Genomic DNA, 111,585 nt, shown 5'->3' with positions numbered 1-111,585 from the left:
CCTCGACATCCCTCTTGGAGAGCCCGGCATCTCTCAGAGCCTTAAGGGAGGCTTCGAGCATGAGGTCCCTGAGGGGCCTCTCCCAGTGCTCGTCTATCTTCGTAGCCCCTATACCTACCAGGTAGACCCCCGTCAAGGATGCTCACCTCTTTATGAAGTCCTTGTACTTAAGGTAAACGGCGTAATCGACTAGTTTGGCCCTCTTCACGTACTGCATCGTCAGAGGCGCCAGCCCGCGGCGGTCCTCGATACCCTCCTCGACCACTATACTCAGCGCGTCCGAGCCAGCGCCGCTACCGAAGGATACCACAAGTATTCTCTCGCCAGGCTTAGCGTGGTCCAAAACGTTGGTCAACCCTATCAGCGAGGCGGCTGCGTAGGTGTTGCCGATCTCGCCCGAGAGCAAGCCCAGCTTTAGCTGCTCAGGCTTGAAGCCCAGCATCGCCCCCACCCTCTGCGGGAACTTTACGTTCGGCTGGTGGAAAACAGCGTAGGCGAAGTCCGAGGGCTTAAGCCCCGTCTCCTCGAAGAGCCCCTTCGCCGCGCTGACTATATGGTGGAAGTACGCGGGCTCGCCGGTGAAGCGGAACGTGTGCATCGGGAACCTCTCCCCCTCCCTCCGCCAGAAGTCGGGCGTATCGGTAACGTAGGAGTAGACGTGCTCGATCGTTGCCACCGCGTCGCTGCGCACAGGAGACACGACGAACGCCGCCGCCCCGGCACCCGCGGTGTACTCGAGCTCATCGCCGGGTCTTCCCTGCGCCGTGTCCGTGCCCACCGCCAACCCGTACGTGATTATACCCGACTTGACTAACCCTGCCACGCTTATAAGCGCGGTAGTCCCCGCCTTGCACGCGAACTCCATGTCTATCCCGTAGAGCTTCCTCGACAGCCCAAGAGCCTCCGCCACAACAGTCGCGGACGGCTTGACGGCGTAGGGCGGGCTCTCCGACCCGATGTACAAAGCCTGAACCTCCCGGGGGTCTAGTCTAGCTCGTTTCAAGGCGTTCTTAGACGCCTCGTAGGCCATCGTTAGCGAGTCCTCGTCGGGCCCGGGCACGCTCTTCTGCTTCACGGGAGCCTTCTCTCCGCCCTTAGTGTGCACCCTCGATATCTCCCCGCTCTCGATCCTGTAGACAGGGATGTACGCACCGTAGCCTAGTATGGACGCTATTCCGGGCATCTCGCCTCGTGCCCTCTTCTTAGCGCTTCTGGTATAAAACGTTTTTTGATCAAATCGTCTACGACAATAAACGAAAATCAGTGCAACAATTCCTTTAAGGCTCGGAGATCGTTAACTATCTGGAGGCTACTACTCGTACCTATCCTTTCGACGCCGAGTAGGTAGAAGAAGAGCGCCTGAAGCCCGGTCCTTATGCCCCCAGCGGCCTTTAGCTTTGTACGCGTACCCTCGACAGCCCTCCTCATGACCAGGATGTCCTCCGGTGTTGCTCCCCGTGGGCCGAAGCCTGTGGAGGTCTTCAGGAAGTGGACGCCTATCCTCGCAAGCTCCCTGCCCAGCCTGTACACCTCCTCCGCTGTTAAGTAGCCCGTCTCGAGAATCACCTTCAAGACTCCCCCGGACTCGTTAGCGACGTCGAGTATCTCCTGCACCTCGGACACCGCCTCCTCCAAGAGGCCACTCTTCACCAAGGAGATATTTACGACGACGTCTACCTCGTCGGCCCCCTTCTCGAAAGCCGCCTTCACTTCAGCCACTTTGACGGCCCTGGGCGAGTTCCCGTGGGGGAAGCCGGCGACAGTCACTACCTTTGCAGCGCCGTCGACTATCTTCACAGCCTTCTCTACGAAGAAACCGGGTACACAGCACGCGTAGAAGCCGTAGTCAACGGCCTCCCTACAAGTCTTCTCAAGCTCCTTTTCTGAAGCCTCGGGCCTAAGGTTCGTGTGGTCGATTATCCTAGAAACCTCTTCTACAAGGCTCTCGGGGTCCGGGAAAGGTCTCGCTATCACATTTTTATAGTACACGGTATTTTTCCGCCTAGGAGGGTGTATATAGTTAACGATGTGTACACGAGTGGTAGGAATGTGGCGGAGGCTTGCCGAGAGGCTGGGCGTATACAGGCTATACGAGTACCTGTTGGACCGCGAGGTTAGAGGAGGAGAGATACCAAGGCACGTAGCGTTTATCCTCGACGGCAACAGGAGGTGGGCGCGCCGACGCGGCTTTCCGCCCTGGATGGGGCACAGGTTCGGGGCAGAGAAGGTCGACGAAGTTCTCGACTGGTGCTACGACCTCGGGGTTGTCACGGTGACTCTCTACGTGTTGTCCACGGAGAACCTTGAAAGGCGGAGCAAGGAGGAGCTCGAAAACATCTTCGGGATACTGAGGGAGAAGATTGACGAGCTGGCGAGCTCGGAGGAGCTTCACCGGCGGCAAGTCAGGGTTAAGTTCATAGGGGACATTAAACGGCTACCCGTCGACATACAGGAGAAGATGAGGGAACTCGAAGAGAGGACCCGTTCCTACAACAAGAGATACCTCAACATAGCAGTGGCGTACGGCGGTAGGCACGAGATACTCGAGGCTGTGAGGCAGATAGCGGTAGAAGTCCGCTCAGGTAGGCTCAGCCCGGAGGAAATAGACGAAAAGCTCTTCGCGAAGTACCTCTACACGGGCGACGAACCACACCCAGAGCCCGACCTCGTGATCAGGACTAGCGGGGAAGTAAGAATAAGCAACTTCCTACTGTGGCAGATAGCCTACTCGGAGCTGGTATTCCTCGATGTCTACTGGCCCGACTTCAGGAGAATAGACTTCCTCAGAGCTATCCGCACTTACCAGTCCAGGCAGAGAAGAAAAGGAGCATAGCACGCGCATGGAGGCATCTTCACGCCTATACAGCCTTGGTTCACGCTTCACTCGAACTCCTTAGAGAAAACGTTACCGTACGATAGCTTTTTTATATAGCTTGAGCAAAGAATCGGTAGGTGTAGGACGTGTCCTACAGTCTTTACCAGTTTAACGGTTTCGGCGAGCTTTTGAAGTATCTGGACTCGCAGATAGAGTCCCTGCAGAAAACTCTCGAGCAGTTGGAGCAGAGGTATGAGGCCGTAAAGGTGCGAGCCGAGAAGATGCGCGAGATCGAGCGAGTCCTGGAGGAGCTGATGGGGGAGAAGCTAAGCCCTCTAAATGAGGTTGACTACATGGGGTTGAAGCTCGTGATAAACGCGAGGGCTATCGACGAGTTGGCGGTCTTGGAGGAGACTATAGAGTCGCAGAGGGATATCTTGGACTCGCTCGTGAACGTGCGGGACGCTATACAGAAGCTCAGCGAGCACCTTCAAGGCTACGACGGCATACCCATACTTGTGCAACTGGTGAACGGCGTTCCCGTAAGAATACTCTTGAAGGAGACTGAGTAGAATGAGGACACACAGACTGATAGTGTTTCTCCTGCTTAGCGGCGCGTTGCTTGCGGCAGTGAAGCTCTACGCGGAGCCTACGTTCGCGTTTTCGCAGAGGGTGTTCTTTCCGGCTGTAAGCGCGTACGAGGTTTTGCCGGGGAAAGGCTACGTGGCTTGCCTCGTAAACGGGGACTGCAGCCTGGTTAGTACGAATGGTACGGAAATTCTTAGAAGGCACGTCTCAGTATACGAGATGATTTTTCTACGCTTATTGCCCGAGAGAAACGTACTGGTAGGAGTTGACGAGAAAGGGATAGTATACTTCTTGAACGCCTCAACACTCGACCCTATAGACTCCTTTACCACGTCGAGAAGCGACGAGAACTATGTCGAAGGTGCCGCCTTAAGCCGGGACGGTCGCTTTTTAGCGCTTAAGGTCAAGTACACCTTGGTCTACAATAATAACAAGTACTCCGAGGCTAGGCTTGCAGTAGTAGACCTCCAGCTGAGGAAAAGGGTGTTCGAGCGCGACCTATCTACGGCGAACGACAAGCTGGTCGAAATATTCTCCCTGGGGTTCGCCGGCAACTACCTGGTAACCGAGACTATTGACACTAAGTGCGAGTTGTGCCAGTACACTGACAATAAAATAGAGGTTTACCGCGTAGACGAGAATGGAGCCACCAAGCTGGCCTCCTTCCAGTCCGGAATGACTGTAAAAGCTATATTCGGGGGCTTCCTCGTAGCTCAGAGGGTGCAGGCGAACCAGACGGGGGACCACCTCACGTACGTCTTTAGGCTTCCCAACTTAGAGATAGTGGCGAAGAAACAATTGCCGCGCGTAAGGACGTTCATCCCGTTCGGAAACGACTCTTTCCTAGCGCTCTTCTCCAACGGCGCATTGAAGCTGTGCAACCCTAACCTGGACTGCCGGGACCTACTAACGGTGCCCGAAAGAGCCCTCGTCGCGAGCGACGGCGAAGACTTACTCGTATTCACGGCAGGAAACATCGATGTATACAGCTACACTGGAGCGCTAGCGAAAACAGGAAGTCAGCAAGTATCGTGGAGCATCGCACCAAGCCCTCCGAGCTCGGCAGTAGCTCGTAAAGGGTCATACGCGTGCCTATACGGCGACAACATGGTAGTCGCCGCCTTCAAGATCACAAGCGTGAAGCTTACCATCAGGGTGCTGGACGAGGCGGGCAACATCCTGCCGGGCGCCCAGTTGATCATTAGGGGAAAGGGCGGGCCCCTTTTGAGGAACGCCGAGCAAGGCGTAGTGCAACTCGAGCTACCCCCGGGTGTTTACGAGGTAAGCGTAGCCAGGCAAGGGTTCAGCCCAGTAGACTACCCGTTAAACCTCACGTCGGACACGTTTCTCGAGCTGAGGCTGTCCCGGGAGGCTCCAAAAAGGGTTAGCGTTGTCGTCGCGGTTTTCGGCGAAACTGGAGAGCCTCTGCCGGAGGCAAACGTAAAGCTTGTAGGACCAGAGGTTGTAAGCACCAGGACGGATTCTAGGGGTTACGCGGGCTTCAACGTCCCCATTGGAAACTACACGGTAATAGTTGAGGCGGGGAGGTACGAGCGCTACGAGGGAAGGATCTCCGTAGGTGCAAACTTCACGGACCCGATTAGAGTTACTCTTAAGCTAAAGAGAGCCGAGGTGTCGCTTCGCGCCGTGGGGGACGGTGTTCAAGGCGTGAAGGTGTACGCGGTCTCGATGTCTACAGGGGAGAAGTTCGAACTACCGCTGAACGGGACGCGAGCGTTGCCGCTTGACGCCTACAGCTTGCTAGTTAACTCTAGCGGGGACACTGTGTGCAACGTCACAGGTAGTGTCTTCGCGCTCTCGGAGGGCAGCAACTTGACCCTCATTCTGCGTTGCGGAAAAATCTCCTTGGCAAGGCTCAACCCCGAGCCCGTGGTTAACATCCTATCGAACAAGACTATCTCCGGGAGGAGGCTTAACATGACGCTAGACCTACGGTTTGATGTAACCCTTTACAACTCATCTACCCTGAGCCTGCGTGACGTGCAGAGAGGAAGAATCCTCGTGATAGAGTTTTTCTACACTCAGTGCACAGGGTGTAAGTACTTGTTACCTGTGCTTAAACGCATCGCAGAAAGCGGTAACGCCACCGTTGTGTCACTCTCCGTTTCCCCACTTGACACGAACGAAGTGCTACGGAGGTACATCGAAGAGAACAACGTGACGTGGCTCGTGGGCAGGGCCGGCGATGACCTCGTGCAGGCGTTCAACGTGTCGGCTTTCCCCACGGTAGTGGTAATCGACGGAGACAGAGTGGTATTCGTCGGCATGGGGGCTAAGGAAGAGCTAGAGTCCGCGCAGAAAGCCCTGACGCTCGCCTGGAACCTCACAGCCCTGCTTAACCCGCTCCGAGCAGGAACTCTACTGAGCCCCGAGACCCTCATGGCCGTAGGAGGATTTATAACCCTTGCCGCGTTGATGCTTGGAGGTGGGAGGGATGAGGAGGAACTCTCTAAAGAAAGCAGCCTCAATAGTGATACTAGCGCTCTTCTTAATCTCAGCGATAGCGTATATAGCCCTTACATTCAGGCCCTAGAGATCCCTAGGAAAGAGGACAGCGGGGAGGTAGACCCAGGAGTAGAGCTAGAGTAGTTGCGACGACGGGAACTGTGAGGTTATCCTCCGGGGAAAGGTACTCGGCTATGCACGTTAGAAGCGAGGACACCGCCGCTCTTAGAGGATCCACTCCCAGCGCTACGAGCACTGAGGCGTAGACCAGGAAGGCAACGGCCGAGCCTCTCGCTGTTTTCTGACCTGTGCCCAGCAGTAAGTCCGTTAGCGCCGCGGACGTGTCGACAAACGCCAGCGCGAGTACACCGTAGAGAGTGAGGCAGGGCGACAAGAGAAGGCTTACTGAGGCACCTATCATCCCATAGAGGAGCCCTACATAGCCCTCCCTCTTCTCGTAGTCTCGCTCGAGGATCGATATCTGGCTGGAAACGAACTCGTAGAACCTCGCGATCGTTTGCTCCATTAGGACTAGCGGCTGGCGTAGCTCCTCGCTCAGAGAACCCGCGAAGGAATCTACGTTCCTCCTGAGCTTCTCGAGCTCTGCCAATAGCTTACCATGCTTGACAACCACGCTGTTCAGGAGGGAGGCCGAGAGAAGCCCCAGAGCGTAGTAAACCTGGACGGTGAGCGGCGGCGGAAGTGCGGCGAAGTAGGGCAACGCTAGCACCGAGCAAAGAGCCAGGTGCACGAGTTTCCGGTAGATCTCGCGCCTAACTCTGTTGATCGTACCCACGCCTAACACCTACGACGAAAACGCGGAGGGCGCTAGCCCTGCAATGCCTCAAGGCTGTAGGCTAGAACCCTGAAACCTGCCTCCGAGAGCCTTCTAACGAGGAAGTTCAGCATGCTTGCCTGTTCCTCCTTGAAAAGTACGTATTGCTCTAGGAGCCTTCTACCGGTCTCCGCCTCCTCGCTTATTTTCCACATGACGTGTGCCTGCTTGTCAGCCGAGAAGACTCGCATCAGTAGGCACAGCTTCGAGCCGCTCACGGACTCGTCGCATGCGAACAGGTACTCGCTGAACGGCGTTAGGCGTTTCGCGGAGCTCGAGTTGTAGAATTCGAGGACCTTGTCCTTCGGTAGCTCCAGTACCTTGGAGGACCCGTCGGAGAGGAAGCTCTTCGCCTCTCTCAGGACCACGGCGTCCACGAATTCCTCTAGGGTCTGGTAGTCCTTTAAGGTGTAGAACGGGATCCTCACCTCCTTGGAGTAGACGAGCTTCTGCGTCAGCGGGTCTTTTATGACGAGCCTCGCCCTGTACGGAACCCCCGTGATCTTGGTGAACTTCAGCTCTGATTTATGGGCACACCTCCTGCATAGCGCCCACTTCTCCGGTATGTGCACTACTCGCCCGCACCCGGCGCACCTCTTCCAAGTACCGTTGATGAACCTCCACTCGACGCGGACGTCCCCCGAGCCTCCCACGTCTATCACCGCGTAGTTCCCTATGGACTCCCCGTTCTTGAGCAACCTATCAAGCCTAGCCACGTTGACGTATACGACTCCGTTGTGTTCCACGTCGAGCCCGCCGTAGCTGTGGCTATGCCCGAATATGTGGACCCGCGGCCTGTACACGTCGATGAGGTAGTTTATGTCCACGACCCCGGCGTGGAGCGAGCGGTGATTGCTGTCTATCACCTTGCCTCTGTCGAGTATGCTGTAAGGCGGGTAGTGCGTGACGAGCACCGTTACATTGTTAGCTCTCGGGATATCGTAGGGCTCTGCCCTCCGCCCGTGCCCCACCAGCACTATGTTTCCAAAGAACAGGGGACCCGTTTCGTCCAGGTCGAGAACCGCGGGATCCCCGCAACTGCCCTCTATGTCCCAGTTCCCCTTCACGTAGTAAACGTTTTTCTTCAGCGACGACGCAATCTTCTTGAGTATGCGGCACATGCTGCCAGGTCTCTGCGGGTTCCCCATGTCCCCAGCCGCCACTACGAAGTCGTACGGCAGGCTGTCCCTCTGCACCCACTCAATGAACTTGTCCACCAGGTCCTCTTTTCCGTGCACGTCCGACACTGCTAGGAACCTGACCCTTGACACCCATCAACCACCTTGCACGCCATCCCTGTGTTGACACCTAGATACTAGGTACCGAGCTTATAAGCGCATCGCGCGTGGCGAAGCGCAACGTGCTAACCAGTGTACTCGCAAAGGCGCACAACGCAAATTTTTTAAATACGCCTTGTCTTTCTTACTCGCCTCCTAGCCCCGGTCGTCTAGCCCGGTCAACCTGCACGAGGCTGAGAGGATATCGGCCTCTCGAGCCGAAGAGCGGCGCAGACAGGCGCAACGCGCGGACATCCCGGGTTCAAATCCCGGCCGGGGCACCAGCTCCCACTTTTCACGCATTGCACTGTGCAAAAGGTTTATCTCCGCGCGCTCCGTAGTGTCTCCGCTGTGATGACGCTCGGAAGGCTGGAGCCGTGACGTACTCGTGCAGGTCTGAGCACAAAGCTCTTTTTAACCGCTACGCACGAAACCATGCAAAGCTCGACCGGCATGCTAGGCGAATACTATGTGCGTCAACTCCGAGGGTTAGGCACGACTACGTATACTGGAAGAAGCCTCGTTAAACAGCAACGACGAGATAAGTAAGGGGGCGAGCAGTCGTAAGGCTTGGAAGAGAAGTAGAGCTGGGAGACCGGGTGTAATATAGCTGATTGTTAAAACTGTTTTTTAAGGGTCTTCTGCGCCATAATTACCGGTAAAGATGAAGATACGCGTCGGTATTAACGGGTTTGGACGCATAGGGAGAAACTTTCTGAGAGCGGCCCTAAAGAACGAGAAGTTCTTCGACAAGTTCGAGATCGTGGCAATCAACGACCTCGGATCCCCGAAAATGCTGGCATACCTGCTGAAGTACGACTCGGTATTCGGACGCCTACCCAACAAGGTCGAGGTTAAGGACAACAAGCTCGTTGTAGACGGCATGGAGATGCTTGTGCTAAACGAGGCTAGCCCCGAGAAGCTACCCTGGAAAGATCTCGGAGTAGACGTCGCGCTCGAAGCCACGGGTAGGTTCACAGACAGGGAGAAGGCCGCCTTGCACCTGAAGGCAGGCGCGAAGAAGGTTGTCGTCACAGCGCCTTCCAAGGGTGCCGACGTGACCATAGTGATGGGCGTTAACCACCACATGTACGACCCGAAGAAGCACGAAGTCATCTCCAATGCTTCGTGTACTACGAACTGCCTCGCCCCAGTAGTGTACGTGCTTCTCAAAAACTTCGGCCTAGAGTGGGGATTCATGACCACTGTACACGCCTACACAAACGACCAGAGAGTACTGGACCTCATACACCCGGAGGACTTTAGGAGGACGCGCGCCGCCGCGTTGAACATAATCCCGACGACGACTGGGGCTGCAAGGGCGCTACACCTGGTAATCCCCGAGGTAAAGGGCAAGCTGGACGGTATGGCGATGCGCGTCCCGGTTGCTGACGGCTCAGTCGTGGACCTCGTGGCTCAAATAGGGAGGGAGATAACCAAGGAAGAGCTCGACGCGGCCTTCAAGGAGGCTGCCGAGACATACCTGAAGGGTATCCTGGAGTACGTCGACGAGCCGATAGTGTCCTCGGACATAGTCGGCAACCCACACTCCTCCATCTACGATGCCCAGGCAAGCATGGTGCTCGGGGGCAAGAGCAACAAGGTAAAGGTGGTCGCTTGGTACGACAACGAGTGGGGCTTCAGCAACAGGCTCGTCGACTTGCTACTGTACATGTCCGAGAAAGGAATCTAAGCAGAAAGGTTTTTATTTTCTCCCGAGCTTTCTCGCTGAGAAAGTGTGCAGACCCTAGAAGTATACCCCGAGCTTCTTGCTGAATACTACCCTACCATTTTCTTCTATCTCTGTTATCCGCGTAAAAGGTATGAACTTCTCAAAGCCCTCCACAGAGATCACTACCCCGTCCCTCGTAACCCTGAGCACCTGAGTCCCCAGGAAGCTGCCCTCGTCGCTCACCGCGCTTCTCGAGATGAATTTCACTACAACGGAGCTTTTATCCAGCGTTTTATCCCAGAGAAGCCTGTTTAAGTAGTTCCTCATAGGGTTCTGCAAAGTAGTTCGCCTCTTGGATAACTTCGCCGGGGTTTAAACGTTGCGCGATGTTCTCAGCCTCCTGCGGTAACCCGTCTCTATTAGGTAGACGTGGTGCTTCTTTAGCCTCACCTTTCCGCCGGTTACCCTTATGTATCTGTCATCCACCTCGACCTTGACCCCCTTTACCCCGGTGAACTTCTCGATGATCTCTCTCACCTCGTCCGGATCGACCTCTGTCTTCAACGAGGGACAGCCCACGGGGCACGCGGTGCAGTATTTGCCGTCTATGTAGTCGAGGCCGGGGCAGGGAACCCTTTTACCGTCGTGAAGGTATGCGTTGAAGTTGTTGGCGCAGCACGCTGAGAGGAAGGGGACTAGTCCCTTGCTTCGCGCGATTTCCAAGACCTCCCTCTTCAGGTCCCCGAGTGGTAGGGGGACCTGCTTCCCGGCGGTTAACTGCACACCCTTCAGCATTCCGCGTATACGCCCCGTGTCGACGCCTGCTTTCTCCAGGCGTGCTAGTATCGAGGGGGTAACCCTTAACCCCCCGATAACAACGCCTACTGCCCCGTGCCTCTTCGCCTCTTCGAGTATCTCTTCTGCTTCCTCCGAGGTAACCCCCGGTATTAGAGGTCGTAGGAAGAGCATTGGGCGGAGACCCTTCTTCCTCATCCTGCGCATCGACTCTAGCCTCTCGTATGGCGGCGGTGCCCCCGGCTCGAGCTCTTTGTACTTGTCCAACGTCACCACGGTTACTAGGGGGTTTACGGGCACCTTTCTCTGGGCAAGCCAGCCCGCGGTTTCCTCGTCGAGAACGGCCTTAGTCGAGAACTGCACCGGGTTTCCCAGGTACTTCTCGAAGGAGGCTATGTACTCCATTGTCTTCGAAGCCGCTTCGGGGGAGGCGAAGGGTTCGCCTACGCTGCCGACCGCTATTTGGGAGCCAAACCGCGTGGGCAGGAAGTACGGGTTCTTCAGGAGGGCGTAGGAGACCTCTTCGCCTGTCAGGCCGTAGACGTGGACCTCTCTGAAGCTTATCCCCATGTCCGGGAGGTAGCAGTAGCTACACGAGTAGGTACACCCCACCGCGCTGTGAACAGTGAAACCGCAAGGCCTCGGAGGTCTGCGGGCGTGGTGGTCTGAGAGAGCCTTCGCCTTACTCTCGTCGCTGAGAGCCTCCTCTAGCTTCGTAGCCAGTAGGATCTTCTGGTAAAGAAGGTTTTTCAGCGAGAGCTTCAGGCTCAAGGACTGTACCTCGGGCGCGCGCTCACGTACCTTGGGAGCGCCGCCGAAACTCTTGGGTACCCTTTAAGCTCCGAGACTAGGCGGCCTACGAGCTCCTCTAGCGACATCTCGTACTGTCCCTGCCCCCTCACCCTCACGGTGAGTTTTCCCGACTCGGCCTCCCTTTTACCCACGACCACCACGTACGGTATCCACTTTACTTCCGCGTCCCTGATCCTCTTCGCGAGGCTTTCCTCCCTGTCGTCCACGTCTACCCGGATCCCCTGCTCCTCCAGCTTGTCCGCGATACTGTCGGCGAGCTTCAGGTATTCGGAGGAGTGAGGTATTACCCGCACCTGAACGGGCGACAGCCAGAGCGGTAGCGAGGGGACCTCGCCGGCGCGGGCCTTCTTGGCCGCCGTGTCTAGGACTGCGAACACGTACCTTTCGAGAGAGCCTATTATCGCCGTGTGGATTATCACCGGGTACCTCCTGGTGTTATTCTCGTCTACGTAGGTTATCCCGAACCTCTCCGCGTTCCCCACGTCTATCTGGAAGGTTCCTATCTCCCTTGGGCGTCCGAGCTCGTCTATTATGTTGTACTCCACGTTTATCACCCAGTAGTACTTACCCTCCGGTACGAAGTGTAGCAGTACAGGCTTGCCCTCCATCTCTACGAGCCTCTTCAGGTAGTCTCTGTGCTGCTCCAGGAAGGACCTCGTCAGGTTGTAGATGCTTACGTAGTCCCTTCCCAGCTTCCTTATCTCCTCGTATATCTTTGAGTGGATCCTGAAGGATACCTCCATCGCCTCGGCGAGGTCCTTGCAGAAAACGTGGAGGTCCGGCATGTAGAACTTCCTCAGCCTGAAGCAGAGCAGGAGCTCGCCTGGTTGCTCAAGCCTGTAGCTGTCCGCGACTTCGAACGCGCCGAAGGGTAGGTCCCTGTAGCTGATCTCCCAGTCCTTCACCATAGCGAACTGCTGGTGGCAGGCCGCGTACCTGAGTATCAGCTTCTTCTCGTCTACCTCCATCTGGTACAGCCTGTCTCCGAAGAGCTGAGCGTGCTGCGCGACAGGCTTGAAGGAAAGGTTGAACGTGTTCGTTCCGCGCACCTTGTAGACCGGTATGCCGAGGCTTCTCGCACACTGCCAGGCGTACTCCGCCACCGCGTCGAGCATTATGGTCGCCTCGGGACCATACCTCATGTGGCCCAGGTCGCTCATTGGCTCCCACTCAAAGCCGAACTTCCTGCAGTACTCCAGGTACTTCGGCTCCCCGCCTTCCCGCTTCTTCTTGAAGACCTCGGCCTCCAGGAGGGCTACGAAGTCCTCCGGGAGCTCCTCCGCTCTCAGCTCCTCGATCCCCACTATCCTCCCGTCGGGGAACATAACGGCGAAGTCGGCGTAGCCCGGCCTAACCCTCCTACCCGGCTTTATGGTCCTGGAGAGCTCGGAGAGAGGGTGCCCGTAGCACTCCACCGAGAACCTCTTGTACCAGCCGAAGGGGGCGCGGGAGACCGGGACACCCGCGCTGGAAATCCTCTCCGCCAGCTGGGACAGGACCCTCTTAGCCTCCTCCGGGTCGGCAAGGTCGTCCGAGAGATGCGCGTAGGGGTACACGACGACCCTGGAGGCCCCGACGCGCCTGAAGACGTCTAGCACGTCGGCGGCCGCTTCCTCGACGACGTCCTGAGACGAGCCGTCGCCCTTCTCGACCGTGACGAAGACCACGAGGGCGTTCTCGAAGCTCCCGGACCGGTTTCCGTCAATGCTCTCGGCGGCATCGAGGGCCTTTTCGCGCGCTTCGTACTCGAAGTGCTTCGCGTGTATCAACAGGGTTTTCAAGCTTTACACCCCCTCTTCGAAAAACGGCGCCCAGTAATCAACCCATCGCTACTCAATGTCGTCAACCCTAGCGCCCAGCTTCTTCAGCTTATCCCTTATCTTGCCGTAAACCTCTTTCTCGAGGGCCTTCGCCTCCTCTTCTATCGAGAACTCCTCTTCCTCCTCCCTCCTCCCCTGAACCTTCTCGAGCTTCAACCTGCACGTACCGTCCGGCAACAACGCGTGCTTGGAGCACCCGGCGAACTGGCACTTCCATCCTATGCACGGCTCCCCCGTCCACGTGCAGAAGGGCTCTACGCCTCTCTTGGTCCTCCTGTATATGAGGGCGTTTTTATAACAGGTGAACGCCCTGAAGGGACATAGAGGAGAACAAGCCACATCTCTCTGCATCTAACCCCCCAGCAAGCTCTCCTTCCCCGTAGGCACGTTTCCTCTTGAAACTCCGGTATTTAAGTTTGATGGCGCGCACCTCGCCCTACCAGGCGTCACGGCCCAGAGAGCCTAGGCGAGGTCCCGGAAGAGCCCCGCTAGCCTAGGTAGTGCTTCCCCAGACTCTACCCTCGACGAAAGGAAGTCGTAGAGCTCTCTCAGAGTGGGAGAGGAGTGCGCGCCCATGCGCGTGACTTTGAGAGCCCCTGCCGCGTTGCCCAGGAGCAAGCAGTCTTCAACGCTGAGGCCCAGCTTCCACGCTACTAGGAAGGAGGCGTCGAAGGTGTCGCCGGCACCCGTAGTGTCCACGGGTGAAACCCTGAAGGCTTTCACCTTGACTCCGAGCCGGGGAGCCTCGGACCCCTCTTCTCCCCTCTTCACCACCACGAGAGTCTCCCCGAGCTCGGCGAGGCCGCCCCTAAGGGCTTCGTACTCGCGCTCGTTCAGGAAGAGTACGTCGGCGCTTCTAGCGGCTTTGAGCACTTCTTGCGGCGACCGGGACACGACCGCCATCCCGGGATCCCAGCTGGTGGAGAGCCCGAGCCTCTTAGCCTCCTGGAGTAGCCACGCGGTGTAGCCGGGGTGCGTGCTACTCAGGTGAAGGTGGTCTACCCCTCCGAGAACGCTTTCGGCGTTGAAGCAACCCGGCTTCAGCTCGGTGTTCGCACCCCTGAGGGCTACCATAGCCCTCCTCCCCTGCCTGTCGAGCAGTACAATTACGCGCCCAGTAGGCAGGCTAGACATCTGCACGTAACCGGTGTCGACACCGTTGCCTCCGAGCTCCTTAAGAACCCTTGCACCCTCGTCATCCCCGCCGACAAAGCCCAGAAAACGCGCGTAGACACCGAGCCTTGCAAGCGCTACCGCGACGTTAGTAGCCGCGCCCCCAACGTAGGACCTCGTCTCAACAGCTTCAACAGCCTCGTCCGGCCCCGGTATGCGTTCCACTACAAGGTACACGTCGAGGTTGGCATTCCCCGAAACGGCGAACCTGGGTTTACCCATAGTCACGCGCTAGATAAATATATGCGAAACGTAAATGTCTTGTGTGAGCAATCGTGGCGGATTCGGCGAAGGAGCTTGCAGAAGTTAAATCGTACCTCGAGAAGAGGCTCGAGGAGCTGAGAAGAGAGGAGAGGCTTATAGAATCCATGCTGAAGCTCGTAGACGAGGCGCTGAGCTCCGCTAGCTTCGTGAAGGCCTCGGAGCTCGTAGCTGCCCGGCAACCCGAGGCGGCTGAAGCCAGGCAGGCCGTGGCGAGGCACACCGTCGAGGAAAAGCCCACAGAGGAGTCCCTGGTTACGGCTACGGCTAGCGGAGAGCACCTCGCGAGGGTTCTCGTCTACCCTAGTAGGGTCGAGATAGTCTTCCTGAAGCCTTTGAGCTCCGGTACGTCGCCGTTTCAGAGCTTCTTCGTAAAAAAGCTCCTCGAAGGGTTCAAGAGGCAGGACGAGGACCTCGTTGCGCGCGGCGAGAAAAGCCCCGACGAGGTGTTCGACTACCGCATAGAGGAGGAGGGGGGCGTGCTGAAAAGGGTGGTCATAGAGAACTACGGCGACAAGGAGAGGGTGAGGGAGATAAAGAGCGCGCTGAGGTGGACTCTGAACAAGATGATTCAGCGCAGTTAGGACTGCTGCAGGGCGGTCTTCTTCTGAGACTTGTACATCTCGATGAGCTCGCTCTCAGTGGTTGCCTGCTCCGGCTTCTTGTCGAACCTATACCTCCCAGTGAACCTCGGGAAGCGTATAGCCAGCCCCGCGCCCTCCTCCAGCTTGTTGAGAGCACACGTGTGGAGCGGGCTGAGCGTGATCTCGGCGCCTATGATTTCGAGCACGACCGCCGGCACGAACCAGACGTCCGCCTCTATCTTGGAGAAAACCCTGGGGTGCCTGTGCGGTATCTTGTAGGGGTCGAGGAGCTCCGGGAGCTTCGCGAGATCCTCGTCCGTGAAGCCGGTGCCTACCTTGCAGACGGTCTTGAAGGTATCCGTCTCCGGGTCATAGGCGGCCATGAGGAGCGCGCCGTATGTGCCCGCACGCTTGCCCCTGCCGTGGAAGCCGCCCACCACGACGAGGTCGACGGTGTCGGTCATCTCCATCCTGTAGTCCCTCTTGAACTTTATCCACAGCCAGCCCCTGGCGCCCATCTGGTATATGCTGCCGGGGCCTATCGACTTGCACATAACCCCCTCGCAGCCCTCGCTTATCGCCTGCTCGAAGAAGTGTAGCAGGTCCTTCGCGTCGCCGACGACCTTCGCCGTGCTCAGCAGGATGTCCTCGTCGCCCTCCGGGACTATCTTCTCGAGGATGAGCCTCCTCTGGTCCAGCGGCTTCTCGATCAGCTCCTCGCCGTCCATGTATATCACGTCGAAGAGGTAGACCCTCACCGGGTACTCCTTCATCGCTTTCTCCACGTCGTACTTACGCCTCCTGTGCATGAGCTCCTGGAATGGGAGCATCTCTCCGGTGTCCGGGTTGTAGGCGACTATCTCCCCCTCCACTATCGCCTCGCGCACCTTCAGCCTCTTCACGTACTCCACGACGTCCGGGTAGTGGTGGGTGATGTTCTCCAGCCTCCTGCTGAACAGCAGGACCTTGTCCCCGCTCTTGTGAGCCTGAACCCTCTCCCCGTCGTACTTGTACTCCGCGAGGCACTTCCCGCCCAGCTTCTCGAGTATCTCCGCGGGGTCGCTCAGCCTCTCGGCCAGCATTGGGAGAACCGGGATCCCCACCTCTATCTTCAGCGACGCCACGGCGTCGAGGCCCTTCGTGGCCAGCAACTTCGCGATGTAGCCGAGGTCCGGGTGCTTCGTGTAAGCCCTCTCGATTACGTCCCTCGCAGCCTTAGAGCCCGCGAAAGCCGCTGCGAGCGCGTCGAGTATCGTCATGTCGGCTATGCCGAGGCGGAGCCTCCCAAGCACAGTCCTCAGGATGTAGCGGGCTTCCTTCGGCTTAGCGTCCTGAAGCAAGGCTACGAGCGTGTTGACCTTGGTCTCCTGGGCGCCCTCACCGGACGCCTGGGCTATCTTCATGAGCGCGCTGTACACCTGAGAGACCGTCAGCTCCTTCTTCTGGACAGGGGTCCCGAAGAACTCCAGAAGCCCGCCGCCCGGGGCGGTGAGAAGCTTCTCGGCCACCGCTCCTATGTCGCCCGTCTTCTTGTATAGATCCTCCACGTCCTTCAGGTGCCTGCCCGAAGCCTTAGCGAGAGCCCTCAGGGCGAGCTTCTCAGCGACCCCCAGCTCGACGCCCTCGTAGTCGGGCCTCAGCTGGCCCTGAGTCAGATATACAACCTTGTCTATTACCTCGGGCGGGGTCTTCTTGAAGAGCGCCACCAGGTAGTCTGTCATCGCCAGGCGGCTAGACGTGGACTCTATCCTCTCGTAGAAATCCGCTAAGACCGAGTAGGGAAGGTCTCCCGCCGCGCCCATACACTCCACCAACCCTTATAGGCGCAACACACGCTTATAAGAGTATACGCGCGGTACGAGCTTCCCGGGGAAGCTACCTCGGGCGCCTCCTCCCGCACGGCGGGTTGTAGGGATCCTGCACCGTCATGTGCAGCAATTTGCACCTGGAGCGCTCCTTGTCGAAGAAGAGGCACGTGAAGCAGGTCCCCCTGAGGTCCTCCGTGGCTACCGGCTTTGGAGGCGCAGGCACCTGTTGGGCCGGCTCGCGTCTGGGCGGCTGGGCTACCGGCGGCCTCGCTGGCACGGCTTCCGGCTTCGGCGCCGGCGGGGGAGGGGGTAGCCTGGGCGCCTGCTGCACCGGTCTTGGTGCCTCCCTGGGGGGCTGCTCCCTAGGCTTCTCCTCGGGTACCGGCGGAGGCTTATGCTCCTCCAGCTCGGGCTCCTCGAGCTCTACCGGTATCTCTATCGGCTCCGGTACGCGCGTGGGTTTGGGGGGCTCCCGGCGCTCCGGTGGAGGGGCCGCTACTGCGGGAGCCTTGACCTCCGGGGCAATGATGGGCGCGGGTCGCTCTTCGCGTGGAGCTGGCCTCGGCGGCAGTCCGAGTATCCTCCTTATCTCCTCCCTGGAGGGGTACCTGCCTTCCAGGACTTTCTCGCCGTCTACGACCACGGCGGGTAGGCTCTGTATCCCGTACTCCTTTACTTCCCGCGTGTACACTCCTCCGTATAGCTCTTCTAGCTGCTCGAGGTAGCTCTTGAAGTTGGATGGGTCTTTCAGCTTGAAGAGCTTTACCTTGAGCTTGGGCCTCTCGGGCTTCGGTAGCTCGCTGAGCTCGCTGTTGAAAGCATTTATCAAGCTCTTCGAGGCCTCGTCCCTGCAGATGAAGAGCAAGACCTCCCTAGGCAAAAGCCCCCACCACTTCCTCGCTACTACAAAGAGCAAAGAACATAATTAACTTATCGATTCGGTATACCCGGGCTCCTAGACTACCTCGAGGAAGCGCTCCACGACGTCCCCCTTAGGCGTTGTCTCCACGAATATCTGGGCCTGGAAGCGGTAGACCTTCAAGCCGCCATGCCTCCACGCGTCGTCCCTCAGCCCCGCCTTCAGGCAGGCGTAGCTCAGGAACTCCTCCGGGTCCCACCCCTCGTCCACCGCGACCTGCGGTAGCAGGAGGCCGCGGGCAGCCCCGTACTCCACTATCAAGCCGTCCCTGCCGACCTTTATCTTGTCGGGCAGCTCCTCGGGAGACCTGTAGTCGACGGGCTCCGGCTTGGTTAAAACGCTTACCTCGAATACCACGGTGTCGAGCTCCCTGGGGGTCATGGGCGGGAAGCGCGGGTCCTCGGTCGCGGCCGCTATAGCCGCGTGGATCGTCGCCTCCGCTAGGGGTAGCACTGGCTCCGGGTAGCCTATGCACCCCCTCAGCTCCCTCCTCGCCCTGCGCGCGAGGGGGTCTACGAGTATCTTCTCTATCGTCACGAACACGCCGCTCTTCTCGCGCAGGGACGGCGGGGTGTCCCTGGGAGGCTCTATCACCCTGGCGTTCTCCAGGTACTCCTCGACAGCCCTCCTAGCGAGCCGAACGAGGAGAGCTCCCTCCTCAGCAGACAACCTTCCCATGGATCAGCCACCACACCTTCTCGAGCTTTCTCTTCATTTCGTAGAAATGCGTGCCCCGCCAATAAACTTGTCCACACCCCGTGCAGCGGTAGAACTCGTCGTAGGCGGACAGCACGCCCTCGGGCACCAGTCCCTCGACCTCCCGCACGTCCACCCGCTTAAGGCTTGAACCGCAGAGGGGGCAAAGGGTCCTCGACATGTCTAGGACTGGCTCGACCCCAAGCCGCGGAAGGACGAACGCGAGCTGGGCCTCCGCCGGGGCCTCCGGGACAAGTACAGCCTTGAACCCCTTCGAGGCTAGCCGCGCGTAGAGCGCCCTATCCCTCGTGAGGAAAACGGGGTCCTCGAGCCTCGAGAGAAGCTCCTCCACGTCGGAGTCCGGGGCGCCGCGCACGTAGAGAGCCCTGACCCCGAGGATCCTGAGCCACTTCGCGAGCTTCCCGAGCATGCCGTCGGCGACTACCTCCCTGTACTCCAGCGTACACCCCCCGGGTGTAGCGGCGTCGGTGCGGAAAAACTTTGCCGTAGCGGCGACGGGGCGAAGCCCGGGAAAAGCCACGGGCGTAGAAAACGCGGCGCCCGGCAAAAACCCGGCCCGAAAAGCCTACTTCCGGCCGGTTACAACCCTGGCAGCGAGGTACTTTCTCAGAGAGGACTCGTCCACCAGGACCTCGCATCCAAGCTCTACTACAGCCATCGAGTACCGCGAGACGCCGTCCAGGAAGCCCGACCTCAGGTCCGCCGGGTCGCCGACCACTACGGGGTCGACCCTTGACACGGGCGTCGGGTCGAGGAGGAGATCCCTCCTCGAGAGCCCCGCCTCAAGGGCGTACCCCGCGAAGTCGACGACGGTGAGCACCTTCGATATTCGGCCCCTAGACCTCACTCCCACCGCTATGGCCCCGCTCTCCTCGAGGAGCGAGACGGCCTTCTTGACGGAGGTGTTCGGCGCCACCGAGGGCGCCCCCGCCGCGGCTACCTCGGCCACCGCGAGGGAGGGCTCCACGAGCCCCCTGCGGGCCAGGTACACGAACACGCTCCTAGGAGTTGCGGCGAGCATCTCGCCCCTCACAACCAGGTACCTCCCACGCGCCGCCTCCCTGAGGGCCCTCTCGACCCCGGGCCTCGCCGCCGTTAGGACTACGGGCGTCCCACCGGTGCTCCGCCCGAGCAGGGATGCTAGCGGGAGCAACCTCCCGTCTAGCGAGACGACGAGACTCACGCCGCCCGCAGCCCGCCTCACGAGCTCCTCGAGAGAGGCGAAGCTCGCCACCGCCTCTAGGTACTCCCCGGCCACGGACGCCACCTCTCCAGGTGGAACCCCCCGTCCGGGAGGAGCCTGGCGACCTCGTCTTCGCCGACCTTCGCGCCGCACTCCCTCCTGACGAACTCCGCTATCTTCCTGGCCGCCAGGTCCTTCCTGTACACGCCCGGGGTTACCTTCAGGAAGCACCCCCCGCGGGGGTTCGCCAGCGCCGGGAGGACGCAGAGCTCGCCGCCCGGGCACAGCCCCACGAGGAGCTCCAGCTTCACCCCCCTCACGTAGTTCTTCTTCCCGTAGACCATGAAGCTACCCTTCGCCAGGTACTCGCCGCTCGGCGGCTTCTTCGACACCTGCTCCGCGGGGACCCAGAAGACGTCGACCGCGTAGAGCCCGCCCTTCCACGCACTGGAGAAGCACGCGGCGAACTGGGCCGCCTCGGCTATGTCTGCCTCCCCGGGCTGCTTTCCGCCGGTCTTGAGCACGACGGCCGCCGCCCCGTGGATGTCGGCGTGGAGGAATATGTCCCCGGGCTCCATGTACCTGCGCACGAGCAACTCGTTCTGCCCAGCAGACCTCCCCGCGACTACGAGGAAGCCGTTGGAGGTGAAGAAGAAGCGGAACTGCGCGTACCACGCCGCCGGCTTGGCGGGCCTCGCCGGCGCCGGCTCGGCGCTCCGCTCAACCGCCGCGGAGGCCTCTGCGAGCTTCCTCTTCGCCGACTTCGCCTTCTCGAAGTAGCTCGCGGCGTTCGAGAGGGCGCTCCTGGACGCGTCGACCTCTACCTCCACGCCCTCCAGCTCCAAGACGAGCCTGGACCGCGCCGGGTCCACGGACTTGACGATCGGGTAGGCCTCCTTGAGGCGCGCCTCCACCAGGCTCCACTGGAGCCTCGACGCGACGAGCCCCCTGTACGCCGCCAGAACCTCGTCCACGGTTGCCGAGTGCCTCGACAGGAGCTCCGCCTTCCTGGAAAGCTCCTCGACAGCCCTCCTGATGGCCTCCTGCGCCCCGGCTCCCTCCTCGGGCTGGAGGTCCCGCTTGATTAGGCCGAGCACGTACGCCGGGAACTCCCTGGCGAAGGACACCTCCTCGGCGCCCGCGCCCAGGTGCTCCGGATTGAACGCGTAGACCTCCCCGGAGACCCTGAAGCCCCTGTCCGGGTCCGCGAGGGCCTCCTCGAATATCTCCACGCTCTTCGAGAGGACCCGCCTGAACGCGTCCTCGCCGAGGGCCCGGGCCTTCGCGGACGGGTCGAGCCCTAGGCGGTACATAGCCTCGTACACGAGCTCCGCCGGGAGCGATGCGACGAGAGAGACTGCAGTAACGGCCGCGCGCCCCGAATACTCCCCCAGCTTGGCGTAGAGGTAGCCCGGGTCGTCCGAGAAGGCGTCGCCTACCCTCGGCGGGGGGACGTACTGGTGCCCCGGCTTCAGCGCCCTGTCCCTCATCTCCCTCTGCCTCAGAGCACGGAGGATCCTTCCCCCGCCGTCCAGCAACAAGAGGTTGCCCTCGCGCACCCACTCCAAGACCAGCCTCCGCGGGCCGAGCTCGAAGGCTACGACCCTGTCGCCCGACACCTGCTCAACTGCCTCCACGCGCCTACCCTCGACCTCCCCCGCCCACCTCGGCTTCTCCCAGCTACCCGGGAGGGTGCACTCCTCCACGCACGGGGCGACCCCCCTAGCCGCGGAGAAGACCAGGGCGCCGCGCCTAAACCTTAAAAGGAAGACGTCGCCGCTCTGCGCGACCCGCGAAACCCTCTCGCCCTCGAAGCCCGCCAGGAGCCTCCACATCTTAGCCAGGTCTAGGACGCTGACCTTCCTCGAACTACCCGCGCCACGAGACATTGCTGGAAAACTCCGCGCGCGAGAGATATAAGGGTAGCGCACCTGGGCGCCGCGCGGCGTTCCTCAGGCTATCGGGGTCTCGTACGGGTATACGAGCCTGGCCTTCCCCCCTGCCTCCAGCGCTACGCGGTGCGTGAAGTAGCTCGCGAAGACCCTCTCTCCGAAGCTCTTCTCGCCTGACCGGTAGTTCACCACGACGAAGCCGAGCCCCCTGGAGGCCCTCCGGAGCCCTCCCAGCAGCGCAGAGGAAACGTAGCCCCACCTCTCGCGGTAGCCGGCCTGGAAGCCGAAGAAGAGCCTGGGCACGCTGTCCAGGACTACGAGGTCGTCGTCCACGAAGGAGAGGAGGGCGGCCTCCGCGGGGTCGCCTGGCCTAGTGAACGTGACGCGCTCCGAGGAGCAGAGCCCGCTACCCGACCTGCAGAGCCTGTACTGGGTCCCGGCGAGGTCCACGTAGAGAACGCTTCCTCCCCTCTCCACGACGTACTCAACGAGCTTGGCGACGAAGAGCCTCCTACCTGACCCCGGGGGCCCCGACACCTCGAGCGAGAAGCCCCTCGGCAACAGGCGGAGAAGGCTAGACATCCACGACCCCCTCCTCCGAAACCGCGAAGAGGGCGACGCCGCCCCTCCAAGGGCTACTCAGCACGCGCGCCTCACGGGCCGACCCCCTCTTCGAGAGGAAGACGCTGAGGTGGGCGTAGCCGTCGAGCGCCGCGCCCCCCGCTGGCCTAACGCCGTCCCCGAACACCACCTGCCTCGCAACTACGACCGCCGACCCAGCCTCCGCCACGGCTTCGAGCGAGGAGACAATAGCCGCGTACGCGCGGGCCCTCTCCCCCGCGCCGAGCCCCGAAGCCCTCACCAAGCGCGTAGCCTCGTCCAGCACCACGAGCCCCACGTCGCCCTTCACAACCTCGGCGAGAGCCTTCGATAGAAGCTCCTCGAGGCCCCCTAGGCTGTACGCTCTCGCGTATATTATGTTTTCTAGTGTTTTTTCTGGGTCTAGGCCTCTGGCCCTGGCTATCTGTACTATTCTCTCGGGCCTGAACGTCCCCTCTGTGTCCACGTACAATGCCCTGGCGTTGAGCCCTCCCTTATCCTTCGGCAGCTGAACCATCACGCTTAGCTGGTGGCATATCTGAGTCTTACCAGCACCAAACTCCCCGATAAACTCAGTAATACTACCAACCTCAATACCACCCTCAAGCAAATCATCAAGACTACGAACACCAGTACTGATTCTAGCCGACTCCTCGTAGACCCGCCGCGCAGGCCTGGAGACGCGCGGAACCCCCACTCCGAGCAGGTAGGCAAGCACCTCCTCCACGGGCTAGAAGCCGGGGGAGAGCCTTATAGCTTTTCCCTTCGCGGAAGCTCAGGAAAAGTAAAACAGAAACAAAACAAAAAAGAAAAAAAAAAATAATTTTTAGTTTGTCTCGGAAAGGTTTACTTTGCCTGCGTTTCTGCCGGAGCGATTACCTTGGCGAGGCGGCGGCGCCTGTAGACAGCGTACTCGTGGGCGATTATGAAGAGCACTAGGACGAGGAGCACTACGAGCAGTATGAGTCCGAGGAACTCGCTGCTGCTCATCTCCCAGCCGGCGATGGTGAGGAAGATGTCGAGCTTCAGCTCGGTGACGGTCTCCTTGCCGTCACTCACGGTGGCGGTGGCGCTCGCAGTCCTCCCGCCCTTGCTCGCCGTTACCGCGTAGGTGCCGCTGGGTAGCTCGAGGCTTACTATGCCGCTAGCGTCGGTCGTGAAGGTGCCGACATTCTCGATGGCGACGGTGGCACCTTCGATGCCCTGGCCCCTGGCTCCGAGCACCTTGACCGTCAGCTTGCCGATCTTCGGCACGGTAATGCCCACGGCTGGGGCGCGCGCAACGCTACCGGAGTAGCCTATCGCTATGCCCTTCCAGTCCTTCACTGTGTACTGGAGGTTGCCCGGAGGCACCTCCTTGACGGTTATGCTACCAGAGCTGTCGAGGCTGTCGGTGATGCTTGTACCGTCGGGCTTGGTTATGGTGACAGTTGCTCCGGCGAGCGGCGTGCCGAACGGCGAGGTGAACGTCAGCTTGACGTCGAAGATGTCGAGCCTAACCTCGAATATCTGCGTGCTGGTCTCGAACCTGCCTTTCTCGATCTTGATGGTCTGCACGGCGAGTGTCCCTACGCCGGCGAGGTTAACGGTTACCTTGTAGGCTCCGAGAGGCGCCTGGCTGATCGTGGAGGCAGGCGTGTCTGGGCTCCTCGCGGCGCTGGCGTCGAGCGGCCAGCTCTTAGCGGTGTCCTTGTTGAGTATTATGGGTACTCTACCGTCGTTCTCGGGCTTGTGAGTGGTCACTACGAGGTCTGGCCACTGTATCTCGACCGTTATCTTGCTGAGTATGTCGGGCGACAGGGCCTGGCCCTGCGCGTTCCTGAGCATTATTATGCCGACGTAGACGAAGGTTTCGAGCGTCGTGCCGCTACCGGGCGCGTAGGTTCTCGGAGTATCGTAGTCGGTGACGGTGTCGAATATCGCTATCTCCCTCGGAATCTTGCCGGCAACCCTCAGCAGGTAGCTGTCGCGCCAGTAGACGATGAGCTGGTACTTCTGCGTGCCTGGCGGCACGTAGAGTATCACGCTACCGTTCTCCGCGGTGAAGCCGGCAGTGCTCGGAATAGCCTTGGCCCTGGGCTCCCTGAGTATGGCGGCTACCATCATGTTCTTCAGAGGCTTACCGCTCCAGTCGAAGACCGTCACCTTTATGGCGTCCCACTTCAGCGCCACGCACGTACCGCCGGGCATGTTGTTGGTAACGTTGAAGCTAACAGTCGTCGACAACGTGTCTGGGTCGAACGCCTGGCCCGTGGTTATACCGTAGTTCTTGAGGCCGAGCGCGTCGTCGAGGTTGAGCTTCGTGGACAGAGTGTACTTGAGGCCTGTAACGCCGAGGAAGGCTACCTTGCCTGTGAACACCGGCAGGCTACCAACGGGCGTCGCTACGGCGGCGCCCTTGTCGGGGCTAATAGTCACCGTTCCGTCGCTACCGGTAGCCGCGGAGGCGAAAGCCGCGGAGGCACCCGAGGCACCGAGGACGGTCACCGTTACGGGCTGGTTGGCGAGCGGCACGAGGTTGTCCCTGAAGTCTGGGCCTGTCACGCTGACACAGAAGCCCTCCATGGCGGCGGTGTAGACGACCTTAGCCGCGCCGCTCCACAGCGTCATGTTCCAGTTGGCGCCGATCCACGCCTGCGGTCCGCGGAACTTGTTCCAGGTCCCGCCGTAGAACTTGTACCAGTCGGGGCTCTGGCTCACGTCGTTGAATATAGCGTTCGTGGTAACGTTGTAGGGTCCTACTATGTAGCCGTAGAGGGTGCCTAAGTTGACATTGCCTACAGTGAGCGAGCCCGCGGTCGGCGTGTCTGGAACGTTGGGCGTCCCATACTTCTTGCCGGCCAGCACCGTGACGTTGGTTATGCTGGCTCCGAACTTCACATTAGCGAGCTTGAGCTTGGGCTGCCAGATCGCGACGGGTAGCGATGCCTTGCCGTCGCTACCGGTGACGGCGCTCCACGCTACAGCGCCCAGAGTTATCGTGGGCTTCGTTATAGCGGTATAGTTCCCTACGAGCTTCTTCCAGTTGACGGTGTCGTTCCTAGCGAGGGTTACGTTGAGGCCAGGTATGAGGCCCGCGCCTATCTTGCTGAGCGCGTAGACGTCGAGGTTGACTACCCAGGTTACCAGCTGGAGCTTGACGCTGTACCTACCGCTCCACGCGGGTGCTCCGTAGAGCCTGGCTATCGGGTGCTCGACGGCGCCGCCATTCGCGAGTACCCAGGTGTAGTCGAGCTTGTCCGTCTCAACGGTCCTCGTCGCGCCCGTCGTCTCGTTGAAGAGTACCACCGTCGTTACGACCTTGCTGTAGTCGAGCGGCTCGCTGGGCGCCGGTAGCGTGAAGTTGTAGTTGTAGACCATTACTCCGCCGTACCAGACTATGAAGTTGTAGTACGCGCCGGCTATGAAGAGGTGCGGGTAGTTGCTGTTCATCCACTGGCTACCGGTTATCTTGAACCTTGCCTCGGAGATGCCGTTGCCCCACGGCGTGCCGAGGTAGTTGGTCGAGTTGAATATCTGGTAGTTGACGTTTATGAGCGGCCAGCAGAGACAGCCGGGCCCTGCCTGGCATACCTGGGTGACGTTGTACTCGTTCTTCGTGTAGGTGTCGTTTATGGCGACTATAACGGGGGCTGTGCCGTTACTGGTCGGGAGCTCTTTCAGCACGTTGCCGTTGTGGTCTACGGCCTCAAGAGTGAAGCTGAACACCCAGGTCGGCACGTCGATAGGTCCTACGTTGCACGCGGGCGTTGTAGTGTTGAGGAGGCTCGTCAGGTCCCACTTACCGATGACGAGGCCGTCGTCCTTGGGGTGGCGTATGTACGGGGTATCGGGCCTAGTGGTTATAGTCACGGTTATCTTGCTGTTCGCGGCGACCTTGAAGGGCACCTTGGTGAACGTGACCGTGCCGTCGCAGCCTGTTACATGGCTCTCATAATAGGTCCTAGCGCCTGCCTTGAAGTACTCTAGGAGCACGGATACGTTGACTAGCGGCTCTTTGACGTCCCACGGCGTGATCCTCAGCGTTAAGTCGCCTATCGGGAACGTGTAGGTAGCCTTACTGATGTTACCGATGTTCCCGCTTACTACGAGCGGGTTAGGACCGGAGACGGGGTCCAGGAGGACTCCCTTGAAGAACAGCTTGACGGCGAAGCTTCCTCCAGGTACGAAAGCAGCGAACGTTGTACCGTTGCTACCGAGCCCTGCGGGGAACTGGACTGTCTGCCCGTCCGGCGTTGTGTACGTGAGTATAAGCGTCGCGTTGGGGTCGTCTGCACTCGTTATCGGCCTGTTGCAGAGGTCAACGGCCTTCATGTTGACCACGTACACCTTAGCGAACAGCACGAAGCTCTGCACCGTGCATCCGGTTTCAATGGCCTTCGTCAGGTTGAGCTCTATTGTGTTAGCGTCCGGCGTTACGTCGACGTAGTACTCGGTGCCGGGTAGCGCCCAGAGCACGCGGACAGTGTACGTGAAGACTTTACCGGTGCTCCACAGCCCGTAGGGTACGGGCAGGTAGCCTGGGTTCGTCGCTCCCGAGCGTACGATTATCGGCTTCCCGGATCCGTCGCCGACAGTTCCTCCTCCAACTATCTGGAACGGCATTAGGGCCACGTTTCCGTTAGCGTCGGTGTAGGTGTTGGGGTCGCCGACAAGTGGGCTTATCTGCACGATAGCGCCCTGGAGCGGCTGAACGGCTATGAGGCCGCTCGTCTTGATCGTTATCTTTGTTGGTACGATGCTTACCTTTATCGTAGCAGTGTATACTCCGTTGCTTCCGGTTAGAGTGAACGGGGTGAAGGATACGGGTTTAGTGTAGGTAATGCTACCCGTCGTTGTCGTGTTAAATGCTTCGGAGAATACCTGGATTCCGCCTATTTCGGCGGCGATGCCCATCTTCTCCTTGTAGATCAGCGTGAGGTCCGGCAACCAGAAGTAGACGCTACCGCCAAACGAATAGCCTTCCTCTGGCGCTACTCCGCTCGGGTTGGCTTTGCCTGCCCTGAGCTTGCCTAGGCTCGGCGAGGTCAGCTCTATGCTTATCGGTGGGTTCTGCCAGTTGTTCAGCGAATTACCGCATATATCCTTGACAGCGACCTGGAGAAGGAACGTGTGCGCGTTATCAACAAGCGTGCCTATATGGCCGGCATCCGTGAACGTCTGGGTGGACGTGGTGCCTGTTGCCAGGTCCTTTACAGTCGCGGTTAAGGTGTCAGTAGCAGAGTCGTAGCTGAGGGTGACGTTCTCCTTCCCAACGAGCACCTTTAACTTCTGTCCTTGTCCCTGGTCGAGTAGCCAGTACACCTCCTTGTACAGCGCGACGTTCCACTGCTTCTCAATGTGGTAGCACTGAGGAGAAAGCGTCGGCTTGATGTTAACCTCGTAGATAGGAACTAGAACCCAGCCCTGAGACTTTCCTTGACTGTCGCCGACAGAGGTGAATATGGGCGCGCCCGTCTTACCGTAGAGGTATACCTCGAAGTATGCTACGTCCGCCCTCGTAGCATCCTCAGGATCCTGGAAGTAGAGAGGCACCGTTTGCCCGTTAATCATGGTTACAGCTTGGAATGTGAAGTTCCAAATGTAGTTCAGTGTAATTGTGCTATTCAAAAGCCCCAGGACTGTGTTTCCACTTTGACCACTTCCTGTGGTGTAAAGCAGGAATGTTCTACCGTAGGCCTGCCAGAAGACGGACATGTTGTATGTACCACTAGTCGGCTGGTTTATCACTCCGCCGGGCTGCGCGATTGTGAGTGTTATCTTCCCGGTGGAGTCCGTCGTGCCTATAGCATAGGCAAGTATACAGTTCCCGGTCTCGTTGAAGTAGACAATTATTACCTGCTGGTTCGCGAAGGGCTGTCCGTTGGGAAGCTGGAGTATGTTGTATGCGCTCTTAACCGGGTAGGCATATGTGTTTGCGGCTAGTGCTAGTATTGCGAGTACTGCCAGTATTCCTAATAGGGTTTTCCTACTCATATGCATCTTTCCCCCTTTTCGGGGTCGGGGCTTTGGCGGGGCCCGGGGTATTTATCGGCGACTTTTTCTGTGATTTAGAACTCGTCTGTAAACGTATACCTTTTAGCCCATAGTCTATACCCCTCCGGGAACACCGGGTTTCCGCGCGTGCGACAGAAATATGTGTTGGTTTTCCTTTATTCTCGCCGTGAGCTTGGGCTACGACGAGCTTGCGCCTGTGTACGAGGAGCTTTACGGGGCTGAGCAGTACAAGAAGAACTTGGCGGCGTCGTCGGCGCTTAAGGGGTTGCCTGTCGTGCTGGACGCTGGGTGTGGTACGGGTATTCTCTCGGAGTTCCTGGGGGGCTCCTACTACGTGTGCCTCGACTCTAGCCGGGGTATGCTGGAAGTTTTTAGGGCGCGGCGTAGGTGTTTCTGCGACGCGGTGCAGGCGGACATGCAGTTGCCCCCGTTTAGGGAGTTGGCATTCGACGGCGTTGCGTGTGTGACAGCTGTGCACGAGGCTCCGGGGGCTCTGGGCGTCCTCGCGGGCCTCGTGAAGGCGGAGGGTGTGCTCGTTGTGAGCGTGAAGGAAAGGTTGCTGCCCGGGGGGCTGGAGGTGCCGGGGTGGCTCGTGCTCGAGGGCGTCGTGGAGTCGTCGGGTGACGCGGTGTACTTCTACCGTAGGAGGGGGCCTACATGAGGGTTCTGGCGTTCGCTGATACACACGCGCCTAAGCACGTCTCGTTGCTCGCGGAGTCTCTCGGCAGGCTTAGGCTTGAAGGCGTGGAGCTCGTGCTCGTCGCCGGGGACGTGGTGGCGAGGGGGGAGTGGGCGGCTTGCAGGCAGGTTGAAGCCGTTCTGAGGCGGTTCCTCCCGGGGGTGCCGGCCTACGGTACCTTCGGGAACGAGGACTTCGAGGAGGTTAGGGGTAGGATCAGGGAGGAGTGCACGGAGGTCGTGTGGCTCGAGGACGAGGCTGTCGACGTGGAGGTCGGGGGTACCCGCGTCAGGATCGTCGGCACCCCGGGCGTCCTGGACAGGCCTACCAGGTGGCAGGAGAGGAACGTCCCGGGTATACGGGGCGTGTACGAGGCTAGGCTCGAGAGGGTCCGGGAGCTCCTCTCGCACCCCTCCGGCTCGCTGAAGATCCTCGTCACGCACTACCCGCCGAGGTGCGGCACGCTGAGGGGGGAGGACCCGAGGTTCTGGGAGGAGATGTCCTCCGCTAGGCTCGCCGGCGTAGTCGCTGGCTCCGGGGTTGACCTCGTAGTCCACGGGCACCTCCACAGGAGCGTCGTCCACAGGGACTACATAGGCTCCACCCCTGTCTACAACGTCTCCCTACCCGCGGTGAAGTCCGCGGTAATAATCGAGGTCAGGAGGGCGGGGCTGGGAGCATTCCTCGGGCCCTAGGACGGTAAAGATTTAGATTCGCGCGGCGAGCTTCTTTTGTGAGCGTAAGGTTCGCGGTGGAAGCTCTCAAAGTGTTGAGGCTCGACGATTACCGGTTGCTCGTAGCCGTGGAGAGGGGTATGATTAACCACGAGTACGTCGACGTTGAGCTCGTAGCCTCTATCTCGGGGCTCGACGCCGACTACGCGGCGGAGAGGCTTAAAAGGCTCAACGGCCTAGGGCTCGTCCAGCGGTACAGGGGGCCGTTCACGGGTTACATACTGACGACGAGGGGGTACGACGCGCTCGCCCTGTACGTGCTCGTGAAGAGGGGCACTCTCAGCGAGCTTTCGACCTCGCCCCAGGGGGAGGGCAAGGAGAGCGAGGTGTACCTCGGGAAGACTCCGGGCGGCAGGGTTGTCGCCGTGAAGTTCCACAGGGCGGGCCGCACGAGCTTCAGGAAGACAAAAAGGGTGAGGGGGTACGCCGCCGACAAGAGGCACGTCTCGTGGCTCTACCAGGCGCGCCTAGCCGCAAAGAGCGAGTTCGAGGCGTTGAGGATTCTCTGGAAGGGCGGCGTATCCGTCCCCGAACCCGTGGACTGGAACAGGCATGTCGTTGTAGCTGGCTACGTCGAGGGTGTCGAGCTCTACACCCTGCCCGAGCTGGGAGACCCTGAGGGCTTCCTCGCCGCCGCGGTCGGGGAGGTGGGGAAGGCTTACGAGGCGGGGGTTGTCCACGGGGACCTCAGCGAGTACAACGTCCTCGTAGCGGAGGGCGAGAAGCCCGTGCTCATAGACTGGCCGCAGTGGGTCCCGAGTAGCCACCCCTCGGCGGGGTTCTACCTGAGGAGGGACCTCGAAAGGCTCGCCTCGTTCTTCTCCAGGAAGTATGGAGTCCCCGCCGAGCGCGCAAAGAGGCTAGTAGAAAGCGTGCTAGCCAAGCACGGGGCGCCCGCTCCCTAGCGGTAAAAGGCACGAGCGCGCGTCAGGTATATATCGGGGAGCGGGGGGCTAACTCTTGTCGGGGCTGTGGCGTTCAGGCGGGTGCTAGGGCTGGATATACTGCCGGGTAGCTCTCCCCTCGGGAGGCAACACCTCTTCGCCGCCGTGCTCCTGGTGGACGGCAGGGTGGAGCAGAGGGTTCGGGAAGCCTCCCTAGAGGACGTCGTGAGGCTCGCCACCTCGGGCGGGGTCGAGGCGCTGGCGCTGGACAACGTGTTCGAGCTGGCGCCCACCGTGGAGGGGCTCGCGGAGTTCTTGAGGCTGTTCCCGGGGAGGCCGCCGCGCCTGATCCAGGTGACAGTCGTCAACGGCGAGGAGGTTAGCGTCGAGACCCTCTGCGCCGTTACGGGGCTGTGTAGGGGTAGGCTCGACCCCCTCGGGACGGCGGAGGCGTGCGCCCTACTCGCGTACGCCGGCGTCGGTAGCGAGGTCCTCGTCTTTCACGACGAGACGGTGGTGCACGTTGGCCGCGGCAGGGTGCCCGGGCAGGGAGGGATGAGCAGGGAGAGGTTCAAGAGGGGCATCGAGGTCCTCGTGAAGCGGAAGGTTAGGGAGATAGCGGAGGCGCTACAGAGAAAGGGGCTCGACTTCGACGTTTTCCCCAGGAAGAGCGGGGAGGGGCTCGTCGGCGCGACGTTCATCGTGTACGCGCCGCGCGAGGAACTCAACGGCGTCGTTAAGAGCGAGGAGGGGCACGACCTCTTCGTCAGGGTGGAGCCTGCGAGGAGGGATAGGGTGGAGTTCAGGCCCCTGGGCTCCAGGCTCCACAGGGCGCTCTCCCAGGAGCGCCTCCTCATAGTGGGCGTCGACCCGGGGATGGCCACGGGCTTCGCCGTGCTGGACTTCTCCGGGAGGGTGCTCGCGGTCGACAGCAGGAGGCTCCTCGGCAGGGGGCAGCTCGTCAGGGAGCTCTACGGCTTCGGGAGGCCGGCTATAGTCGCGACGGACGTTAACCCTCCACCCGCCTACGTGAAGAAGCTGGCGTCGACGCTCGGCGCCGTGCTGTACGTCCCCAGCCGCTCGCTGAGCGTGGAGGAGAAGCGGAGGCTCGCGCTGGAGGCCGCGGGGCAGCAGGGGGTGAGGCTTAGGACTTCCCACGAGAGGGACTCCCTAGCCGCCGCCTACAAGGCTTTCCTGTCCTACAGGGAGCTCTTCGAGGAGGTGGAGAGGGAGGCTGCTAGGTACGGGGTGCCGTTCTCCCTGGACGAGGCGAAGCTCCTCGCGGTAAAGGGTAAGCCCGTGGCCCTCGCCGTCGAGGAGGCTCTGAGGAGGCAGGTGGGGGTGAAGATCCCGAGGATCGAGCTCCAGAAGGAGGCGGAGGAGCCCCGGAGGGTCGAGGAGGAGCTGGAGGAGGTACGGCGCGCCCTCTCGGAGCTCCTCCGGGAGAACGTCGAGCTTAGGCGGAGGCTTGAGGAGGCGGAGGAGAGGGCTAGGAGGAGCGAGGAGGCGCTTAGGGGGCTGCTGAGGGCTAGGGAGGTCGCGAGGGGCCTCGAGTCGGAGTACGCGAAGCTCCGGGCGAGGATAGAGCTACTCCAGTCGGAGCTAGACTCCTTCAGGAGGGAGCTAGCAGAAAAGGAGAGGGCGCTGGAGTCCCTGGGCGACGCGTTGCTCTCCTACCTCTCCGGGGAGGCGGTAGTCGCGGTGAGGCTTTCCTACGTCCTCGAACGTGGCGCCGCGAGGGTTCCGGCGGTCTACGTTGACAAGCAGTTGCCGTCCGACTCCCTGAGGAGGGTTCTCGAGGAGCTGAAGCCGCCGGGCTCTCATCTCATCGCCTTCTTCGAGGGGGCGGCGCGCGGGGCCGCCGAGAGGCTCCCGCTCGGCGTGGTTCCGGTCGCCCTCGGAGAGGTTAAGCCTTTAGCCGAGGTTGGACCCTTCGTCTTCGTGCCTGCCGAGACAGCGCTCGGCGCCGCCACTGCTTCGCGCGACGCCGATAAGGAGAGGCTTAGGCGCCTCCTGGAGGACTACAGGTTGCAGAGAAAGAGGGAGTTGGAGGGGCTTTCCGCCGGGCGCCTCTAGAACAGGGACACGTTTCCCTTCAGTATGCTTTCCCAGAGCACGTTTATCCTGTCTAGGTGCTTTGCTAGAACTTCCTCTGCCTGGTGCTTTACGCGGGCGAGGACGTCGTCGGGGGCGTTTATGGCTATGTAGGCTAGTAGAGGCTGGTTTATCGGCTTCCCTATCTGGCTTATCAGCTTGATGTAGACCTCGTTGACGTGGTCTAACCCGCATATCTCGCTTGCCGCCTGGAAAGCTACGACGTTGTACAGCTTCCCTATGTGGCTGACGGGGTTCTTGCCTGCGGTCGCCTCCAGGGACATAGGTCTGAAGGGCGTTATGAGCCCGTTCGCCCTGTTACCCCTCCCCGTGGCCCCGTCGTCTCCGTGCTCGGCCGAGGTCCCCGTGACCGTGAGGTAGAGCCCTCCCTTGTCCCCCCTGGAGGGGTCGTCGCCCGTGTTTACGTAGACTTCCACGTCTAGATCCGTGATGCTAGCGGCGTGCTCCTTTACGAGCTTTTTCACCTCCTCCTTCAGGGAGAGGTACTCCTCGGTGCTGTGGACGAACCTCGATATCACGGCCATGGCGACCGTGAGCGTTAGCTTGTTGCCCTTCCTGACCCCCATGACCTTTACGTCCTCCCCGACGGCCGGTAGCTCCTTCTTAACCTTCTCGGAGTTCAGCAACCTCTCGGTCTCCAGGACGGCTCTCTCGGTCGGCGAGAGGGGTGCGTAGCCTATACCCATCGAGGTGTCGTTCGCCCCGGGATAGCTCCCCCTGCGGTTGTATATGTCCACGAGGTCTGCGGAGCCCTTGCCTACCCTGTAGTCTACGATGACGTGGGTATCGGGGTCCAGGAACCTGATGTTGCTCTTTATCCAGTCGCGGGTCGCCTTGAGTATGATCGGGCCGACGGGCACGCTCTCCCTGCCTCCTTCCGAGACTACCTCCGTGGTCGCTCTCCCGGATACGAGTATGTATATGGGCTGGACTACCTCCCCGCCCCCGAACCTGGGGCTAGACTGTCCCCCGACGACTAGAACCTTGTCGAGGTTGTGGTGTAGTATTGCCCCGTAGTGCTCTAGGTAGTACCTTGATAGCTCCCTGCTCGCTGCCTCCGAAATGGAGTCTGCAATGTAGTCTGGGTGGCCCGTCCCCTTCCGCTCCACTATCTCTACGGGGAGCCTGCTCGGCGGGATGTAGCTCGATTTCTCAACAACTATGTTCTTCGCGCTCATCAAGAACAGGGGGGCTTGCCGTCAACTTATAATGTTTACTGTGAATTACTGTCGTTCATATCTTCCTCTCGTGCCTGCCCCCGCTGCTCCTGTTGGGGCTCGAAGAATGTGACTTTCTCAGGCTCCAGCGACACGAAGAGAAGGTTGCTACCACGTATGAACACGGTGCCTAGCTGCGCGACAACCTTGTTTGTCTCTGTGAGCTCCTTTGCGTCGTCTAGCACTAGGTTCATGGCGGCGTCCGTCATGCGCAACTTCCCCATGTACTCGCTACCATCCTTTAGCTTCACGAAGACTCCTTTCCCGCTCTGATTCCTGAGGTGCTCGATGGGCTGCATGAACCTCGTTCTTCCTTGACCTCTTACCTGTATGGACATCAAGCACTTCGCCCAGCTAGAGCTTATAAAGTTACCGGAGCTTTACGAACGAAACGTTTATCCCTAGGCAGAGATGGTCGTCTAGGTTTGAGGCTATGAGCGCTACTTCGGAGAGCCGGGTGGCGGGACCGGAGCCTCGGTGCTCTGTATGCGGTAGCAGGGATGTTTTCGCGAAGATAGAGGGAAAGTACTACTGCTTTAAGTGCGGCTCCAGGCTCGTCATCGAGCACTCGGAGAAGATAGTCGAGGAGTACGTAAAGAAGTATATAGGCGACTTGCGCTAGGTCTCGTTGCAGAAGCATTAGTCAGCTTCGTGTTGTCGGAGAAGCCTGGTGGAAAGGTGTAAGAGCTAGAAGCTAGGCGTAATATACTAGCTTCTATAACGTGCCCGGTTGCGTGGGCTAGTCTCCTCCTTTGTGCCTCGTAGCCTCGTGCCTCTTCTTCAGTAGCCTTTCGCGCTGCTTCTTCTTCCACTTGTAGTGGTGCGTGTAGCGGTACTTTACCGAGAGAAGGCCGCGCGCCCTCCTCCCGGCCATCGTTTTACCCTTGAATACCCTGTGGATGTCCGGCTTCACGATGATCTTTTTCGGCAACGTTGGCTCAGGAAGCTCGCCCCCGCTCTCGAGGTGCTCCTTGAGTGCTTTGAGCCAGCTTCGCAGAGCCTCGACGTTCTCTGGGTGCACGGTCTTTCTCCGCTCGTCGACGTAGATGCCGAGTAGCCTTGCTTCCTTTACTGTGAGCCCCAGGGCTTTAACCTCTCCTTCGCTGAAACCCCTGCCTACCTTTAGAGGCCTAGGGGGGACTCCGCCGTACCTGCGTAGCTTCACAGCGTTCACGATGGGCTCGGGTGGTTGCACGGATTGTTGTCCGGACATGGCGACCCCCGACTTTTCCCCCTAGACGATTGATAAATTTTTTCTTTTAAACGGTCTTCAGCGCCTTCTGAGCTTTCTGAACGAGAAAACCCGTCACAACGAGCCCGCCTACGTAGCCGAGCGCTACTGCAAGCGGGGCTACGCTGAGAGCCGACGATATGGAGTAGTCCTCGACAGCCCTGCGCACGTAGTATATGAGGAGGAGGGATGCTATCGAGACCGCAAGGAATGCCAGCGCCACAATCGTGTCGGGACCTATGTGGCCAGAGAAGAATATGTAGAGGGGCGGTATGAACACTGCGATAGAGTTGACGAGTATCGCTTTTACGAGGTAGCTAGAGGCCTCCCTAACGGCGTCTTCCCTTCTGATGAACATGCCTATCCCGCGACAGCCTAAAACACTACGAAGTATTTTTGCTTAGCGCGCGACGAGATTGCCGAGAATCGCGACAGTCTAAGCTTTAGCCTGCGAGGAGACGTGCAACCACGCCTAGAGCTACTCCGACCATGAACAGCGAGGCAACCTCCCTGTACGTTTTCCCGTGTTTCGAGAGGGCTACGTGGAGCACGGCTAAAAGTGCGGCGGCGAGGGCTAGCGGAGCGGCGTCCTCCCTAGGTACGAGTAACGAGAAGGCCAGGCCCGCCGGGTGTAGGAACATCAGGAGCGCGGGTTCGACGAGGCCGGGGACTGCACGCTTGGAGGCTACCTGTTGCACGGTGGACGCTAGGAGGGCTACTACTGGCAAAGCGTAGCTCAGTACGGTGTAGCTCGGTTGCGCGGAGACGCGGAGGACCTGGGGGGAGTAGCCGGTGCTGAGGTAAAGCAGCGTTACCAGTGTTGCGGGGACCGCTACGGATATCGCCTGGACGGGTAGGCTGGAGCATTCCTCATCCTCTGCTAGCCCCTCCGATGAAAGCTCGCTGTAGAACGCCGGTATCGCCATCCACGAGGAGGCGACTACGAGGGGGAGGAGCGGCTCGAGGCTCACCGGCGAGAGGGGGGCCCTCAAGTATAGGTTGGAGAGAGCGAGTACCATGGCGGGCGTGGCGAGCACGCCTCTCGCCTCCATCGATGTTAACAGGTAGCCTGCCGCGAGGACGAGGACCGCGAAGACAGCCTGGTAAAAGACGAAGCCTGCCCCGAACAGCGTGAAGAACGAGAGCATCCCGGCGAGTACGTAGAGCCCGGCGCTTATGATCACGGCGGCCCCCCTGCTCGTCTTAACGCCCCAGATGCGCTTCCAGGCCTCCGTGTACAGTGCGAGAGCCGCCACTGTTAGGACGGGGTCTACGCTCACCCCGAGGAAGGCTAGAAGGGAGCCTGTAAACGCTGAGAGCTGGATCGGCAGGGGTTGCATGAGGAGGACCGGCATGACGGATAGGGCTGGGAGTGATAGGGGCTGGAAGTACCCCAGCAGTAGGCCTGCAACGATAGCCGAGTAGGCATACGCGTTCTGCGGGGCTTCGACAAGCTCCTCTACGAGGGGTCTTCCGCCCTCCTTTCTGAATGCGCGGATCTCGGGGGTTACCAGGGCTTTGAAGAGCGCCAGGCTCGCCGCCGAGACAGCGGTCGTGATGGCGAGCGCCACTAGGAAGAAGCCGTCCCCCATGTTCCTGAGCATCTCGTCTATAAACGGGGAGGGGTAGCGCCCCTCCTTGGTGTAGCTCTGCAACAAAGCCGCCGAGACGAGGAGCACGGGGGCAGAAATAGAGGCGGAGGTCGCCGCGACTATCGCTAGACGCTTGCCCCTAAACCTCCTCAGGCTCGCTGAGACGGAGAGCAAGAGGAGAAGGGGTAAAGCCAGAAGCACGGGAGAAGCATACTCCAGCCTTCCGTCGAGGTACAGCCTCGCCGCCCACCCGCCGGCCAGCAACGAGACTCCCAGGGCGTAGAGGTATTCAGCCTTCCTTAAACAGGACATTCTCACCTACCTTCAGGAAGCCGTTCACGTGCGACGCGACACGGGCGTTTATACTGGCGAGGACCGGGCACCCGGCGCCCCCCTTCTTGCAGAACTCGAGGTACTTTTCCGATGTTAAACGCCACTCGCGTACGCCTATAAAGGCGCAACGCTGCCCGCGCGCCGTGTGGACGTAGTACTTGCAGTAAGCCTCAGACATGCGTCCTCGCCAAAACGAAAAACCCCTCAGAGTTAAGGGTATCGGTTTTTTGTACGCGTGACCTTTAAGCGGAAAACGATCAGGAAGAGTCGCCCGGCTCCCTCCTCGTGTGCGCTACAAATATTAGATTGCATGCTGTCTTAGTCAGGAGTCGCATGGCGAGGGAGGTTTGCCCAGGGCTCTACAAGGATCAGCGCGGTAAGTTCTACTGTAGGTATGCTGGCGGAGCGGAAGTCGATCCCGCGTTCATGCCATGCCTACTCGAGTACTGGGAGTGCCCTTACTACCAGCAGGCAAAGAAAGCTGAGGAGGCTAAGCCGAAAGCCGAAGAGGTGGTTGTCCCCGTAGAGGCTAAGCCTCCGGAAACTCCTCGGGAGACTGCGGCCGTCGCTCCGGCTCCCCCCGTCGCTGCGGAGGAGCATGCAAGCTTGGTCTCCGAGGCGGAGGCTCTGATTGAGAGGGCTGGAGAGCTGGCGAGAATTTGGGAAGAGTACGACAGGGCTGCGAGGGAGGTTGTCGAGAGGTGGGAGGACGTTAGGGAGAGGATATCCAGAGAGCTCGCCGGGGTGGATGCCACGATAACGGCGTACGTCGACGAGCTGGAGAGGCTTGAAAAAATGCGCGAGTCAGGGGTTATCGGCGAGGAGGAGTATGGGGAGTTGAAGGCAAGCCTCGAGAGGAGACTCGCCGAGAAGAACAAGGAGAGGGAGGAGCTTAGCAGGGTGTTGGCGGACCTGGACAGGGTTGTTCTCCCGCACTTCAAGAGGGTAAAGGTCGCCGAGGTGAAGCCGGAGATAGCGAAGCTCAAGGTGGCGCTCGCAAAGCTCGAGGAGAGGTTTAAGTCGGGCGGTATTTCCGAGGAGGTCTACGAGAAGCTTAGGAGCGAGCTTGAGGAAAGGATTAAGCGCCTCGAAAAGATAAAGGAGGAGGTGGAGTAGGTTGAGTGGCCTGGCGCCTGTAATAGAGAGGCTTAAAGGGCTCTACGACAAGGCCGACGACCTCTGGGGCGAGTACGTGGAGTCGGTGAAGGCCGCCGTCCGCGAATGGGAGTTGTCGAAGCTGGACCTCCTGAGCGAGCTGAGCGAGCTTAAGGCAAAGCTTGAGTCCGACCTCAAGGCCTTGGAAGAGTTGAAGCTCAAAGTCGAGCTGGGGCTTGTGGACAAGGAGAAGGCCGAGAAGAAGATAGGAGAGCTGGAGTCGGAGGTTGAAAAGCTTAGGGGGGAGGTGGAGAGCCTCTGGGTTGCGCTCGAAGAGTTCACGCTTAGGAGCCTCACCCACAGCAAGAGGGCAGGGCTACCCCTAGGGTTGACGGAGGAGGACGTTGCCTCCAAGCAGGAGACCTTGAAGAAAGCGTTCGAGAGAGGCGTGATAGGAGAGACTGCCTACAACGCTATCAGGAGCACGCTAGAACAACTACTCGAGTTGCTACATAGCTGACGAAGTTACTTCGAGCGCGATTTACCCTTCTTTCTGCTCTTCTTGCGTGTCTTCCTCTCAGACTTCTTCGTAGCCCTTGAGACCTTCCTCCTTATGAGCAGGCGGACCTTCCCGTCGCTGGTTTTCTGAACCTTCAACCTTAGAAGAGAGGCTTTCCCCTCCTTCTCCGCCGCCTTCGCTAGCCTTGAGACAAGATCCTTGAAGTGCGTTTTACACAAAAGTAGTTGCTGGCCTCTGACCTCTAAGAGTATGTCTGCCCCCGCCGAGCAACCCTCAACCATGCATAGAGACCCGTCGCTACTCATATCGATCCTAACCCAAGCCTCCTTTCGCACGCGTAAAAATGCTTTTCGCATAGCGCACGACGCACGCGTGGTTTGCGGAGAATAGACTACTGCGTGGCATGTACGCGTACCAGCTTGGTGATTATTGCTTCGAGATCCTTCAAGCTGTGAACTTCAACTACGTCGAAGTACGGGATCGAGAGGCGCGCGTAGCGCTCATCGGCGAGTACGATGAAGGGTGACGCTGATGGCGTCCTCGTAGCCCGCCCCACGTTCTGCACCGTCGTTATAGCCACAACGTCGTCCGGCTTTAGCCCCACAGCCGCCAGTCTTGCTGACACGTACGGGGGTAGGTAGGGGGCTCCCGCCATGACGACGCAGTCGGCGGGTAGGTCTACGCCTTCAGCGTACCTCCCGTGGGATAACAACAACAGTACGCCTCTGTTCCATTCCTCAGGGTTCGTAGTGTCGGCTGAAAGGGTCTTGGCGACCCTTGACGTCGCGAAAACGAGTATCCTGTCGAAAAAGCGCCTCAGGAAGAACAGGAGGTTGTTGTACTCCCTGGCTAGGGGTGGTCCGTACTCTCTGTACGCCGTTGTGAGCCACGTGGTAATGGCGGCCGTGTATTTCTTCTGCCACGGCACTGAGACCACTGGTACGTTGAATACGTGCGCCACGGGGGTGAGCGTTGCCGATACGTAGAGCGAGGGCCCTCTAGGCCTGTAGACTTTCAGCGTGTAGACCTCCTCTCCCTCCCTCCACAGGAAGGGTGCCTCACGTATGAAGCTTAACACTTTGGGTGCGCTTCTCGGTCTTGCGCCCTTCTCAAGCGCCTCGACGAGCGCGGCTGTAAGCTCCTCTAGGTATACCCGGACGTTGGTCACGACGTCAAACTTCTCGACTTTGTCGAGGAGCTCCTCGCTACCGGCAACTTGTGCCAGCTCGGCTAGCCCCTCTCTCAGTTTTGAGAGTGGCATGGACTGCACCGAGACGGCGTTGTGGGCCTCGTCGACCACGGTCTGTACTCCGCCGAAGTTGAGCCCCGTGTTGTACGTGGCTATGTAGACGTCCGCTCCCACGTTCTCCTGTAGGTAGTAGCGGCAGACCTCGGGTGGCAGGTCTTCGTACGACGGCACGTAGCCTAGTCGCACCGGAGACTCCACGAGCAACTTGAAGTAGGGGCACTTGTGCTTCAGGTACCTGCAGTAGTGGTGCACGTTAGCCCTCAACTCGCCCGCGAGGGGGCACGTCCTCTCGCGGCCGCCAGCTACGAAGGGCTTGAGGTTCGCGACGGCAACGTCTTCCGAGATCCTCCGCGCCTGCGGGTAGGTTCTGACCCTCCACACCGCTGGGAGGGCGCCCGCGGAGGCTAGCGCCGCGAGGACTGCGATAGTCTTCCCCCAACCGGGGGGCGCTTCGAGCCCGACGTTTCCGGGTAGCTGGGAGGCGAGCTCCCTAGCCGTCTCGAGCTGTAAAGGGCGGGGCGTCAGACCTGCTTTCTTGAAGAAGTCTTCAACGTTCAAGGGAAAGCGCCGCGAGCTCCTTTAGGAAGCTCGCTTGGGCTTCGTCCGGCCTGAACCTCTCTCTTAAAGTCTTCTCTACGTTGACTAGGTCGCCCACGTAGAGCTTGTCGGGCAGAGCCTTTTTGAAGAGATCCTCCTCGGCGTGCTCCCCTTCGAGGTAGACCGGCACTAGGCGTTGCCCGTCGGAAAGGTAGACCGCGCTTACCCCCCTCGAGACTCCGCTCGACGTTATAACCTTAGACGTTACTACGAGGACGTCAAGGTAGTTGAGCACGTTCGTCGCTCCCCCCAGGTGAACCCTAAGGGCATCCGAGAGAGACTTGAGGGCTCTCTGTGCCGAGGGCGCATGGAAGGTCGTCACGGTGGGGATGCCCGCGCGAGTCGGCTCTAGTAGGCTCCAAAAGTCTTCGGCCAGTATCTCCCCGACAACGAGGAGGTCTGGTCTGAGGTAGCGCATAGCGTACCTAACGCCCTCGGCTAGGTTTTCCGAGACTACCTGCGTGAACCAGCCCCCTCTGAAACTGAGCTCCCTGTACTTCTCGACTATCGCGATGTGCAGCCAGGGGAAAAAGTCCGCGACCGCCTTTACAAGCGCGGAGAGCACGGTGGTTTTTCCGCTTCCCGGAGGCCCCGTTATCACGACCGTGGATGGGCGAACCAGCAGTAGCACGAGCCTAGTTGCGAGAAGGGGCGGGACGACCTCCTCGAGGGGAGGGACGCTGGTTACTCGCGTCGCGACGAGGTGGAGCTGACCCCCTGACTGGACTTGTATCGCTACGCGCCACTCTCCGATGTCAGCTACGCCTCTCGGATTCCTCAGGGAGACGTTCACCCCGCTCGCCGCTATGATTCTGGTTACAAGCTCTTCTAAGGAGTCCGGGACCGAGTCTGCCGGGAAGCTCACCCTCCCGACGCCGCGTAGCGTGACGACCCCTCTACCCTCGAAGATCCAGGCTTCTTCCACTTTACTGCTTGTAAAGATTGGCGCGAAAGCTCCCCAGACCTCGTGCCGCCTGAAGGGCAGAACCAGTAAAGTGTCGTTCTTGATGAAGAGAGCGCCGAACTCGTTCTTGTCTACCAGCCTGGCGTCCGGCGGCAGAGCTTCACTTACGCTTACAAGCTCCTCTTCGCGCTTCGCGTTCCCCCTGAAGAGCCTTGGAAGCCTCACTGTGCTCTCACCTCTGAGAAAGCTTTGAGAAGCCTGAGAAGCCTCTCCCTCTCTGCGAGAAGCCTGCCTCTTTCCTGCTCCAGCGCGCTGATCCTTTCGTTTATCCGCGCAACCTCGTCCGCTATGCTCCGGAGCTTCTCCTTAACCTTCTCGGCTATTCCCGGGTCCAGGCCTACGGCGTCCAATACGGCCTTTAAACCCTCCACGCCGCGCCTAACGAGCTCCTCTTCTGCGTCGGCGGGCTTCGGGGGGCGCGCCTCCTCTACCTCTACGCGCGGGACTGGTAGCGATGGCTTGCCTTGCCTCTCGTCTTCGCCTCTCTGCTGGGCGAAAGGTCTTCTGGGCTGGCTCATCTCGTCACCTTCAAGAGAGGCTTGTCGAGCCTTTGTACGAGTAGCTTTACTTCTTCTCTTGTTTTCTTTGAGAGGTGTTTGTGGGCGTCTGCTATCGTCTCAGTGTAGGCGAAGGTTAGCGCGGGGTCGAAGCTTACCGTGAAAACTGCTCCGAAGTATTCGCGTAGCCTGTCAAGCCAGGGGGACATCACGGGGTGGTACTTGTTGAGTACCGGTAGCGCCAGCTTCCTCCTAGCAAACTCCCTGCCCACGTACCAGCCGCCTACAGCGGAGAAGGAGAGCTTGTCGGGGTTCATTACCAGCGCGAGTACCTCGGCGAGGGCGGCTACGGGGTCGTAGAGAGTCCCCGGGTAAGCCGGCATATCGAGAACAACGAAGTCCACGTACCCGTCGACAGCCTCCAAGAGGTACTCAAGGCTATCGGCGTCCACGGGTCCCTGCTGCTTCGAGGAGGGCGCTACGAAGAGCTTCTCCCAGGGGCTCGCCACAATGACATCCCGCCAGGAAGCCTTGCCCTGGAAGAAGTCTGAGAGGTAGGGGGGTCCCGGGTCCTCCGCGAGGCACAGCTGCGTACTACTACCCAGCTCCCCGAGGTCGACTAGGAGGACCTTCCTACCCATAGACGCGAGCTCGAAGGAAGCCAAGCTCGAAAGCACACTCTTACCCGTACCCCCCTTCGAACCACTCACAAAAGCCACCCTAACAGCCATAGCCCCCCACATCCTTTCCACAAGCTTTTATCGTGGAAAAGGCGCGGGTCGCTATTCCAGCGCATTAAAAGTTACTCGAAGAGAGTAACGGGGGTTACGCTTGAAGACACTGAGGCTTCTAGCTGTGAAGATCGTTTGGGAGTGGGTAATGCGCAACGTGAAGAGACTCAGGGAAGACGGAGAGGCTGGTTGGCGCGAGGCGGGAAAAGTCCTGGAGAGGGTTCTGAGAGGTGACTCGCGGACTGTAGCCCTTCTACTGGTCTTGCAATCCTCGACGACCGCATTTACGAGCGCCGAAGAGGTTGTTTCGAATATCTTTAGGCCGTTCAGAGATGCCGTCGCCGTTTTCCTTGCAATAGCATTTGGCATCGGCATTATAGGCTTCGCCTTAATAATCGTGGATGCGCTCCTCTCATGGTTTACCGGAGGGAGTTTTGGGAGGAGCCTAGCTGTGGGGAAGTTCCTCAAAGCCGCCGAGACTCTGGCCATTATCCCGATAATCTTCCTCTCGGTTCAGATAATGAAGGGTATCGGCATACAGGAGGTCTCCCAGGTCGCGGACATACTGAACTCTCTCCTCCAGAGGGGGTGGCAGATAGTACTCTCGGCGCTTTCCGGCTCCTAAGGGATGACTTCCAATGGAAGCCCTGACTGCTGCCGTGGGCGCGGGTCTCTACGCTGCGGTGGGGCTTCTCTACTGGTTCTTGGGACGGCGTTCGGAGTCCCTAAGGTTCTTCGAAGACGCTGCTCTCAGCGCGGCCTTCGTGGTCGTCGTCCACGTGATACTCGGCGTTTCCTCGCAGATCGCAACACTAGCCGGTGTCCAGCTCAACCTCTGGAGCAGCGCAGACGTCAGCGCGTGCGCCCGTAGAGCCTCCGAGACCTTCTGGGAAGCCAGCAGGAAGGCCGTCGATACAGTTTTGTTCGTCGAGGCCGAGAGAGCACTGCTGGCAAGTACACCTGTGACAAGCCCCCTAGCCAGCGTCCTCGGTGGCGCTACCGGGTGGTCGACCGCGGAGCTCGGAATAGTAGCTATAGTGTATATGCATCTCTCTTTCGCTGCCGAGGCTTTCTCTATAGTATCTCCCTACCTCTTTGCGTTCGGCGCGGCGCTAATGCCTATACCCAGGCTTCGAAGACTCGGAGCCTCGCTTCTCTCCATCTACCTCTCCACGGCGATAGCCATGGCATACTCCCTCCAGGTAACATCAGACGCACTCAGAGGGGTAAGGGTTCCCAGCGCGTCGAGCCCTCTTGACTGGGTCAACGTAGCCGGTGTAGCCGGGGAGAACGCTGTGCTCCTGGGAAAGGCGCTGACCCTCACGTCCCTAGCCTTCGCTCTCGCAACTGTAGGCGGCGTGGGGCTCGCCTCGGCCTTCGACTCAGTATTCGTCGGGTTCGTCAGGGTATGATTGGAGACACCGAGTGGGCCGGGATCGCCATTGCAATCATAGCCTTCGAGACGCTCTACTACTACGCTACGCAGAGGCGCAGCAAGGCCGTCTCAGCCATCTCCAGAGAGGTAGCAGAGCTAGCCCTCTTCCAGGCGCTCTCCCTAGCGCTTCTGGGGCTCTACTCCTATTACTCCAGGGTGGCACTCGATGAGTCCTTTAGGCACGTTGAAAGCCTATCCAGGAGCCTGTGGGCGTATTACAGGTCCGTCCTCTCCACTCTAGGGGCAGTGGCGGTAGTAGACGTGGCGGTAAGCCTAGCTATAGCGCTGGGGCTTCCCGAGGCTTCCGAGGCCCTCCAGTACTTCGACCCTGTTAGACACTTAGTGATAGGACCCCTGGAGAACATAGCCACAATCCTGGGGACCGCGTGGCTCCTCCTAAGAGTAGCCCATTCACTTCTAGTTGCTTCGTTGCAATTAAGGGACTACACGAAGGCCCTGATACTCTCTATCTCCGTGCCCCGCCTCAGGAAAGTCACCCTGCCTATCGCCGCGCTGCTAGTAACGGTTACCGTTATCCTCCCCTTCTCCCTCTCCGGGGTGAAGCACTGTGGGACGCCGCTCCCCCCGCTCAACTATACACGCGAGATAGGGTACTTCGAGTTCGACGTTCGCGACCTCTCCCTTAAGAGCATACCCGACGTAGTCCTCGTTGCTGCGACCGACACGTCTGGCTCGAGAATCGTGCTCAGAGCGCGTAGCGGCGAGCGAGTCCCGGTGCCCGCCGGTAACTACACCTTTCTCTGGGTTGCCAACTACTGGGCGAACTTCTCGCTCCACGGTTGTTGCTTCGATCCAACGCCGGGCTCCTTCTGTAACTGCTACGTAAGCCCTGCGCGTACACGTGTAGAACCCAACTGCACAATTACTCTCCTCGTGTGGCTCCCCGTCAACGTTATCCACCGTAGTGGGGGGACTTCGGGGCATGTTGTCGGCTATCACGGCGCCTCCGCGCTGAGCCCCTCGTCCGAGGGTAACGGGTGGGTTGAGTTCGAGCTTCAACCAGAGCTCCGGGAGTTCGAGTTTTACGCCAGGGGAGGAGGGTTCGACGTCCTCTACGTGAACGGAAGCGCGGCGGCGGGGAATAGATCCTGCTGGTACCTCTCGTACACGGTCGCGGGGGGCGGTCCTCCCGGCTCGGAGATAGATGCAGGCGCCTTTGAAGCGTGGGTCGAAGCGTACAATGCCTGGGTGAAGCGGTTATCGCTTAGTATCCCCAGCGACAAGCTCGACAAGCTACTGCTGAAAACGCAGAAGCCGAGCTTCACGACCTACAGCGTACGCATTAGAACCTGGACGGGGAATTGCACTGGCTCCTCCGATCAGGGCGCCCCGAGGGTTAGGTTCTACGGGCTAGGCTCCTGGAACGCGAGCTCGGCGCCCACCTTTGTCTCCAGCTGGCTACAGGTAGAGGCTCTCCGGACGCGCGTAGAGGAGGCGCTCGGAGGGATCCTAGACCTTGCAGGGACACTGTACAACGCGTACCTCCTCGTAGTAGCGGTGGGCGCCGGGCTACTCCTGCTCTCCGCGGGGCTCGCCTCGACGAGCTTAACGAGAACCCTGGGCTCGCTCGCCGCTCCCTTAAGGAGCGCTTCACGCCCCGCGTTCGCGTACTTCCTCTCCCAAATCTCGAAGAAGGAGGGGGCGCACAGGCCCTCGGAGATCATGCTCCTGGAGATATCAATGATGAGGCCTAGAAGTCCGTCTAGAATCCTTGGAAGAGTAGTCGAGAAGTCTCTGAGGGAGGTCCCGAAGTACCTGTCGAAAAGGCCTATCCCCTCCCTGCTCCACATGGGGAAAGCCATCGCCGACAACCTAGCCATAGTCGAGCTGGACAGGTGGCGTGCCGACAGGGCCGAGAGACTGGATAGGCTAGGCAAAAAGCTGGGGAAACTCGAGTACGTACTCAGCCAGAAGCCGGGCTCCCTCGCGATCAAAGCTATACGCAAAGCCCTGGCGAGCCCTGAGGCTTTCTGGCTAGGCGTTAGGATTAGGGACGGGCTCAGCCTGGTACCCTGGGTGCTCAGAGGGTACGACTACAGGCTGAGAAGGTTACCGCCGTGGAAGATGTACCACAACGAGGAGGTCATAGCGAGGTACTTCCCGGAGTACGACAAAATACTCCTCCCGGCAATGAAAGAAGTAGCCACTCACTACCTAGAGAGAACAAAGGCTAGGCTGTTATCGAAGCCCGGCGGAGAAAGAGCGGTAAAGCTTATCGACGAGATACTGGCGAAGATCGCTAGGGCGCGAGGCGCGCGAGAGGTTGGCAGCGCTGTTCTAGACGTGGTCAAGGATAAAGCCGCACTCGAAGCGCTTAGGGAGGAGCTGGTGCTACCGGACACTCCGTTGCTCCTCTCCAATATCAACACACTTTTAAGGATAAAGGCCCTCGACAGGCTCGAGGAGTATGCGGGCAAGGAGGCCAGGTACATTAAGAAGCTACTCTACTCGGATAGTCCGCTGAGCCTACTCGAGAAGGGTCCTCCGAGCAACCTCTGGGAGAAGATAAAGAAGGAATGGGAGGGGCGAGAGGGGGCTAGCCGTGCGTAGGAGGCTCGCCGGGCTTCTCATAGCCGCCGGGTTTTTCTTCATGCAAGGCGGCGAAGCCAAGACGTACGGAGCGCTGCTGATAGCGAGCGGGCTTCTCCTGGTATACCCCGAAGTGTTCGCCGTCGCGAAGGTGTTCGTTCACGGCGGTTTCCCCTTGCCGCCGCTTTTGACCGAGGAGAACTACTGCAGGGCAAAGGTAGGGAGGTTCGTCTGCCTCTACGCGGGGTTCGAGGTTGTAGACTGCAGGCACGGTGTCTACGATATGGTTGAGCGCGGCTTCTGGTTCTCGGCGTCCCGACTACTTACGCTGGCGCTCGCCGGCAACGCAGACTACTACCTCGTCGTGCGCTCGGGTAGCTACTACCTCTTAGTGAGGGGGTGTGACGAGAGGCTTGAAGGGGCAGTAGAAGTCGTTGCCAGCTCGCTTGAAAGGGTGAGGAGGGCTCTCGCAGTTTCGGGTTGCTCGTTTAGGGCTCTGAGCGGACGCGAGGTATACTCCTTGCTGAGGCCGGACTTCCTGAGAGAGGTGCGCGGCGGGCTCTTCAGAAGGGTGCTCGCGTTCACCGGAGGTGTCGTGGCGCTGTGGAAGTTACCCTTCCTAGCCCCCGCCTCCCTAGCTCTACTGCTGGCCTCTCTGCCCGACGGTATGAGGGGCTACTCCGTGCCAAAAGGCCGAGAGGTGTTTTCCCTGGACTCCGTGACGAGCTTCTATACGTATACCTCGATGAGCGACGTTTTCTCCCGGGCGCAACTCGTGTACAGCCTAGCGGACAGCGTGCTCCTTGTCCTCCGCGTGAAACGAGCCGACGCGGAGCTAGAGCGTAGCATAGATACTCAAGCCTACAGGACGTACGAGTTCGGTACAGCTTTCGACAAGCTGTCCTGGATTCACGAGAGCTCGAAGTTCTTCGCGGCCGCCCGTAGACGGTGGGAGAGAGAGGAAGCTCTTTACCTCGTGGAGGGCTTGCTCGTAGCGCCTGCCGACACCGCGAGGACGCTCGCCGCAGCTGGGTTCTCTTTCAGGAAGAGCCTGTTCTCGCTGGGTGCGTTGCTATGACCTCGGGCTTGGCGTACAGGTTACTGCGAGCCGCCGCCGGTAGGCGAATCTACGCGCTAACGGGAGACCTCGCAATCCTAAGCCCCTTCGCAGTCCTGCCACCCTCGGAGGAAAGCGGGGGGCTCTTCCTGGGCAGGGACGATAGAGGAAGAAACGTGTACTTGAACCCCGAAAAGCTACCGAATATGCACGGGGTCATCCTGGGGACCACTGGGAGCGGGAAGTCGAGCCTAGCGAGGCACATTATGCTCGAAGCGAGGAGGCTGGGCGTCACGTCGTGGGTCATCGACCCTCACTCCGAGGCTACTTACAGGAAGCTCTTCGAGAGGTCTTTCGGGCTCGGCGACTTCAGGGTGAACGTTCTCGAAGCGCCGGGGTGGGGGGCCAGCGAGCTGGCCTCGGAGCTGAGCAGGTACATCGAGGCTATCTACGGCTTTCCCGGCTATAGGAGCATCCTCAGGGAGATCCTAAAGAGGTGCTTCGAGGAGGGAAGCCTAGAGTTCTTCGAGAAAGTGTCCAAGGAGGATCCGAACCTCCTCAGGATATACGACGACCTGTCGAGAATCCACTCCAATGAGGGGGCATCGATCGCGGAGCTCACTAGGGACGTTTACTTCTACTACCCGGCGCTGGTCTCGAGGGAGTTCCTGGCCCTCAGCTCGCAGATACTCTTACTGCTCCTCGAAGGCTACATGAGGACTAAAGGTGCTAGACACAGACTGGAGCACCTGGTAGTACTCGAAGAGGCCCACTTAGTCAAAGACTACATCCTCTCCCTATTCAAGCAAGTTAGGAAGTACGGGTGGGGGTTACTAGCAGTAACGCAGCTCCCCCGGGAGATGGACCCAAGAGTGTACCAGCTCGCGGGCTTCCTCGTAGTCCTCTCCGGCCCCGAGAGCTTCGTCCTAGACGTTGCGCGCGTGGTGCAGTTGACGAGGCTCGACTACGACCACCTACTCTACAGCGCCCGGGGCAACGCGCTCCTCGTGAGGCAGGGAGACCCCAGGCCCCGCAGGATCCACCTCGAGCTACACTCTTCGGCGTTATCGTAGGTCGCCCCTCCTCTTCTGCTTCGAAATGTAGTAGATGAGCGGGATTGCAAGCAGGGCGGTCGCCTTACCAGCCTCTGTGAGCGCATATCTCGAAGAACCCTCGACCCCCTCTTCGCGCACCTTGACTACCAGCCCCTCCGATTGTAGCTGTTTCAACCTAGTCGAAAGCGTACGCCTGTTGAGGCCTGTGGATTCCAGTATCCTGGTGAAAGAGAGGGGACCGAGGAGGAGCAGCGTGTAGAGAACTTCCAGCACGCCCTTCTTCGCGAGTAGCGAGAAGCTAGGAGCCAGTTCTTCGAGAATCCTCTTAGCGTCTGCAACGGATAAGTTCTCGCGCTCCACGAATTCCCTCAGAGTAGCCTCCACACCCTCAATTACTCTCGAAACCTTCTTCTCGACCTCCTCCCAGAGTCCACTCTCCCCCATAAGCATCAAAGGAAAATTTATATCCCCCGGTTTAAAAAGTATACCGATCCGAGTATGCAGTACGACGCGGCTGTCGTCGGCGCCGGACCGGCCGGGCTGATGTTTGCGAGAGTACTTGCCTCGAAAGGCTTCCGCGTAGCCGTTCTAGAGAAGAACGAAACGCTAGCCGTGAAGCCCTGCGGAGAAGGGATAAGCGCGAGAGTGCTTCAAACCGCCGAGATAAACAGATCCGATACGCAGAGGTTCGTCTCCCACGCTATCAAAGGCGCTGTCGTTGTAGCGCCGAACGGGAGGAAGGTCGTCATAAAGGAGGAGGGAGAGCTAGGCTACGTGATCGATAAGAGAAACTTCCTAAGGGTGATGGGCGAGTATGCCGCTAGCTACGGCGCAGACATATACATGAAAGAGCCCGTCAAAGAGGTGGTGTTCAAAAACGGGCACTGGACCGTGAGAGCCCGCACAGTAGAGTTGGAGGCAAGGCTACTTGTGGGTGCTGACGGATACCTCTCCTACACGGCGAAAGCCCTCGGGCTCGAGAAGCCCGGAGAGAGGAGAGTGATACCGACGGTTCAGTACGTTATGCCCAACGTGGAGCTCGAAGACCCGGACATGACGTACTTCTTCCTAGGAAACGAGGTCGCGCCGAAAGGCTACGTCTGGATTTTCCCGAAAGACGGTAGGCTCGCGAACGTCGGGATAGGCGTTCAGGGGGCTTCGCCGAAGGCTTACCTAGACAAGTTCATAAAGAACAATCCAAGCATCTTCGGGAAGGCGAGGATACTCGAGTTCAGAGGCGCGGCAGTGACCATAGGCGGCATGCTCAGCGAAATAGTATCCGAGCACGCGATGCTCGTAGGCGAGGCAGCCGGGCAGGTCATCCCGCTTACCGGGGGAGGCATACACACCTCGATAGCCGGAGGGAAGATAGCAGCCGAGGTAGCATCAAAGGCTCTCGCAGAGGGAGACCTCTCGAAGAAGAGGCTCGAAGAGTACAAGAAGCTTTACAACGAGTACTGGGGCAAGAGAATACGCGACAGCCTCAAAGGGCTTCACGCAATCGAGAAAATGTCCGACGAAGAGCTAAACCAGCTGGCAGAAATCCTCTCCCCGCAAGACGTAGTGAACCTTGCAAACGGAGAGAACGTAGCATCAGTTGCGTTGAAACTTCTAAAACACCCCATCTTCAGCATTAAACTAGCTAAAGCGCTTCTATCGTAAAGCACGCGAAGTATTGAAATTTAACCCGGCATTTTTTCCTAAAACTTCATAAAAATGCTTATATGCTAGACATGCAAGCCTTTTCACGCCCCGCCCATAGTCGGTGGGCAACGCCCGGTCTCGTCAGATCCCGGAAGCTAAGCCACCGACGCGGTCGCGAGTACTGGGGTCTGCGGCCCCGGGAAAGCGCCGTGGTGGGGCATCTTCTGTTGCGCATGATTCCATGTAAGAGCGGCGTGGTCTAGAAGTAGCTGTACCCTCCGTGTGCGATGCTCACACACCTTTTCTGTTGCGAAACACATTTTTCTTTGTAACGTGCCCATCCGACCTCGATGGGTGTGAACGTTGCCGTAGTGGGCGTTGGGAGATGGGGTAGAAACCACGTCAGGGTGCTTTCATCGCTTAGAGGGTCGCTTGTTGGGAGAATCGTGGTAGTAGATGCGGACGAGGCTCGCGCGAGTAGCGTTGCAAAGCAGTTCGCCGTGGACGCGTACTACTCCTCGGTCGAGGAGCTAGTGAAAGACGAGAAAGACCTCGACGCCGCAGTCGTCGCTGTGCCTACGGTGTACCACTTCGAAGTGGCCTCGAAGCTACTCAACTACGCCGATGTGCTCGTCGAAAAACCGCTAGCGGCCACCCTCGACGAAGGGTACAGGCTCGTGGAGCTATCGAGGAAGCTTGGAAGGAGGCTCGCCGTAGGACACATAGAGAGGTTTAACCCTGTGGTTGGCGCGGCGTACGCGGCTGTCCGCGGAAAAGAAATCCTAAGCATGGAGTCGAAGAGGCTGGGCCCGGGGCCCGCGAGGGAATATACGCTTAACCTCGGGGTAGCCCATGACCTGCTCGTACACGACGTGGACGTTGTGAACATGTTTCTCGGCGAGCCCCCGGGAAGAGTTTTCGCCTACAAGATCGACGGAGGAGACTTCCCCTTCGAGGTAGAAGTCACGGCACTCTACGAATACTCTCAAAGGAGGATTGCAACGCTGAGCGCGAGCTGGAGGACTGTTCCCAGCTACAAGCACAGGAGCCTCACTATAAGGCTACCCGACTCTGTGATAAGGGTAGACTACATTCTACGCAGGATAGTGGTGGACAGAGGGGTCCAGGAGCTCCCCCGAGACTCTCTCAGAGTGCCTGTCTTCGCGGAAGAAAGCTACGTGGAAGTCTCGTACCTCCAGGAAGAGCCCCTGAAGGCAGAGCTTATAGACTTCCTAGAGGCCGTAAAGCTGGGAGGAAAGCCGCGCGTAGACGGGCTAGCAGGCTACGTGGCACTTAAATGCGTGGTCAAAGCCCTCGAGTCGGCATCTAAGGGTGTACCTGTACCGATCGGGTGGGACGAGATCGAGAAGCTTAGTAGCTAGCCTCCGCAGCCTTACCCCTCGGCGCGCTACAGGCACACCTTGAAGAAGAGAGCTAGCAGGGACCTAAGGTACCTGCTTTCCCGTAATAGCGGTGAACGCGTAGCCGCCAGGAACGGCATAAAGCTACAGATGTCTCGTCCGTCCAAGAGTAGCGAGAAAACCTTCTCAAATAAGTCTACGCGCGGAGCTGCACAGCATTGAATCCCCGCTACTCGCCTCGAATCGCTGGAGGCGGATACCCTGCACCATCCACCCTCCACCTGCGTCTTGACAGAAGTATCCCCTGGGGACTCGTACACGTAAAGTAGAACGTTGTTCCCCGGATCCTCTAACAGCACCAGGGGCTCCGGCCGTCCCACCAGGTCTTCGTACCCGGCTATTCTGAAAGCTAGGTAGGCTGCATACTGCTCGATGTTCTCGTCGAAGAAGGGGTAAACGCTGAACCTCTCCTCTTCACCGGTCGGTGTCCTGAAGACGAGAGAACCGGGCAGGCACGCGCTTCGATCAACCGATCCAGGTTCCTCGGTTAAAAGCCCGTAGTTGCCCAGCAACTTGTTCAGTAAGCTTAAAGCGTCTTCCTCGAAGACCTCTGCGACTCTTCCGCGTAGCCTTAACGGTGCCCCAAGCCTCCTCGCGTATATAGCGAGCTGGGCCGCCTGTGCGCAAGGAGGAGCAACGGTGCCCGGTGTTAAGCGGTGATTTTCGGCGTAGATGCTCGAAAGCTTCACTCCGTTAACCGACGGCTCTTCCACGATTACCTCGTAGCATGGTTCCAGCGGAGAACTTTTCCAGGCGAGATCCGGGTAGAAGAGCCGAAGCAACGACTCTATACTCGCTTCACGTCCCTCTACGCCGAGCGCAAGCATTCTCAGAGACCTTGGGGTGGAGACACCCGAGAGGCTGGAGCCCTCCAGGTAAACTCTTAATCGCGGCGAGACCTTCCTAAGCCAGTAAAGCATGGAGAGAGCGAAGTACCCAGAGCCCGACACTCGTACGCAGGTCATCCTAACTATCGTGAAAGGGAACAGTAAAAAGGTATTTCATTCTGCCTTTTACAGGGTTAGGTGATGACCGTTCAGGTAGGCATAGTGGGGAAGCCTAACACCGGGAAGTCTACGTTCTTCGCCGCATCGACACTAATAGACGTTAAACGCGCACCCTACCCCTTCACGACCATCGAGCCCAACGTAGGCGTGGGTTACGTGAGGGTCCAGTGTGTATGCAAGGAGCTCGGCGTGAAGGATAACCCCAGGAACTCTATCTGCATTGATGGGTGGCGCTTCATACCGGTCGAGCTAATAGACGTCGCAGGGCTTGTGCCCGGCGCCTGGGAGGGGAGGGGGCTCGGCAACATGTTCCTCGACCACCTGAGGCGCGCCCCCGTTCTAATACACGTGGTTGACGCAAGCGGGGGGACGGACGAGGAGGGACGCCCCGTCCCGCCCGGTACACACGACCCTCTCCAGGACGTCTTTTTCCTGGAAAAGGAGTTCGCGATGTGGATGCTACAGGTAGTCTCTAGGGACTGGGAGAAGATCTCCAAGCTGATAGACCTTCAAAAGAAGTACGACGAGCTCTACGCTAAGTTCACGGGGCTCGGCGTCGACGTGGGCGTGGTGGACAAAGCATTGGAGGAGCTGTCGCTCAAGACTAAGAAAGCGACGAGCTGGACGAGGGAAGACCTCATGCACCTCGTGGAGTACGTTATGCGAAAAGCCAAGCCGATGGTCATAGCCGCCAACAAGGCTGATCTCGACGTATCAGAGGACAACATAAAGCGCATGGCTAAGGAGCTGGGAGACAGGTACACCGTTGTACCAACATCGGCAGAGGCGGAGCTCGCGCTGAGGAAGGCCGAAAAGGCGGGGCTTATTAGGTACATCCCAGGTGACCCCGATTTCGAGATCGTAGGAAAGCCTACCAGGGAACAAGAGAAAGCGTTAGAGTACATTAGGGAGAAAGTGTTGAAAAGGTGGGGGTCTACGGGGGTTCAGAAAGCCATAGATACGGCGGTTTTCGAAAAGCTGGGTATGATCGTGGTTTTTCCCGTTGAAAACGAGAAGAAGTTCTCGGACTCCCACGGAAACGTCCTACCCGATGCCCTACTCGTGAGCAAAGAAGCCACTGCGCGCGACCTCGCATACCAAATCCACACAGACATAGGGCGACGCTTCTCCTTCGCCATAGACGCGAGAACTGGGCAACGCGTATCGGCCAGCGAGAAGCTCCGGCACCGGATGGTAATCAAGATAGTAGTCGCCCATTGACAACGCAAGCGAGGAGCGCTGTATGAAGAGCGCTGTCTACATGGAGGGTGTTTCCTACAAGTACCCGGACTCCGACACTCCTGCCCTCAGGGACATAAACTTCGAGGCAGACTTCGGAGAACTAGTGCTCCTCGTAGGTCCCAGCGGGTGCGGTAAAAGCACATTTGCTAGAATCTTCAACGGGCTTATACCGAACTTTTACGGCGGAGAACTAACCGGGCGCATCAGCATCGCCGGACTTGACCCACGCAAAACACCTACACCGAAGTTCGCCGGGCTCGTCGGCTTTATGTTCCAGAACCCTGAGAACCAGCTGTTCTTCAACAGCGTTGAGCGGGAGCTTGCCTTCGGACTCGAGAACCTCGGAATACCCCCAGAGGAGATCCGCAGGAGAGTCGATGAGACGCTTAAGGAGTACGGCCTGGAGGAACTTAGGCACAGATCCCCCTTTGAGCTCAGCGGTGGACAGCAACAAAAGGTCGCCTTGGCCTCCGTCATGGTGATGAAGCCGAGAATACTTATCCTCGACGAGCCCACCGCGAACCTGGATCCTCTCTCAGCTATGAGAACCCTCGGGATTGTTGCGAAAAAAACGAGGGAATACAATATGCTCACAATACTCATAGAGCACCGCCTGGAGATAGCTCTCCAGTTCGCAACACGTGTTGTCGTCATGCTCGACGGGAGAATAGTCGCAGACGGAGACCCCCTCGATACCGTAAGCAAGGCTCGCCACATCGTTGGTACACCGTTCGTTGTGCGCCTACTAGAGGAGCTGAAGGACGCAGGTTTCACGCCCAACGTAAACAGGTTAGTCCCCGAGACCGTAGCAACAGAGGTAGCTAGGTGGCTGCTGGAGGGGGGTGCAGAGAGGTGAAAGGCGTGGAGGAAGCAATTATAGAGGTCAAGGACGTCTACTACGCCTACCCCGGGGGTTACGAAGCACTGAGAGGAGTGACCCTCGAAGTTAGAAGGGGGGAGTTCATCGCGATAATGGGGGAAAACGGCGCGGGCAAAACTACCCTAATCAAGCACTTTAACGGCATCCTTAAGCCCAGCAAAGGCACGGTCAAGGTCAAAGGGATTGACACCAGGACGAAGAGTGTAGCAGAGCTCTCGAGAATAGTGGGCATAGTATTCCAAAACCCTGACCACCAGCTCTTCGAGGAAACAGTGTACGATGAAGTCGCCTTCGCTTTAAGGAACTTCGGCTACAGCGAGGACGTCATCGAGAGAAGAGTGGCGTGGGCGCTCAACATACTCGACCTGCAACGCTACAAGGACAGGTCTCCCTATTCCCTAAGCGTGGGTGAGAAAAGACGGCTCGCGCTAGCCTCCGTGCTGGCGTACGACCCCGAGGTGCTCGTTCTAGACGAGCCGACGGCCGGCCAGGACTACCTACAGAAGGAGAAGATCTCGCAAACCATGAACCTGCTGAGACTCATGGGTAAGACTGTTGTAATCGTGACCCACGACGTGGAATTCGTGACGTCGTACGTAGACAGAATAGTCGTGATGTCCGGTGGAAAAGTGATCGCCGAGGGGCAACCCAGAAAGATACTAGCGAACTACGCTGTCCTCAGAAAGGCAAACCTAGTTCCCCCCCAAATAGTTAGGGTGGCGCGTGCACTCTACGGAAAGTCTCTCCTGGAAAGGTACGACTACCTGTCCCCGGAGGAACTCTTCAACGACTTACGCAGAATCATGGGCAATACGCGGTGAGACACCTTGGAGGTCTTCGAAGCATTTAAGCCCGTGAAGAAAGATACACCGGTAGACAGGCTCGACCCCAGAACGCGCTTCGCTATTAGCGTTACGCTGGCCGCTCTCTCCGTGTACTCCTCCAGTGCCCTGATACAGGTTATCGTCCTCGCATCCGTATTCGCGGTCGCCACCCTAGCCCGTAGGTGCAGGTTGCTGGTTAAAGGGGCCGTAGGCTCCCTGCCCATCCTGCTGATGATATTCCTGCTAAACTTCGTCTTCGCACCCACACCGCAAGGTGCTTTAACTTCGTTCGCCATGGCGCTACGCTTCCTAGCGCTCATGTCGGCATTCTCCGTCTTCTTCATGACCACGCCTCCCGAGGAGCTAGCTCTCTCGCTGGAAGAAATAGGCGTGCCGAGGGACTACTCCCTGCTCATTACAATGTCGTTCAGGTTTGTGCCAACGCTAGCTACAGACGTGCAACTGGTAATGGACGCCTTGAGGAGTAGGGGGCTAGAGCTAGAGAGGGGGAAACTGCGCGTGAGGATAAAGAACTACGTCTACCTACTTGTACCTCTAATAGTGTTTGAAGTTAGGAGGAGCATGATGATAGCAGAGGCGCTAGAAGCGCGCGGGTACGGTTCCGGGGTGAAGCCTACGCGTTTAGTTAGGCTCAGGTTCTCCTACCTGGATCTCCTGGCGTTAACCGTACTAATGTTCTTCGTGGCGATGCTTAGGATCGCCGGTCTGGTCTAGTGCCAGAGCGCCGAACACAAAGCCAAGGAAAAAGACCCTTCATTGTCTCCTCGACAGTATTTCTAGCCACGGGTTTCCTTGCACGTAACTGGGCATGCTGACCTCGGTGGTTATAGGCTTAGCCTGCCACGAGTAGGGTTCGTGGGCTATCGCCTTAGCGGTGCCCGAACTGTCCAGCCTGTCTATTTTCTCCGCCAGCCTCTCAATGTTGTAGTTGAGCTTTTCGAGCACATCAGACAGCCTGTACAGCACTTGATCGTAGTGGGGTTCCAGCACGGCGGGTTTAACAGGTTCCACCGGTGCCCGTTGATCCTGCCTTGGAACAACTAGGTCTTCGAGCATGCTCTTCAAAGCTCTCTGTACACTTTCTTCGACTATCTTTGCCAACTCGCTGACAAGCTCTTGCTTGATGCTCTCTAAGAGTTCGCTGGGCACGCCTTGCTGTACAGGTTTAGCAGCCGTGCCGGCAATTGTCTTCCTGAGGTAAAAGTTGGAGGGGTCTATTCCCTGCTCGAGCGCCAGTTTCCTGTACTTGTAGAGAGCCTTGTAGACTGTTCTCTCGGAGACATTCAGAAGACTAGCAATTTCCTTCGCGGAGCCTCCCCTCTGCATGTATACCTCTACTATCCTTCTTTCGGTATCCGTAAGGTTCGACAGTACGTTCCTCAGCTCATCAGACATAGCGTACTACCTTCGTATTACCCGGGTTAAATTACCTTTCATGTTCGGCGAAAGTAAAAGCGCACTAGGATAACTTTTCCAAGGCTAGATAACTTTACTCGCGCGCGCCCGCCGAAATGTAGAACGTCTCTTGGAACGCCTAAGGAAGGCGCGAGAAAGAGCGTTTAGAAAGCTGAGGACAGGGCAGGAATAAGGGTAAACCACCAGGGAAAGGCGCCCGGCCCCCATTTTATACACGGCATCGACGCGCGCGGACGCATTCATGCATGAGGGATGGCGCGCGATGCTTGTTGTTTTGGAGAGGGGTCCCAGTTTCCTAGTAGTTCGATCGCCCTCTTAAGTTTCTCGACTCGGTGCGTGTTGTCGAAAGGTTCGAGGACCTCGCCGCATACCTCGCACGTGTAGTTGTTGTTCTCCGCCTCATCCACAGTGTACCGTGTGCCGCACTTAGGGCATACGTATGTCTCGGAGTTCTCCTCCAGCGAAAGCACTTTTTCTAGAATACTTAGCGTAAGCCTCTTCCTATCACTGAGTATTTGCTGGATCGGCTCATCGGTTATACGCCAGTAGTACTTGTACCAACCTATGTTCTCGTCGCGCGCTCTCCGGTACTTAACGAGCCTCGCTTCGAAGAGATCATTGAGCAACTTCCTAAGCTCGGGCGGATCCATTTTCAGGTCCTTCGCCAGGTCTTCGTCGGAGACCTCAACGTTACTGGCGAGAACCATCATCACCTTCTTGGCATTATCCCCGAACATCTTTCCGGCAATCTCTGCCAAGGCTTCGTGTGCATTCATTCCCTTCTCACCACGATCTTCCCTCTCTTAGACGGGATAATGGATAATTTAGCCCCGGGAAACTCTCTGCGGAGCTCCTCTCCTTTGAAGAGCCTGTCGAGAAATACCGCTAGTGCGGCGACTTCGCTGTGCGGTTGGTTGCCTATAGCCACATTAAAGTCGGCTTCTTCAAAGAGCCATCGAGGAACTTTTTCACCGCCCACGACTACCAGTATATCTTTGCCCTGCCCGGATATAAGATTTATTAATTCCTCGGAGATATTCTCTCCGTACATGGTCAGGTGTACGACTATCCCGCCGTTCTTCTTCCAGTTAGCCACGGTTTCCCGTGGATCCCTCGTTGTCAGCACTTTGAAGTCGCCACCCCAATTCTCCACAACGTTCCTCAGCGTCCTTATCACGCTTTCCTCGACGCTCTCCTCGAGAAATATCCCGTCGGCACCGAAAGCTCGCGCCACGAGCCCTACGTGCGTGGTTACACGGTGATCTCTGACGGGCCTGTGCCCTATTCTTAGAACGAATACTCGTCTACCCGTCGACAAGCCCCATCCCCGCGCGTGCCTGAAGTCTGGCTACAATGTCTCTTCTACCCTCGACGACTACGAGCAACTTTCCATCGGAACCCTGAACGACCTCCCTCACCCTGCACCTGTCGAGAAGCTCCCTCAGATCCTCGGCTAGGGCCTCCCGCGTTAGCGCTAGGGTTGCAGAGACCTTTTCGGGAAGCATCTCTACAACGGCTTGCGTCAATTCATGTATGCCTATACGCCTCGCAGCAGATATTAGCGTGTAGCGTAGCCCGCTATCCTCGAGGAGCCGCTCCCTTTCTTCAAGCTCGGCGGAGGAGACTTTGTCGATCTTGTTCCCAACGAGAAGTATGCGCGTCGGGGGAACGCCGAGGTTCAAGAGGACTTCCATGCTAGCCGTTAATTTCCGCCTGATCTCTGCTGGAGTATCGGACACGTCCAGTACTAGCAGGATAACATCGGCTGCGAGAGTTTCTCTCAGGGTGGTATAGAAGGCGTCGACCAGGGCATCCGGTAGATCGTCAATAAAGCCTATAGTGTCGGTCACAAGTACTGGGAAGCCGTGGAAGTACGTTCTACGAGAAAGCGTGGAAAGAGTGGCGAAGGGTTTACCATCAATATAGCCGTTCTCGCCCGTCAGAACGTTGAAAAGAGTCGTTTTCCCAGCGCCCGTATACCCGGTCAGGGCCACCGTATAGAGACCCGCCTCCACCCTCCTGGCTATCCTTTCCTCCTTCATTTTTCTAATCTTCCTCAATTCTTCCTCTATCTTCGATATGCGCATAGAGACGTATGCGTAGTAGGCGTCTACGGCGTACTTTCCTCCACCGAGAAAGCCGTGAAGCTCGCCTCTCTTCGCCAGGTTAATGTACTCCTTGGCGAAGCTCAGCTCCCTCTTTAGCTTCGCAAGCTCGATTTGAAGCTTTGATTCACGGCTTCCGGCTCGCTTCGCGAATATCTCCAGGATCAGCTCGTACCTATCAATCACCTCCACGCCTGTCTCCTTCGACAAGTTGTACGCCTGGTTCGGCTTAAGATCGTTCAAAAAGACTACCTTGAGGGGCTTCTTCTCCTCTACGAGCCTCTTCAGCTCTAGAACCTTCCCCCTACCTATGTTGTACTTCGGGTCCTCGTACCTGGACTTCTGGAGAAGTTCACCGGCAACAGCGTAGCCGGCGGCTTCCACCAACTTTCGGAGCTCGTCGAGTAGCGCCAGATCTCCCTTCCCGGAGAGCCTAGCAACTACTATTACTGCTTGTCTCCCGTCGACGCTCATATATCCCCTCTATCCCTAAACTCGGCTATGTCCCCTAATGTAACGCCCTCGTAGCCGTAGTCCTCCGAGTAGTCACCGTAGTCCGTGAGCTCTTCTATCAACTTCACCTTTAACACCTTTTCAAGCTTTCTCGCCAGGTCTATCGTTGGCTCCAGTTGCCCAGCCTCTATCCTCCTAATGGTCGACTCCTTCTCTCCCACCATGGCCGCTAAGACATCCCTAGTCCATCCCATGCGCTCACGAGCACTCCTTATGATCTCCCCGTAGTTCTCGACTATTATCTCCTCCACTTCTCCACCGCGCCTCCGCCTCGTTACCGCGGTTCTCGGCTTAGAAGGTGCTCCCTGGGAGAAGGTTAACACACCTATTACAGTCTTACCTTTTGCACACTGCGAACACACTATGAGTTCAGCCCCCTCGACTCGTACCCTGTAAGCCGGTCCCCGTATCTCTCTTCCGCAGATCTCGCAGCGCACCATCTAAGGGTAAGACTAGGCACACGAGTCTTATGTATCTTTCGCGGCTCGCGTGCGACGAGCGCGTCGCGTAGCCTCTGGGAATGTGCCTAGCCCATGCTCCCAAACATGTAGAAGAGCGGGTGTCAAGCCCCCTGCAGTGAATATTTATCAATGTTGTGCAAGTTCCCCGTTTGAGGCTTTATGGAGAGAGAGAAGCCTTCACCCTGGGAGCGCAAGGCGCTTCAAAGGCTACTACTTTACCAGTTTGGAGTGGACTTCGACTTGGAGAGACTCGGGGACAAGCTATCCGTTGAGAGGTCGCGTAGGACGGGACGTATAAGGAAAATCTTCGTAGGGGACACTCTTTTCGCGTCCGTAAGGCTGTCGGACGGCTTCATCGTACCCACGCCGGAGGGGTGGAGGCTACTGCTCTCTGTTAGGCGCTGTTACTTCGTAGAGGTCCCCGAAGACGTCGCTCGGTACGTTTCTCAGGGAAGGACGGTCTTCTCTAAACACGTGATTGAAGCCGATCGAGAGATTCTCCCCGGAGACGAGGTGGCCGTGATTTCTGGAGAAGAGGCTCGCGTAAGTGGCTCGGGCAAAGCCATGTTGCCTGGAGACTCTATGGGGGTTATACGTAGAGGGAAAGCTATCAAGACACGTACGGGTGCAGGAGAATCTGAGTAAAAAAGAAAGAAAGATAGTTTAAAGGGTAAGCGGCTAGCGCCTGAAGTTCGATGGATTCTTGTACAGGACGACGTACCTAAACTGCCTCCTATTCTCAATCCTGGCGTTAAAGCGCGTTTTAAGCATCAATTCTATCTCTCTGTAGTAGTACTGGTTGGTAAGCCACGCGGGAGGCCTAACACGGGGGACAAGCCCCCGTATAACGTTTATATCGGATGTTTTCTTTACGTAGGACACGTACGCGTACCTTAAAAGGGTTCTAAGCTTTATGGATATCTGGGAAGACTTCGTGTTTCTCAAGAGTTCTTCGACTACCGACGCAAGGTGTTCGAGAAGTTTTTGTTTCTCCTCGATCGTACGGGAAGACTGCATAGCAATGTCCACCATTGGTTTATATGCTTAACCATATAACGTGGAAAGGTTTTTATGTCTTTCGCTGATAAACAATTTTTTATCGACAAACGACGATACGCCAGTATCCTACTGTCGCAGACTCTTCCCAGCTTACAATGAACTTTTACGAAAACGTGCAAACTTACTTCGCCGCGTGCTCCTCCTTTAAAGCTTCCGCGAGTTCCTCTAAGCGTACCCCGATTATCGCCGAAAGCTCTTCGAGCTTGTGCTTCGGCCTCCCCGGCTTCGAAAAGTGATCGCTGAAAATTACCGTCCAGCCCTCAACGCCCTCTGAGCGCTTATAGACGCGTGCCCTGTAGTAAAGGAAACCTGAGTCCCTCACTTCGTATATTTTCGCTACCATCTCGCAACTAGAGGAGACATCATACTCGAAGACCTCTACGTTACCCTCCCCGTGAAAGAAATCGTTGTAAACAATACCGATTAGGAAACCTATCTCTTCGTCAAAGCCCACCAGGTCCTCCTCTAAAAACTGCCTCCTCCTGACCGGTGAAAGAACCGTAGCCTTGCCCGAGCAAACAGTGAGTAGGTACGGCTTTACCGCTAGGTCTAAGGGTTTAGGGTCTACCGCCTTTAGCTCAAACGCGAATGCCTTCATCTGCAAGCGCCTCTGCGCGTTATTCGATGACAGGGATGCCGAATCTCTTCGAGGCTAGTACGTGTTGCTCGTAGGGTATAGAGTCTATGTCTATTATCTTCGAGTAGTGCCTTCTGTAGGGCTCCCCGGAGATCAGCTTCTTGATGTTTCTCTTGTAGTGGTCCTCTACCAACCTCTTCCCTGTTAGTTTCTCCCAGTCCTTTATCGAGTACGAGAACACTCTCTGAGCACGATCCCTGTAGAGGTCTGGGAGGACGTTGAAAGAGCAGAAGGGGACCTGTCTGCCGTCAGGCATTACGTAGTGTATATCGCACCTCATAACCCTCGCGACGTCGTGGTTGTACAGATCCTGGAAGTGCATCATTCCGAGGAACAGTGTGTTGTAGTGGAATTCTCCTAGGCTCTCGTAGTCGTGTTTTACGAAAACCCTGTAGAGTATCTTGAGCAGGCGGTTGCCTTCCCGGAGCCTGCGGGGAGCCTTAGACGCATCGACGAACTTCCTGAGGTTCCACATAAGCTCCAGCATGACTAGGTACTTGTTCTTCCCTTTCTCGAGCTCATCTGCCTTCGCGTCCAGGAACCGGAAGAACTCGTCTACGTGGACGAAGCGGGTTATGGGTATTATTTCTCCGTCCTCCTGCCAAACGTAGGTAGCGGCTCCGCATGCAAAGTGCGTCGTGAAGGCTAGCTGGGGCTTACCCGTCAATGCCTCGACGAACCTCGATATCGGGACCACGCTCGGTACGGGGTACCAGTCCTCAGCTTTTATTTGCCCTCCCGTCTGCTCCTCTATAGCCTTTATAACATCGGGTATCGTAACCCTCTCCTTGTCCCTCTCCTTTCTCGGCATCCTGCCGACGATAGATACGGGCTGGAAGTTCACCCCCCTTACTATGTCGTTGTTCTGGAGCCCGAACTGGATTATCTTGCCTACCTCCGAGAGGTTGTAGTGCTTTATAACGGTCGGAACGAGAACCACTCCTAGACCCGCTTTCCTCAAGTTGTCCAAGGCGTATGGAACCTCCCAGTGGTTCTTCGGGTTGGAGAACGGCGACACCCCATCGAAGCTCATATAGACCGTGTTAACACCGGCCTGCCTCACCTTGACTGCAAGCTCCGGGTCGAACGCCAGCCTGATACCGTTCGTGTTTAGCTGAATATGCGTGAAGCCCTCTTCACGCGCCATCTTTATAATCTCTAAGAGGTCGTCCCTAAGCGTGGGCTCGCCGCCCGTAAGCTGTATAGCCGGGGGCTTCACAGGCTCTGTGAGCCTAGCCTGCCTCAGCATGTACCTTATGTGCTCGAGAGAAGGCTCGTATATGTAGCCGGACTTGGAGGCGAAGAAGAAGCAGTAGAAGCAGCTAAGATCACACCGGTTTGTCAACACGATGTTTATCAAAGCCGCGTGGGATCTATGCCTAGTGCATACGCCGCAATTATAGGGACACGGGGCTGTCACCGGTAGGTGCGAGATTACGTTCCCCTTCCCATCCCTCTGGTACCTCCGGAAACGCTCGTACATCTCAGCGTCGCCGAAGTAAAGCTCTTCGAATTCTCCGTGTTCTGGGCAAACCTTGCGTATGAACACCTTCCCCTCGCGCTTAAATATAACCGCCGTCAGCAACGAGTTGCACTCCGGGCACGCCGACTGGGTATACGCGATCAGCTCCTCGCCTTCCTTGATGGGAGGCCTCTTCGACAGGTAAAGCTTGTAGTCTACCCCCAACCTCGGCATCAGCTTTTCGCGTACAGACGCTGCAACCTTAGCTATATCCTCGTAAGAGAGACCAGCAAGCTGAGAATAATCCAAGCGAAACTCCTCCGCGCGTAAAGCCTCCTGGCGCGTCATACACTCACCCTCCGATACACCAAATTGCGATTATTCTGGAAACAAAAGGCTTATATTTCTTACTGGTATGACACAGACATAGCGTAGAAACGTTCCCCGGTTCCATCTAAGGAGGTTCTAGGAGCGTCACGGTACTCCTAGGCTGTTTCCAACTCCTAGAACTACAATGGACGAACCCTCCGGTGCCCTTGAGATGATATCCTCTACTATCCTCACCGCTTGCTGAACCCCTTGGTAAACCTTCTCCGTCATAACCGAGAGAGCCTCTGCCTCCGACATCTTTATGAGTACTGCGAACAGCGGCACTCCATGCTTCGTCGAGAGCTCCTCTATCTCGAATCTCTCAACGCCTATGCCACCCATCGCGACACCGTACCCGCTCGCTACGGACCCCGACTCTTCCCCTTCTAGCTTCAACGCAGCATCCACGGATACTATGAGCGAGACTTTCTCCCTCGAGAATATCCAGGATAGAGCTTCCTCAAGGTGTCCCGTCGTGCTCCCAGGGCCCTTTGCCTTCACTATGAATACCTTCTTTCCGTCGACCGTTACCTGCGAGATTTCAGTGTCCTTCACGGGTTCAACAAAGCTACCCTTATACTTCCTAGCCAGCAAAGCAGCAACCAGTGGCCCGGCGGAGTCGCCTACAGGAATACCCTTCGAGAACGACTCCAGGGCCCCCTCTATCGCCTTCACCTCTTCGAGTACGAAGGGCATCTGCGCGTTCAGCTGTAGCACGAGCCAGAGGCTCTTAAATTTCCGCGCGATAAGGTAGTAGTGGTTAACAAGCTTGTACACAAGGTTTAGCTCACGCGCAACCTCCACCAGGCTTGACAGCCTCTGCACCTCCGTCCTCGAGGCGCCTTTCGCGATGCGGGAAACCTCCTTCTCGAGTTCTACTTCGCTAGTTCTAAGCACGTGCTTTATCTTCCTCACTATGCCGTAGGGATCCAGGTCTACTGGGAGTATGATGCGTGTCTCGATGAGCGAGAGAATCCTCTGCTCCAACACGTCCCTAGAAGCCCCCTCAGAGCTGGCCGTGTACTTTGAAAACTGGTCTACAAGCACTTTCACAGCCTTGTCCCGTATACCCCTGAAGAGAGCGACGTAGCCTTCAACCTCGCTTATAGCCTTTAGAATCTGCATCTCCTGCGTTATGTACGAGAAAATCGCGAGTGCTACGAGCCACATTATAAAGCTCAGAGTGTCTCCATCCATGACACCGACACCCAGCCTTACACTGCAATGAGCCGAACTTCCTGCTTTTAAAGCTTCGTATGCGCGAAAAGTCCGTTTAGCAAAGTGCGCGGATAATGAACGTAATATGTACGTCTTTCCCCTTTGCGAATAATCTCCCGCGAGAGTACGTCTTGAAAAGCCCTTTAAAGCACATGACGTTTGAGGAGGTTATGAGGGGCATAGTTCTAAGCGAGATAACGGATAGAAAGCTACTTGAAAAGATAGTCGGTAAGGTCGTTTACAGAAGGAGCGGGGAGAAAGTAGGCAAGATATGGAAGATTTACGTGTCTAAGCGCGAGAAACAGCCGATAAAGGTTGTACTAAAGACAGACTCCAACGGGAAGATCGTTGTTCCACCGGAAAGGATCAGGGTAGAGAACAACAGGATTATTCTCCTGGACCACTCCCAGGAGGCTATTCTCTCGATAATCGGGAGGCTCTCCGACATCGCGGAAGAGCTGAGGAAGCTACGCGACGAGCTTCTCGTTCTCGATGAAAAACTGATAAGCGGCGAGATCCCCCGCGAGGAGTACAATGTTGCGAGGAGTAGGATAGAGAGGAAGAAAGTACACCTGCGCATGGAGGCCTCCACACTCTTAGACGCTCTGAACCACATGGTGCAGAGCGGGGAAGTTACGCTAAATAAGGAAGAGGAAAGGAGAATATACGAGATAATGGATGTGCTTTCACTCTCGCTACCAGCTATACCCTTAAGAGAGCTCGAGAAGATATTCGGATAGCCTTAGATCTACCGCACGTGGCGTCGCGCGCAGGGGTCGTGTGCGAAAAGTCTATATCGTGGAAACTTTAACATCTGCTGGGTAAAGGGCCCGTGGCGTAGCTAGGAAGCGTGGCGGCCTGCGGAGCCGTTGAGCGCTGGTGCGCGCGGACGTCCCGGGTTCAAGTCCCGGCGGGCCCGCCAGCCGCGTGGTTAGTTCTGCGAACTACGATCACATGTCTCGTTAGGGAGCTGTGCTCGTATACATCGCAAAGCGCTGGTGCGTCTACGTTTTGAAGGAGCATGTCGGAGGCGAAGAAAGCTATTCTTCCCCGAGGCTTAACGGACTCAACTACGTTTCTCAAGGCTCCTCGAAGAATCTCTCCGGGGTCTCTCCCATGAGTCGGTGCGAGCCTCCCGTATGGGGGATCGAAGGCTGCGGCATTGAACGCCTCGGCTCTAAAGGGGAGCTTTGTAGAGTCGCAGAGGACAAGGTCTGCTACCGCCCTTAGCCCTAAGACGCTTAGGTTCTTTTTCGATCCTCTCACTTGCCTATAGTTTACATCGACGCCAACGGAGTACATCCCCTGAAGAGCTGCCTCTATCAGAACTCCTCCCGTGCCGCAGAACGGGTCCAGGAAAGCTACGTCAAAACCCCCTTCTCCGCCCGCTGGCTGGGTTGCCAAGGCCAGGTTGAGGATTGTGAGGGAAAGCCAAGGTGTTAGCGCGCTCGGCTGCGAGTAAGCCCTTCGCTCAGGACTTCGAAAAGCGAACCTATCCTTCCTGTATCTCTTGACGGTTAAAGACAGGAGAGCTCTGTCACGGCTAAGCACTATGACAACGAACTCCAAGTCCGGCCCGGTTCTGGATGCTCTGAGCCCTTCGCGTAGCTCTTTCAGAATCTTCGAAAAATCTTCTCTAAGCTTCGCCTTTTCCTCTACACCCAGCATTTTTTCGCAATCGAGAATTTTCACGTTGAAAGTCGTAGCGTGGAGAAGGAGGTGTGAGACTCTGGACAGCATGTCTCCCTCTAGGAGGGGTCTCTCTCCCAGCCTCGCCTCTCCCAGGACGAAGTACAGCTCCTCTACGCACGCGACGCTGTAGAGCCTCTCTACTATGCCCTCGAGGCTTCTCGCGGCTAGAAACACGAGGCGGTCGCCGAGAGAGCCTAGCACTCGAGCTTCTCCGGTACTTTCCAGCGCTTCCAGCGTCTCGTAAAAATTGCACCGGGAAACACACCACGTCGTATATACAGCGAAGACTCGCGGTTCGTTCGGATAACTAACGTTGAACTTCTCCAAGAACATGGTCCCACCCTTCACGAAGTAACGCCTCAAGGATTACGGAGCAAGGGTGGCGCAACGGCTCTTTCCAGCGTATTCTCACTGCCTTCTGGCGCCTCTCTCAAGCGTGAACGCTACTACCATTACGACCACGCTGCTTAGCACTACAAAGGACCACGTGAGGACACCCCGTATGTCTCCACCGCCACTGAGGAAGCGCGCCGTCTCGACGGCGAGCTGCCTCGCCATGAGTATAACGGCTATGACTAGTGCATCGCTGTACCTAGTCTCCTTACCCGCTATCGCGGCGTCTATAAGGCTTCCTAGAAACGGTAGAACCGCTCCAAGGACTAGTAGATCCACGGCTAACAACTGGGCACCTACAGGCGCCAACAGGAGCCTCCCGATGGCTCCGAAGAAGTCGATGTAAGGCGTTTTAAGCACAGCGTAGATCCCCTGTATCAATGCGAGAAGCGATAATATGATCGAGAGGAGGATTGACGCGAACGTTATGGGCTTTGTCTTGTAGATGCTTGAGAAGTATTCGCCCAGGTCGTAGCCCTTGAAGAACATGAATCCCCCGAGGGCGGTTATGAGTATAGGCCATACGAACTGCGGTAGGAAGTATGAGAGTAAACTGTAGATTACCAGGAAGAGCCCCGTAAGCCCCAGCGAGTACCTCTTGTAGTTTTCTTCCGTAAAGGCCTTTTTCACGTAGTTCACGAGCAACACGAAGGTCTCCTCTACCCCCCTTTCCTGCTGTACTATAACACGCCTGATGGACACTATTGGAAGCTTCGACTGTATCAGCGGCGCCACTGCCTCATCCGTGGGACCGTCGGACACCAAGACGACACCGTCAAAGCGGCCCTGCGAGAGTACTTGGTCGAGCTCTTGGAGAATTTTCATATCCCCCTCCACGCCCTCCCTTTCCAGCCCCGCTACAAGCGCGACCTCGACGCCGTCGCCGTACGTCTTTCTAAGCTCGCGGTACGTCTGGACGGCCGCGAACATAGCGTTCGAGTCGGAGTCGTCTGGGCGTGCAAGGCTATACTCGACAGCCGCATTGAGCACAGCCTCCTCGCCTACAAGTGGTGTCTTTACATTGAGAACTGTACCGACGTCGTTATCCCTATCCACACATAGCACTAGGAGCCGCCTACCCGTAGCCGCCATCGCACGCACGCCTAGTATAACGTTTAACCCCCTTAAAACCTCACCTCTACAACTCGCACAAGAGGAGGGGGGCCGGGCGCCTTTCCATGGTGGTCTTACTCTTTAGCGTCTTGGTCCCCCAGCTTTCTAAGCGCTCTTTCGCGCGCCTTTTTTAGGCGTTCCAGGAGGCGCTCCACACTCGGCCTTGCTGGGTGATTGAGAGGCATTGCTCCGAGTCTCTCCTCCACGAACGCTATGAGTGTGTCGTAAACTATTGGGCGCTTATCGGCATACCTTAGCAACTCCTTTTGCCCGGCGCGATAACCCCAGCGCCCCTTGCTCACCTTCACCTTCCTGACTTCTAAGCCCTCCCGCCTCGCCCTCTCAGGGAAACCCCTAAGCGTCTCCTCGTTATCCTCGGTTACGTACACCACTGCCGCAAGCGCGCGTGAAGCGCCTACGAGTAGCAAGGTCATTTTGACACCCGCAACCTCTAGGTAGCGAGGTGCGTAGTGTCGCGGCTTCACGGATGCCAGGCTCGCTAAGAACTCTGCTTTCTGGCAGCCTGACGCAACCATGTACGCTAAGAGTTGCGGTACTTTCTCGTAGAGAAGCCTCGCAACCTTCACCGCACCCTCGGTTCTAACTCGGCGAGAATTTTGACCGACCGCGAAATCCAGCACATGTCTAGCTGTGTTGCTTGACCCTGGATACATTCCATCCGTAACGTATAGCAATGCGAGCTTTAGCGCCCTGAAAATGTCGATTTCTCCTCTGTTCGCCGCCTCGATCTCCGCCAAGATAATACCCTGCTTCTCCTTTTTGGAGAGACTCCACCAGCGAGGCGCGTCGCGAACACCCTTAACAACCACGTACCACTTAACGCTGACTCTCGTCTCGTGGATCTCGATTCTATCAACGTAGACAGCCACCTCCTTCCCCGGCCAGAAGCCAGGGAAGGAGGCTACTTGCCATGTCTGCGCTGTAGTCATCGTGACTTCTTCGCGGTCCGCGCGGTACGATGCGTCTCCCATGATCCAGCCCTCTTGGGCGGCTCTAAGTAGCTCAGGTGGGAGCCTCAGGGTATCGGGTAGCCTGAGCTTGACGACTCTGAGATGTAAACGGATCTCGACCTCCCAGTACCCGCTAGGCTTCAAGTGTACGTATAGCCTCCAACTCCTGCCTGGAAGCTTAGCCTTCCAGTGCGCTCTGCCTGTCCTCCTGATTTCGAGCTCGTCTACGTGCTCCAGGGCTTCCCTCATCGCTTTCTCAGCCTCTTTGATCGCCTTCTCCTCGCCTTCCCCGAGCCTGCCAACGTATTCTACGTAGGCCTCGCCGTACCGAGCATAGTTGCCCCTTATTTCCGCAAGCTCCCGCGCAACCTCGTTGCGAGTAGCCTCGAGCCCCCTATAGCCGTCGCTCGGAAACAGCGCCTTCCTCAGGAGCTCCTCGATCTTCCTGCGAATGAACCACTCGTCGAACTCTTCGAACCCTGCCTCCTCAGCCGCCACGTTTTTCTCACACCCCATCATTTCCCTACCCATACTTAACCCTTCCTTAAATGGTGGACAGGCACCCTGCGAGGGGCGTGCTCCAGGGATTACCGTGCGGACTGTCGGCGCTCCCTCGCGTATCCTGGCGAGCACTCTTAGGCGCGACGAGCTCTACGAGGCGCGCCTCGCCGAAGCATTAGACGCGGTAGAGGAGTTCCTAGCCTCCGTGAAAAGCGCCCCGCGCGTCGAGGAAGACGAAGAGCTAGCAAGAGAGCTAGAGAAGGACGTCGAAGAGCTCAGGGGGCTAGGGCTAGCGTAAAAACCCCTTTTTCTCCTTTTTCCTGGTTTGTAAACTGGGGAGATACTCGGTTTCAGCTTTCTCCCATGTTTGTAAACCAAGGAACGAGAAAACCTTTTCGGAACCTACGCGTTATAGAGCACAACCAAAACTTTCTTTGGGTTGTAGTATATTAAGCCTACGTAGTGTACACACAGGGTTCCACGATGAATATCTCGAGCATTCGCATTATGTTCTGGGGAACCGGAGGAGCGGTGACCCCGAAGAGTGCCGAGCAACCATGCATAGCGGTGAAGATGGCCGACACAGTCTTCCTGTTAGACGTGGGAGAGCGTTGCCAGAAGGCCTTGGAGTGCTTCCACCTAGGAGTAAACTCGCCCCTTTACATTTTCGTGACTCACCTTCACAGCGACCACTACAGTGGGTTAATCCCTCTCCTAGAGACGCTGTCCTTGCTCGGAAGAGAGAGGGCTCTTAGCGTTTACGGACCCCCGGGTCTTGGCTCGGTGGTTACCGGTAGGAGGACTACAGGCTACCCGGTAAGCCTGACGGAGCTCTACGGGTGGGAAGGAATCCTTCGTTTTCCGGGCCTGCCGCTTACAGTAAGCTACGTGGCGGCGCCGCACAGCTACGGGGCTTTGTCCTACATTATCAGGGTTGAAGATAAAGTGAAGCTAGACGAGGAGAAGCTGGAACAAGAGAAGATTCCTCCTGCGCTACGCAAGGAGCTTCTCGAAAAGGGAAAAGTGAGGGTAGGCTCTAAGGAGTACAGTCTCAACAGCTTCGTTAAGCAAGTGGTCCGCGGCGTAAAGATCTCGTACACGGGAGACTCGCTTCCTAGCCACAGGTTCGCGTCTAAAGCTATGGAGTCGGATGTCCTTATACATGATTCAACGCTCCTTAAGAGAGACTGGTACAGGAAGCCTTACATGGCGCACTCGACTGTCGAGGACGCGGTTGCGGTGTTTAAGGCGACGCGGTCGAGGCTTCTCGTCTTGACGCATTTCAGCGCGATGTACAGAAACCCGGCAGTCGACCTTTCAGAGGCTGTGGGCGAATACCCGAGGGTACTAATAGCCGAGAAGGGGCTAACTATAGACGTAGCATTCACCGAGCCACGCGTTTTCAGCGTGCGCATTAATACCGATTGCATCTAATGCGAACCTACCCTGAGCCTTGTTCTAGGCACTTCAGCTCGGATACCTCTCCGACAGGCTTTCCGTTGACCGTTCTAGGAGCTAACCAGTTGAGGAACTCATCTGGGGAGCACTTTCCAAGCTCTATGACTACTATTATTGAGCCTAGCGGGCTTTCCCCGGCTTCGTACGTGCAGAAGCTTACCTTCCCGGCGAACGCTGCCTGCTTGTTCAAGTAGAACTTTACCTCGCCTTCCCGCAACCCTCGCTCCACGTACGACCTCGCGGCGTCCAGTATTCTCTGTTGCCTTAAAAGCCTCCTAAACTTTTCGAGAGGTTTATGGTTGTGGAAAACGCACTCGATATACCTACCTTTGCCTTCACCCACGACTGCGCATGACTCCTTAGGCGCATCGAAGAGGTTGAATATACTCGATAGAACCTTTTCAAGGGACTCCGTGGGGTAGAAGGGTGCCCTTACCACTACCTTCATCGCAACCCCTCTGCGCGCGCTAGCAATTTCTGCAAAGCTTCCCTGCATTCCTCCTCGAACTCCTCCTCGGTTTTTCCCTCGTTTACCAGCATTATGTCGGCAAGAGCTATAACAGACCCGAGACCCACGCTGAGCTCTCTAAGATCCCTCTCCAAGAACTCTTCCCATTTAAGCGGATCGTCCTTTCTCCCTCTTTTTCTCAGCCTCTCGTACCTCGTCTTCTGGGAAGCGTGAATAGCGACCAAGTACGCCTCGGAAGCCCTTTCCCTAAAGTAGAACAGCTCCTCCAAGTTCCTCAACCCTTCAATCACGACTACGCCTTGATCTATGGAAGCTAATCTCTCAAATGTTCTCTCGGCTATTACCGCTCGCCCGAACTTTTCCCGAAGCTCCAGAGAGATCTTGCCAAGACTCGCATCGTTCATGGGGAGACCTCGTTCAGCAGCGTAGCTTCGAACAACGTCTCCCATGCTTAGCACCGGTACGCCCATTGAGGAGGCTACGCGCGAGAACACTGTTTTACCAGCTCCCGGCATACCGGTGACTAGTATAAGGAACTTCGACCGTACACCGCTACTTTGCATCATGAGAGAAAGCCTAAACCCTTAAAAAACTTGCTTTTACGAGTAGAAGAAAAGAGAGGAAAAATTTAGTCGAACTCAGAGGACTTTTCTTCCTCCTTCTCCTCCTTCTTTTCCTTTTCGCCCTTCTTCTCTTCCAGTTTAGACGCGGAGATTATGTCGTCGATCCTCAGTATCATTGCTGCAGCCTCCGTCGCTACCTTTATTGCATGGTCCTTGACGGTTGCCGGCTCGAAGACTCCGAGTGCGATCATGTCGGTTACTCCACCGTTTACGACGTCAACACCGTAGCTCCACTTCGAGGGATCCTCGTGCGCCGCTCTCAGGTCCGCAATTATGTCTATGGGGTCTAGGCCGGAGTTCTCGGCGAGAGTCCTTGGTATGCTTTCCAGGGCGTTCGCAAATGCTTCTATCGCGAGCTGCTCCTTTCCTCCGACCTCCGGAGCGTACTTTCGAAGCTCCCTCGCGAGCTCAGCCTCGATCGCTCCGCCTCCAGGCACTATGTAGGGATGCTTCAGCACGTCTGCCACCGCGTAGAGCGCATCCTTTATGGATCTCTCGGCCTCGTCGACAGCCCTCTCAAAGCCTCCTCTTACTAGTATTGTTACGCTCTTGGGGTTGGGGCATCCCTCGACGAATACCATCTTCTCGTCTGCAACCTTCCTCTCCTCCACAAGCTCAGCCCTACCGAGAGCCTCAGGCGTAATATCCTCAACCCTAGTAAGAATCCTAGCACCAGTAGCCCTAGCAAGCTTCTCCATATCACTCTTCTTCACACGCCTAACAGCAAGAATACCAGCCTTAGCCAAGTAGTACTGAGCAACATCATCAATACCCTTCTGACAGAAAACAACATTAGCACCACTCTCCTTAATCTTCTCGACCATGTCTCTGAGTATCTTCTCCTCCTCCTCGAGGAACTGGTGCATCTGGTCCGGCGAGGAGATCCTAATCTCCGCGTCTATCTCCGTCTTCTCTACTTCCAGCGGGGCGTCTAGAAGGGCTATCTTCGCGTTCGTAACCCTCTTAGGCATACCCGGGTGCACAACCTCCTTGTCGACGACTATGCCGTATATGAGCTGTGTATCCAGGAATGCTCCTCCCTTCTTCTTGATTATCTGAATGTTGTCGATATCAACGACATACTTGCCGTTAACTACCTCGGCTACCTGTTTAACGGCTTTAACCGCTATGTCTGCGAAGTAGTCCCTTAGGGCGGCTACCGCCTTACTCCGCATGGACGTCGCTGCTACTTTCTTCAAGGTCTCCGTGTCGTTAAGGTCTACCTTTATCGCCTTGGAGGCCAGAATTTCGCGGGCCTTCTCCGCAGCCTTCTTGTAGCCGCTGACGATTATTGTTGGGTGTATGTTCTTTTCGAGGAGCTTCTCGGCCTCCTTTAGAAGTTCTCCTGTCAGCACAACAGCGGTCGTAGTGCCGTCTCCGACTTCTTTGTCCTGTGCTTTTGCTACCTCGACCATCAGCTTAGCGATCGGGTGCTGTACGTCCATCTCGTCTAGGATTGTTGCACCGTCGTTGGAGACCGTTATGTCTCCGAGAGTGTCGATAAGCATCTTATCCATGCCTTTAGGACCTAGCGTAGTCTTGACGGTCTCCGCGACTGCTTTCGCGATCATTATGTTGAGGTGAAGCGCTTCGCGCCCGGCCTGGCGCGAAGTACCCTCTTTCAGGATCAACACTGGAACTCCTCCTAGTTGTGCCACCGATGCCATACCACCACCTCCTATAGATGCCATACCTTCTTTCGCCTTCAAGGCTTTAATTATCGCTTCTATAAAAACTTTTCGCGCAAGAAGCGGTTCCGAGTTCCAAGGAACATATGCTAAACCAAAGAAGTGGTGCGGGGGCCGGGATTCGAACCCGGGCAGGCCTTCGCCAGCGGAGCCTAAGTCCGCCCCCTTTGTCCTAGCTCGGGCACCCCCGCTTTCCGGTAGTTAACTCAGCCTCCACCCTTATGAATTTTTTTCGAGTTCAGTTTTTCCTTTACGTGTAAACACGCCGAAGAATTTATGTAACGTGGTGGGGCCGCCGGGATTTGAACCCGGGACCACTCGCTACGCGCGGCGAACCGCGCGCTCCAGCGGTCCGGTCACGGGGTACACCCCCAGGCTGGCTTTAGGGAAGCCTATCCTACCAAGCTAGACTACGGCCCCGGACGTATGCTCATTACACTTTTCGCGTATTTATAAGCTTTTATGCGCAACCCGTGCCGTGCTTGACAAGGAGGCTGGGGGGAAGGAGGCCGGACACCTGTTTCCTGTTGGCCTATTTCCTTAACCTTCTGACTCCAGTTTTTTTGAGTACTTTGTCTCGTGCTTTCTTCAAGCGTTCCAGGAGGCGTGCGGGCGTGCAAAGCAGTTAAGGCGAAGAAAAATCGATCCAGGACGCCCTTCTGTTCACACTCTCACACGGAGGATTAAGCTCTCGCGCGTGCCGACGGGATTTTCTTCTCGACGAAATTCACCAATATGTCGCGGAGGTCCGGTTTGGAGATTTCCTCCAATTCGTACCTTACTCTCACTGCGGGCTTATTCACGTTGAGGTAGAGCAAGAGGTTGCTCGGAGTTCCTAAAACTATTGTATCAGCTTGCACGGAGTTTATCGTTTTCTCTAAGTCCCTTAACTGCTGCTGGCTGTACCCCAGCGCTGGGAGTACGGGTCCGATGTGCGTGTATTTCTCGTAGGCATCTTTAATGGTGCCTACAGCGTAGGGCCTCGGATCGACTACCTCTCGTGCTCCGTACTTCACGGCGGCATAGTAGCCTGCCGCTACGCTTAAACCTCCGTGCGTAACGGTGGGTCCGTCCTCTACTACAAGCACGCGTTTACCACGGATAAGCTCCGGTTTATCCACGTAGAGCTCCGACTTCGCTCTTACTATCACTGCCCGCTCGTTTATCCTTCGGACACTCTTCTCAACAAGGTCTACGCTCTCCGGGCTTACCACGTTAACCTTGTTAACCACTATCACGTCTGCGAGCCTGACGTTTACATAGCCCGGGTACGAAGACACGACGTCCTTCGGTCTAGTCGGGTCAACAACTGTGATGTAGAGATCCGGTTTATAGAAGGGCCAGTCGTTGTTCCCCCCGTCCCACAGCACCAGGTCGGCCTCCTCCTCCGCCCTTCGAAGTATAGCTTCGTAGTCGACGCCCGCATAGACGACGTTGCCAGACTCTATGTGAGGCTCGTACTCCTCCCTCTCTTCTATCGTGCAGTTGTACCTCTCGAGATCCTCCAAGGAGGCAAAACGCTGTACAGCAGACTTTAACAAGTCCCCGTAAGGCATCGGGTGCCTCACTACGACGAACCTTACGCCCAGCTCTCTTAGTACTCTCGCTACCCTCCTGCTAACAGTGCTCTTCCCGGCGCCTGTTCTAGAAGCTGTAACAGCTATGACCGGCTTCCGAGAAGAGATCATCGTCTCGTAGACTCCGGGCAGAACAAACTCGGCGCCCGCCGCTACTACGCGCCCAGCCTTCTCAGCGACCTCCTCTGCCGTCAGGTCGCTGTAGGACAGGAAAACTTTTTCAACGCCGAATTTCTTTATGAGTTCCTCTAGCATGCTTTCCGGGTATATGGGTATACCGTTAGGATACAGCTCGCCGGCAAGCTCCGGCGGGTATACTCTGTTGTCAATAAAAGGTATTTGTGCCGCTGTAAATGCTACAATTTCGTACTCGGGGTTATTCCGGAAGAGAACGTTAAAGTTGTGGAAGTCCCGGCCCGCCGCCCCCATTATAATCGCTTTGACACGTTTACCTCTGAGAGTCATTTGCGGCGCCTAGGAAAATCCTTAATACTTAAATAAATTAATTACCGCGAATATGCTTCAGAGGTAGCCAATGACCTTAGTAAAAAACACGCTGGACATATTTGTAAAATAGCAACGTTATTAAGGCGCGCGGGGATCCTAGTATACGTTATAAATTCAAGTTATTACCCAGAAGCATGCCCTTAACGCTCGTGCGCGAAGTAACCTTAAAAACCTTCTTTTTCCCTTCTTCTTTCTCCCAAGTTTGTAAACGCGGAAGCCCGTTTCTCCACGCGCACAAGTCGGGGAGGACGGGGAGTGCGCGCTGAGTGCTGCGCAGGCGAAAGCAAGGGCAAAGAGAACCGCGATGAGATAGGTCGGGGAGGCTTCGAAACTGATGGAGGCGAGGATTTGGAGCCGAAAAAACCCTTTTTATCCTCACAGGTTGAGCGATGTCACAGCGCGTTAGGCAAATGCTCACGCGTGGGCAAGCCTTATATCCGCACCTAGTCGTAGTTACAGCCGCGCGCAATGTGTAAAAAAGTACTAGTAGATACAAGCGTGTTCATGTATCTTGCAGAGAAAGGCTTAGACCTGCTGGACGTACTTTTCGAGAGAGAAGACGTGTGCCGCGTGGTTGTTCCGAGCGCGGTGCTAAGCGAGCTCAAACATCTCTCGCTTAGCTCGCGTGGGGCGAAGGCAAGAAGAGCCAAGCTAGCACTGAAACTTCTGGAAGAGGTTTTGAAAAGGCATCCAAAGCTCTTCGAAGTTCTTGACTGTGAGGTCGGAAAAGACGTCGATAAATCCCTGGTGAACCTAGCCTTTAAGGAAGGTTACATACTCGCCACGGCCGATAGAAATCTTAAGAAAAACGCTTTGCAAGCTGGGGTTGAGGTGCTCTTCTTAAGGCGATCGACCGGCAGGCTGTCCTGACGCTTTTCACCGCGCGTACGTAGACAGTGTTGGTGAGGCTTCATGGTGAAACTTAAAGTTAGCGAAATATTTAAATACTGCTTCGGCGAAGACTAATTGGAAAGGTTTAAATGGGTTTCGGGCGTGAGAGTATGGTTGAGGAAAGAAAAGAGAACGTTAATCCGGAGGATTCTGAGGAAGAAAGAGAGCTACGATGCCCTAACTGCGGGAGCACCAGGCTAATCTACGATGCTACGAGAGGGGAGATTATATGCGCGAATTGCGGCTACGTGATGAGCGAAAGGGAGATTGACCAAGGAGCGGAGTGGAGGGCATTCACTCCAGAGGAGAGGGAGAAGAGAAGCAGGGTAGGAGCCCCGATCTCCAGGTATGGTGTTGAAAGCCTTGTCACAGATATAGACTGGGGTGGACGGGACGCTGCGGGCCGGGAGATAAGCCTTAGGAAGAGAATCGAGATGCTACGGCTTAGGAAGTGGCAGGTACGCGCCAGAGCTCAGAGCTCAATGGAGAGAAACCTCGCCCAGGCAGTGATAGAGCTTGAGAGGCTGGGAGCACAGCTGGGTCTTCCCAAAGCAGTCCTGGACAGGGCTCTCGACATATACAAGAGCGCACTGGACAGTAACCTGGTACGCGGAAGATCGATCGAGTCCGTGATGGCAGCAGCGGTCTATGCAGCATGCAGAGAGATGCGGCTTCCGAGGACGCTTGACGAGATAGCGCTCTACACCAGAGCAGGCAGGAAGGACGTCGCTCGGTGCTATAGGTTGCTCTTGAGAGAGGCATCCTTAAAGGTGCCCCTACCCAACGCCGCCGACTTCGTGCCGAGAATAGGTTCCCTGCTACGCCTCTCCGGAGCTACGATCAAGAGAGCAATGGAGATAATCGACCAGGCCAGAAACGCTGGTCTAACCGCTGGTAAGGACCCCGCCGGGCTGGCGGCCGCCGCGATATATATCGCGGCGCTTCAGAACGGAGAGATGCGGACACAAAAGGAGGTTGCGAGGGCAGCCAAGGTCACTGAGGTCACCGTGAGGAATAGGTACAAGGAGCTAGTTAAAAAACTCGACATAAAGCTCCCCGTATCTAAGAAGTAGGAATATCGTGACTCGGTTTTTCTTCACAGAGACTCGTGACAGTTAGCATTGTTGCCAGAAGACTTAACAGTCGCAAGATATTACAGTTCAGCAAGCTATCAATAGAAGAAATCGTGAAAAAGAGGGGGAGAAGTATATGCTCGTAGTTGCTGGGCTTGGGCTCTGCGGTACGCGAGATATTTCTGTAGGGCTTTTAAGAGAAGCTGAGGATGCTGACGAGATTTTTCTCGAAACCTATACGAGTGTGTCACCGGGGCTCCGTGTAGAGGACCTTGTCAGCGTGCTGGGGCGGGGGGTCAAGCTGGTAACTAGGAAAGACTTAGAGGATGAAAGCGCTAGGACTGTACTGGAGGTAGCCGCACGAGGTAAAGCTTTGCTGTTAACCATCGGGAATCCACTAATCGCGACGACGCATTCCTCAATAGTCGTGGAGGCTGCGAAAAGAGGCATCAAGGTTAGGGTGCTACCGGCTCCCTCAATTATCGACGGTATCATAGCCTCTACGGGGCTGCACGTGTACAAGTTCGGGCGTGTGGTGAGCTTGGTGTTTCCGGAGGACCCATCTCTGAAGAACTACCCGTATACACCGTACAGCGTTCTAAAGGACAATGTTTCAAGAGGACTCCATACGATCTTTCTATTGGACATAAGGGCTGACGAGGGGAGGTACATGCTTTTCCGCGAAGCTAGCGAACTGTTACTGAGGTTAGAGGAGAGGTTTCAGGAAAACGTCGTAGACGAGAATACTCTCGTTATAGGCGTTGCTAGGGCGACTGCCGAGGACGAGAAGGTATTCGCGGGAAGGATCTCTGAGGCCATTAACGCAGACCTGGGAAACGCTCCTCACACCTTGATCGTGCCGGGCGAGCTTCACGACTCCGAAATAGATTTCTTACACTACAAGACTGGAAGACCTGTCGAGGTGTTTAAGTCGTGGAACGCGAAGGTAAATGCGAAGAAAAAGCAGAGCGGTACATCGCCAACGTGGAGAGAGCCTTAGAGAGCCTGAAGGTGGTTCTTCCAGAAGGTGGGGTCGAGGAAACACTGCGACTTGTAAGAGGCTATGTCAGTGACGCAAGGTTCTACTTGGAAAAGGGTGACTGTGAAACATCGATTGCCTGTTCCTCCTACGCCGAAGGGTTGCTCGACGCTCTAAGATTCCTTGGGAGGGTTACGTTCGAATGGCCCTCAGTGCCTTCTCGCCGGAAAAGAGTTCTGGTAGGAGGAGTCTTCGACCTGCTACACCCAGGACACATTTACTTTCTTAGGAGGGCCAGCGAGCTGGGCAACGTATACGTGGTGGTAGCACGCGACAAGACGGTTATCGACACAAAAGGTAGGCAACCCTTGTTTTCGGAGGAAGAACGATTAGAAATGCTTAAAGCGCTCAAGTTTGTCTCCGATGCGTTTCTGGGAGACTATCCCCCGAACTTCGCAAACGCTCTTAGAAGGGTTAAACCGGACATAGTGTTCCTGGGTGCAGATCAGGGAGGGCTTCTACCTATCGTTGAGAAGGCTGTTCAGGAAGCCGGGCTAAACGTAGAGATAAAAGTGCTAGACAAAAGACTGAATGACTACTCGTCGACAAAGTACAAGTCACTACTGCTGTAGCGCGCGGAGAGGTACCGGCATCCTCGTAGCACACAGTTACCCTTTTGAATACCGGCAACACTGTTGAAAAAGGGGAATGTATTGGCGCACGCCTACTTTGCCGGGCTTCAACTGCAGGGTAGGTGGGGTGTAAGCAGCGACGACGTGCTTCTCGCAAGGGCCCTCGGCGAGGGGCTGGGAAGCTACGAGGCACCGCCTATACTCTTTCTTCCCACGGTAACATACGGCGTGGGCAACGTTGGGGGTGAGCGGACAACGAGGGTTTACATCGCTAGGTACCGCTCGCCTGGTGATTACTTGGCGTTAACAAGACCGCTTTATCTCGATGCCGACACGGCATTCAGGCTGGCTGAAAGTATACGGGCACGTTTACCTTCAACGAAGATAGTTGCCTCTATTGCTACGCCGAAGCTCTCAGAGTTACGAGCGCTGGCTTCAAGCTTCTCCAAGGCTGTTGACGCCTTCGAAGTAGACCTCGGAGTTCTCGGCATTCTGTACGGCCAGCGGAAAAGTTTCGAGGCGTTCGCCCTCGACATAGTGGAGGAGTTCGTATCGGCGGCACCTAGTCCAGTCGTCGTGAAGGTCTCCCCCGGCGTACCCCTATCCGACGCGTTCCTCAAACTCCTGGTCGATGCCGGTGTAGGAGGAATAGTCTTCTCTCCCCACCCGGTGTACGCCGTGGGTAAGAGTTTGTTTCGAGTGCACTCGCCTCTTCTCTCGGAAGTGTACTCCCTGATATGGGCGCGCCTAATCACAGAGCTAAACGTTTCAACGGCGATTGTAAGCGATAAGCCGTTGGAGGAGATAAAGGAGCATGACCCTATAACGGCGTTCGACATTGTGTTATTTGATACCGCGCTCATGTTTAAGCACTTGAAGATAGCAGGCACGGTGGAGAACGACCTCCCATTGAACTGGCGTAGTATAGCTACAGGGCTCCTCCCCTCCGTCACTCTATCCGAGGAGGAGGTTTGCGCGGACGTATGTCCCTACGGCGCCTTAAACCCGTTGAGTGCGGGGGAAACAACAGACGCCGTAGCGGACAGTAGGTGCGACTTCTGCGGACTCTGTCTATCTCTGTGTAGAACAGCGAGGCTCGTGCGGGTTCTCTCTCCAGAGTAGCTTGCGCTTCCAGCCCGAAGGCTTTTACCACTATTCTTGTATCAGGCACTAACCCCCTCGTTGAGGTCGTCCATTCTGAGGAAAAAGTACCTTAGAGCCTCCTCCTCGCTGTTCACTCCCAGAAACTCCTTCGAAAATATTTGCGCAATCTGTTTCATGTTGCTCGTCGCCTCTGCGAGGCTGAGATTTAGCTCTTGGCACGTCAGATGCCAGCTCTTCGCCTGCAAGATCTTGGAGACCAGTAGAAGCTCCTGTAGCTCGCTTAGAGAGGGCTTTTTCTTGGATAGGAAGTATAGGCGCGTCATTATACCTACCACGTCGATGCAGTTCTCAAGCGTCATGTCGCTCCACGCATACGTCAGGAAGCGTGCAAGCTGTAGCTTGGTTAGGTTGACTTTTACCTCGAAACTCGGGGTAGACTTTAGAAGAAGAAGCGCTACCTCAGGTTCTAAGTCGAAGTAAGGCGATGCCAGCGAGCCTAGAAGCTTTTGCTTGAACTCTTTGGCTATCACGTCGACTATTCTTTTAGCCTTCTCGCTTAAAGGCTTTACAACTATGACCGTATATTCTCCGCTTACAGGGTTCTTTTCAGGGCTCATGTGAACTGGTATATAGCCGTTCTTAAGCCAGAACTTAAGGAGCTCGTAGGTAACCCCGAAGCCCGCGCCTACCCAGTCGTAACCGTTTCTGCGTGCCTCCTCCTCTAGCCTGCTAAGGGCAAAGCTACCGAGACCTTTCCCCATAACGGAGGGGTGCGTCGCTATCCTCACGACGCGTATCCCTCTTAGATTGCCGAAGTCGAGTATCTTGTAGTGTTTTATGAGCCGGTCGGGTATGATGTTACCCATTAGCCACGCCCCCTTCGCCGACTCCTTGGAGAGGTCTTCTCCGAGGTTCCCTTCGGACGCCAGCTCCAACGAGACTACAATCTTACCGTTCTTCAGCCTAACCATGCGCAGGAAGTGGTGCGGTGCGTCCATCATTATGCCTAGGTCGTTGGGGTTGTTCCTGTAGTGCGCCATGATGTATATCCCGAAGAACTGCCTAAGCTCCTCCTCGTTCTTTAGGAAAAGCTCCTCCTCGTTTGGCGCGTCGTAGTAAACTTCTCCGGCGCTTACCAGTGAGAGATCGTCCTCCGTTATCTCGCACGGTTCCGCGTCCAGCAACAGTAAGTCGAAAGTCCACTTCTCTATTGGGTCCTCCGGAGCGTAGCGTATGGGCTCCGACATTTCGTACTCGTAAAGCTTTACACCTTCCTCGTTCTTCAAGCGCTTGAGGAATCTCAGCGAGAAACCCCTGCCGGCTCCCTCGTAGCCGTGTATCGTAGAGGAGTAGACAACCTTGTTGAACCGCTTCAGCATTTTGAAGAGGAGAGGTACGGGTATCGAGGCGGCTTCGTCCACTACGAGCAAGTCGCCCTTAGCCTTCAAAACGTCTAGGGGCGTCACGTACTCTATTTCGATGCCTTTAGACAACAACTTGGTTATCATACCGGACTCGTCCTCTAGCACCTCCACCTTGTGCTTGAAGAGGTCCAGGACGGCTGCCGAGAAGCGGAACACTTCCTGGACGTTCGTCACCGCGGGCGCCGTTACGACAACCTTGCATTTACCCTTCGCCCTTCTAAGCCTGTGGGCCAGCCAGCCAACCCCTAGACCCACGGCTGAGGACTTCCCCCTGCCCCTATCCGCCGTTAGAACGAATACGAGCTTCTCCTTCTCCGCCTTTGCGTAGAAGTGTTCGAAGATCTTAAGTACCTCTACCTGGTCCTGCGTTAGAGCAAGGTTGAAGACCTTCACCGGTATTTTGCTCTTCTGCGGTAGTACTGGCTTAGGTCTAGCGTACGGTGTGGAGGGGGTCTTCCCGAACTTCTTGACCCAGTACCTGTTATCCGCGTCGTAGACGGCTACTCCCTGGTGTTCCATCACCTTTTTTATGAAGCGCTTCTCGAAGTACCTCTTAAGATCCTTATCCGTGTAGCCAGGAACTATCAGGTTGCTCTGAAACCTTGTGACCGTTTCTAAGAGACGCGTAAAGGATGGAAGCAGGAAGATGTAAAGCCCGCCTCCTTCAACGACCCCCATTACCCTGCCAAGGTCGTTCGGCTCAAGGTTGTTCACGAGGTCCGCCACAGCGGCGGCGTAAGTCCTCCCTAGAACCTCGTCCAACTTGTGGTACGACACGTAGTCCACGGAAAGCTCGCGAGGAACACCTTTCTCAAAAAGTTCTTTGCGCATAGCGCCGTCCGAGTAGAAGGCGTGGTAGGTGTACAGCACCTTCTCTCCTGACAACAGGTCTTTAACATTGTATATGAAGTCCAGAGCTGTGGTGACGAGCCTCGAGTCGTCGTCCCCGGTTATCACTAAGAGCCTTCTATGCCTACTCTTCCTAGCCTTGACTAGCTCTTCGCGCACCTCGTCTAGGTGCTCCAAGGGGACTAACGGCATACCAGAACCCCCGATAAAAGAGCATGCTTGGCTTATAAGCGTGTACGCGCTCGCGCGCCGCGGGCGCGCGACTCAGAAGCCTTGTCTCGCCGGCTCTACGGGTTTTACCAGCTCTCGTAGAAGGGTGGTAGCATAGGCTCCCTTGTTTAGTACGAATGTAAGCTCGTAGTCGTTTCCGAAGACCCGGACATTCAGAGCATGGGGCACTAGGGAGGCGTACCTATAGGTCCCCGCGGATGATGCTTCGGGGATTTGCTTCACCCTGAACATAGAGACGTCGATTCCCTCTTCTCTCAGTAACTCGCGCTCTATCTCGCCGACGACTCCGTGCGAAAGGTTGCTGTTGTACCCGAACACGGGGAGTAGGAGTACTGCAAAGCCCTCGTCTATCCACCGTTTCACCTTCTCCACGTTGGCGTCGTTTACCTTCAACACCCCTGTGACTTCGCCTCCTCTCTTTTCTCTGAATATCCCAACCGTGTCGCCGGGAACGGGGTAGTAGTAGGAAAGACCCCTCTCTATCCTCTTGCTGAGCAACTTGTTGAAAAGGTAGGCCTGGTAAGCCCCGATGAAGAGTTTCTTCACGTAGGGCGAAACCGCGCGCAAAGCCCCCACGTAGTCGCCCGGATGCCTGGCCAAGTGCCTCAGAACAGCTCTCTCGCTCTTCAGAGACTTGGGGAAGAGCTCCAACGCCTTGAGGGGGTCGCCGCTCTCTGAGAGGAAAAGGCGGGCCCTCCTTGACACTTGAGACTCCCCCGGGAAGACCTTGTATATCAGCTCTTCGACCGCCTCCTTAAACTCTCCTAAGAGTATCATCCTGCCGACTACGTGCGTGACCGGCCTTACGGTGCCGAATCTTTGGTAGCCGTAGTAGTTGGGTACAGCCTTCTTCTCCTTCAACTCGCGCAGCAAGGCCTCTAAACACTCCAGGCACTCTGCACCCCGCACTTTCACGTTAAAGAAGTTGCCGTAGAGCATGCCGGGCTTCAACGCGAAGGGCCTCCTGAAGGGGCAGTGTAGCTTAACGCGCTTGTGCGACAGGTTGAACTCCTCTATTGATTCCATTTTGACCTCTCCGGGTATGGAGATGAACTGGTACGTAACTGCCGACGTATCCTTGAGACCCGCGATACCTACATCCCGCAACTTTAGCCCAAAAAACCTGGCAACAGCTCTCGCTGCACTCACAGTGTCTATTTTCCTCTTCTCGAGCACCAACCAGGTGAACTCGCCGGCTCCCTCCGCGTACTTACACTCTGGAGAAGCTACTTCCCCGTCGATAGATATCTCCCTTACGATGAAGTCGTCGAGCGAGCTTCTAAGCTTCCCACCTGTACCAGCACCGTCTAAACCGTAGTACTCCAGGCCTAGCAGCCTGTCGAGCTGGCTATCCGCGCGACGCGCCACGCGATTAAGAAGCTCGGGGCATTATAGTCTTTTCTCGCGTGTCGCGTGTCCTTAGGAGGAAAACGCGCAGATTCACTATAGCAACTTCAGGTGCCCAGTTACCTTGTCGATGATTTCTTCGTCTGCGGGTCCTATTCCCACGGCCGTGGGCGTGCCTGGAGGAAGCTGAGTTAACCCTTTATCCTCTACTAGGACGGCTACGAGCCCGAGCTCCAATGCTTTTCTATACACGCTTAGTAGTTCCTCCTCGCTGTCAACTCTAACGACGATCTTCCTCTGCCCCTCCTCGACCCACCTCTCCACGATTTCCCTATTCCTCTTAAGGGTCTCAAGCACAGCCGAGACTGATGCATGGCACCCCTGAGCGACCATCTTTCCCTTCCCCATATCAAGGTCGCGTCTCAGCACTATGACCTGCTTGAGAGATCCCATACGTACCTTAAAAGAAAAAGGTGTTTTTAAGCACTCTTATGCTAGGCCCTCTTGTAGCCTATCTTCCTCAAGAACTCTACTCTCTTCTTCTTGTCTTCCTCGGACTCGACGCCGACAACTGTGAAGCCGTCGATTACTCCCATAACCCCCCTCCCTTGCTGGGTCTCCGCCACGATTACTTGAACGGGATTAGCTGTTGCACAAAAGATACTGGCTACTTCCTGGACGTTTTTGAGCTGGTTCAAGACGTTTATCGGCCAAGCGTCCCGGATAAACAAAACGAAAACATGCCCGGCGCCTATACGCTTCGCCGCATCTATAGCTGCCTCGATGAGCTCGGGGTCATTCCCGTCGTAGCGTACCAGCCTGTCACCCGAAGCTTCGTTGAAGGCCAGCCCAAACTTTACTCCGGGCACGCTCGTAGATACAGCCTCAGCTATGTCCTCCACGCTCTTAATGAAGTGCGTTTGGCCGATAATCACGTTCGACTTGGACGGGAGCTTCACATCTACAACCTCGAATTTCAGCTCCATACCCCTCTCCTCCATCTTTAACTGGGCTCGTCTAGATAGAAATCTTTTTCTTCCATGTTTCCGCGTGCGTATGCTGTAGCGTAGAGGTGTGCGAGTCTCAGAGGTTCAGGCAACCTTAACCCTCTCTTTGTAAACATTCTAACTATCCACACTGCTGTGTTTAGGCTGATTTTGTGACCTATGCTGACAAAGACCGGCTTTGAACGCTCGGAGGTTTTGACAGCCATTCCGAGAACCTCTCCGCGATAGAGCACGGGCGCTACGCCGCTCTTCCAGCTCCCCACTTCTCCGACTAGAAGCTTCTTCGCTACGCCGATCGTTGGCTTGTCCACGAGCACTCCGAGGTGACACGCGAAGCCCGCCTTGAATGGGTGGAGCCTCCCGTTTCCGTCGACAAGCAACACGTCGGGCTCGGACTTTAACCTTTTCAGCGCCGTGTACGCCGGCCAAACCTCCCTGAAAGCTAGCAGCGTAGGCACGTAGGGGAACCTGACCTCTGTACGTGTAACAGAGTAGTCGACGACAGAGAAAGAGGGATACTCGACGACTACGGCCGCCGCAAATGCGTAGTCTCCCTTAAAGGCTACATCCACGCCCGCGGCTCTGCGAACGCTCTCCGGGAGAGAGTCCTCCTCTAAGACCATCCTAGCTATAGCTAGCTGCGCACGCCTAGCCCTCTCCAAGGAGAAGTTCTCGGGTAGTCTATGGACCCTCATCTTCCCTTCATCGCTTCCAGCAACCTCTCTATTCGCTGCGCCAGGTCCCTGCTACGCTCGAAGAAGAGTACGTCGTTCCTCGTGTTTTCTAGTATCACGCGCGCAACGTCTACCTTGTGCCGTAACCCGGGAACGAGGGCCTCCGGGTAGGAGAATTTCCCGAGCTCTACGTAGATCTCCTCCATGAACTCGAGTATGCTCCAGGCTTTATCCACCATTCCTTCGCGTAGAATGTTCAACACGTACCTGCGGAGCTCTCCCACGAGGTCCCCAAGGCCGGCTAGGTAGGCCTGAGGCTCTACGAGTAGCTCTTCGAAACCGGGTAGACCTTCGCCGGCGAGCAGGGACGCCAGTAGAGACGCTTCGACGTACTCCGTTTGCGCGTTCAGTACGCCGCCCGAGTAGTAGAGCTGGGGGTGTGTCTGTTTAAGCTCATAGAGCTCCTTGATAAGCTCCCTCGCCCTCTCCAGCTCAGTGCCGGCTTTTCCCAGATCCCCGTGGTGAAGCGCAAAGATAGCTTCTCGAGCTCTACGGGTAATCTCCCGAGTGACTACCAACATCTTCTCCCTTTGAGCGTCGAGCTCGTCCAGCTCCTTTGCGATCAGCGCAAGCTCAGCCTTCATTTTCTCGGAATACTCCTCCACGGTAACCTTAAACTCGCATAAGTTACAAAAATATAGCGTCGCGCGCTACGTAAGGTTGACTCTGAATGGCAGAGCAGTTGAAGCGCGCAGGGGATGTGGCTAGAGAGGCGTTAAAATTAGCGGTTGATATATCGCATGAAGGAGTCCCACTAATCGAAATAGCGGAGAGAGTTGAAGAGTTCATAAGGTCTCGGGGAGCTCTCCCGGCGTTTCCAGTAAACCTTTCCATAAACCAGGTGGCGGCTCACTATACTCCCTCGAGTAACGACGAACTGAGAGTGCCTAAAGGCTCCGTGCTTAAAATAGACGTAGGCGTACACGTCGATGGCTACATAGCTGACTGCGCCGTGACCGTCGTCCAAAGCGGGGAGTACCGGCGGCTAGCATTAGCGGCGTTCGAGGCCCTCAAAAGTGCTGCCTTGGCGCTGAAGCCTAGGAGTACCGCGTACGACGTCGGCAAGGTTGTTGAAGGCGCGATACGCAAGTACGGCTACAAGCCTATAGAGAATCTCACCGGGCATAAGATTGAAAGGTACAATCTCCACGCTGGGAAGAGTATACCCAACGTTGCCAGATATGAGTACAGGCTCGTGGGCATAAACATCGGCGAGGTTTACGCGGTAGAGCCGTTCGCGACGAACGGCGTGGGACAGGTTATCGACAGTGGGTGGAGCAATATCTACAGGGTGGTCTCCGTTAGGAGGATTTCCAGGGAGAAAGACCTAAACGACGTGCTAGAGGCGCTTTGGAAGGAGTTCAAGGGCCTCCCGTTCGCAGAGAGGTGGGTTTCGAGAATGGGGTTCAGCGAGAAGGAGCTACGAGGTCTCGTGGAGAGTAAAAGGGTGTACCACTACCCACGATTGGTAGAGGCTGGTGGTGGGCTTGTGTCGCAGTTCGAAGACACGTTTATCGTGGATCAGGATTCCGCGAAGCCGATAGTAGGAGTAATCGAGAGCTTTGCGGAGCTAGTAGTTTGACGCAGAATGATTTTTAGCTTAGTAGGTAAAGAATTACTTTGGATGATGACGGGTATCAAAGCCGAGCGTATGCAATGAGCTGTGAATTCTCAGCTGACCTTTGGAGAAGTCTCTCAGCTAAGCATCCTCCTAAACTCCTCGGATATCCTCTTGTACCTTTCTATGTCCTCTTTAGTGACACTCGGCTTTACTATTTGTAGAGCTTGTTCGAAGTGCCGCTTCGTCACCTTAGTCGGTTTTCCAGCTTCTCGGAGTGCCGCGAGGGCTGCCTCCTTGCATACTGCCGCGAGGTCTGCGCCTGTGTATCCTTCTGTTTTTCTCGCTATTTCTGCTAGGTCTACGTCTTCGGCTAGAGGCATTCTCCTAGTGTGAACCTTGAGTATCTCGAGTCTAGCCTTCTCGTCTGGTGGAGGCACGTAGATCAACCTATCAAACCTGCCAGGCCTCAGCAAAGCAGGATCAATAATGTCAGGCCTATTAGTAGCAGCAATAACAACAACACCCTCAAGCCTCTCCAAACCATCCATCTCAGTCAAAAGCTGATTGACAATTCTGTCCGTAACGCCCGAGTCAAACCTCTGTCCCCTCCTTGGCACGATAGAGTCTATTTCGTCGAAGAATATCACGCATGGGGCCGCCTGCCTCGCCTTTCTGAATATCTCGCGTACAGCTTTTTCGCTTTCGCCAACCCACTTGCTCAGGATCTCCGGTCCCTTAACGCCTATGAAATTCGCCTCGCTCTCTGTTGCTACGGCTTTTGCTAGGAGGGTCTTACCGGTACCCGGAGGACCGTAGAGCAGTATACCCTTCGGAGGATCGATGCCCATTTCGCGGAAGTACTCTGGGTGCCTTAACGGCAACTCGACAGCCTCTCTTAGTTGTTGCTTGACGTCTTCCAGCCCTCCGATGTCGTCCCAGTGGACCTCTGGAACCTCTATGTAGACCTCTCGTAAGGCGCTCGGTTGCACATCTTTCAGGGCCTGCATGAAGTCTTCCCGCGTGACTTTCAGCTCCTTTAGTATCTCCGTTGGGATCTTTTCACTCTCGATGTCGATCTTCGGAAGGAATCTTCTCAGCGCGTGCATAGCGGCTTCGCGGCAAAGCGCTGCGAGGTCAGCACCGGTGAAGCCGTGCGTAATCTCCGCGAGCTCGTCTAGATTGACGTCCTCTGCTAGTGGCATGTTTCTCGTATGCACCTGTAGTATCTCCCGCCTGGCCCTCTTGTCGGGGACGGGGAACGCTATCTCCCTGTCGAAGCGGCCGGGCCTTCTAAGCGCAGGGTCTATGTCGTCGGGCCTGTTCGTGGCGGCTATGACTATCACTTGCCCTCTCTCCTTGAGCCCGTCCATTAGTGCTAGTAGCTGTGCTACTACTCTTTTTTCTACTTCTCCTGTGACTTCTTCTCTCTTGGGGGCTATGGCGTCTATCTCGTCGATAAAGATAATCGCAGGAGCGTTCTTCGTCGCTTCCTCGAATATCTCTCTGAGTCTCTGCTCGCTCTCACCGTAGAACTTACTCATAATCTCCGGGCCATTAATAGCTATGAAATACGCGCCAGTCTCGTTCGCCACAGCCTTCGCTAGGAGGGTCTTACCGGTACCCGGAGGACCGTAGAAGAGAACACCCTTCGGGGGCTCTATGCCCAGGTGCTTGAAGAGCTCTGGGTGCCTTAACGGCAACTCAACCATCTCCCTAATCTTCTGCTTAGCCTCCTCCAAGTCCCCTATGTCCTCGTAGGTTATGCGAGGTATGCCTATCTCTCCACTGACAGGTTCCGCCCGAATGGTGATCTCCGTGTCCTCCGTGATCTGCACGGCCTGCGCTGGCATCGTGGTGACGACTGTTAGCTGGAGCGCAGTACTGAATATCGGTATCTCTACTACGTCTCCCCTAATCACCGGGCGCCCTATTAGCTTGCTCTTCACGTACTCTACAAGGTCCGGCGTAACCTCTAGGCCTATGCGGTACGAGGGTGCGAGAACCACTCTCTTGGCGGGAGCAACCTTGGCCTTCCTAACCTTTACGGTATCCCCTATGCCTACGCCGGCGTTCTTTCTTATTAGGCCGTCCATCCTTATTATCCCGGCTCCCTCGTCCTCCAGCGCTTGAGGCCACACGATGGCTACTGTCACCTTTTTCCCTTCGATTTCGACTATGTCCCCCGGCTCTACTCCCAGTTTTGCCATTGCATTCCTGTCTATCCTAACTATGCCTCTTCCAACGTCCCTTGAACGAGCCTCCGCAACCCTCAAAACAACCTCACTCGACATTGTTCTCGCGTTTTACCTTAAGCAGGATCTAAATATGCGTTTTGTCGCGTACGTTGCACGCGTGTTGCCAGAAGAGGCCGAGCACTACCCCCAGACGCCCCATTTTTTTACCGAGCTTGGTGGTTTCTGTCGAATGACGCGAAAAATAATTTTGACAGCACCCTGGTTATGAAACAGCATGCCTGCGAATCTCCCGGCCGAGGCTAAAAGCAAGTGGAAAAGAGTTATGGAGGCGAGGACACCAGAGGAAAAGCTTGCAGCCCTCCAGGAATTCCTGTCAGCAGTTCCGAAGCACAAGGGGACGGAGAGACTTCGAATGCAGGTGACGAGACAGATAGCAGCCCTTCGCAGGGAGATAGAGGAGAGGAGGAAGCGCAGGGCTGGTGGCGGCGAACAGTTCTTCGTTGAAAAAGAGGGGGACGTGCAGGTGGTGCTAATCGGTAGCCTCGGCTCAGGGAAAACCTCCCTATTTAGATGCCTGACTGGTGTTAGCAAGCCGTCACAGGATCGCCCAGTCCCCGGGATGGTCTCCTGGCTCGGAGTGTATTTCCAGCTCGTCGATACGCCCGGGTTTCTGGGCTTCACCGACCCTGGCAGGCTGATGGCTTTGGCTAGGAACGCAGACGCCCTTATAGTAACTCTAGATTCAACCGCGAATGCTGAGGAGCAGTTAGCCGGGATGCTACGGTTACTCGAAGAAAACAGGATATCCGTGAAGAGGCCGAAAGCGATAGTAGAGATCGAGCGAAGAGCATCCGGAGGGGTTACTGTCGTGGGAGACCTGGAGGGCGCCACTGTCCAGGATGTTGTGGCGCTTTTAAGAGAGTACAACGTTTACCACGCAGTCGTCCGGATTCAGGGTAGGGCTACGCTCGACGACGTGGAAGACGCTATCTTCGGCTCCTATGTCTACAGGCCCACAGTCGCCGTTCTAACGAAGGTAGACTTGGCACCCAATGACCACGTGAAAGCGTTGAAGGAAAGGTTGAGCAACTACGGCGTACCAGTCTACGAGTTCTCGGCGCAGAGGTGCAGAGAGCTCAGGTTCGACGAGATAGCTACGTACATCTTTCGGGAGCTCGACCTCATACGCGTCTACACGAGAAATCCGAAGACGGGGAACGTCGAGAAAAGACCCGTCGTGGTGAAGCGCGGCGCGAAGGTGGCAGACGTGGCGAAGATCATTCACTCTTACCTCTATGAAAACTTCAGGTACGCCAAGGTATGGCGGGAAAGCTTTCCCTTCAGCCCGCAGAGAGTTGGAAAAGACTTCGTACTAGAAGACGGCGACATAGTCGAGATAGTCGCCTAGCCCCTCTCCAGAGTAACCACGTTACCAGCCTTAGTGATCTTCAGTCTTATCCTTCCAGAGAAGCAACGCTCGTCAGACTTCACTGGGGCTTTTATCGCGGTTTCGTTAATCCTCGGAAAGCAGTACGAGTACACGGGGTAACGGGTTGCGATAACATTGCCTGAAACGCACACATCGACGTCGTAGACCCCCTCCATGCTCGTGCCCGGCGGGGACAGCGACACTGCGCAGACATCCCTGATTAAAGACGCCGCGTCGCCGCTCCAAGTATTGGCTAGCTGGAGCCAGTAGGTGTAGATAAGGAATGAGGCGGAAAGCAGAAGCACCGAGAGAACCGCTTCCTCCAGCTCCATCTAGGGCACCGTAAGCGTAAAGCCCCACTTGTCCCTCAAGACGCAGGGAGTGTCTATCCGCACTTCCAGCGTCCCATTGTAGGTGATGCTCTCGCAAGTAGGCACTAAGTCCACCTGGAGTAGTATGGCGTAACGGTACTCGGGGATCTTAAAACGCTGGTAAGCGTTTATTCGGTACACCTTGACTATTCTCCCTGTTCCGGTCTCCGCGAAGAAGCCCAGAAATGTGTACGTGTAGTTCAGCTCGAAGCTAGCGCGCGCGCCGAGTTTAGTTGTAACGGTGACATTGCAGTACTTTACTCCGGAAAGTTTGTCTGAGCGCTCGAAGCGTGCAACGCGCGTATCTGCTAGCCTTAACGGGCCGAAGTAGTCGCTCAACCCGTCTACAAGCTCCTCGACGCTCATGTTCGATGCGCAAGCTTCTCTGGCGGCCGCGAGGTAAGCCATGTAGACGTTCTCACCGTAGTACAACACCCTCACCTCGCTACTCGACCTCGAATTTTGCAGAACAGCTAAGCTTAGTAGGGCTACTGCGAGAAGACCTATAGCTGCGCGGCGCCTCTTCAAGGAGACCACGAGAACCCCCTCACAACAGGCGTCCCGTTGCACCAGGTAACAACCCAGGACGTAGTCTGGCCCGGCAGGGGTTGAGTAGAGTTCACCTTTGAAAGGTAGTATCCAACGTCGGTGCAATTCGAGTGTAGCATCACGTATGCTGCTATCACGGCGAGGTTTCTCTGTACCTTTACGGCGTAGATAGGGGAGCCGTAGTACCGTGTGTACACAGACACCGCGGTGAAGAGGACTATGGTCGCTATGAGCGCCGCCACTACCCCTCTGGCCACGGCTTCACCACCGTCTCGTTCCCCACCTTGCAGACAGCGACACTTTTTCCGAGCGTCGCGTTCCCAAGACTTAGGGGGCTCGCGGACATTATAACGGCGCAGGAGCCTTCCGGTAGCGCCTGGCTTATCCCGTATACCAGCGCGAGGGAGTTCTCTCCGGGAGCAGTAGCGGAGGCGTACGTCAAGATGCCTACGAGGAGAAGGAGCTCGAAGAACGTGAAGATAGACTCCTCAACCGCCCTCAACACCCCTCACCTCTATCACTTTAACCTTAAGCTTCAAAGGCGCGGCGACAGCGTAGCTCTCCTGCCCGATGACGAGCTCGTCTACGAAGCCCCGGAAAAAGCGGAGAACACTGGTGGAGTTTAGCCTGCTGTAAAGCCCTGAGCCGTAAGCCGCCACCGCTACTACTTCGCCGGCAGACAGGTTCAGGTAGGGCCTGAACACTACAGTACAGGAGGAGCCCTCCCGCACTACCTTGAAGAGTTGACCGCTCAAAGGTGCACTTTCGCACTGAGGGAAAACGATCACTGCAGAGTTGAACGCGTATGCAACCTTCCCGTTAATTGCTATGAACGACGCGTTTCCGAGAAGCTTTGCCTCGACTGGTAGCTCTACGATGCCCCCGTTTTCCAAGTCATGCAACAGGCGAAGCAGGGTTCGCGTGTCTAGCCTTTCCCTCGCTACTCCGCGGGAGCCCAGGAGCGCTGGGTATGCGAGGAGGACTGTTATTGTTGAGAGCAGTAGCAATAGTAGCGTCGCGGTAACGGATCCTAGAGCCTTTCTTCCCATGGCGCGACCACCACCCCCGTGTTACCCTCCGGGATGAAGTACACGTAGAGGCAGTACCTGGTTGTGTCGTATGCAGGCACCGCTACGCTGTGGCCAGGCTCGAGGAAGGCTCTCCACAAGGCCGGGAATTTCGAGCCGCACCCGGCTACCTCTAGGTAGAGCCTTCCTCCAACGGGTCTTAGCCCTCTCTCTAAGAGAGCTTCCTCGAGCTTCTTCACAACGCCTCCTTTGTCGACTGTGTACGTCGAGACCCAGAAAGCCTTCCAGGAGCCGTTGATTACGGTAAACCTCACGTGCGGTATAGCTCTCAGGACTGCCAGGCTTACGGCTTTGTGTCCAGCGGAGAGCGAGCCGCCCCACGTGAGTAGTAGCGTCAGGTTCTCCGCGCTCAGCTCCTCCTGGAACGCTTCGTAGGGCAGGGATATTGAGCCAAGGCTCGCCGGCACTTCTGCGACAAGCCTGCCTCCTAAGAAAGCGGAGACCCTCATGCCGCTCCACGGGGGTTCCACCTGGAAGGCTATCTTCACGTGGGTCTCGTTGTACTCAATACGCGAGATGCTCAAGCTGGGCTCTACGACTTCGAAAAGGTAAACAGTGGAGTTTAGCTCCAAGACGTTGATGGATGGTTTTCTCGAAGCCTCTATTGAGAAAACCCTGACGGCGGTTCCGTTGGGTAACACGAGCAAAGGCAACCTGCTCACGCTTTCCGTATCGCGCGGCTTCACCTTCCTTGCCTTAGCGTAGTCCTCGTTGACTCTCAGAGTTCCTCGCGCGTCTTCAAGCTTGACGAGGACACCTTCACTCGATAGCCCGTAGACTGTTGCATTTGTGTAAAAGGAGTAAAGCCCCTTTGCGAGCCCAGTGAAGCCAGCAGAGTCAAAGGGTGCCAGGTCTACGCCAACGGGAACTTTGAGAATGTTCGACGTAGCCCTTGTAAGAGCTCCGTATTCGGCTACAGCCAACACGACCTCCCCGGGGCTCACTAAGCCCTCGAGAGGGTTAGCAGTCTCAAAGAGTAGAGTTGTCGGTCTGAACCCCCAGGAGTCGATCCAGTCGGGGCGCGGCTCGAACGTCGCCCGGTACACTTTCCACCCCCTGAATTTGTAGTCCGTGAAGTTGCTAACTGAGACGCTGAACGAGGCCGAGAAAAATGCCATCTCGGGATAGCCGTAGAGGCGGACTCTCAGGATGACCCAGAGCCTGCCTTCCCCCACGTTGCTTATGACAGCGGGACGACCGACGTCGCCGTCCCGATGTATGCCTAGGTTCCTGAGGCTTTCCTTGTAGACGAGCTCTGCGCGTGACAGGTTTACTCTGTACACGGATACGCGTGTCCCAGGCCATATTTCGTACACGGACGTTAGCTCTACGAGTTTCTCTGCCGCCAGCCTAGCGTTTGCGACCACGATCGGAGTGTCCGCGCGGTCGGCACGGTATACGGCGACGAGATCCTCCTCACCCAGCGTGCCGTTCCTGAGAAGTGCATTGAGCGTGCCCAGCGCGGCAGAGAGACTCCCGTTGAACAGCGGTACGCCGAGGCTTCTAAGGCTCTCCTTCAAGGGAACCCTGTAAACCTCCAGTGTACCGGAAACGAAGTACCCCAAGAAGCCCGCGTCAACACGTATACCGGTCACTGACACGTTGATCTTCCCGTTGGAGGCGGGCGGGCTCCCTATAGCTTCTCCGAGCAGAACGAACGGGTACCTGGAGTCGTACAAAACACCACCTCGATAGTAGTTCGGGTCTATCGAGAAGCGATAATCTAATGCGCTCCACCTGTAGTACCTCCTGAGGCTCTCCTCAGCGTAGAGCCTGTAGGAGATCGTGGAGAAAGCGTAGACGACACCCCGCCTCACGGCCGTGTACTCGTCCGCATAGTGCCAGGGCGGTTGCCTGGGGTAAGCGTCGGGGTACCCCCACTCCACACCCCATCCTTCAAGCCTCGGATCCGTAATCAACGCTGACCCCAGCAGGGCCTCCGCCGGAGCCGCAGTTGCTCCCGGCAACTGGAGGGAGAGAGAGCCCTTGAGGGCCGGCGCCACATCCCTGTCTGCTTTGACGGCTAGAATGGCCGGTAGAGGGCGGTAGACGGCTCGGAGGCTCACCGCGCCATTTGCTCGAAGTACTAGCCTCGTTGAGTACACCCGGGTCCCGTTCGGCAGGAGCCAGTGCGAGAAGAATAGTGGAAGGTTCACGTAGCTGGAGATCCAAGCGGGTATAGGGACGTAGTTCTTCTCGGGGCTACAGAACGTGATGCTTAGACCGAGGTACTCGTTGTTCAGCGAGAAGTTGAGCAACTGTACTGGTTGAAGGATGTAGCCGTACCACCAGCCCTGAGGCTTGATCTCTCCTCGGTATAGGGCTTTGCAGCTTGCATAGTCCGTGGTTCTACACGCGAGGATCTCCACGGGGTAGGAAGAGCAGTAAACGCCGGCTACGTAGCGCATCGAGAAGTTGTAGACTCCGATGAAAGGCCTCAATGTCGTCACGAAGACCTTTCGAGCCCCGCTTATCTTCACGCTTATCCCCACGTCGGTGTACTGGAAGCTGTACCTTGCGTTGACCACGGAGGGTGCAAGAATCGTGACCAGCTCCCCAGGCGGAAGATTTAGCTTCGCGCTACCGGAGGAGGGTAGAGTTACGGTCACGTTCCTACCGCCGTAGCTAACGGTAATGTTCGCAACAAAGCTCAGCGACCCCCTCAGCTTGACCGCTCCGTCGTACTGCACGTTAAAGGATACGCTATCGTTTCCCGCCAGGAAGTAGTCGTAGTTACTGCCCATTCCCACGACGACGTTATCCACATACGCGCTGCTGGGTACGAACAAGAGGTAAGGCGTGAAGATAGTCCTGCTCCAAAGAGGCCAGGAATCGCTCGGCGCCCTAACGAAGCCTATAGCTAGCTGGATCGCGGCGGGGCCCGGTGCCGCTACAGTCACGCTCTGCGCGGTAACGGCGAGTACCAGTAGAAAAGCTCCTACCCTCGACTTCAAAACCTTTTCACCCCTCCCCTATCTTCACGTAACCATCGCAGAGAACGAGCCTCTCCGTAGAGCCGCCGGAAGCAGGCTCGAACTCCACGAGGAGTACCATCGGACAGTTATTGCTTAGAGGCTTTACCCTGGCTCCTCGTTGTACCTCGGCGAGGCAGAAGCAGGTCCCGGCGTGCGTTGTGGCATGCTCCCCTGTTAGACGAGCAGAGACGAGGAGCGACGCTAAAGCAACGAGCACGAAGAACCTCACAACGCTCACCACCCTCTAGGTCTCAGCGCTATTAAACCCGGAATGGGAGGGGCGCTCCGGTTCCCACGTTAAAAACTGCCGTAAAGATCAAGCGAGGTGAGAGAAAACGTCCGAAGAAGTCGGAAGAAGCATCATGTTAATCGTCACACTATCGGTCGTCGCACTGATAGGCTACTTCCTCTACAGTGTTGCGAGCGGCGCGACCAACAGGCCTGTACTGGTTCAGGCGGGCGACGCACTCCTCACAGGGTCTGGGACCTCTTACCAGGTGATAGTGTACCTCCAGAACATAGGGAGCACGCCCGCCGACCTTACCGGTGCTAACATAACTATCCCCGACCTTAACGCGGGCCCTGCTCAGCTGACTTGCACTCCTGCACTACTGAGGAACGGGGACGTGGCTAAGTGCACCTCTGCACTGACTCTAACGTCCGCTCCTACCTCCGCGAAGACCGCTATCATCGAGACGAAGTACGGGGCAATAAAGGTCACACTCCTAAGATCTTAAAATAGGGGTGTTTCTTTTTGCTCGAAGACTTGGAGCTACTTCTCCTTCTCTCCTACACGGAGGCGCCGCCTTCCCACGTCTTCAAGTGGCTCGAGGAGCACGGCTACTCGTACAAGGCCTCGAGAAGCCTTCTAGAAGCTGCGCGTAGCGATGAGGAGAGCGGTTCACGTCACGCGCTGCGAACCATTCTCGGCGAGAAAGTGTCAAGGCTGGAGACGAAGCTGGAGACTTTCAGCAGGAAGTCCGAGTCGCTGGCAGAGATCTTCTCCATAACACTCCTCAGCGCGCCTCTAATGCTGTACTCCCTGGCTCTCTTCAACCCAAGAATGGTAGCGCCCCTAACCCTTGCGCTCATGACCCTTAACGCCGTAATAATATTCACTTATAGCTCGGTGTACCCCAGAGAGCTAAGAGCCCTCAAAGTCGGTCCTATCCAGGTAATACTCGCCGCCTTACCCTTCGCCTCGCTAGCCCTTCTAAGCCTCCCCCCAGCGTTGGTGCTCGCCGCGCTCGCAGCGTTTTCCCTGCCCGGTTTTCTTTATAACTTCACACTAGTGACAAGGGTTCAGCGGGAGCTACGCGAGAACCTAGAGCTACTCGTCCGGGTGGCCTCTGCCCCGTTCCACGCCTTTAAAACCGTGAAGCCAGAGAAACTCCTCGCAGGAAAGTTCGTGAGCAACCTTACTCCGAGCGTCAGGCTAAGCCTCTTCCTATCCGCTTACTGGGGAACGGACCGAGAAGCGATGCTCGGACTGAAGAATACCTACGAGAAGATCCTCCGCATCCTCCACTCGCTCCAAGCACGAGCACTCTTGAATGGGCTGACAAACCTGGTAGGTCTCTTTCTCCTCGGGTTCGCCTCCAGCCTCATCTCACAGCTTCTCGAGAGCATCGCACGGGTCGAGCTACTGCAGAGCGTCGGCGTCCCAGCCGATGTAAGAGGGTTGGAGCAGTGGTTCCTCGCCTACCTGCTGTTCGCATGCATGGCGTACTCGGGAGGCATCTCGGCGCTCTCCTTCGGCACACCGTTACTCCTCCCCCTATGGCTACCAGCCGCGGCGCTCGCGGCGCTGGCAGGGCTATCCGCCGGTAGAAACCTGGTGATAATCCATGGATAAAGTTCTCTACGGGTTCCTATTACTGGTGGCAATATTGCTACTATCATCGCTCCTGACAGCCCCCCGGAGCATCCCAGCCGAGACCCCCACCCTCGAGCTCTCCCCTATGGGAGAACTTCAAAAGACAGGCTCACAGCCCCTTCAGCCAACGGCGAAAACTACGAATGCTACTCGTGCTTACTTCACGCTGAAACCCGGCGGCTAAGAGTTACCGGCATTTCCTTGGAACCGAGGAATCTTAAAGAAAACCTTAGAGCACGTCGTATCGCCTTGGTTGAAAAATTATCCGCTATATCTGAGATAAGTATTTAAAGCTTCTAGCAATCGATTAAACGGCTCGGAGATGGTAAAAGGCTACATACTGATTAACACGCGTCCAGGAAAAGAGTACGATGTGGCAAACCAGCTAAAAACATTCCCGTTCGTAAACGACGTAGACATTACCTACGGGCTCTGGGACATTATCATCAAAATTCAAGCACCTTCGCTTGCAGAGCTCGACAAAATAATCTCCATGGTTCGAGGATTAAAAGACGTTGAGCAAACGGTAACTTTAGTAGCGCACGAATAGTGTGTAAAACCTTTTGATCTGTCAAGCAGAGATCTACGAAAAAGCGTTAGATTATCCACTGCTTATTCTTTATCTTTTTAGGTATATACTCTGAGCTGAGGTATTTAAGGCCGTGCTTAGCGAAAGCTTCTATTTCGACCTTTTCCTTCTTCTCTAAGAAGAGTTCCAGTTCTTCCATCCAGCGCTTAGACTCCTTAAACCACGGGTAATTCATCAGCTCTTTCGCGCGTTTAAGATCCCTCTCCGTGGCTTTTATAGTGAATCCCTGTAGTTCGTAGCGTTCTATGTCAGAAGGCGAGACTCCCAGGAACCTCGCCTCGGGAGTAGCTAGCCTCTCGCTTTCGTAGCTCAGCGAGATTGAGCCGCTTCTGTAGACGCTGTAAATGTAAAAGCCATAGCTATCTCCGTCGGTCAAGATGTATACCGGAAGGCCGAACTCCTCCCATAGCCTCCTAACCATCCTTCTCGTACTCCTGTCTGGTTGCCCCTTGCCCGTTACCAGGATACAGTTGTTCTTCTTCCAGAACTCCTCCTCGTTTAGCTTCTCGAAAACAGCTCCTTTCTCCACAACTAGCACGTAGTCGGCTTCAACCCTAAGTATTTCAATTTTATCGACGAAGCTCGGAATCCCCCAGGCACCGCTACCCATCTTTGATAAATCTATCTCGTCGCCCTTCGAGCGTATAATCATGTTTCCAACTATCCTCCCCTTAGCGTCGTGCGTGACACCCATGTGCTCTCTTAGTAGCCCTGTGGCGACCTCTATGTCTTGTATCACGGCGTTGGATTCTCTCTGGTCATCCCAGGTCTCCTCGCTGGCCTTATTGCCGCGCTCGTCCGTATACTTGATTGTGCGCTTACCCCTATAGTAGAGTTCCCTTATGGTCGGGTAATCGCCCTCCCGCCGAGCCTGAACGATGAGTGAAAGCATGAGTACTGTCTGCATAAACCGCTTGGATTCTCCTATGTCGAAAAACTCTCTCCTGGCAGTCTTGGGCCCTAGGACTAGCAGTTTACGTTTCCGATCCCAGATCGTGTTCGCCATGGTTCTCACTGGAATGACAAGGTAAGGTGGCACTCCTGATTCCATCTGCTCCACTAGTTTCTTCGCCAGCGACTCAAGCTTCGCAAGAACCTCGGAGTCGGAGGGCGCCGCCACCTTTCCTTTAGGACTCTGAGACGACATCCGGCCTCACCTCTTTCTTCGCTAGTTCTTTCTTAAGTAGCTCTTCGATTAAAGCGTTAATCTCCTCGGGATCCCTGTTGACTATGTACGCTAGCGCGCTTGAAACTTCCCCCATGTACTTCCTGATTGTTACCTCCTTTCTCTTCACCTCGTAGAGCTTCTCCATCCTAGACAAGTACGCCCTAAGCCTTCTTGCTACGTCCCTAATAGCTATCTCCAGCTCGTGCTCAACCTCCGGAACATCGGCTATAGCCTCTTTCCCAACACCCTTGAAGGGTATTTTCGTAGAACACACATGCGTCACAACGGCAACGGGAGCAGGTAGCTTCACCTTGTAGATACTCCAGTCTATGCTGTCAATGATCTTCCTGGACACGTCTACACCCTCGTCGTAGAGAAGAGGCATCTTATTCGCAAAGCGGAGTAGCATAACAGTATCTTGGGGAGGAATCTCGCCGCCATAGGCTATCGCAGCCTCAACTATAAAGGCGTGGCCACTGTACGAGGAGGGGGGGCGCGTCACCGCGGCTACGAACTCTGGTTTCAGGATGCTCTTAACGCCCTTCTTCAGTAGATCCGCGCCTAGCGGCGAGAGTGTCAGCGGGCGTGGGCGGCGCCAACCAGGGAAAGTCTTCATCTTCGACGCGAGGACTTCGAGGTCCGCCAGCTTCAGCTCGGTCAGCTTGGTATCCGGCGAGAAGCCGCTCCACTGGAGGAACTCCGTAGCCTTCTTCTCCCCGACGCCCTCGAAGTGCTTTACTAGAAACTCTAGAAGCGTAACTTCAGACGCATTGTTAGTAGCCCTTATGAGTTCCTTCAATACCTCTACGTCAACGCCCCGAGGATGATACTTTCCGATCTCGGGAGGCTGGGGGAGCTCCCTTGAAACCCTTTTGAAAATCAGCTCGCCGTCTGGAGACCTGTACCTAATGGTGGCGTAAGGCGAGATAAGCGCGGTACGCCTAATGTAGTCCTCTATTCTCTTCTTTGCCTGAACCCAAGACCCTTCCAGCGTTAGCTTAACTATGGTGCCGTGCCAGTTCTTCGTCTTCTTCTTTATACGCATTTTCTGCACATGAGGAATGTTCCTGCTAATGTCTATGTAGAGTAGGTACTCCCCGACGTACCGCGAGTTTATAGGAGAACTCTTAACATAGATAGGTCTAGCCGTCGTCATCTGCGCGTAGAGCACTGCCATCTTCACTCCTAACCCGAATACACCGCGCGTCTGACGAACAACGTACTTAGACCCGTAGAACACTCTGCCGAACACATTTGGCACTTCGCTTAGAGGTATACCGATACCGTTGTCCGCGACTCTTAAAACAACCCACTCAGGCCTCTCCTCGTGCAACCTTATCTCGACGTCTATAAACGGTAGAATCCCATGAGTCTCAGTCGCGTCAAGAGAGTTTTCGACGAGCTCTCTTACAGCTTGGTAAAGCGCCCTGGCGGGATTCGAGAACCCCGCTATCTCGCGGTTTCGATGGAAAAATTCCGCTGGACTGAGGCCTCGGAACTTCTCGCTCATCCTGGCTCACCTTGAGCGATAGCCTTGAACGCCATTACCTACCCCCTTTCACAAATTAACTACACAAATAAATCTAAGTTTAACGATTTAGAAAAGAAAACGCTTATCCTTCGATCAATATTAAACAATTATCCTGTAACCGTATACCCTGTATTTAACGCTGTTTCTAGCGCGAATCCTGCGACGCGATAAAGCATAGGTAACGACGAGCCCCACCACGATTAACGCCAGCTCTACGAGCATATTACATCAGTATTACCCTTCCAGCGCGCCACCTATAAACCTAGCATTCATTTTACAGCGCGCGAGTATTTATTAGTTCGCGTAAACCTAGGAGCAAGGAGACGATGTCGAGTTTCGAGGTGCTTAAACGCTCCCAGGTTCATGTATGGTGGGATTTAAAAGAGAACCTCCCACGGCTTACCGCTTCGAATAGTGAGCCGTGCTTCAGAGTCCGCCTCTCTCCTCCAGGCGACGCAAGGCCCCTCGTCGGCCACTATTACAAGTTTGTCTTCAGGGTCATCGAGACATACTTCGGTGGAGACCCTCCCTTTCCCAGGCGTAAGATAGCCCTGGTGAACAAGGTCCCGTATCCCGACCTCGCGGAAGAAGTAGTTATCGACGGTCAGGTAGCCGGGCATCTACTCTACGACCTGAGGTCGGAGCGATGGCGGTTCAAGCCGCTGTATGCTGGCGCTGAGGAAGCCCTGAGGAATAGGAAAGGGTACTACGCTATTGTAGATTTGCCAAGGTTGTCGAGAGGCTACGTTGTGAAGAAGGACTCGGTAGTAGAGGCTAACCTTCCTGAGGGGGACGAGTACGTAACCATAGGCACGAAGAGCGGGGACTTCTACGGCGTAGGAGCTATGCTCAGGAACAGAAGGATCTACGTGCTGAAGGCCTGGAGGGCGAGGCCCAGGGCGTGGCTCTCTAGAGACCCTGACTGGAGTACCGCGGTGCTACGCAACAGGGAATACCTGCTCGCAAAGGAGGCTGAAGCCGTAAGCTTCATCAGAGAGGTTGCCGAGAAGTACCGGCTACCCGTCTTCGTATCTCTCTCGGGAGGCAAAGACAGCCTCGTAACTCTCCACCTCGCAGTCAAGGCCCTTGGAAACGAGAAGGTGAAAGCCCTCTTCAATAACACGGGCCTCGAGTTCGAGGAGACGGTAGAGTACGCTAGGAGAATCGCGGACTACTACGGCGTTGAACTCATAGAGGCGGATGCCGGCGACAACTTTTGGAGAGCACTCCCAGTCATGGGGCCCCCTGCGAGAGACTACAGGTGGTGCTGCAAGGTGACTAAGTTCTCGACGATCTCTAGGGCCGTGAAGAAATTCTTCCCAGAGGGAGCCCTGAGCCTCGTAGGGCAGAGAAAGTACGAGTCGAGCGCTAGGGCCCTCTCTCCAAGAATCTGGCGGAACTACTGGCTTCCAGGCGTGGTGGCGGCAAGCCCGGTGCACGATTGGAGCGCGATGGATATTTGGCTGTACATCTTCATGGAGAGGTTGCCGGTGAACAAACTCTACTACTACGGATTCGACAGGCTCGGCTGCTGGCTCTGCCCGGCAAGCGAGATGGGAGAACTCGACCTTTTAAGGATTGTTAAGCCTGGTCTCTATGATAAGTGGAAGTCCTACCTGGAGAGCTACGCCCAGATGAACGGTCTAGGCGAGGAATGGGTTAAATTTGGACTCTGGAGGTGGGTTAGACCCCCGAAGGATATACAGAGGATCTGTGTCTCCCAGGTCCAGGCGAGGAGAGGAGCGCGCTACGACAGACACGCATCAGGCAATACCGTAGAGTACAGGCTTCATAACCCCTCGGTGCGCATTATCGAGGAGAAAGTTCGAAACCTTTGGCACACCCTTAACAAACCGCTCGAAATAGAAAGCGTACAGGTAACAGGAAATGCCGTAGCGCTGAGATTTAAGCGTGAAGCTACGGCTAGCGAGCTAGAACTTGTCGACAGGGTTTTGATAAGGTCGTATTTCTGCGTAGAATGTTTAGAGTGCTCCAACTGGTGCCCCACGAAGTCTATAAGCATAGATTCAGAGAACGGAGGGATAAAGGTCAACGAATCCACGTGCATCCACTGCGGGACTTGTAACTACAAGTGCCCCGTAGTCGAGTACACGTTTAAGCATCTCGAAATGCTTAAACCGCAACCACAAACACGCACTACGGCTTCTTGACGAGTGGCTTCCCGCAGATCTGGCACTTACCCTGAGTCTTCTTGGCACATATAGGACAGTAGCTCACGCCGCAACCTTGGCAGTAGTAGTACTCGTCTCCCTTGTATATCTTCTTGCCGCACCTCACGCACCTTCCCAGGACCAGGGTCTTAGGTACGTACGCCAATAGCATCACCCTCGACTCTCCGCATCCCATACAATTCAGCTTTAAAAATATTTTGTAGTGCACGCGACGACGGAGAGAGAAGAGACGGGTACATACATAGCGATGTTTTTAAACGAGCAAATGCTATTACAGGCAACTCTTAGGGTAGAGGGTGTTGCGTACGAGTAGCGTTGATGAGATGATTGCCCAACTGAAGAGGAAGTGGATCCCCATTTACTTGGCGCTACTACTTGCCACGCTGGGTGTAACAATCGCCCTTCTAAGACTCTGGATTTCAACGAACAATGAACAGTACTTCTCTGCTGCTCTGCTCTCACTCATGCTGTCATCGTATATCTCGTGGTATCTGGTTAAAGTGCTCAGAGTTAAGCAGACACCCCGGCAACTACTCACTCTTGTAAGGTGTGAGACGTGCGGCTACGAAGAGGCAAGGCTTTACACCGAGGGAGACGCGCTATTCCAGGCAAAGGGTACTTGTCCAAAATGCGGTAAAGGGGACTTAGTCGTAGTTGGTATTTATCTGAGAGTGCCTGTACAGGTAGGCGAGCAACAGCCCAACATTCTTTCGCGTGCCGCAAGGTTTATAATGCTTATACGGAGAAGGAGGGGGGCGTGTAGAAGGGGGTAAGGTATGTCGAGAGTAATGCTCCTGCCTAAGTGCACGTCGTGCGGGAGGCCTATAGCTCCGTACGAGAAAGCTGTAAGCTTCCGATGCCCAAACTGCGGCGAGGCCGTCATCTGGCGGTGCTCGAAGTGCCGCAAGCAAGGCAACAAGTATGTGTGCCCTAAGTGTGGCTTCGAAGGACCATAAAAACAAAGCATTGAGGCTCCAGGTAGCTCCACGAGTCTGAGTAGAGCTAGCCTACCGGGCGTAGCTGGCTAGGAAGTTCTCCTTAACAATATAAGCACGCAAGAAAAGTAGTTTGCAGACCATAAGGAAGTGCCTTCGGCATTAATGTGTGTGACTCTTTCTCCGCATCCCCCAAGAGGCTTTACCCGTACGCGCTACGTTCATTGGTGCGCGCATGCGTGCAAGATCCCTTGATTTACTGGAGGCAGAAGCCTCCCGCGTTTACAAATGCGTGACGAAAGTTTTTTATTATCGCTGACTTGTGGGTGTGAGCGAGAAGTATGAGTAAAGTAGCAGTATTGTTGCGAGTGTTGCCAGACGATGCTGAGACAAAGCCTGAAGAACTGTACAAAAAGATAGCTGCCGCGCTACCGGAGAAGTACCAGGTAGCTCAGTACCAAGCTGAGCCCATAGCCTTTGGGCTCGAAGCTCTGAGAATGGTAATCCTGATGCCTGAGGAAACGGAGGGGGGTACAGAGGAACTGGAAACCATAATACAGTCCGTTCAGGGCGTGAGCCAGGTCGACGTACTGAACGTGACGAGGTTCAGCGGGTAACGCAAACAGATTTTCGTCACGCGCGATCAACACTTTCTTTTGCGGTTAAGTTAAGGGAATCGTGATAACCTTTATCTTTCCGGCTTCTCTAATCTCTCAGGGGATGATTTATCAGAGTTACTCTGAGCTCGATGAAGAAAAGGCATTGAGATGACCCTTATTATCTGGAGATGGTGGGGCCGCCGGGATTTGAACCCGGGATTCGGCGCCCGGGGGGTTTTCCCGGGCTCCACCTGGGCTCTTGTCTTCGAGATCCCAAGTCCTGCGAGTTTTTGCCTCGTGCCAGGCATCCTACCAGGCTGGACTACGGCCCCCAAAGCAAGCACAAATAAGCCACGGGGGACTTAAAAACGCTTCGCGCGAACGCGCGCGTGTCTACTCTAGGCCGAGTTCCTCCTTTAGGTTTATGCGTGCATCTAGGACTTTCTTTAACTTTGTAATCGTGTCTACAGGTGTTGGGTCGACCCCCATTTTTAAGGCGACAGCTACGCTTACCAAGTCGAGCATGTAGATCAGCTGTAGTAACTCACACGTGTGCGGAGCGTCGAAGACGGGTTTTTGCTCCAAGAATGGTATACCCTGCGTTTCGAAGAGCTCTCGCAGGAAACTTATCCTTGCGTCCATGTAGAAAGGCTCCTCTCGTCCCCTGATTAGCACCGCGAAGAATTTTCCGGCTAGAGGCGAGGACCAGCCCATTATTTCGTTGTGGTTGGCTTCCGGGAGGTCAGCATAGAAGGCGTGTATTTTGGCATTTTCGTTTAGCTGGGTCTTGAACCTATAGCCGGCCGAGATGTACGGTCTATACGAGTATACGAGGGGGGTAAGCCCCTTCTCGACTAGGGACTTTACGTTCTCGGCGCTCTCGGAGGCCCTCGAGAAGACCTCGTCTCTACGCGCAGATAGGTTTTCGGCACAACTCTCGATCTCCGAGAGCAGGTTAGCCTCCCCAATCGCCACCTCTACAATCGCAGAGAGAGCGCATGCCATGTACGGGAAAGCGGCCCTGGGAGGCAACCCCATGGGAAGAGAAACTACGGGCAACCCGTATTTCTCGGCAAACCTCTGTAAAAGCCCTCCAGAAGTCACGGCGACCACCGGGACCTTCGCCTGTGTAGCCTGGGCAACTACGCGTATCGTTTCCTCCGTGTTCCCCGAGTAGCTAACAGCTACCAAGAGGTAGTTCTCGTCTACGAACGCTGGGAGGTAAGTATCCCTCAGGAGTATCAGCGGAACCTTCGCCCTGCTGTAAAGCACGTCCTGGAGGAAAAGACCACCTATGAAGGAGCCCCCCATACCGCTCACTACGATGCCCTTTGGACTCACCGGGATCTTTGAGTGCAGTAGCTTGTGCAACCTGGAGTAAGCACCTATCCCGTGCATCAGGGACTCTGGGAAAGTTACAGCCTGAACCAGCATCCCCAACTTGTCAACTTCGTGAGCATTAGGCGATATAGCCTCGTAATACCTTCTGTATGCTTGTTTGGACACCGATCTTGCCTACTTACACCTTAAAAATACTTTTCGTGCTAAGTCGAGGAGCCTGCTCTTATATACTCGTACAAGTGCGGACGCGCAACTTTCTCCTCCTTCCACAAGTATAAGTCACGCACAGTAACTACGCCCTCCTTTAGTTCCCTCTCTCCCAGTATTATCGCGAAGCGTGCTCCTCTCTTGGAGGCTGCTTCTAGAAGCTTGGATAGGCTCCTCTCAGAGACCTCCAAGACAACCTTCATACCGGCTACGCGTAGCTCTCTCGCAACCGCTACGGCCTCCGAGAGTATTTCCGGGGTTTTCTTGACAGGTATGACGCAGACGTCCACCTCCCTGTAGTCGAGCTTTAATGCTCCCTGCATTGATAAGGCTTCGAGTAGCCTCTCTACGCCTATAGCCATACCGGAGGCTGGAATCTTTGGGCCTCCCACTACGCTCACGAGATCGTCGTATCTCCCGCCCCCGGCTATGCTCCCCAGCCCCTCCGAAGAGCCTGCTTTTACCTCGAACACAAAACCCGTGTAGTACCCGAGTCCCCTTACGATTGCGTAGTCAACTGTAACGTTTATTCCGTAACAGTTCTTGAGCGTATCCACCACGAGGGCTAGCCTCCTCAACCCCTCCCTACCGGGCTGCGTCGAGGTATCAATGTCGAGGCTACCGCTCTTCAGCTTCTCGAGAAGAGACGTAGCGGCATCCTCCCTTAGCCCGAGCTTCGCCAGCTCGGATACCACGTACTCCTCCCCGAACTTGTCCATCTTGTCAAGCACTCTTAAGGCGCTCGGCAAGAGATCCCCGGGGATCCCTGCTCCCAGCACGAGATCCTCGACAACCCTTCTATCGTTAACCCGTATGTCGAAGTCCTTGAGCCCTACAGCCTTTAGAGCGTCGAACGTTACGGCGACAACCTCGGCGTCGCCTTCCGGCTCAGAGATCCCAAAGAGCTCGATACCAGCTTGCCAGAACTCGCGCCACCTTCCCCTCTGGGGTTCCTCGTACCTCCATACGGGTTGCACGTAGTAGAAACGTAGCGGCTTAGCCAGGTCAAGCCGCGAGGCCACTATCCTGGCGATAGGCGTGGTCATCTCGAACCTTAGTCCCAGCTCTCTGCCTGCCTTGTCCTTGAAGGCGTATATCTGCTCGACGACTTCCTCCCCGGCTTTAGCCTTCAACAAGTCCAGGTACTCGAAGGCAGGGGTTATCACCTCTCCATATCCATAGCTCTCGAAGACCTCCCTTATTTTCTCGGACACTATCCGCTTCGCGTAAGCTTCTTCTGGCAACCAGTCCCTCGTTCCCCGGGGAGGTTGAAGTACGAGGTTCTTCGACACTTATAACCCCTCCGCAGGGTGTAAGACTCCATTCTTTATTTAAGCCTTCATGTACGCGCCTACGCTTCTAGCCTAGCCACGTAGATGTTAGAACGGGTTCGCAACATTCTTACCTTAACCTTTCTACCTATCGGGGGCGCCCCGGGTACTCCTACTATGGTGATGACCCTGTTTCGCGCCACTCCGAGCCACTGCCCCTTAAGCCACCCCCAGTAGACCACGCTCACCGTGGCTTTCTCGCCCTTCCTGAACGCTAGGGGCAAGGCGCGGGCCTTCCTTATACCGAAATCCTCAGGCCTTATCCTGAGCCTTACACCGTACTCCTTCTCCCAGACCTCCAGCTTCGAGTAGAATTCGTGCCACTTCATCGGCTTTACCCCCGGCGGCTTGCGACCGTACTTGTGCTCCTCGTACTTCTGTATGCCGAGCGGGGGGACCCGTTTACCCGCACCTATCCGCAGGGCCCACTCGATAATCCTCGGTATCTCCGAGTCGTTAACGCCTGGAACCCACACGGGCGCTATTAGCAGGTCGATATCCGTGCTCGAGGCAATGTACTCAGCCACGCTTATCACTCTATTAACGTCGAACCAGGGAGTCCCGGCAAGCGTGCGCGCCAGGGAAGGGTCCAGCGCGTCGACAGAGAGGTTTATACGCGTAAGCCCCGCGTCTGCAAGCTTATCGACGAGCTCTCGTGTCAGCAAGGCTCCGTGAGTCTCTATTGTGATACTCTCGGCAACGCCCGTAGAGCTGAGTAGCCTTACGAGCTCGATTATCCTTCCGTAGGTCAGCGGGTCGCCCACGGCGTCGATGTACGCGTGCGCCTTGTCGAGTCCCTTTGCCTTTGCGACGTCGACAAACCAGCTTACAAGGTACTCGTGATCTACCAGAAACTCTGTGAGGCGCCTGGTAGACCTGGGACCAGCGTCCACACTACAAAACACGCATGAAAGCGGGCAGAAGGACGTCGGTCTGATCTGAAGGAGGTTTGTGCCCCTATCCACTATGCCGAATGCCAGGTGGCCCACGAGAGGGAGCCCCTCCTCGACTTTCAAGAAGTACCTCGCCATCCTCCTCCGCCCGTGCGCTACACAAATATATCCAGGCTCTCCTCTTCCTCCTCTTTCTCCTCCTTCTTCCCGAAGAGTTTCTTTAACCTCTCCAAGAAGCCCTCCTTTTCTTCTTCGAAGTAGCCCCCTTCCTCGAACATCGACCTGAACGTAGCTATGCGTGCAACTCTACGCGCTACAACGAAGGATGCTGCGGCTACGAAGACTATAGTCGCTAGAAGAAGCACCGTTTGGTAGAGACCCGCCTTTAGGAAGGGGGTATCCAGGAAGACGTCGAGGAATACCTCCTGGCGAGGTGATCCCTCATAGACGTTTCTCACCTCGCTGAAGCCTCCGTAGCTCACCGTGAGGGTAACGTTGCTTCCAAGGGGTAGAGGCACGTTTCTAAGAACCGCTGTCCCAGTGGAGTCCGTGGTCGTAGAGAAGGTTAGAACCGTTCCCTTGTATTTCACCTCGAGGGTGACGTTCGCCCCTGTTAGCGCGCGGTTAAACCACCCCTTCACCGTGACCAGGAATGTCTTAACGCGTGCCGTGACGTTGATGCTACCGGCTTCAATTTCTTTGGGAAGAATGCTCGCAGATAGTACTTCGAGACCGGAGCAGTTAACGGAGAGGGACCCGTAGTCGCTTGGAACAAAGCTGAAGAATGCCTGCCCATTGCGCAACTGGTCTCGGAAAACTAGCCGTGAGGGTTGCCCTACGCGTAAAGCAACAATGCATCCGTAGAGCGGGTTGCCATCGAGGTCGACAGCCGAGATTCTAACATCGAATAATGGCACAGTAACCACTAGAATTCCGTGAGCCACGCTGTCGAAATCCGTTGTCCACCTGTAACCCGCGTACTCGACAACCACCCTGTACCTACCCCTGATCGGCAGGAAGCCCACTGGCTCGTTTACCTGGTCGACGACGCGTGAAAGCGATACCACCTTTACGACTATAGGCGAGCTAGAAATGTAGTAGAGTGTCACGGAGAGGTTTCCGGGCAGTTTAGCAGATCCTCCCGGAGAGACCCTAAGATAAGTTGATACGAGCTCTGTCTGCACCTCCACAGAGGGGGACTTCACATAGAAATCGTACGTGAAAACTTCCCCCAGAGTATTGCTTTTCACCCGTAAGGTATACCTCCAGTTGTAGGGGCAAAACTCCAAGCTAAAGTAGCCGTCCTGGTTCGGAGTGACCTTCATCCTATCGTTAAGCGGGGATACGACCTCGAAGGAAATGTCGTCAGAGTACAGCGGCCTATTGTCGGCCGTGAGCACCCGAATCTCTACGCGCCTAAAAACTCCAATCTTCAACTCCACCCTTCGATTATTCTTGTCGATAGTGAAGTCGCCCTCGTACACAGTTTGTCCCCTATAGTCCACCCTCAAGTGGTATAGACCTGCAAGCGGGTAGGAAAGCGAGTACTTATCTCTGAGAGGAGGTCCTTCTTTAAGAACGATTCTCTCCCCGTAGCGCAGTGTTAGCGAGGCGTTAAATCCTTCCGGGCTTTCATTGTCAAGAGTCCTAAATACTATCTCAGCACTGCTAATGATGGGTAGCACTATATCTAGCCGCGTACTCCTACCATCAACCGTGAAGGAGCCTGTCCTGTTAATGTTTGAGAAGGAGACAAAGTACCTAAAGGTTCCAAAGGGCAGATAAACCGGTGTGTTCTTATCAAACGGTACCTGAAATCCATTTACGTCGAAGTAGCCCGAAAAGTTGTCCAGTTGGAGAGGCATCGTGTCGTTGGTATAGAGTTTTACTTCGACCTTTGTTATGTTCACTCTAAGTTTTATAGTGGTAGAGTTACTAATGTTGACTGGGCTCTTGAACACTAGGACTTTTAGGTACTCTATTGTGACGTTGTATACCCCATAACTGGTTAGGTTTATCGTGCACCTCACACTTGGACATGTTTTGGTTAGATTCCCAATGTTAAGTTTCCACGCATCAACTAGGTGTTGAGAAAGATCCTCACCGTTATACCCCACAATGATAACTGTCACGTTCACTCCAGAAGCATTGGCAAAGCTCGCCACCGGCGTGCCCTGTACTTGCAACGCTAACACACAGTTAGCATACAAGCTAACCAAGACATACACTATTAGCATTGCATATACTGCCAAGGCTTTCTGCGACGGCACCGGGATTTCTAAACTTTAGAACGATATAAATGTAAGCCGATTGCACAGAGGCACACGTGAATGAGGCCTCTACTCGCGGTGAAAGGATCTCTCACCAGAAGAGATCGAAGGAGAGCAGTGTTTTTATAGCGCATAAGCAGAAAAACTACGAGCATGTATGAGCGTTGACCAGCAGACGATAGCTAAGTATCAG

At 56.3% G+C, this 111,585-nt stretch carries 113 protein-coding genes, 5 tRNA genes, 1 rRNA gene and 1 pseudogene (2 of these 120 cut by a window edge); 47 read left to right on the top strand and 73 right to left on the bottom strand.

Features of this window, described 5'->3' with window-relative positions:
• The 3 genes from TPEN_RS03960 to deoC all read right to left on the bottom strand — a co-directional run.
• A protein-coding gene (locus tag TPEN_RS03960) for a thiolase domain-containing protein (protein WP_011752432.1) crosses the window boundary here: on the bottom strand, positions 1 to 136 show its start. Its footprint begins 1,031 nt before the window's first position; the window shows 136 of its 1,167 coding nt (coding positions 1-136); its start codon is at positions 134 to 136; its stop codon lies off the left edge, out of view.
• Positions 137 to 142: 6 nt separating this feature from the next.
• Entirely contained in the window at positions 143 to 1,183 is a 1,041-nt protein-coding gene (locus TPEN_RS03955; RefSeq protein WP_011752431.1) for a hydroxymethylglutaryl-CoA synthase, read from the bottom strand.
• Between the two features lie 77 nt (positions 1,184 to 1,260).
• Positions 1,261 to 1,989 (bottom strand): deoxyribose-phosphate aldolase, encoded by a 729-nt coding sequence (gene deoC / locus TPEN_RS03950; RefSeq protein ID WP_011752430.1) that lies wholly within the window; start codon positions 1,987 to 1,989, stop codon positions 1,261 to 1,263.
• Between the two features lie 58 nt (positions 1,990 to 2,047).
• Here deoC and uppS point away from each other — a divergent pair, with 58 nt between their 5' ends.
• From uppS to TPEN_RS03935, 3 genes are all read left to right on the top strand, one after another.
• Positions 2,048 to 2,833 (top strand): polyprenyl diphosphate synthase, encoded by a 786-nt coding sequence (gene uppS, locus TPEN_RS03945; RefSeq protein WP_052885122.1) that lies wholly within the window; start codon positions 2,048 to 2,050, stop codon positions 2,831 to 2,833.
• A gap of 128 nt (positions 2,834 to 2,961) precedes the next feature.
• On the top strand, positions 2,962 to 3,387 hold the full coding sequence (locus tag TPEN_RS03940) for a hypothetical protein (protein ID WP_011752428.1): 426 nt from the start codon (positions 2,962 to 2,964) through the stop codon (positions 3,385 to 3,387).
• A 1-nt stretch (position 3,388) separates the two neighbouring features.
• Entirely contained in the window at positions 3,389 to 6,013 is a 2,625-nt protein-coding gene (locus TPEN_RS03935) for a carboxypeptidase regulatory-like domain-containing protein (protein ID WP_011752427.1), read from the top strand.
• On the opposite strand, the gene TPEN_RS03930 is transcribed toward TPEN_RS03935, so the two are convergent.
• Both TPEN_RS03930 and TPEN_RS03925 read right to left on the bottom strand, forming a co-directional pair.
• Positions 5,964 to 6,665, bottom strand: coding sequence for a diacylglycerol/polyprenol kinase family protein (locus tag TPEN_RS03930; RefSeq protein ID WP_011752426.1), 702 nt, complete (start codon positions 6,663 to 6,665; stop codon positions 5,964 to 5,966). The genes TPEN_RS03935 and TPEN_RS03930 overlap by 50 nt on opposite strands.
• Before the next feature lie 32 nt (positions 6,666 to 6,697).
• Complete coding sequence (locus TPEN_RS03925) at positions 6,698 to 7,975, bottom strand: metallophosphoesterase family protein (protein WP_011752425.1); 1,278 nt, start codon at positions 7,973 to 7,975, stop codon at positions 6,698 to 6,700.
• Positions 7,976 to 8,140: 165 nt separating this feature from the next.
• Here TPEN_RS03925 and TPEN_RS09810 point away from each other — a divergent pair.
• Both TPEN_RS09810 and gap read left to right on the top strand, forming a co-directional pair.
• Positions 8,141 to 8,265 (top strand) — tRNA-Glu (locus TPEN_RS09810).
• 380 nt (positions 8,266 to 8,645) lie between these two features.
• Entirely contained in the window at positions 8,646 to 9,674 is a 1,029-nt protein-coding gene (gene gap / locus TPEN_RS03920) for a type I glyceraldehyde-3-phosphate dehydrogenase (protein WP_011752424.1), read from the top strand.
• A gap of 54 nt (positions 9,675 to 9,728) precedes the next feature.
• On the opposite strand, the gene TPEN_RS03915 is transcribed toward gap, so the two are convergent.
• The 5 genes from TPEN_RS03915 to TPEN_RS03895 all read right to left on the bottom strand — a co-directional run bounded on the left by TPEN_RS03915 (position 9,729) and on the right by TPEN_RS03895 (position 14,476).
• On the bottom strand, positions 9,729 to 9,992 hold the full coding sequence (locus TPEN_RS03915; protein WP_052885120.1) for a DUF504 domain-containing protein: 264 nt from the start codon (positions 9,990 to 9,992) through the stop codon (positions 9,729 to 9,731).
• Positions 9,993 to 10,025: 33 nt separating this feature from the next.
• A complete protein-coding gene (locus TPEN_RS03910; RefSeq protein ID WP_011752422.1) occupies positions 10,026 to 11,219 on the bottom strand; it encodes a radical SAM protein in 1,194 nt (397 codons plus the stop codon).
• The gene (locus tag TPEN_RS03905) at positions 11,216 to 13,042 is read right to left on the bottom strand and encodes a threonine--tRNA ligase (RefSeq protein ID WP_011752421.1); all 1,827 of its coding nucleotides are present in this window, start codon (positions 13,040 to 13,042) and stop codon (positions 11,216 to 11,218) included. The genes TPEN_RS03910 and TPEN_RS03905 overlap by 4 nt, the downstream gene beginning before the upstream one ends.
• Positions 13,043 to 13,090: 48 nt before the next feature.
• A complete protein-coding gene (locus TPEN_RS03900) occupies positions 13,091 to 13,432 on the bottom strand; it encodes a hypothetical protein (RefSeq protein ID WP_011752420.1) in 342 nt (113 codons plus the stop codon).
• Between the two features lie 111 nt (positions 13,433 to 13,543).
• Positions 13,544 to 14,476: a carbohydrate kinase family protein gene (locus TPEN_RS03895; protein WP_011752419.1), complete on the bottom strand. Its 933-nt coding sequence runs from the start codon at positions 14,474 to 14,476 to the stop codon at positions 13,544 to 13,546.
• Between the two features lie 53 nt (positions 14,477 to 14,529).
• Here TPEN_RS03895 and TPEN_RS03890 point away from each other — a divergent pair, with 53 nt between their 5' ends.
• A complete protein-coding gene (locus tag TPEN_RS03890) occupies positions 14,530 to 15,099 on the top strand; it encodes a hypothetical protein (RefSeq protein ID WP_011752418.1) in 570 nt (189 codons plus the stop codon).
• On the opposite strand, the gene TPEN_RS03885 is transcribed toward TPEN_RS03890, so the two are convergent.
• From TPEN_RS03885 to TPEN_RS03845, 9 genes are all read right to left on the bottom strand, one after another.
• Positions 15,096 to 16,901, bottom strand: a complete 1,806-nt coding sequence (locus tag TPEN_RS03885) for an ATP-dependent DNA ligase (RefSeq protein ID WP_011752417.1) — start codon at positions 16,899 to 16,901, stop codon at positions 15,096 to 15,098. The two genes, TPEN_RS03890 and TPEN_RS03885, sit on opposite strands and share 4 nt — an antisense overlap.
• Before the next feature lie 73 nt (positions 16,902 to 16,974).
• A complete protein-coding gene (locus TPEN_RS03880) occupies positions 16,975 to 17,787 on the bottom strand; it encodes a thioredoxin family protein (RefSeq protein WP_011752416.1) in 813 nt (270 codons plus the stop codon).
• A gap of 75 nt (positions 17,788 to 17,862) precedes the next feature.
• Positions 17,863 to 18,504: a TIGR00296 family protein gene (locus TPEN_RS03875; protein ID WP_011752415.1), complete on the bottom strand. Its 642-nt coding sequence runs from the start codon at positions 18,502 to 18,504 to the stop codon at positions 17,863 to 17,865.
• Positions 18,485 to 19,063 (bottom strand): Mut7-C RNAse domain-containing protein, encoded by a 579-nt coding sequence (locus tag TPEN_RS03870; protein WP_011752414.1) that lies wholly within the window; start codon positions 19,061 to 19,063, stop codon positions 18,485 to 18,487. The genes TPEN_RS03875 and TPEN_RS03870 overlap by 20 nt, the downstream gene beginning before the upstream one ends.
• Before the next feature lie 45 nt (positions 19,064 to 19,108).
• The gene (locus tag TPEN_RS03865) at positions 19,109 to 19,801 is read right to left on the bottom strand and encodes a hypothetical protein (protein WP_148677926.1); all 693 of its coding nucleotides are present in this window, start codon (positions 19,799 to 19,801) and stop codon (positions 19,109 to 19,111) included.
• Positions 19,783 to 21,615, bottom strand: a complete 1,833-nt coding sequence (rqcH, locus tag TPEN_RS03860) for a ribosome rescue protein RqcH (RefSeq protein WP_011752412.1) — start codon at positions 21,613 to 21,615, stop codon at positions 19,783 to 19,785. The genes TPEN_RS03865 and rqcH overlap by 19 nt, the downstream gene beginning before the upstream one ends.
• Positions 21,616 to 21,678: 63 nt before the next feature.
• Entirely contained in the window at positions 21,679 to 22,200 is a 522-nt protein-coding gene (locus TPEN_RS03855) for a KTI12 family protein (RefSeq protein ID WP_011752411.1), read from the bottom strand.
• A complete protein-coding gene (locus tag TPEN_RS03850) occupies positions 22,193 to 22,945 on the bottom strand; it encodes an AAA family ATPase (protein WP_011752410.1) in 753 nt (250 codons plus the stop codon). Before TPEN_RS03850 ends, TPEN_RS03855 begins: the two co-directional genes overlap by 8 nt.
• A gap of 119 nt (positions 22,946 to 23,064) precedes the next feature.
• Entirely contained in the window at positions 23,065 to 28,194 is a 5,130-nt protein-coding gene (locus TPEN_RS03845; RefSeq protein WP_052885117.1) for a carboxypeptidase-like regulatory domain-containing protein, read from the bottom strand.
• Positions 28,195 to 28,381: 187 nt separating this feature from the next.
• Here TPEN_RS03845 and TPEN_RS03840 point away from each other — a divergent pair, with 187 nt between their 5' ends.
• The 4 genes from TPEN_RS03840 (at position 28,382) to TPEN_RS03825 (ending at position 32,588) form a co-directional block, all read left to right on the top strand.
• On the top strand, positions 28,382 to 28,876 hold the full coding sequence (locus TPEN_RS03840) for a class I SAM-dependent methyltransferase (protein WP_052885116.1): 495 nt from the start codon (positions 28,382 to 28,384) through the stop codon (positions 28,874 to 28,876).
• Positions 28,873 to 29,589 (top strand): metallophosphoesterase family protein, encoded by a 717-nt coding sequence (locus TPEN_RS03835; protein WP_011752407.1) that lies wholly within the window; start codon positions 28,873 to 28,875, stop codon positions 29,587 to 29,589. Before TPEN_RS03840 ends, TPEN_RS03835 begins: the two co-directional genes overlap by 4 nt.
• 38 nt (positions 29,590 to 29,627) lie before the next feature.
• Positions 29,628 to 30,533 carry an RIO1 family regulatory kinase/ATPase domain-containing protein gene (locus TPEN_RS03830; RefSeq protein ID WP_011752406.1) on the top strand — a complete coding sequence of 302 codons (906 nt, stop codon included), beginning with the start codon at positions 29,628 to 29,630 and terminating at the stop codon, positions 30,531 to 30,533.
• Between the two features lie 66 nt (positions 30,534 to 30,599).
• Positions 30,600 to 32,588, top strand: coding sequence for a DUF460 domain-containing protein (locus tag TPEN_RS03825; RefSeq protein WP_011752405.1), 1,989 nt, complete (start codon positions 30,600 to 30,602; stop codon positions 32,586 to 32,588).
• On the opposite strand, the gene TPEN_RS03820 is transcribed toward TPEN_RS03825, so the two are convergent.
• A complete protein-coding gene (locus tag TPEN_RS03820; protein WP_011752404.1) occupies positions 32,585 to 33,805 on the bottom strand; it encodes a methionine adenosyltransferase in 1,221 nt (406 codons plus the stop codon). The two genes, TPEN_RS03825 and TPEN_RS03820, sit on opposite strands and share 4 nt — an antisense overlap.
• Before the next feature lie 35 nt (positions 33,806 to 33,840).
• A complete protein-coding gene (locus TPEN_RS03815; protein WP_245534185.1) occupies positions 33,841 to 34,182 on the bottom strand; it encodes a U6 snRNA-associated Sm-like protein LSm6 in 342 nt (113 codons plus the stop codon).
• A gap of 95 nt (positions 34,183 to 34,277) precedes the next feature.
• Between TPEN_RS03815 and TPEN_RS03810 the strand changes: the two genes are divergently transcribed.
• Positions 34,278 to 34,466: a TFIIB-type zinc finger domain-containing protein gene (locus TPEN_RS03810; protein ID WP_011752402.1), complete on the top strand. Its 189-nt coding sequence runs from the start codon at positions 34,278 to 34,280 to the stop codon at positions 34,464 to 34,466.
• Between the two features lie 117 nt (positions 34,467 to 34,583).
• Here TPEN_RS03810 and TPEN_RS03805 read toward each other — a convergent pair whose 3' ends face one another.
• The 4 genes from TPEN_RS03805 to TPEN_RS03790 all read right to left on the bottom strand — a co-directional run bounded on the left by TPEN_RS03805 (position 34,584) and on the right by TPEN_RS03790 (position 37,178).
• Entirely contained in the window at positions 34,584 to 35,057 is a 474-nt protein-coding gene (locus tag TPEN_RS03805) for a ribosomal protein L13e (RefSeq protein WP_011752401.1), read from the bottom strand.
• A gap of 46 nt (positions 35,058 to 35,103) precedes the next feature.
• Positions 35,104 to 35,433, bottom strand: a complete 330-nt coding sequence (locus tag TPEN_RS03800; protein ID WP_011752400.1) for a hypothetical protein — start codon at positions 35,431 to 35,433, stop codon at positions 35,104 to 35,106.
• An 85-nt stretch (positions 35,434 to 35,518) separates the two neighbouring features.
• The gene (locus TPEN_RS03795; protein WP_011752399.1) at positions 35,519 to 36,979 is read right to left on the bottom strand and encodes a hypothetical protein; all 1,461 of its coding nucleotides are present in this window, start codon (positions 36,977 to 36,979) and stop codon (positions 35,519 to 35,521) included.
• On the bottom strand, positions 36,957 to 37,178 hold the full coding sequence (locus TPEN_RS03790; protein WP_052885114.1) for a hypothetical protein: 222 nt from the start codon (positions 37,176 to 37,178) through the stop codon (positions 36,957 to 36,959). Before TPEN_RS03790 ends, TPEN_RS03795 begins: the two co-directional genes overlap by 23 nt.
• A 155-nt stretch (positions 37,179 to 37,333) precedes the next feature.
• Here TPEN_RS03790 and TPEN_RS03785 point away from each other — a divergent pair, with 155 nt between their 5' ends.
• Both TPEN_RS03785 and TPEN_RS03780 read left to right on the top strand, forming a co-directional pair.
• Positions 37,334 to 38,116 (top strand): hypothetical protein, encoded by a 783-nt coding sequence (locus TPEN_RS03785; RefSeq protein WP_011752398.1) that lies wholly within the window; start codon positions 37,334 to 37,336, stop codon positions 38,114 to 38,116.
• Position 38,117: 1 nt separating this feature from the next.
• Positions 38,118 to 38,615 carry a hypothetical protein gene (locus TPEN_RS03780; RefSeq protein WP_011752397.1) on the top strand — a complete coding sequence of 166 codons (498 nt, stop codon included), beginning with the start codon at positions 38,118 to 38,120 and terminating at the stop codon, positions 38,613 to 38,615.
• A gap of 5 nt (positions 38,616 to 38,620) precedes the next feature.
• Here the strand turns inward: TPEN_RS03780 and TPEN_RS03775 are convergent, their stop codons facing one another.
• The 5 genes from TPEN_RS03775 to TPEN_RS03755 form a co-directional block, all read right to left on the bottom strand.
• Complete coding sequence (locus TPEN_RS03775; protein ID WP_052885113.1) at positions 38,621 to 38,920, bottom strand: hypothetical protein; 300 nt, start codon at positions 38,918 to 38,920, stop codon at positions 38,621 to 38,623.
• Between the two features lie 86 nt (positions 38,921 to 39,006).
• Positions 39,007 to 40,422: a helicase C-terminal domain-containing protein gene (locus TPEN_RS03770; protein ID WP_011752395.1), complete on the bottom strand. Its 1,416-nt coding sequence runs from the start codon at positions 40,420 to 40,422 to the stop codon at positions 39,007 to 39,009.
• Complete coding sequence (locus TPEN_RS03765) at positions 40,412 to 41,590, bottom strand: ATPase, T2SS/T4P/T4SS family (protein ID WP_011752394.1); 1,179 nt, start codon at positions 41,588 to 41,590, stop codon at positions 40,412 to 40,414. Before TPEN_RS03765 ends, TPEN_RS03770 begins: the two co-directional genes overlap by 11 nt.
• Positions 41,587 to 41,943, bottom strand: coding sequence for a hypothetical protein (locus TPEN_RS03760; protein WP_011752393.1), 357 nt, complete (start codon positions 41,941 to 41,943; stop codon positions 41,587 to 41,589). The genes TPEN_RS03765 and TPEN_RS03760 overlap by 4 nt, the downstream gene beginning before the upstream one ends.
• Positions 41,940 to 42,632: a ParA family protein gene (locus tag TPEN_RS03755; RefSeq protein WP_187146354.1), complete on the bottom strand. Its 693-nt coding sequence runs from the start codon at positions 42,630 to 42,632 to the stop codon at positions 41,940 to 41,942. The genes TPEN_RS03760 and TPEN_RS03755 overlap by 4 nt, the downstream gene beginning before the upstream one ends.
• Before the next feature lie 121 nt (positions 42,633 to 42,753).
• Here TPEN_RS03755 and TPEN_RS03750 point away from each other — a divergent pair, with 121 nt between their 5' ends.
• Genes TPEN_RS03750 through TPEN_RS03730 form a run of 5 tightly spaced genes read left to right on the top strand, consistent with a single transcriptional unit; the run spans position 42,754 to position 48,768 of the window.
• Positions 42,754 to 43,278: a hypothetical protein gene (locus TPEN_RS03750; protein WP_011752391.1), complete on the top strand. Its 525-nt coding sequence runs from the start codon at positions 42,754 to 42,756 to the stop codon at positions 43,276 to 43,278.
• Positions 43,279 to 43,291: 13 nt separating this feature from the next.
• On the top strand, positions 43,292 to 44,065 hold the full coding sequence (locus TPEN_RS03745) for a hypothetical protein (RefSeq protein ID WP_011752390.1): 774 nt from the start codon (positions 43,292 to 43,294) through the stop codon (positions 44,063 to 44,065).
• On the top strand, positions 44,062 to 46,659 hold the full coding sequence (locus TPEN_RS03740; RefSeq protein ID WP_011752389.1) for a hypothetical protein: 2,598 nt from the start codon (positions 44,062 to 44,064) through the stop codon (positions 46,657 to 46,659). The genes TPEN_RS03745 and TPEN_RS03740 overlap by 4 nt, the downstream gene beginning before the upstream one ends.
• Positions 46,652 to 47,716: a hypothetical protein gene (locus TPEN_RS03735; RefSeq protein ID WP_011752388.1), complete on the top strand. Its 1,065-nt coding sequence runs from the start codon at positions 46,652 to 46,654 to the stop codon at positions 47,714 to 47,716. The genes TPEN_RS03740 and TPEN_RS03735 overlap by 8 nt, the downstream gene beginning before the upstream one ends.
• Positions 47,713 to 48,768 carry an ATP-binding protein gene (locus TPEN_RS03730; RefSeq protein WP_011752387.1) on the top strand — a complete coding sequence of 352 codons (1,056 nt, stop codon included), beginning with the start codon at positions 47,713 to 47,715 and terminating at the stop codon, positions 48,766 to 48,768. Before TPEN_RS03735 ends, TPEN_RS03730 begins: the two co-directional genes overlap by 4 nt.
• Here TPEN_RS03730 and TPEN_RS03725 read toward each other — a convergent pair.
• The gene (locus TPEN_RS03725) at positions 48,760 to 49,194 is read right to left on the bottom strand and encodes a winged helix-turn-helix transcriptional regulator (protein ID WP_052885111.1); all 435 of its coding nucleotides are present in this window, start codon (positions 49,192 to 49,194) and stop codon (positions 48,760 to 48,762) included. The genes TPEN_RS03730 and TPEN_RS03725 overlap by 9 nt on opposite strands.
• Before the next feature lie 54 nt (positions 49,195 to 49,248).
• Between TPEN_RS03725 and TPEN_RS03720 the strand changes: the two genes are divergently transcribed.
• The 3 genes from TPEN_RS03720 to TPEN_RS03710 all read left to right on the top strand — a co-directional run bounded on the left by TPEN_RS03720 (position 49,249) and on the right by TPEN_RS03710 (position 51,776).
• Positions 49,249 to 50,412: a geranylgeranyl reductase family protein gene (locus TPEN_RS03720; protein ID WP_011752385.1), complete on the top strand. Its 1,164-nt coding sequence runs from the start codon at positions 49,249 to 49,251 to the stop codon at positions 50,410 to 50,412.
• An 86-nt stretch (positions 50,413 to 50,498) separates the two neighbouring features.
• Positions 50,499 to 50,615 (top strand): 5S ribosomal RNA (gene rrf / locus TPEN_RS03715).
• A 129-nt stretch (positions 50,616 to 50,744) separates the two neighbouring features.
• Positions 50,745 to 51,776: a Gfo/Idh/MocA family protein gene (locus tag TPEN_RS03710; RefSeq protein ID WP_011752384.1), complete on the top strand. Its 1,032-nt coding sequence runs from the start codon at positions 50,745 to 50,747 to the stop codon at positions 51,774 to 51,776.
• A 26-nt stretch (positions 51,777 to 51,802) separates the two neighbouring features.
• Here the strand turns inward: TPEN_RS03710 and TPEN_RS03705 are convergent, their stop codons facing one another.
• Entirely contained in the window at positions 51,803 to 52,780 is a 978-nt protein-coding gene (locus TPEN_RS03705; protein WP_011752383.1) for a hypothetical protein, read from the bottom strand.
• Between the two features lie 63 nt (positions 52,781 to 52,843).
• Here TPEN_RS03705 and TPEN_RS03700 point away from each other — a divergent pair, with 63 nt between their 5' ends.
• From TPEN_RS03700 to TPEN_RS03685, 4 genes are read left to right on the top strand one after another with little or no spacing between them, the layout of a single operon-like run.
• Complete coding sequence (locus TPEN_RS03700; RefSeq protein WP_011752382.1) at positions 52,844 to 54,043, top strand: redox-regulated ATPase YchF; 1,200 nt, start codon at positions 52,844 to 52,846, stop codon at positions 54,041 to 54,043.
• Positions 54,044 to 54,065: 22 nt separating this feature from the next.
• A complete protein-coding gene (locus TPEN_RS03695) occupies positions 54,066 to 54,920 on the top strand; it encodes an energy-coupling factor ABC transporter ATP-binding protein (RefSeq protein WP_011752381.1) in 855 nt (284 codons plus the stop codon).
• A 5-nt stretch (positions 54,921 to 54,925) separates the two neighbouring features.
• Entirely contained in the window at positions 54,926 to 55,765 is an 840-nt protein-coding gene (locus tag TPEN_RS03690) for an energy-coupling factor ABC transporter ATP-binding protein (protein WP_187146353.1), read from the top strand.
• Positions 55,766 to 55,771: 6 nt separating this feature from the next.
• Positions 55,772 to 56,503 (top strand): energy-coupling factor transporter transmembrane component T family protein, encoded by a 732-nt coding sequence (locus TPEN_RS03685; protein WP_011752379.1) that lies wholly within the window; start codon positions 55,772 to 55,774, stop codon positions 56,501 to 56,503.
• Between the two features lie 39 nt (positions 56,504 to 56,542).
• On the opposite strand, the gene TPEN_RS03680 is transcribed toward TPEN_RS03685, so the two are convergent.
• The 5 genes from TPEN_RS03680 to TPEN_RS03660 all read right to left on the bottom strand — a co-directional run bounded on the left by TPEN_RS03680 (position 56,543) and on the right by TPEN_RS03660 (position 60,263).
• Positions 56,543 to 57,184, bottom strand: coding sequence for a helix-turn-helix transcriptional regulator (locus tag TPEN_RS03680; RefSeq protein ID WP_011752378.1), 642 nt, complete (start codon positions 57,182 to 57,184; stop codon positions 56,543 to 56,545).
• Between the two features lie 260 nt (positions 57,185 to 57,444).
• Complete coding sequence (locus tag TPEN_RS03675; protein WP_011752377.1) at positions 57,445 to 57,981, bottom strand: TFIIB-type zinc ribbon-containing protein; 537 nt, start codon at positions 57,979 to 57,981, stop codon at positions 57,445 to 57,447.
• A complete protein-coding gene (locus tag TPEN_RS03670; protein ID WP_011752376.1) occupies positions 57,978 to 58,523 on the bottom strand; it encodes a tRNA (cytidine(56)-2'-O)-methyltransferase in 546 nt (181 codons plus the stop codon). Before TPEN_RS03670 ends, TPEN_RS03675 begins: the two co-directional genes overlap by 4 nt.
• The gene (gene hflX / locus TPEN_RS03665) at positions 58,510 to 59,784 is read right to left on the bottom strand and encodes a GTPase HflX (protein ID WP_011752375.1); all 1,275 of its coding nucleotides are present in this window, start codon (positions 59,782 to 59,784) and stop codon (positions 58,510 to 58,512) included. Before hflX ends, TPEN_RS03670 begins: the two co-directional genes overlap by 14 nt.
• Positions 59,781 to 60,263, bottom strand: a complete 483-nt coding sequence (locus tag TPEN_RS03660; RefSeq protein WP_052885108.1) for a multiprotein bridging factor aMBF1 — start codon at positions 60,261 to 60,263, stop codon at positions 59,781 to 59,783. Before TPEN_RS03660 ends, hflX begins: the two co-directional genes overlap by 4 nt.
• Before the next feature lie 180 nt (positions 60,264 to 60,443).
• On the opposite strand from TPEN_RS03660, the gene TPEN_RS03655 reads away from it, so the two are divergent.
• A complete protein-coding gene (locus TPEN_RS03655) occupies positions 60,444 to 60,929 on the top strand; it encodes a PUA domain-containing protein (protein WP_011752373.1) in 486 nt (161 codons plus the stop codon).
• A 33-nt stretch (positions 60,930 to 60,962) separates the two neighbouring features.
• Here TPEN_RS03655 and TPEN_RS03650 read toward each other — a convergent pair whose 3' ends face one another.
• The 4 genes from TPEN_RS03650 to TPEN_RS03635 all read right to left on the bottom strand — a co-directional run bounded on the left by TPEN_RS03650 (position 60,963) and on the right by TPEN_RS03635 (position 65,008).
• Entirely contained in the window at positions 60,963 to 61,316 is a 354-nt protein-coding gene (locus tag TPEN_RS03650; protein WP_148677923.1) for a hypothetical protein, read from the bottom strand.
• A gap of 148 nt (positions 61,317 to 61,464) precedes the next feature.
• Entirely contained in the window at positions 61,465 to 61,941 is a 477-nt protein-coding gene (locus tag TPEN_RS03645) for a hypothetical protein (protein ID WP_011752371.1), read from the bottom strand.
• Positions 61,942 to 61,960: 19 nt separating this feature from the next.
• The gene (tes, locus tag TPEN_RS03640; RefSeq protein ID WP_011752370.1) at positions 61,961 to 63,790 is read right to left on the bottom strand and encodes a tetraether lipid synthase Tes; all 1,830 of its coding nucleotides are present in this window, start codon (positions 63,788 to 63,790) and stop codon (positions 61,961 to 61,963) included.
• 126 nt (positions 63,791 to 63,916) lie between these two features.
• Positions 63,917 to 65,008: a DUF1512 domain-containing protein gene (locus TPEN_RS03635; RefSeq protein WP_011752369.1), complete on the bottom strand. Its 1,092-nt coding sequence runs from the start codon at positions 65,006 to 65,008 to the stop codon at positions 63,917 to 63,919.
• 173 nt (positions 65,009 to 65,181) lie between these two features.
• On the opposite strand from TPEN_RS03635, the gene TPEN_RS03630 reads away from it, so the two are divergent.
• Together TPEN_RS03630 and TPEN_RS03625 are read left to right on the top strand one after the other, a co-directional pair.
• Positions 65,182 to 65,769: a PRC-barrel domain-containing protein gene (locus TPEN_RS03630; RefSeq protein ID WP_052885106.1), complete on the top strand. Its 588-nt coding sequence runs from the start codon at positions 65,182 to 65,184 to the stop codon at positions 65,767 to 65,769.
• Positions 65,770 to 65,855: 86 nt separating this feature from the next.
• Positions 65,856 to 65,951: transfer RNA gene (locus TPEN_RS03625), tRNA-Arg, on the top strand.
• 116 nt (positions 65,952 to 66,067) lie between these two features.
• Here the strand turns inward: TPEN_RS03625 and TPEN_RS10180 are convergent.
• A pseudogene (locus tag TPEN_RS10180) lies at positions 66,068 to 66,697 on the bottom strand (TRM11 family SAM-dependent methyltransferase); the annotation flags it as partial.
• Positions 66,698 to 66,722: 25 nt separating this feature from the next.
• Between TPEN_RS10180 and TPEN_RS10110 the strand changes: the two are divergent.
• Complete coding sequence (locus TPEN_RS10110; protein WP_281054512.1) at positions 66,723 to 66,851, top strand: hypothetical protein; 129 nt, start codon at positions 66,723 to 66,725, stop codon at positions 66,849 to 66,851.
• A gap of 278 nt (positions 66,852 to 67,129) precedes the next feature.
• On the opposite strand, the gene TPEN_RS03615 is transcribed toward TPEN_RS10110, so the two are convergent.
• Both TPEN_RS03615 and TPEN_RS03610 read right to left on the bottom strand, forming a co-directional pair.
• The gene (locus TPEN_RS03615) at positions 67,130 to 68,206 is read right to left on the bottom strand and encodes a DUF373 family protein (protein ID WP_052885104.1); all 1,077 of its coding nucleotides are present in this window, start codon (positions 68,204 to 68,206) and stop codon (positions 67,130 to 67,132) included.
• Between the two features lie 95 nt (positions 68,207 to 68,301).
• Positions 68,302 to 69,729, bottom strand: coding sequence for a hypothetical protein (locus tag TPEN_RS03610; RefSeq protein WP_011752365.1), 1,428 nt, complete (start codon positions 69,727 to 69,729; stop codon positions 68,302 to 68,304).
• 61 nt (positions 69,730 to 69,790) lie between these two features.
• Here TPEN_RS03610 and TPEN_RS03605 point away from each other — a divergent pair, with 61 nt between their 5' ends.
• Both TPEN_RS03605 and TPEN_RS03600 read left to right on the top strand, forming a co-directional pair.
• Positions 69,791 to 69,997, top strand: coding sequence for a hypothetical protein (locus TPEN_RS03605; protein WP_011752364.1), 207 nt, complete (start codon positions 69,791 to 69,793; stop codon positions 69,995 to 69,997).
• Positions 69,998 to 70,206: 209 nt separating this feature from the next.
• Positions 70,207 to 71,133: an MBL fold metallo-hydrolase gene (locus TPEN_RS03600; RefSeq protein WP_187146352.1), complete on the top strand. Its 927-nt coding sequence runs from the start codon at positions 70,207 to 70,209 to the stop codon at positions 71,131 to 71,133.
• A 7-nt stretch (positions 71,134 to 71,140) separates the two neighbouring features.
• On the opposite strand, the gene TPEN_RS03595 is transcribed toward TPEN_RS03600, so the two are convergent.
• The 6 genes from TPEN_RS03595 to TPEN_RS03575 form a co-directional block, all read right to left on the bottom strand.
• Positions 71,141 to 71,605, bottom strand: coding sequence for an RNA-binding domain-containing protein (locus TPEN_RS03595; RefSeq protein WP_011752362.1), 465 nt, complete (start codon positions 71,603 to 71,605; stop codon positions 71,141 to 71,143).
• Positions 71,602 to 72,192, bottom strand: coding sequence for an AAA family ATPase (locus tag TPEN_RS03590; protein ID WP_011752361.1), 591 nt, complete (start codon positions 72,190 to 72,192; stop codon positions 71,602 to 71,604). The genes TPEN_RS03595 and TPEN_RS03590 overlap by 4 nt, the downstream gene beginning before the upstream one ends.
• A 62-nt stretch (positions 72,193 to 72,254) precedes the next feature.
• Positions 72,255 to 73,916, bottom strand: coding sequence for a thermosome subunit beta (thsB, locus tag TPEN_RS03585; protein ID WP_011752360.1), 1,662 nt, complete (start codon positions 73,914 to 73,916; stop codon positions 72,255 to 72,257).
• 124 nt (positions 73,917 to 74,040) lie between these two features.
• Positions 74,041 to 74,128 (bottom strand) — tRNA-Leu (locus TPEN_RS03580).
• 93 nt (positions 74,129 to 74,221) lie between these two features.
• A tRNA-Pro gene (locus TPEN_RS09950) sits at positions 74,222 to 74,357 on the bottom strand.
• 263 nt (positions 74,358 to 74,620) lie between these two features.
• Complete coding sequence (locus TPEN_RS03575) at positions 74,621 to 75,979, bottom strand: cyclic 2,3-diphosphoglycerate synthase (protein WP_011752359.1); 1,359 nt, start codon at positions 75,977 to 75,979, stop codon at positions 74,621 to 74,623.
• Between the two features lie 510 nt (positions 75,980 to 76,489).
• Here TPEN_RS03575 and TPEN_RS03570 point away from each other — a divergent pair.
• From TPEN_RS03570 to TPEN_RS03550, 5 genes are all read left to right on the top strand, one after another.
• A complete protein-coding gene (locus TPEN_RS03570; protein ID WP_011752358.1) occupies positions 76,490 to 76,891 on the top strand; it encodes a type II toxin-antitoxin system VapC family toxin in 402 nt (133 codons plus the stop codon).
• A 131-nt stretch (positions 76,892 to 77,022) separates the two neighbouring features.
• Entirely contained in the window at positions 77,023 to 77,985 is a 963-nt protein-coding gene (locus TPEN_RS03565; RefSeq protein ID WP_052885102.1) for a transcription initiation factor IIB, read from the top strand.
• Between the two features lie 136 nt (positions 77,986 to 78,121).
• Entirely contained in the window at positions 78,122 to 78,985 is an 864-nt protein-coding gene (gene dph5 / locus TPEN_RS03560) for a diphthine synthase (RefSeq protein WP_011752356.1), read from the top strand.
• Positions 78,970 to 79,596: a DUF357 domain-containing protein gene (locus TPEN_RS03555; RefSeq protein ID WP_187146351.1), complete on the top strand. Its 627-nt coding sequence runs from the start codon at positions 78,970 to 78,972 to the stop codon at positions 79,594 to 79,596. Before dph5 ends, TPEN_RS03555 begins: the two co-directional genes overlap by 16 nt.
• 81 nt (positions 79,597 to 79,677) lie before the next feature.
• Complete coding sequence (locus tag TPEN_RS03550) at positions 79,678 to 80,718, top strand: ATP-binding protein (RefSeq protein ID WP_011752354.1); 1,041 nt, start codon at positions 79,678 to 79,680, stop codon at positions 80,716 to 80,718.
• Between the two features lie 41 nt (positions 80,719 to 80,759).
• Here TPEN_RS03550 and TPEN_RS03545 read toward each other — a convergent pair whose 3' ends face one another.
• The 6 genes from TPEN_RS03545 to TPEN_RS03520 all read right to left on the bottom strand — a co-directional run bounded on the left by TPEN_RS03545 (position 80,760) and on the right by TPEN_RS03520 (position 86,897).
• The gene (locus TPEN_RS03545; protein ID WP_011752353.1) at positions 80,760 to 83,165 is read right to left on the bottom strand and encodes a tRNA(Met) cytidine acetyltransferase TmcA; all 2,406 of its coding nucleotides are present in this window, start codon (positions 83,163 to 83,165) and stop codon (positions 80,760 to 80,762) included.
• Between the two features lie 72 nt (positions 83,166 to 83,237).
• Positions 83,238 to 84,572 (bottom strand): tRNA pseudouridine(13) synthase TruD, encoded by a 1,335-nt coding sequence (gene truD / locus TPEN_RS03540; protein ID WP_011752352.1) that lies wholly within the window; start codon positions 84,570 to 84,572, stop codon positions 83,238 to 83,240.
• A gap of 75 nt (positions 84,573 to 84,647) precedes the next feature.
• Positions 84,648 to 85,004 carry a peptidyl-tRNA hydrolase Pth2 gene (gene pth2, locus TPEN_RS03535; RefSeq protein ID WP_011752351.1) on the bottom strand — a complete coding sequence of 119 codons (357 nt, stop codon included), beginning with the start codon at positions 85,002 to 85,004 and terminating at the stop codon, positions 84,648 to 84,650.
• A 41-nt stretch (positions 85,005 to 85,045) separates the two neighbouring features.
• Positions 85,046 to 85,537, bottom strand: a complete 492-nt coding sequence (locus TPEN_RS03530; RefSeq protein WP_011752350.1) for an adenosine-specific kinase — start codon at positions 85,535 to 85,537, stop codon at positions 85,046 to 85,048.
• Positions 85,538 to 85,554: 17 nt separating this feature from the next.
• Positions 85,555 to 86,253 carry an endonuclease V gene (locus tag TPEN_RS03525; protein ID WP_011752349.1) on the bottom strand — a complete coding sequence of 233 codons (699 nt, stop codon included), beginning with the start codon at positions 86,251 to 86,253 and terminating at the stop codon, positions 85,555 to 85,557.
• The gene (locus tag TPEN_RS03520; RefSeq protein ID WP_148677919.1) at positions 86,250 to 86,897 is read right to left on the bottom strand and encodes a translin family protein; all 648 of its coding nucleotides are present in this window, start codon (positions 86,895 to 86,897) and stop codon (positions 86,250 to 86,252) included. The genes TPEN_RS03525 and TPEN_RS03520 overlap by 4 nt, the downstream gene beginning before the upstream one ends.
• Before the next feature lie 65 nt (positions 86,898 to 86,962).
• On the opposite strand from TPEN_RS03520, the gene map reads away from it, so the two are divergent.
• The gene (gene map / locus TPEN_RS03515; protein WP_011752347.1) at positions 86,963 to 87,874 is read left to right on the top strand and encodes a type II methionyl aminopeptidase; all 912 of its coding nucleotides are present in this window, start codon (positions 86,963 to 86,965) and stop codon (positions 87,872 to 87,874) included.
• A 113-nt stretch (positions 87,875 to 87,987) separates the two neighbouring features.
• Here map and TPEN_RS03510 read toward each other — a convergent pair whose 3' ends face one another.
• Positions 87,988 to 90,144, bottom strand: a complete 2,157-nt coding sequence (locus TPEN_RS03510) for a CDC48 family AAA ATPase (protein ID WP_011752346.1) — start codon at positions 90,142 to 90,144, stop codon at positions 87,988 to 87,990.
• A gap of 178 nt (positions 90,145 to 90,322) precedes the next feature.
• On the opposite strand from TPEN_RS03510, the gene TPEN_RS03505 reads away from it, so the two are divergent.
• Entirely contained in the window at positions 90,323 to 91,456 is a 1,134-nt protein-coding gene (locus tag TPEN_RS03505) for a TGS domain-containing protein (protein WP_011752345.1), read from the top strand.
• On the opposite strand, the gene TPEN_RS03500 is transcribed toward TPEN_RS03505, so the two are convergent.
• Genes TPEN_RS03500 through TPEN_RS03470 form a run of 7 tightly spaced genes read right to left on the bottom strand, consistent with a single transcriptional unit; the run spans position 91,453 to position 96,701 of the window.
• Positions 91,453 to 91,809 (bottom strand): hypothetical protein, encoded by a 357-nt coding sequence (locus tag TPEN_RS03500; RefSeq protein WP_011752344.1) that lies wholly within the window; start codon positions 91,807 to 91,809, stop codon positions 91,453 to 91,455. The two genes, TPEN_RS03505 and TPEN_RS03500, sit on opposite strands and share 4 nt — an antisense overlap.
• Entirely contained in the window at positions 91,810 to 92,385 is a 576-nt protein-coding gene (locus TPEN_RS03495; RefSeq protein ID WP_052885100.1) for a hypothetical protein, read from the bottom strand.
• On the bottom strand, positions 92,373 to 92,654 hold the full coding sequence (locus TPEN_RS03490) for a hypothetical protein (protein ID WP_052885099.1): 282 nt from the start codon (positions 92,652 to 92,654) through the stop codon (positions 92,373 to 92,375). Before TPEN_RS03490 ends, TPEN_RS03495 begins: the two co-directional genes overlap by 13 nt.
• Positions 92,639 to 92,899 carry a hypothetical protein gene (locus TPEN_RS03485; protein WP_011752341.1) on the bottom strand — a complete coding sequence of 87 codons (261 nt, stop codon included), beginning with the start codon at positions 92,897 to 92,899 and terminating at the stop codon, positions 92,639 to 92,641. Before TPEN_RS03485 ends, TPEN_RS03490 begins: the two co-directional genes overlap by 16 nt.
• Positions 92,886 to 93,446: a hypothetical protein gene (locus TPEN_RS03480; RefSeq protein ID WP_011752340.1), complete on the bottom strand. Its 561-nt coding sequence runs from the start codon at positions 93,444 to 93,446 to the stop codon at positions 92,886 to 92,888. Before TPEN_RS03480 ends, TPEN_RS03485 begins: the two co-directional genes overlap by 14 nt.
• Positions 93,428 to 96,439 carry a hypothetical protein gene (locus tag TPEN_RS03475; RefSeq protein WP_011752339.1) on the bottom strand — a complete coding sequence of 1,004 codons (3,012 nt, stop codon included), beginning with the start codon at positions 96,437 to 96,439 and terminating at the stop codon, positions 93,428 to 93,430. The genes TPEN_RS03480 and TPEN_RS03475 overlap by 19 nt, the downstream gene beginning before the upstream one ends.
• A 7-nt stretch (positions 96,440 to 96,446) precedes the next feature.
• Positions 96,447 to 96,701 carry a hypothetical protein gene (locus tag TPEN_RS03470; RefSeq protein ID WP_011752338.1) on the bottom strand — a complete coding sequence of 85 codons (255 nt, stop codon included), beginning with the start codon at positions 96,699 to 96,701 and terminating at the stop codon, positions 96,447 to 96,449.
• A 121-nt stretch (positions 96,702 to 96,822) separates the two neighbouring features.
• Between TPEN_RS03470 and TPEN_RS03465 the strand changes: the two genes are divergently transcribed.
• The 4 genes from TPEN_RS03465 (at position 96,823) to TPEN_RS03455 (ending at position 98,886) form a co-directional block, all read left to right on the top strand.
• Entirely contained in the window at positions 96,823 to 97,197 is a 375-nt protein-coding gene (locus TPEN_RS03465; RefSeq protein WP_011752337.1) for a hypothetical protein, read from the top strand.
• Between the two features lie 17 nt (positions 97,198 to 97,214).
• On the top strand, positions 97,215 to 98,315 hold the full coding sequence (locus TPEN_RS03460; RefSeq protein ID WP_011752336.1) for a hypothetical protein: 1,101 nt from the start codon (positions 97,215 to 97,217) through the stop codon (positions 98,313 to 98,315).
• Entirely contained in the window at positions 98,308 to 98,520 is a 213-nt protein-coding gene (locus TPEN_RS09795; protein ID WP_148677918.1) for a hypothetical protein, read from the top strand. Before TPEN_RS03460 ends, TPEN_RS09795 begins: the two co-directional genes overlap by 8 nt.
• Positions 98,521 to 98,658: 138 nt before the next feature.
• Positions 98,659 to 98,886 carry an Lrp/AsnC ligand binding domain-containing protein gene (locus tag TPEN_RS03455; RefSeq protein WP_011752335.1) on the top strand — a complete coding sequence of 76 codons (228 nt, stop codon included), beginning with the start codon at positions 98,659 to 98,661 and terminating at the stop codon, positions 98,884 to 98,886.
• Positions 98,887 to 98,932: 46 nt separating this feature from the next.
• On the opposite strand, the gene TPEN_RS03450 is transcribed toward TPEN_RS03455, so the two are convergent.
• The 3 genes from TPEN_RS03450 to TPEN_RS10105 all read right to left on the bottom strand — a co-directional run bounded on the left by TPEN_RS03450 (position 98,933) and on the right by TPEN_RS10105 (position 101,846).
• Entirely contained in the window at positions 98,933 to 100,072 is a 1,140-nt protein-coding gene (locus TPEN_RS03450) for a DNA topoisomerase IV subunit A (protein ID WP_011752334.1), read from the bottom strand.
• The gene (locus TPEN_RS03445; protein WP_011752333.1) at positions 100,053 to 101,603 is read right to left on the bottom strand and encodes a DNA topoisomerase VI subunit B; all 1,551 of its coding nucleotides are present in this window, start codon (positions 101,601 to 101,603) and stop codon (positions 100,053 to 100,055) included. The genes TPEN_RS03450 and TPEN_RS03445 overlap by 20 nt, the downstream gene beginning before the upstream one ends.
• Positions 101,604 to 101,723: 120 nt before the next feature.
• Complete coding sequence (locus TPEN_RS10105; RefSeq protein ID WP_281054511.1) at positions 101,724 to 101,846, bottom strand: hypothetical protein; 123 nt, start codon at positions 101,844 to 101,846, stop codon at positions 101,724 to 101,726.
• 104 nt (positions 101,847 to 101,950) lie between these two features.
• On the opposite strand from TPEN_RS10105, the gene TPEN_RS03440 reads away from it, so the two are divergent.
• Positions 101,951 to 103,795 (top strand): phosphoadenosine phosphosulfate reductase domain-containing protein, encoded by a 1,845-nt coding sequence (locus tag TPEN_RS03440; RefSeq protein WP_011752332.1) that lies wholly within the window; start codon positions 101,951 to 101,953, stop codon positions 103,793 to 103,795.
• Here TPEN_RS03440 and TPEN_RS03435 read toward each other — a convergent pair.
• On the bottom strand, positions 103,782 to 103,961 hold the full coding sequence (locus TPEN_RS03435) for an endonuclease Q family protein (RefSeq protein ID WP_245534184.1): 180 nt from the start codon (positions 103,959 to 103,961) through the stop codon (positions 103,782 to 103,784). The two genes, TPEN_RS03440 and TPEN_RS03435, sit on opposite strands and share 14 nt — an antisense overlap.
• A 178-nt stretch (positions 103,962 to 104,139) precedes the next feature.
• Here TPEN_RS03435 and TPEN_RS03430 point away from each other — a divergent pair, with 178 nt between their 5' ends.
• The 3 genes from TPEN_RS03430 (at position 104,140) to TPEN_RS03425 (ending at position 105,368) form a co-directional block, all read left to right on the top strand.
• The gene (locus tag TPEN_RS03430) at positions 104,140 to 104,589 is read left to right on the top strand and encodes a hypothetical protein (protein WP_148677917.1); all 450 of its coding nucleotides are present in this window, start codon (positions 104,140 to 104,142) and stop codon (positions 104,587 to 104,589) included.
• 3 nt (positions 104,590 to 104,592) lie between these two features.
• Entirely contained in the window at positions 104,593 to 104,772 is a 180-nt protein-coding gene (locus TPEN_RS09790; protein WP_011752329.1) for a zinc finger domain-containing protein, read from the top strand.
• Positions 104,773 to 105,092: 320 nt separating this feature from the next.
• Positions 105,093 to 105,368, top strand: a complete 276-nt coding sequence (locus tag TPEN_RS03425; protein ID WP_011752328.1) for an elongation factor 1-beta — start codon at positions 105,093 to 105,095, stop codon at positions 105,366 to 105,368.
• 171 nt (positions 105,369 to 105,539) lie between these two features.
• Here TPEN_RS03425 and TPEN_RS09945 read toward each other — a convergent pair.
• The 5 genes from TPEN_RS09945 to TPEN_RS03400 form a co-directional block, all read right to left on the bottom strand.
• Positions 105,540 to 105,682 (bottom strand) — tRNA-Pro (locus tag TPEN_RS09945).
• Positions 105,683 to 105,743: 61 nt separating this feature from the next.
• A complete protein-coding gene (locus TPEN_RS03415; RefSeq protein ID WP_052885097.1) occupies positions 105,744 to 106,856 on the bottom strand; it encodes a bifunctional phosphoglucose/phosphomannose isomerase in 1,113 nt (370 codons plus the stop codon).
• A gap of 38 nt (positions 106,857 to 106,894) precedes the next feature.
• Complete coding sequence (gene hisS, locus TPEN_RS03410; RefSeq protein ID WP_011752326.1) at positions 106,895 to 108,190, bottom strand: histidine--tRNA ligase; 1,296 nt, start codon at positions 108,188 to 108,190, stop codon at positions 106,895 to 106,897.
• Positions 108,191 to 108,249: 59 nt separating this feature from the next.
• Entirely contained in the window at positions 108,250 to 109,260 is a 1,011-nt protein-coding gene (locus TPEN_RS03405) for a radical SAM protein (RefSeq protein ID WP_011752325.1), read from the bottom strand.
• Positions 109,261 to 109,277: 17 nt separating this feature from the next.
• Complete coding sequence (locus TPEN_RS03400; RefSeq protein ID WP_052885096.1) at positions 109,278 to 111,152, bottom strand: carboxypeptidase-like regulatory domain-containing protein; 1,875 nt, start codon at positions 111,150 to 111,152, stop codon at positions 109,278 to 109,280.
• Positions 111,153 to 111,549: 397 nt separating this feature from the next.
• Here TPEN_RS03400 and TPEN_RS03395 point away from each other — a divergent pair, with 397 nt between their 5' ends.
• Positions 111,550 to 111,585, top strand: the 5' portion of a protein-coding gene (locus TPEN_RS03395; RefSeq protein ID WP_011752323.1) for a prefoldin subunit. Its footprint extends 306 nt past the window's final position; 36 of the gene's 342 nt are visible here — the first part of the coding sequence; its start codon is at positions 111,550 to 111,552; the stop codon falls past the right edge of the window.

It is taken from the genome of Thermofilum pendens Hrk 5 (assembly GCF_000015225.1).
Classification (GTDB): Archaea; Thermoproteota; Thermoprotei; order Thermofilales; family Thermofilaceae; genus Thermofilum; species Thermofilum pendens.
The sequence above is the reverse complement of the archived record's forward strand: the minus strand, read 5'-3'. Positions and strand labels throughout refer to the sequence as shown.

What these genes read in the sequence shown, in the direction of transcription:
- TPEN_RS09795 (WP_148677918.1), top strand. Translation starts at nt 98,308, where the DNA reads ATGGATAAAGTTCTCTACGGGTTCCTATTACTGGTGGCAATATTGCTA.
- rqcH (WP_011752412.1), bottom strand. Translation starts at nt 21,615, where the DNA reads ATGTCTCGTGGCGCGGGTAGTTCGAGGAAGGTCAGCGTCCTAGACCTG.
- TPEN_RS03510 (WP_011752346.1), bottom strand. Translation starts at nt 90,144, where the DNA reads ATGTCGAGTGAGGTTGTTTTGAGGGTTGCGGAGGCTCGTTCAAGGGAC.
- uppS (WP_052885122.1), top strand. Translation starts at nt 2,048, where the DNA reads ATGTGGCGGAGGCTTGCCGAGAGGCTGGGCGTATACAGGCTATACGAG.
- TPEN_RS03740 (WP_011752389.1), top strand. Translation starts at nt 44,062, where the DNA reads ATGATTGGAGACACCGAGTGGGCCGGGATCGCCATTGCAATCATAGCC.
- TPEN_RS03575 (WP_011752359.1), bottom strand. Translation starts at nt 75,979, where the DNA reads ATGACTCTCAGAGGTAAACGTGTCAAAGCGATTATAATGGGGGCGGCG.
- TPEN_RS03655 (WP_011752373.1), top strand. Translation starts at nt 60,444, where the DNA reads ATGGAGAGAGAGAAGCCTTCACCCTGGGAGCGCAAGGCGCTTCAAAGG.
- TPEN_RS03465 (WP_011752337.1), top strand. Translation starts at nt 96,823, where the DNA reads ATGTTAATCGTCACACTATCGGTCGTCGCACTGATAGGCTACTTCCTC.
- TPEN_RS03730 (WP_011752387.1), top strand. Translation starts at nt 47,713, where the DNA reads ATGACCTCGGGCTTGGCGTACAGGTTACTGCGAGCCGCCGCCGGTAGG.
- tes (WP_011752370.1), bottom strand. Translation starts at nt 63,790, where the DNA reads ATGACGCGCCAGGAGGCTTTACGCGCGGAGGAGTTTCGCTTGGATTAT.
- pth2 (WP_011752351.1), bottom strand. Translation starts at nt 85,004, where the DNA reads ATGGGATCTCTCAAGCAGGTCATAGTGCTGAGACGCGACCTTGATATG.
- TPEN_RS03705 (WP_011752383.1), bottom strand. Translation starts at nt 52,780, where the DNA reads ATGACCTGCGTACGAGTGTCGGGCTCTGGGTACTTCGCTCTCTCCATG.
- TPEN_RS03680 (WP_011752378.1), bottom strand. Translation starts at nt 57,184, where the DNA reads ATGTCTGATGAGCTGAGGAACGTACTGTCGAACCTTACGGATACCGAA.
- TPEN_RS03820 (WP_011752404.1), bottom strand. Translation starts at nt 33,805, where the DNA reads ATGAGCGCGAAGAACATAGTTGTTGAGAAATCGAGCTACATCCCGCCG.
- TPEN_RS03545 (WP_011752353.1), bottom strand. Translation starts at nt 83,165, where the DNA reads ATGCCGTTAGTCCCCTTGGAGCACCTAGACGAGGTGCGCGAAGAGCTA.
- TPEN_RS03675 (WP_011752377.1), bottom strand. Translation starts at nt 57,981, where the DNA reads ATGAATGCACACGAAGCCTTGGCAGAGATTGCCGGAAAGATGTTCGGG.
- TPEN_RS03835 (WP_011752407.1), top strand. Translation starts at nt 28,873, where the DNA reads ATGAGGGTTCTGGCGTTCGCTGATACACACGCGCCTAAGCACGTCTCG.
- TPEN_RS03955 (WP_011752431.1), bottom strand. Translation starts at nt 1,183, where the DNA reads ATGCCCGGAATAGCGTCCATACTAGGCTACGGTGCGTACATCCCTGTC.
- TPEN_RS03805 (WP_011752401.1), bottom strand. Translation starts at nt 35,057, where the DNA reads ATGTCCGGACAACAATCCGTGCAACCACCCGAGCCCATCGTGAACGCT.
- TPEN_RS03695 (WP_011752381.1), top strand. Translation starts at nt 54,066, where the DNA reads ATGAAGAGCGCTGTCTACATGGAGGGTGTTTCCTACAAGTACCCGGAC.
- TPEN_RS03790 (WP_052885114.1), bottom strand. Translation starts at nt 37,178, where the DNA reads ATGTCTGAGGCTTACTGCAAGTACTACGTCCACACGGCGCGCGGGCAG.
- TPEN_RS03500 (WP_011752344.1), bottom strand. Translation starts at nt 91,809, where the DNA reads ATGGAGCTGGAGGAAGCGGTTCTCTCGGTGCTTCTGCTTTCCGCCTCA.
- TPEN_RS03650 (WP_148677923.1), bottom strand. Translation starts at nt 61,316, where the DNA reads ATGGTGGACATTGCTATGCAGTCTTCCCGTACGATCGAGGAGAAACAA.
- TPEN_RS03900 (WP_011752420.1), bottom strand. Translation starts at nt 13,432, where the DNA reads ATGCAGAGAGATGTGGCTTGTTCTCCTCTATGTCCCTTCAGGGCGTTC.
- gap (WP_011752424.1), top strand. Translation starts at nt 8,646, where the DNA reads ATGAAGATACGCGTCGGTATTAACGGGTTTGGACGCATAGGGAGAAAC.
- TPEN_RS03775 (WP_052885113.1), bottom strand. Translation starts at nt 38,920, where the DNA reads ATGAGTAGCGACGGGTCTCTATGCATGGTTGAGGGTTGCTCGGCGGGG.
- TPEN_RS03935 (WP_011752427.1), top strand. Translation starts at nt 3,389, where the DNA reads ATGAGGACACACAGACTGATAGTGTTTCTCCTGCTTAGCGGCGCGTTG.
- TPEN_RS03600 (WP_187146352.1), top strand. Translation starts at nt 70,207, where the DNA reads ATGTTCTGGGGAACCGGAGGAGCGGTGACCCCGAAGAGTGCCGAGCAA.
- TPEN_RS03525 (WP_011752349.1), bottom strand. Translation starts at nt 86,253, where the DNA reads ATGAGGGTCCATAGACTACCCGAGAACTTCTCCTTGGAGAGGGCTAGG.
- TPEN_RS03815 (WP_245534185.1), bottom strand. Translation starts at nt 34,182, where the DNA reads ATGTCCATACAGGTAAGAGGTCAAGGAAGAACGAGGTTCATGCAGCCC.
- TPEN_RS03610 (WP_011752365.1), bottom strand. Translation starts at nt 69,729, where the DNA reads ATGGGTAGGGAAATGATGGGGTGTGAGAAAAACGTGGCGGCTGAGGAG.
- TPEN_RS03630 (WP_052885106.1), top strand. Translation starts at nt 65,182, where the DNA reads ATGACGTTTGAGGAGGTTATGAGGGGCATAGTTCTAAGCGAGATAACG.
- thsB (WP_011752360.1), bottom strand. Translation starts at nt 73,916, where the DNA reads ATGGCATCGGTGGCACAACTAGGAGGAGTTCCAGTGTTGATCCTGAAA.
- TPEN_RS10105 (WP_281054511.1), bottom strand. Translation starts at nt 101,846, where the DNA reads ATGCTCGTAGAGCTGGCGTTAATCGTGGTGGGGCTCGTCGTTACCTAT.
- dph5 (WP_011752356.1), top strand. Translation starts at nt 78,122, where the DNA reads ATGCTCGTAGTTGCTGGGCTTGGGCTCTGCGGTACGCGAGATATTTCT.
- TPEN_RS03450 (WP_011752334.1), bottom strand. Translation starts at nt 100,072, where the DNA reads ATGTCGTCTCAGAGTCCTAAAGGAAAGGTGGCGGCGCCCTCCGACTCC.
- TPEN_RS03700 (WP_011752382.1), top strand. Translation starts at nt 52,844, where the DNA reads ATGACCGTTCAGGTAGGCATAGTGGGGAAGCCTAACACCGGGAAGTCT.
- TPEN_RS03590 (WP_011752361.1), bottom strand. Translation starts at nt 72,192, where the DNA reads ATGATGCAAAGTAGCGGTGTACGGTCGAAGTTCCTTATACTAGTCACC.
- TPEN_RS03480 (WP_011752340.1), bottom strand. Translation starts at nt 93,446, where the DNA reads ATGGGAAGAAAGGCTCTAGGATCCGTTACCGCGACGCTACTATTGCTA.
- TPEN_RS03800 (WP_011752400.1), bottom strand. Translation starts at nt 35,433, where the DNA reads ATGTTCATCAGAAGGGAAGACGCCGTTAGGGAGGCCTCTAGCTACCTC.
- TPEN_RS03855 (WP_011752411.1), bottom strand. Translation starts at nt 22,200, where the DNA reads ATGTCTAGCCTTCTCCGCCTGTTGCCGAGGGGCTTCTCGCTCGAGGTG.
- TPEN_RS03505 (WP_011752345.1), top strand. Translation starts at nt 90,323, where the DNA reads ATGCCTGCGAATCTCCCGGCCGAGGCTAAAAGCAAGTGGAAAAGAGTT.
- TPEN_RS03895 (WP_011752419.1), bottom strand. Translation starts at nt 14,476, where the DNA reads ATGGGTAAACCCAGGTTCGCCGTTTCGGGGAATGCCAACCTCGACGTG.
- TPEN_RS03845 (WP_052885117.1), bottom strand. Translation starts at nt 28,194, where the DNA reads ATGAGTAGGAAAACCCTATTAGGAATACTGGCAGTACTCGCAATACTA.
- TPEN_RS03875 (WP_011752415.1), bottom strand. Translation starts at nt 18,504, where the DNA reads ATGGGAAGGTTGTCTGCTGAGGAGGGAGCTCTCCTCGTTCGGCTCGCT.
- TPEN_RS03795 (WP_011752399.1), bottom strand. Translation starts at nt 36,979, where the DNA reads ATGTCCTGTTTAAGGAAGGCTGAATACCTCTACGCCCTGGGAGTCTCG.
- TPEN_RS03785 (WP_011752398.1), top strand. Translation starts at nt 37,334, where the DNA reads ATGGCGAGGGAGGTTTGCCCAGGGCTCTACAAGGATCAGCGCGGTAAG.
- TPEN_RS03810 (WP_011752402.1), top strand. Translation starts at nt 34,278, where the DNA reads ATGAGCGCTACTTCGGAGAGCCGGGTGGCGGGACCGGAGCCTCGGTGC.
- TPEN_RS03425 (WP_011752328.1), top strand. Translation starts at nt 105,093, where the DNA reads ATGAGTAAAGTAGCAGTATTGTTGCGAGTGTTGCCAGACGATGCTGAG.
- TPEN_RS03645 (WP_011752371.1), bottom strand. Translation starts at nt 61,941, where the DNA reads ATGAAGGCATTCGCGTTTGAGCTAAAGGCGGTAGACCCTAAACCCTTA.
- TPEN_RS03760 (WP_011752393.1), bottom strand. Translation starts at nt 41,943, where the DNA reads ATGAGCCAGCCCAGAAGACCTTTCGCCCAGCAGAGAGGCGAAGACGAG.
- TPEN_RS03660 (WP_052885108.1), bottom strand. Translation starts at nt 60,263, where the DNA reads ATGGTGCGCTGCGAGATCTGCGGAAGAGAGATACGGGGACCGGCTTAC.
- TPEN_RS03885 (WP_011752417.1), bottom strand. Translation starts at nt 16,901, where the DNA reads ATGGGCGCGGCGGGAGACCTTCCCTACTCGGTCTTAGCGGATTTCTAC.
- TPEN_RS03720 (WP_011752385.1), top strand. Translation starts at nt 49,249, where the DNA reads ATGCAGTACGACGCGGCTGTCGTCGGCGCCGGACCGGCCGGGCTGATG.
- TPEN_RS03430 (WP_148677917.1), top strand. Translation starts at nt 104,140, where the DNA reads ATGATTGCCCAACTGAAGAGGAAGTGGATCCCCATTTACTTGGCGCTA.
- TPEN_RS03710 (WP_011752384.1), top strand. Translation starts at nt 50,745, where the DNA reads ATGGGTGTGAACGTTGCCGTAGTGGGCGTTGGGAGATGGGGTAGAAAC.
- TPEN_RS03635 (WP_011752369.1), bottom strand. Translation starts at nt 65,008, where the DNA reads ATGGATGGAGACACTCTGAGCTTTATAATGTGGCTCGTAGCACTCGCG.
- TPEN_RS03595 (WP_011752362.1), bottom strand. Translation starts at nt 71,605, where the DNA reads ATGAAGGTAGTGGTAAGGGCACCCTTCTACCCCACGGAGTCCCTTGAA.
- TPEN_RS03445 (WP_011752333.1), bottom strand. Translation starts at nt 101,603, where the DNA reads ATGAGCGAGAAGTTCCGAGGCCTCAGTCCAGCGGAATTTTTCCATCGA.
- TPEN_RS03440 (WP_011752332.1), top strand. Translation starts at nt 101,951, where the DNA reads ATGTCGAGTTTCGAGGTGCTTAAACGCTCCCAGGTTCATGTATGGTGG.
- TPEN_RS03405 (WP_011752325.1), bottom strand. Translation starts at nt 109,260, where the DNA reads ATGGCGAGGTACTTCTTGAAAGTCGAGGAGGGGCTCCCTCTCGTGGGC.
- TPEN_RS03455 (WP_011752335.1), top strand. Translation starts at nt 98,659, where the DNA reads ATGGTAAAAGGCTACATACTGATTAACACGCGTCCAGGAAAAGAGTAC.
- TPEN_RS03565 (WP_052885102.1), top strand. Translation starts at nt 77,023, where the DNA reads ATGGTTGAGGAAAGAAAAGAGAACGTTAATCCGGAGGATTCTGAGGAA.
- TPEN_RS09790 (WP_011752329.1), top strand. Translation starts at nt 104,593, where the DNA reads ATGTCGAGAGTAATGCTCCTGCCTAAGTGCACGTCGTGCGGGAGGCCT.
- TPEN_RS03745 (WP_011752390.1), top strand. Translation starts at nt 43,292, where the DNA reads ATGGAAGCCCTGACTGCTGCCGTGGGCGCGGGTCTCTACGCTGCGGTG.
- TPEN_RS03615 (WP_052885104.1), bottom strand. Translation starts at nt 68,206, where the DNA reads ATGGCGGCTACGGGTAGGCGGCTCCTAGTGCTATGTGTGGATAGGGAT.
- hflX (WP_011752375.1), bottom strand. Translation starts at nt 59,784, where the DNA reads ATGAGCGTCGACGGGAGACAAGCAGTAATAGTAGTTGCTAGGCTCTCC.
- TPEN_RS03725 (WP_052885111.1), bottom strand. Translation starts at nt 49,194, where the DNA reads ATGGGGGAGAGTGGACTCTGGGAGGAGGTCGAGAAGAAGGTTTCGAGA.
- map (WP_011752347.1), top strand. Translation starts at nt 86,963, where the DNA reads ATGGCAGAGCAGTTGAAGCGCGCAGGGGATGTGGCTAGAGAGGCGTTA.
- TPEN_RS03570 (WP_011752358.1), top strand. Translation starts at nt 76,490, where the DNA reads ATGTGTAAAAAAGTACTAGTAGATACAAGCGTGTTCATGTATCTTGCA.
- TPEN_RS03530 (WP_011752350.1), bottom strand. Translation starts at nt 85,537, where the DNA reads ATGGAGCTGAAATTCGAGGTTGTAGATGTGAAGCTCCCGTCCAAGTCG.